This is a genomic window from Algoriphagus winogradskyi (assembly GCF_900182815.1).
In the GTDB taxonomy this organism is placed as follows: Bacteria; Bacteroidota; Bacteroidia; order Cytophagales; family Cyclobacteriaceae; genus Algoriphagus; species Algoriphagus winogradskyi.
The window spans coordinates 172,203-259,971 of sequence record NZ_FXUA01000007.1; the positions used below are offsets into that span (position 1 = coordinate 172,203).

General features: G+C 39.6%; 77 protein-coding genes, 2 tRNA genes and 1 other RNA gene (1 of these 80 running past the window's edge). 55 read left to right on the top strand and 25 right to left on the bottom strand.

Translation table 11 applies throughout. The annotated features are described in order from the left end of the window. Both QOL76_RS17165 and QOL76_RS17170 read left to right on the top strand, forming a co-directional pair. A protein-coding gene (locus QOL76_RS17165) for an NAD(P)H-hydrate dehydratase (RefSeq protein WP_283414191.1) crosses the window boundary here: on the top strand, nucleotides 1–1,402 show its 3' portion. The gene continues 68 nt to the left of window position 1, outside the view; only the last 1,402 of its 1,470 coding nucleotides appear in the window; the start codon falls outside the window, past its left edge; the stop codon is at nucleotides 1,400–1,402. 62 nt (nucleotides 1,403–1,464) lie between these two features. Then, entirely contained in the window at nucleotides 1,465–2,652 is a 1,188-nt protein-coding gene (locus QOL76_RS17170) for an MFS transporter (RefSeq protein ID WP_283414192.1), read from the top strand. A 48-nt stretch (nucleotides 2,653–2,700) separates the two neighbouring features. Here QOL76_RS17170 and asnS read toward each other — a convergent pair whose 3' ends face one another. Next, nucleotides 2,701–4,152 (bottom strand): asparagine--tRNA ligase, encoded by a 1,452-nt coding sequence (gene asnS, locus QOL76_RS17175; protein ID WP_283414193.1) that lies wholly within the window; start codon nucleotides 4,150–4,152, stop codon nucleotides 2,701–2,703. Between the two features lie 176 nt (nucleotides 4,153–4,328). Between asnS and rpoN the strand changes: the two genes are divergently transcribed. Together rpoN and QOL76_RS17185 are read left to right on the top strand one after the other, a co-directional pair. After that, a complete protein-coding gene (gene rpoN / locus QOL76_RS17180; RefSeq protein WP_283414194.1) occupies nucleotides 4,329–5,783 on the top strand; it encodes an RNA polymerase factor sigma-54 in 1,455 nt (484 codons plus the stop codon). Nucleotides 5,784–5,857: 74 nt separating this feature from the next. Then, nucleotides 5,858–6,403, top strand: coding sequence for a PA-phosphatase (locus QOL76_RS17185; RefSeq protein WP_283414195.1), 546 nt, complete (start codon nucleotides 5,858–5,860; stop codon nucleotides 6,401–6,403). Between the two features lie 49 nt (nucleotides 6,404–6,452). Here the strand turns inward: QOL76_RS17185 and QOL76_RS17190 are convergent, their stop codons facing one another. Next, nucleotides 6,453–7,208 (bottom strand): porin family protein, encoded by a 756-nt coding sequence (locus tag QOL76_RS17190; protein ID WP_283414196.1) that lies wholly within the window; start codon nucleotides 7,206–7,208, stop codon nucleotides 6,453–6,455. Nucleotides 7,209–7,388: 180 nt separating this feature from the next. Between QOL76_RS17190 and QOL76_RS17195 the strand changes: the two genes are divergently transcribed. Continuing rightward, nucleotides 7,389–7,462, top strand: a tRNA-Arg gene (locus tag QOL76_RS17195). Nucleotides 7,463–7,590: 128 nt separating this feature from the next. Further along, the gene (locus QOL76_RS17200; RefSeq protein ID WP_283414197.1) at nucleotides 7,591–7,836 is read left to right on the top strand and encodes a hypothetical protein; all 246 of its coding nucleotides are present in this window, start codon (nucleotides 7,591–7,593) and stop codon (nucleotides 7,834–7,836) included. Nucleotides 7,837–7,918: 82 nt separating this feature from the next. Here the strand turns inward: QOL76_RS17200 and yidC are convergent, their stop codons facing one another. After that, nucleotides 7,919–9,727, bottom strand: a complete 1,809-nt coding sequence (gene yidC / locus QOL76_RS17205; RefSeq protein ID WP_283414198.1) for a membrane protein insertase YidC — start codon at nucleotides 9,725–9,727, stop codon at nucleotides 7,919–7,921. A 41-nt stretch (nucleotides 9,728–9,768) separates the two neighbouring features. Continuing rightward, nucleotides 9,769–11,385: a CTP synthase gene (pyrG, locus tag QOL76_RS17210; RefSeq protein ID WP_283414199.1), complete on the bottom strand. Its 1,617-nt coding sequence runs from the start codon at nucleotides 11,383–11,385 to the stop codon at nucleotides 9,769–9,771. Nucleotides 11,386–12,545: 1,160 nt separating this feature from the next. Here pyrG and QOL76_RS17215 point away from each other — a divergent pair. Continuing rightward, complete coding sequence (locus tag QOL76_RS17215; RefSeq protein ID WP_283414200.1) at nucleotides 12,546–12,950, top strand: hypothetical protein; 405 nt, start codon at nucleotides 12,546–12,548, stop codon at nucleotides 12,948–12,950. 263 nt (nucleotides 12,951–13,213) lie between these two features. Here the strand turns inward: QOL76_RS17215 and QOL76_RS17220 are convergent, their stop codons facing one another. Together QOL76_RS17220 and QOL76_RS17225 are read right to left on the bottom strand one after the other, a co-directional pair. Beyond that, on the bottom strand, nucleotides 13,214–13,621 hold the full coding sequence (locus tag QOL76_RS17220) for a hypothetical protein (protein ID WP_283414201.1): 408 nt from the start codon (nucleotides 13,619–13,621) through the stop codon (nucleotides 13,214–13,216). Nucleotides 13,622–13,727: 106 nt separating this feature from the next. After that, nucleotides 13,728–14,402 (bottom strand): RNA polymerase sigma factor, encoded by a 675-nt coding sequence (locus QOL76_RS17225; protein ID WP_283414202.1) that lies wholly within the window; start codon nucleotides 14,400–14,402, stop codon nucleotides 13,728–13,730. 5 nt (nucleotides 14,403–14,407) lie between these two features. Between QOL76_RS17225 and QOL76_RS17230 the strand changes: the two genes are divergently transcribed. From QOL76_RS17230 to QOL76_RS17260, 7 genes are all read left to right on the top strand, one after another. Continuing rightward, nucleotides 14,408–14,749 (top strand): DUF6249 domain-containing protein, encoded by a 342-nt coding sequence (locus QOL76_RS17230; protein ID WP_283414203.1) that lies wholly within the window; start codon nucleotides 14,408–14,410, stop codon nucleotides 14,747–14,749. A gap of 115 nt (nucleotides 14,750–14,864) precedes the next feature. Further along, nucleotides 14,865–15,335: a hypothetical protein gene (locus QOL76_RS17235; RefSeq protein WP_283414204.1), complete on the top strand. Its 471-nt coding sequence runs from the start codon at nucleotides 14,865–14,867 to the stop codon at nucleotides 15,333–15,335. After that, the gene (locus tag QOL76_RS17240) at nucleotides 15,332–16,774 is read left to right on the top strand and encodes a CCA tRNA nucleotidyltransferase (protein ID WP_283414205.1); all 1,443 of its coding nucleotides are present in this window, start codon (nucleotides 15,332–15,334) and stop codon (nucleotides 16,772–16,774) included. Before QOL76_RS17235 ends, QOL76_RS17240 begins: the two co-directional genes overlap by 4 nt. Nucleotides 16,775–16,798: 24 nt before the next feature. Beyond that, nucleotides 16,799–17,503: a tetratricopeptide repeat protein gene (locus tag QOL76_RS17245; protein ID WP_283414206.1), complete on the top strand. Its 705-nt coding sequence runs from the start codon at nucleotides 16,799–16,801 to the stop codon at nucleotides 17,501–17,503. 255 nt (nucleotides 17,504–17,758) lie between these two features. Continuing rightward, a complete protein-coding gene (locus QOL76_RS17250) occupies nucleotides 17,759–19,309 on the top strand; it encodes a tetratricopeptide repeat protein (RefSeq protein WP_283414269.1) in 1,551 nt (516 codons plus the stop codon). Between the two features lie 192 nt (nucleotides 19,310–19,501). Beyond that, nucleotides 19,502–20,590: a phytase gene (locus tag QOL76_RS17255; RefSeq protein ID WP_283414207.1), complete on the top strand. Its 1,089-nt coding sequence runs from the start codon at nucleotides 19,502–19,504 to the stop codon at nucleotides 20,588–20,590. 18 nt (nucleotides 20,591–20,608) lie between these two features. Further along, a complete protein-coding gene (locus QOL76_RS17260; RefSeq protein WP_283414208.1) occupies nucleotides 20,609–23,377 on the top strand; it encodes a TonB-dependent receptor in 2,769 nt (922 codons plus the stop codon). Between the two features lie 415 nt (nucleotides 23,378–23,792). On the opposite strand, the gene QOL76_RS17265 is transcribed toward QOL76_RS17260, so the two are convergent. From QOL76_RS17265 to QOL76_RS17300, 8 genes are all read right to left on the bottom strand, one after another. Continuing rightward, nucleotides 23,793–25,025 carry a S8 family serine peptidase gene (locus QOL76_RS17265; RefSeq protein ID WP_283414209.1) on the bottom strand — a complete coding sequence of 411 codons (1,233 nt, stop codon included), beginning with the start codon at nucleotides 25,023–25,025 and terminating at the stop codon, nucleotides 23,793–23,795. A gap of 153 nt (nucleotides 25,026–25,178) precedes the next feature. Next, a complete protein-coding gene (locus QOL76_RS17270; protein WP_283414210.1) occupies nucleotides 25,179–26,573 on the bottom strand; it encodes a S41 family peptidase in 1,395 nt (464 codons plus the stop codon). Between the two features lie 67 nt (nucleotides 26,574–26,640). Next, entirely contained in the window at nucleotides 26,641–27,351 is a 711-nt protein-coding gene (locus QOL76_RS17275) for a cell division ATP-binding protein FtsE (protein WP_283414211.1), read from the bottom strand. A 2-nt stretch (nucleotides 27,352–27,353) separates the two neighbouring features. Next, nucleotides 27,354–27,557, bottom strand: a complete 204-nt coding sequence (locus tag QOL76_RS17280) for a fructose-6-phosphate aldolase (protein ID WP_283414212.1) — start codon at nucleotides 27,555–27,557, stop codon at nucleotides 27,354–27,356. Nucleotides 27,558–27,602: 45 nt separating this feature from the next. Then, nucleotides 27,603–28,262 (bottom strand): fructose-6-phosphate aldolase, encoded by a 660-nt coding sequence (gene fsa / locus QOL76_RS17285; RefSeq protein ID WP_283414213.1) that lies wholly within the window; start codon nucleotides 28,260–28,262, stop codon nucleotides 27,603–27,605. A 188-nt stretch (nucleotides 28,263–28,450) separates the two neighbouring features. Continuing rightward, nucleotides 28,451–28,536, bottom strand: an RNA gene (gene ffs, locus QOL76_RS17290) — signal recognition particle sRNA small type. 119 nt (nucleotides 28,537–28,655) lie between these two features. Beyond that, nucleotides 28,656–28,886, bottom strand: a complete 231-nt coding sequence (locus QOL76_RS17295; protein WP_283414214.1) for a hypothetical protein — start codon at nucleotides 28,884–28,886, stop codon at nucleotides 28,656–28,658. 26 nt (nucleotides 28,887–28,912) lie between these two features. Beyond that, nucleotides 28,913–29,467, bottom strand: coding sequence for a hypothetical protein (locus QOL76_RS17300; protein ID WP_283414215.1), 555 nt, complete (start codon nucleotides 29,465–29,467; stop codon nucleotides 28,913–28,915). A gap of 423 nt (nucleotides 29,468–29,890) precedes the next feature. Here QOL76_RS17300 and QOL76_RS17305 point away from each other — a divergent pair, with 423 nt between their 5' ends. The 10 genes from QOL76_RS17305 (at nucleotide 29,891) to QOL76_RS17350 (ending at nucleotide 38,814) form a co-directional block, all read left to right on the top strand. Then, nucleotides 29,891–31,303, top strand: a complete 1,413-nt coding sequence (locus tag QOL76_RS17305) for an anthranilate synthase component I family protein (protein ID WP_283414216.1) — start codon at nucleotides 29,891–29,893, stop codon at nucleotides 31,301–31,303. Nucleotides 31,304–31,337: 34 nt separating this feature from the next. Continuing rightward, entirely contained in the window at nucleotides 31,338–31,724 is a 387-nt protein-coding gene (locus QOL76_RS17310; RefSeq protein WP_283414217.1) for a four helix bundle protein, read from the top strand. 54 nt (nucleotides 31,725–31,778) lie between these two features. Next, complete coding sequence (locus QOL76_RS17315) at nucleotides 31,779–32,345, top strand: anthranilate synthase component II (RefSeq protein ID WP_283414218.1); 567 nt, start codon at nucleotides 31,779–31,781, stop codon at nucleotides 32,343–32,345. A gap of 32 nt (nucleotides 32,346–32,377) precedes the next feature. Beyond that, nucleotides 32,378–33,388 carry an anthranilate phosphoribosyltransferase gene (gene trpD / locus QOL76_RS17320; RefSeq protein ID WP_283414219.1) on the top strand — a complete coding sequence of 337 codons (1,011 nt, stop codon included), beginning with the start codon at nucleotides 32,378–32,380 and terminating at the stop codon, nucleotides 33,386–33,388. Between the two features lie 6 nt (nucleotides 33,389–33,394). Further along, nucleotides 33,395–34,213, top strand: a complete 819-nt coding sequence (gene trpC, locus QOL76_RS17325; protein ID WP_283414220.1) for an indole-3-glycerol phosphate synthase TrpC — start codon at nucleotides 33,395–33,397, stop codon at nucleotides 34,211–34,213. A gap of 92 nt (nucleotides 34,214–34,305) precedes the next feature. Further along, nucleotides 34,306–34,932 (top strand): phosphoribosylanthranilate isomerase, encoded by a 627-nt coding sequence (locus QOL76_RS17330; RefSeq protein ID WP_283414221.1) that lies wholly within the window; start codon nucleotides 34,306–34,308, stop codon nucleotides 34,930–34,932. 46 nt (nucleotides 34,933–34,978) lie between these two features. After that, nucleotides 34,979–36,157 carry a tryptophan synthase subunit beta gene (trpB, locus tag QOL76_RS17335; RefSeq protein ID WP_283414222.1) on the top strand — a complete coding sequence of 393 codons (1,179 nt, stop codon included), beginning with the start codon at nucleotides 34,979–34,981 and terminating at the stop codon, nucleotides 36,155–36,157. A 327-nt stretch (nucleotides 36,158–36,484) separates the two neighbouring features. Continuing rightward, nucleotides 36,485–37,258, top strand: a complete 774-nt coding sequence (gene trpA, locus QOL76_RS17340; RefSeq protein ID WP_283414223.1) for a tryptophan synthase subunit alpha — start codon at nucleotides 36,485–36,487, stop codon at nucleotides 37,256–37,258. A gap of 38 nt (nucleotides 37,259–37,296) precedes the next feature. Continuing rightward, entirely contained in the window at nucleotides 37,297–37,707 is a 411-nt protein-coding gene (locus QOL76_RS17345) for a hypothetical protein (protein WP_283414224.1), read from the top strand. An 87-nt stretch (nucleotides 37,708–37,794) separates the two neighbouring features. Beyond that, nucleotides 37,795–38,814: a bifunctional 3-deoxy-7-phosphoheptulonate synthase/chorismate mutase gene (locus QOL76_RS17350; RefSeq protein ID WP_283414225.1), complete on the top strand. Its 1,020-nt coding sequence runs from the start codon at nucleotides 37,795–37,797 to the stop codon at nucleotides 38,812–38,814. Between the two features lie 133 nt (nucleotides 38,815–38,947). Here the strand turns inward: QOL76_RS17350 and QOL76_RS17355 are convergent, their stop codons facing one another. Then, nucleotides 38,948–39,466, bottom strand: a complete 519-nt coding sequence (locus QOL76_RS17355; RefSeq protein ID WP_283414226.1) for a nuclear transport factor 2 family protein — start codon at nucleotides 39,464–39,466, stop codon at nucleotides 38,948–38,950. A gap of 194 nt (nucleotides 39,467–39,660) precedes the next feature. Between QOL76_RS17355 and QOL76_RS17360 the strand changes: the two genes are divergently transcribed. Further along, nucleotides 39,661–41,607 (top strand): tetratricopeptide repeat protein, encoded by a 1,947-nt coding sequence (locus QOL76_RS17360; protein WP_283414227.1) that lies wholly within the window; start codon nucleotides 39,661–39,663, stop codon nucleotides 41,605–41,607. Continuing rightward, a complete protein-coding gene (locus QOL76_RS17365; RefSeq protein WP_283414228.1) occupies nucleotides 41,604–42,335 on the top strand; it encodes a LytR/AlgR family response regulator transcription factor in 732 nt (243 codons plus the stop codon). Before QOL76_RS17360 ends, QOL76_RS17365 begins: the two co-directional genes overlap by 4 nt. A 149-nt stretch (nucleotides 42,336–42,484) precedes the next feature. Here QOL76_RS17365 and QOL76_RS17370 read toward each other — a convergent pair whose 3' ends face one another. The 7 genes from QOL76_RS17370 to QOL76_RS17400 form a co-directional block, all read right to left on the bottom strand. Further along, complete coding sequence (locus QOL76_RS17370; protein ID WP_283414229.1) at nucleotides 42,485–42,886, bottom strand: nuclear transport factor 2 family protein; 402 nt, start codon at nucleotides 42,884–42,886, stop codon at nucleotides 42,485–42,487. Between the two features lie 52 nt (nucleotides 42,887–42,938). Next, nucleotides 42,939–43,331 (bottom strand): RidA family protein, encoded by a 393-nt coding sequence (locus tag QOL76_RS17375; RefSeq protein ID WP_283414230.1) that lies wholly within the window; start codon nucleotides 43,329–43,331, stop codon nucleotides 42,939–42,941. Between the two features lie 107 nt (nucleotides 43,332–43,438). Beyond that, a complete protein-coding gene (ahr, locus tag QOL76_RS17380) occupies nucleotides 43,439–44,443 on the bottom strand; it encodes an NADPH-dependent aldehyde reductase Ahr (protein ID WP_283414231.1) in 1,005 nt (334 codons plus the stop codon). A 78-nt stretch (nucleotides 44,444–44,521) separates the two neighbouring features. Next, the gene (locus QOL76_RS17385) at nucleotides 44,522–45,379 is read right to left on the bottom strand and encodes an SDR family oxidoreductase (RefSeq protein ID WP_283414232.1); all 858 of its coding nucleotides are present in this window, start codon (nucleotides 45,377–45,379) and stop codon (nucleotides 44,522–44,524) included. A 37-nt stretch (nucleotides 45,380–45,416) separates the two neighbouring features. Beyond that, nucleotides 45,417–46,733 carry a DUF418 domain-containing protein gene (locus tag QOL76_RS17390; protein ID WP_283414233.1) on the bottom strand — a complete coding sequence of 439 codons (1,317 nt, stop codon included), beginning with the start codon at nucleotides 46,731–46,733 and terminating at the stop codon, nucleotides 45,417–45,419. A 773-nt stretch (nucleotides 46,734–47,506) separates the two neighbouring features. Then, nucleotides 47,507–49,018, bottom strand: a complete 1,512-nt coding sequence (locus tag QOL76_RS17395; RefSeq protein WP_283414234.1) for a sensor histidine kinase — start codon at nucleotides 49,016–49,018, stop codon at nucleotides 47,507–47,509. Between the two features lie 7 nt (nucleotides 49,019–49,025). After that, on the bottom strand, nucleotides 49,026–49,763 hold the full coding sequence (locus QOL76_RS17400; RefSeq protein WP_283414235.1) for a LytR/AlgR family response regulator transcription factor: 738 nt from the start codon (nucleotides 49,761–49,763) through the stop codon (nucleotides 49,026–49,028). A gap of 392 nt (nucleotides 49,764–50,155) precedes the next feature. Here QOL76_RS17400 and QOL76_RS17405 point away from each other — a divergent pair, with 392 nt between their 5' ends. The 8 genes from QOL76_RS17405 (at nucleotide 50,156) to QOL76_RS17440 (ending at nucleotide 57,441) form a co-directional block, all read left to right on the top strand. Beyond that, nucleotides 50,156–51,100, top strand: coding sequence for a hypothetical protein (locus tag QOL76_RS17405; protein WP_283414236.1), 945 nt, complete (start codon nucleotides 50,156–50,158; stop codon nucleotides 51,098–51,100). 2 nt (nucleotides 51,101–51,102) lie between these two features. Continuing rightward, entirely contained in the window at nucleotides 51,103–51,696 is a 594-nt protein-coding gene (locus QOL76_RS17410) for a hypothetical protein (RefSeq protein ID WP_283414237.1), read from the top strand. A 52-nt stretch (nucleotides 51,697–51,748) separates the two neighbouring features. Beyond that, on the top strand, nucleotides 51,749–52,300 hold the full coding sequence (locus QOL76_RS17415; protein WP_283414238.1) for a hypothetical protein: 552 nt from the start codon (nucleotides 51,749–51,751) through the stop codon (nucleotides 52,298–52,300). A 311-nt stretch (nucleotides 52,301–52,611) separates the two neighbouring features. Further along, a complete protein-coding gene (gene rpsA / locus QOL76_RS17420) occupies nucleotides 52,612–54,381 on the top strand; it encodes a 30S ribosomal protein S1 (RefSeq protein ID WP_283414239.1) in 1,770 nt (589 codons plus the stop codon). A gap of 203 nt (nucleotides 54,382–54,584) precedes the next feature. Continuing rightward, a complete protein-coding gene (locus tag QOL76_RS17425; protein ID WP_283414240.1) occupies nucleotides 54,585–54,824 on the top strand; it encodes a hypothetical protein in 240 nt (79 codons plus the stop codon). 234 nt (nucleotides 54,825–55,058) lie between these two features. Further along, complete coding sequence (locus QOL76_RS17430) at nucleotides 55,059–56,195, top strand: DUF4934 domain-containing protein (RefSeq protein WP_283414241.1); 1,137 nt, start codon at nucleotides 55,059–55,061, stop codon at nucleotides 56,193–56,195. 206 nt (nucleotides 56,196–56,401) lie between these two features. Further along, nucleotides 56,402–56,812, top strand: coding sequence for a hypothetical protein (locus tag QOL76_RS17435; protein WP_283414242.1), 411 nt, complete (start codon nucleotides 56,402–56,404; stop codon nucleotides 56,810–56,812). Between the two features lie 29 nt (nucleotides 56,813–56,841). Further along, on the top strand, nucleotides 56,842–57,441 hold the full coding sequence (locus tag QOL76_RS17440) for an outer membrane beta-barrel protein (RefSeq protein WP_283414243.1): 600 nt from the start codon (nucleotides 56,842–56,844) through the stop codon (nucleotides 57,439–57,441). A gap of 27 nt (nucleotides 57,442–57,468) precedes the next feature. On the opposite strand, the gene QOL76_RS17445 is transcribed toward QOL76_RS17440, so the two are convergent. The 3 genes from QOL76_RS17445 to QOL76_RS17455 form a co-directional block, all read right to left on the bottom strand. After that, nucleotides 57,469–59,706, bottom strand: coding sequence for a xanthine dehydrogenase family protein molybdopterin-binding subunit (locus tag QOL76_RS17445; RefSeq protein WP_283414244.1), 2,238 nt, complete (start codon nucleotides 59,704–59,706; stop codon nucleotides 57,469–57,471). Nucleotides 59,707–59,708: 2 nt separating this feature from the next. Next, nucleotides 59,709–60,179: a (2Fe-2S)-binding protein gene (locus tag QOL76_RS17450; RefSeq protein WP_283414245.1), complete on the bottom strand. Its 471-nt coding sequence runs from the start codon at nucleotides 60,177–60,179 to the stop codon at nucleotides 59,709–59,711. 149 nt (nucleotides 60,180–60,328) lie between these two features. After that, nucleotides 60,329–60,399, bottom strand: a tRNA-Cys gene (locus QOL76_RS17455). A 365-nt stretch (nucleotides 60,400–60,764) separates the two neighbouring features. Between QOL76_RS17455 and QOL76_RS17460 the strand changes: the two genes are divergently transcribed. The 21 genes from QOL76_RS17460 (at nucleotide 60,765) to QOL76_RS17560 (ending at nucleotide 87,634) form a co-directional block, all read left to right on the top strand. After that, nucleotides 60,765–62,030, top strand: coding sequence for a c-type cytochrome (locus tag QOL76_RS17460; protein WP_283414246.1), 1,266 nt, complete (start codon nucleotides 60,765–60,767; stop codon nucleotides 62,028–62,030). A 39-nt stretch (nucleotides 62,031–62,069) separates the two neighbouring features. Continuing rightward, a complete protein-coding gene (locus QOL76_RS17465) occupies nucleotides 62,070–65,153 on the top strand; it encodes a TAT-variant-translocated molybdopterin oxidoreductase (protein WP_283414247.1) in 3,084 nt (1,027 codons plus the stop codon). Between the two features lie 17 nt (nucleotides 65,154–65,170). After that, nucleotides 65,171–66,535, top strand: a complete 1,365-nt coding sequence (gene nrfD, locus QOL76_RS17470; protein WP_283414248.1) for an NrfD/PsrC family molybdoenzyme membrane anchor subunit — start codon at nucleotides 65,171–65,173, stop codon at nucleotides 66,533–66,535. A 2-nt stretch (nucleotides 66,536–66,537) separates the two neighbouring features. Next, entirely contained in the window at nucleotides 66,538–67,068 is a 531-nt protein-coding gene (locus tag QOL76_RS17475) for a DUF3341 domain-containing protein (protein WP_091692026.1), read from the top strand. A gap of 13 nt (nucleotides 67,069–67,081) precedes the next feature. Beyond that, nucleotides 67,082–67,786 (top strand): c-type cytochrome, encoded by a 705-nt coding sequence (locus tag QOL76_RS17480; RefSeq protein ID WP_283414249.1) that lies wholly within the window; start codon nucleotides 67,082–67,084, stop codon nucleotides 67,784–67,786. Nucleotides 67,787–67,788: 2 nt separating this feature from the next. Next, nucleotides 67,789–69,081, top strand: a complete 1,293-nt coding sequence (locus QOL76_RS17485) for a quinol:cytochrome C oxidoreductase (protein WP_283414250.1) — start codon at nucleotides 67,789–67,791, stop codon at nucleotides 69,079–69,081. A gap of 22 nt (nucleotides 69,082–69,103) precedes the next feature. After that, nucleotides 69,104–70,135, top strand: a complete 1,032-nt coding sequence (locus QOL76_RS17490; RefSeq protein WP_283414251.1) for a cytochrome c oxidase subunit II — start codon at nucleotides 69,104–69,106, stop codon at nucleotides 70,133–70,135. A gap of 18 nt (nucleotides 70,136–70,153) precedes the next feature. After that, nucleotides 70,154–72,037 carry a cytochrome c oxidase subunit I gene (locus tag QOL76_RS17495; RefSeq protein ID WP_283414252.1) on the top strand — a complete coding sequence of 628 codons (1,884 nt, stop codon included), beginning with the start codon at nucleotides 70,154–70,156 and terminating at the stop codon, nucleotides 72,035–72,037. Continuing rightward, nucleotides 72,021–73,097, top strand: a complete 1,077-nt coding sequence (locus tag QOL76_RS17500) for a COX15/CtaA family protein (protein WP_283414253.1) — start codon at nucleotides 72,021–72,023, stop codon at nucleotides 73,095–73,097. The genes QOL76_RS17495 and QOL76_RS17500 overlap by 17 nt, the downstream gene beginning before the upstream one ends. A gap of 2 nt (nucleotides 73,098–73,099) precedes the next feature. Then, nucleotides 73,100–74,002, top strand: a complete 903-nt coding sequence (gene cyoE / locus QOL76_RS17505; protein ID WP_283414254.1) for a heme o synthase — start codon at nucleotides 73,100–73,102, stop codon at nucleotides 74,000–74,002. A gap of 2 nt (nucleotides 74,003–74,004) precedes the next feature. Continuing rightward, nucleotides 74,005–74,586, top strand: coding sequence for a cytochrome c oxidase subunit 3 (locus QOL76_RS17510; RefSeq protein WP_283414255.1), 582 nt, complete (start codon nucleotides 74,005–74,007; stop codon nucleotides 74,584–74,586). 27 nt (nucleotides 74,587–74,613) lie between these two features. After that, the gene (locus QOL76_RS17515; protein WP_283414256.1) at nucleotides 74,614–75,390 is read left to right on the top strand and encodes a cytochrome c oxidase subunit 3; all 777 of its coding nucleotides are present in this window, start codon (nucleotides 74,614–74,616) and stop codon (nucleotides 75,388–75,390) included. 18 nt (nucleotides 75,391–75,408) lie between these two features. Further along, nucleotides 75,409–75,741 (top strand): cytochrome C oxidase subunit IV family protein, encoded by a 333-nt coding sequence (locus QOL76_RS17520; RefSeq protein WP_283414257.1) that lies wholly within the window; start codon nucleotides 75,409–75,411, stop codon nucleotides 75,739–75,741. A 76-nt stretch (nucleotides 75,742–75,817) separates the two neighbouring features. Beyond that, complete coding sequence (locus tag QOL76_RS17525; RefSeq protein WP_283414258.1) at nucleotides 75,818–76,492, top strand: SCO family protein; 675 nt, start codon at nucleotides 75,818–75,820, stop codon at nucleotides 76,490–76,492. Further along, complete coding sequence (locus QOL76_RS17530) at nucleotides 76,473–77,027, top strand: DUF420 domain-containing protein (RefSeq protein ID WP_283414259.1); 555 nt, start codon at nucleotides 76,473–76,475, stop codon at nucleotides 77,025–77,027. Before QOL76_RS17525 ends, QOL76_RS17530 begins: the two co-directional genes overlap by 20 nt. A gap of 34 nt (nucleotides 77,028–77,061) precedes the next feature. Continuing rightward, nucleotides 77,062–77,313 carry a hypothetical protein gene (locus QOL76_RS17535; protein ID WP_283414260.1) on the top strand — a complete coding sequence of 84 codons (252 nt, stop codon included), beginning with the start codon at nucleotides 77,062–77,064 and terminating at the stop codon, nucleotides 77,311–77,313. A gap of 55 nt (nucleotides 77,314–77,368) precedes the next feature. Further along, nucleotides 77,369–81,073: a sensor histidine kinase gene (locus QOL76_RS17540; protein ID WP_283414261.1), complete on the top strand. Its 3,705-nt coding sequence runs from the start codon at nucleotides 77,369–77,371 to the stop codon at nucleotides 81,071–81,073. 46 nt (nucleotides 81,074–81,119) lie between these two features. Continuing rightward, nucleotides 81,120–84,584: a hypothetical protein gene (locus QOL76_RS17545; RefSeq protein WP_283414262.1), complete on the top strand. Its 3,465-nt coding sequence runs from the start codon at nucleotides 81,120–81,122 to the stop codon at nucleotides 84,582–84,584. A gap of 63 nt (nucleotides 84,585–84,647) precedes the next feature. Next, nucleotides 84,648–85,352 (top strand): SDR family oxidoreductase, encoded by a 705-nt coding sequence (locus QOL76_RS17550; protein ID WP_283414263.1) that lies wholly within the window; start codon nucleotides 84,648–84,650, stop codon nucleotides 85,350–85,352. A 5-nt stretch (nucleotides 85,353–85,357) separates the two neighbouring features. Next, nucleotides 85,358–87,340, top strand: a complete 1,983-nt coding sequence (ispG, locus tag QOL76_RS17555) for a (E)-4-hydroxy-3-methylbut-2-enyl-diphosphate synthase (protein ID WP_283414264.1) — start codon at nucleotides 85,358–85,360, stop codon at nucleotides 87,338–87,340. Nucleotides 87,341–87,439: 99 nt separating this feature from the next. Further along, nucleotides 87,440–87,634 carry a DUF6728 family protein gene (locus QOL76_RS17560; RefSeq protein WP_283414265.1) on the top strand — a complete coding sequence of 65 codons (195 nt, stop codon included), beginning with the start codon at nucleotides 87,440–87,442 and terminating at the stop codon, nucleotides 87,632–87,634. Nucleotides 87,635–87,769: the final 135 nt, after the last annotated feature.

Consider the following 87,769-nt stretch of genomic DNA (forward strand, 5'->3'; position numbering starts at 1 on the left):
GAAAAGTCACGAGATGATGGAAAATGCCTGCGTTTCTTTTGTTAATTGGTTTTTATCTCAGAATTTTTCTCGGCAGCGTAAAATCCAAATTGCAGTAGGGAAAGGTAATAATGGTGGCGATGGTTTTGCAATAGCCCGACTTTTGACAAATCACTCTTATACTGTCTCCATTTTAAAATGTTTTGATTCTCTAGATTCAATTAGTGGAGATGCCCGTTTTAATTTCAACAAGCTCCCAGGTTCTATTTCTCTTTCTAATATTAAAGATTGGGTGTTTTCTCCAGACGATATACTGATTGATTCCTTTTTAGGAGTTGGATTGCAAGGAGAACTTAGACCTAATGCAATCCGGATTGTTAATAAATTAAATGAATTTGAGGGAACAATTATAAGTATAGATGTTCCTTCTGGATTGCCTTCGGATGGTCTATTAACTGAGGTTGCTGTTCGTGCTGATATTACTGTGAGCTTTGAGTTTCCAAAGCTCTCACTTTTGCTGCCAGAGCATGCCGAATATGTAGGGGAATTGGTGGTGTTGAAAATAGGCTTGCTTCCTATAGCGTATTCAGATTTTGCCTCAGACTTATTTTATCTCGAAGAGTTGGATATTGCTCCTCTTCATAAAGATTTTAATCGGTTTAGTTACAAAGGAGAAATGGGAAAAGTGCTTTTAGTGGGGGGGAGTCCTGGGAAAATGGGAGCACTTGTTTTGTGTGCAAAGAGTGCATTGCGAACTGGGTCAGGCTTGGTTACCTGTCACATGGAGGATTCTGAGCGGTTTGTTATTCAAACGGCAGTTCCCGAAGCGATGGCATCTTGGGGTCTGATCCCAAATCCTGAGTTTTATGATGCGGTGGGGATTGGTCCAGGTTGGGGGATTGAAAATAGAGCACGTTTATTCCGACAGTTTTTACATGATTATAATAAGCCTATTGTTATCGATGCTGACGCTTTGAATCTATTAGCTAAAAATTCAGATTTAGTAGCCTTAGTTCCGAAGAATTCGATTCTTACTCCTCACATCGGTGAATTCACGAGACTCGTAGGTACTGCTCAGAATCACTTAGAGCGAATAGTAAAAGCAAAGGAATTTGCGATTAAGAATGAATTGATTGTGGTGCTAAAAGGAGCAAATACCGTGATTAGTATGCCGGATGGACGTCAAATAGTGAATTCATCGGGGAATAAGTATATGGCGACAGGTGGGGCAGGAGATGTGCTTACAGGAATGATCACTTCTTATTTGGGAATGGGATATCCTCCAGAAAATGCGGTGCTTTGTGGGGTGTACCATCACGGTTTGGCAGGAGAATTAGCTTCAAGAAAGAAGAGAAGATCTATGATAGCAAGTGATATCATTGAAGCCATTCCAGACACCTACCTTCAACTGAATATTTCCTGAATAATTGTAATTAAGTAAACTTTAACGGGGATCTGGGGTTTTCTCAACTATCCATTTTTATTATGAACAAGGAGAAGCTTCTGCTTTGGACCTTAGCGGCCATCAATTTTATTCATATTGTCGATTTCATGATTTTGATGCCTTTAGGGCCTCAGCTCATGCGGATCTTCGGTATCTCGCCCCGGGAGTTTGGCCTTTTGGTATCTTGCTATACTTTTAGTGCTGGTATTTCCAGTTTCTTCGGAGCTTTCATTCTGGATCGGTTTGACCGGAAAAAGATTTTGGTCTGGGTTTATATTGGTTTTGCTATTGCTACTTTAGGTTGTGCATTATCTCCTAGCTATCCAGTCTTATTGGTGGCAAGAGTGATTTCAGGTTTATTTGGCGGTTTGACATCAGCTTTGATTTTAGCTATCATAGGCGATGTTATCCCCGATTCCAGACGAGGGAGAGCCATGGGTTTAGTAATGGCTGCATTTTCAGTAGCGTCAGTCGTAGGCGTTCCGCTTGGTCTGTTTTTAGCTAGTTTGTCTGATTGGCATACACCATTTTTTATTTTGACGGGCTTGTCTGTTGTGAGCCTTGCTATGATTGTAAAATATATTCCAACTATCACTGAGCACTTAAAAAATGATATTGTAAGACCAAGTCCTTTAGTAGTAATTCGAAGAGTTACAAGCGATTCTAACCAGATGAGAGCGATTACTCTGTCTGTGATGATGATGTTTGGACAGTTTATGATAATTCCCTTTTTGAGTCCATATACTGTAGCAAATGTTGGGTTTACTGAGCTACAACTTACTTACATCTATATGGCAGGTGGAGCATTTACGATTTTTACTTCGCCTTGGGTTGGGAAGCTTTCTGATAAGTATGGTAAGCAGAAGATCTTTATCATTTTCATGCTTCTAAATCTGATCCCTATTGCCATCATTACCCATTTGGGTGTTACTCCCATTCCTTTTGTACTGATGGTTTCCACGATGTTCTTTGTGACTTCTAATGGAAGATATGTGCCAGCGGCGGCAATTGTGACGGGAACTGCCAAGCCTGAAAATAGGGGGAGTTTTTTAAGCTTTAATTCCGCAGTGCAACAATTAGCAACTGGTATGGCATCATTGATAGCAGGTATTATTATTGGTGAAAATGCTGCTGGAGAATTGACCCATTATAATGTGGTAGGATATATCGCCATTGCATTTAGTCTGCTATGTATTCCGCTTGCCCTAAGAATCAAAGTAGTGAGCTAAAAAATAAGCCTGATATTTCTATCAGGCTTAAGTAGTATAGTATGTTTTTTAGAACTCTGCATTTCCTGGAGTTCGAGGGAATGCAATTACATCCCTAATATTCCCCATTCCAGTGACGAAGAGTACCATTCGCTCAAAGCCAAGCCCGAACCCGGCATGAGGGGTAGCTCCAAACCTTCTCGTGTCTAAGTACCACCACATTTCTTCCTGTGGGATATTCATTTCTTCCATTCTAGCGGTGAGCACATCCATGCGTTCTTCACGCTGTGAACCACCTACTATTTCACCAATTCCAGGGAAAAGGATATCCATCGCAGCAACAGTCTTTCCATCATCATTTTGACGCATGTAGAAAGACTTGATGTCTTTCGGGTAGTCGGTAAGGATTACTGGTTTTTTGAAATGTTTTTCTACCAAGAATCGCTCGTGTTCAGATTGCAAATCTGCTCCCCATGCATCAATCAGGTATGTGAATTTCTTCTTTTTATTTGGAGTAGAGTTTCTAAGAATTTCGATTGCCTCCGTATAGGTGATTCTCACGAAGTCATTATCTGCTACGAATTTCAGCTTATCGGTTAAACTCATTTCGCTACGTTGGTCAGCTGGCTTGGATTTATCTTCTTCCTGAAGTCTAGCGTCAAGGAAAGCCAAATCCTCGGCGCAATTATCTAAGGCATATTGAATCACATATTTCAAGAAATCTTCTGCTAGATCAGCATTGTCCTCTGCATCATAGAATGCCATCTCAGGCTCAATCATCCAGAACTCAGCCAAGTGACGAGTTGTATTTGAATTCTCTGCACGGAAAGTTGGGCCAAACGTATAAATATCAGCAAGAGCCATAGCTGCTAATTCACCTTCCAATTGACCGGATACAGTTAGGTTAGTTTCTCTTTCGAAGAAATCCTGCTTGTAGTCGATTGTTCCTTCTGCAGTCTTTGGAGGGTGTTGCAAGTCAAGCGTAGTTACTTTAAAAGTCTCACCAGCCCCTTCAGCATCCGATGCTGTGATGATAGGTGTATGTATATAAAAGAAGCCTTTATCGTTGAAATACTTATGTACAGCATAAGCCAATGCATGTCTTACTCTGAACACTGCGCTGAAAGTATTTGTACGCATTCTCAAATGAGCATTTTCCCGAAGAAATTCCATGGAATGCTTTTTCGGCTGTAGCGGATATTTCTCAGGATCAGCTTCGCCTAATACTACTATTGCTGTAGCATTTAGCTCAGAGCTTTGTCCAGCTCCTTGAGACTCTACCACATTTCCGGTTACTTTCAAGCAAGCGCCTGTGGTGCATTTTTTTAAGACTTCCTCAGAAATCAAATTTGGGTCAGCCACCACTTGGTAATTGGTAATAATAGAGCCGTCATTCAGTGCAATGAATGAAACATGTTTGTTTCCTCTCTTTGTACGTACCCAGCCCATAAGCGTCACTTCTGTTCCAATCGGATTCGTGTCCAGGATGGTCTTGATTTTGACTCGTTTGTTAAATGCCATTTGGTGATTTGTTAATGCAGTAATTAATTCCTGCGAATAATTTAAAGGAATGCAAAAAAACGATTAAATAAGCTTTTTATCAAAAAATTGCTCGTTTTTCCTAACTTTGGCATAAGGGCTTTTTCAAGAGAAAAGGCCTTTTTTGAACCCAAACAGCAGGTTTTACCAAATACTTAATGCAAAAGTTAAATCTTAGCCAGTCACTTTCCCAGAAGCTTTCGCCTCAGCAAATACAATTTATCAAATTGCTGCAGGTGCCAACAGCTGAATTGGATACCAGAATCGAAGAAGAACTCGAGATTAATCCAGCGCTGGAAGAAGGAAAAACAGAAGAAAAGGATAATGCAGACGAGGAATTTGATGATAATTATGAAGAGGAGCCTCTAAAGGATGACCGTGATGTAAATATAGACGACTACTTGGACGACGAGTATGGTGGCTATAAAATGCAAGGTGACGGCAATTACAATGCGGATGAAGAAGATAGGGAAATGCCTATTTCGAGTCAGTCCTCACTTCACGAGCAACTCGTCTCACAGTTAAGTTACCTCAAATTAGATGATAGAGAAAAGATCATTGGGGAGCAGTTGATTGGAAGTATTGAGAATGATGGATATATCCGTAGAGACCTAGAAGCAATAATTAATGATTTGGCATTCAGCCAAAATATTGAGACGGATATTGATGAACTGGAGGAGATTTTGAGAAAGATCCAGAATTTTGATCCAGCAGGAATTGCCTCTAGAAATCTTCAAGAATGTCTTACGATTCAGTTGGAGCGCAAGGAGCATCCCGATGATCCTACTGTGCAAAATGCGTTAAGGATCATGCAGGACTGTTTCGATGAATTTACTAAGAAACATTATTCAAAGATTCAAAAGCGTTGTGATCTGACAGATGAAGAAACGAAAGAAGCTGTAAATCTGATCACTAAGCTCAATCCTAAGCCAGGAGGAGTAGCTGATGGTTTGGTGCGTACGCAGTACATTATTCCGGACTTTATGCTTACCAATGTGGGCGGTAAATTTGAAATTAGCCTCAACTCTAAGAATGCTCCGGAACTAAGAATCTCACGATCCTATTCTGAGATGTTTGACGCATACGATAAGAGTGATAAGAAGGATAAAAAACTAAAGGAAACTGTCACTTTTGTGAAGCAGAAGCTGGATGCTGCCAAGTGGTTTATAGATGCCATTAAGCAAAGACAGAATACTCTACTTAGAACCATGGAGGCTATTCTCCAGTATCAAAAAGAGTTTTTTATCGATGGAGATGAAACCAATCTTCGCCCAATGATTTTGAAGGACATCGCAGAGAAGATAGATATGGATATATCTACCGTCTCGCGCGTGGCAAATAGTAAAGCAATTCAGACTGAATTTGGCGTGTACCCACTTAAATACTTTTTCTCTGAAGGTATAGCTACAGATAGTGGGGAAGATGTGAGTAACCGTGAGGTGAAATCTGTTCTTCAAGGAATGGTGGATGCTGAAGATAAAAAGAAACCTCTTTCTGACGATAAGCTCGTAAAAATGCTAAATGGCAAAGGCTATAATATTGCGAGAAGAACCGTTGCGAAATACCGTGAGCAGCTACAAATCCCAGTTGCTAGATTAAGAAAAGAATTATAGTGGGGAGGATTTTTTCGTTAGTTATTTCAGTTGTTTTACAGCCCTTAGTCATTCCAAGTTTAGTTTTTGGTTTGATGCTCTTTACTGTACCGGAGTCTACCAGCATACCAGCAGAGTTCAAATCCAGAATTTTTTATCTCATTGTTTTATCCACTTTGGCAATTCCGATGATAACAATTTTGGGGTTGAGGCTGAGTGGTACACTCAAAAGTGTTCACATGGCTGAGCTGAAGGATCGTGCTATCCCATTTTCCGTGACCAGTATATATTATGTCCTTACTGTTTATTTTTTGTATCAAAAGAAAGAACTCGACCCCATCTTATGGCAAGTACTCGGTGTAATTACCTTGGCAATTGTAGGGCTTACCTTGGTTACATTTGTTTGGAAGATGTCTGCGCACTTGACAGGAATGGGGGGGCTGATCGCTTTAGTCCTTGTGTTAGGGCTTAAATTCCCTACGTTTCAGCCACTTTACCCATTACTGGCATCCTTGGTGATGACTGGGCTGGTTGGGACGGTAAGGTTGTTCTTGGAGGCTCATAAGCCTATTGAAATTTATGTTGGTCTATTCTTTGGTTTTACCCTTTGCTTTGTAGGTTTTAGCTGGATTTGGGCATAAAAAAAACCGAGTAGATACCCGGTTTTTCAAATTCAAATTGGAATAGTTTTTAGAATACATTCACGGCAATACCAAAATTGATTTGGGTAGCTTCAGTACCATTTGGTCCCATGCCCTTCTGAAAAACTTTATTAAGTCCAAAATAACTCCATGCGTAAAATCCGGGAGAACCTGCTTTCACCGAAATACCATATCGGAATTTTTCAAAACCGTAATTTTGGGAGTCTTTGATTTGTCTCTTCAGGTTATCTGAATTTTCATACTTTACCTTGGTGTGCGATTCGTACAGGTATCCAAATTTCCCTCCTACGCTTACTGCAAAGCCTTTCGTATAGTTCGTTTTATTAAAGTGATAAACGAAATCCAAGGGGATATCAAAGTAATTAGCAGCTACTACGTTCTTCTTAATGTTGATATCGTCTCCCAGTACCTCTGTGATATCTTGTAAAATGCTCGATTCAGGGCCTAAAGCAGGATTGTTATATAAGGTCTGATTATCCTTGAAAGCATACTTGTCAGTTCCTACTCCTATCCCAATGTCCATAGTGAAACCTGAAGCATCTCCAAAAATAGAAATAGGATATTGATAGTAAACGTTGAATGTACGAGAAGCAAAGAAGTTGATACCAAGGTCTTCAGCCCTATTGTTAAGTTGGTTGAATCCAAATTCTAGCTTTAAATCACTTGGAATATTTGGTCTTCCTCCGATTGGAGTTTTTTGCTTTTTGGCGATTTGTAAGCTGTCCTGAGCGAATGCTCCTTGAATCAAAACAATTGCGAACAGGAAGGTGTATATTTTTTTCATCAAATTTGTTTACTTAAATGCACTCAATGCGGGCAAAAATAGGAAATCCCAAATGATTTACCCCTTTTTTGACCTTAATTATTCTTAAGGAGAAACGCATGTATAGGAAGAAAATTATAAAAATTCTATAAGGTGGTGCTTGGATAAAATCTAATTTTAAATACCTTTGCATTCCAATTCGGCTTCGTAGCTCAACTGAATAGAGCACCTGATTACGGCTCAGGAGGTTTCAGGTTTGAATCCTGACGAGGTCACAAGGTAAAAGCTTCATAGATTTCTATGGAGCTTTTTTGTTTTTTTATCTATTCTCCATTGTAACCACTTTTTTTTAGAAAGAATTTTTACTCATTTTAGTCAAACTATTCACTCCTTTGAGATTTCAATGAAAAAGTATCTTCCATTTCTGATTCTTGTAATAACTGGTTGCAGTCTTTTTGAGGAGACTGACCTAGTGGATATCCAAGATATAGATGGGCCTTGCACCATAATCCTAACAGATGGATCCAGTGTTGTGAGTAATGGTAATATTGAAATCAGTAAAAGGACTCAGGCAATCACCTACCGTGATGAGAATAATAAGATCTGGTCACTTTTCAAAAATGATTACACAAGTTTTACATGTGAATAGTTTACGTGCTTTATGTTTTCTACACAAAAAAGCCCCAATAAGATTTGACTTATTGGGGCTTTTTTCAAACGTTTTTTCAGAATTATTTTTTGCGGGTTGAGTCTGCTGCTTTCATCGCATCTTCCAATTTCTGCTGGAATTTTGATTTCTTTTTATTTACGTTTTTCGCTTTGCTCTCTTCTACTTTTGCTCTGATTTTTTCGTCATCTACAAATAGCTTGATCAAGGCTTGCTGACCAAATGTAACCATGTTGGAAACGAAATAGTAGAAACTTAACCCTGCAGGATAGGAGTTTAGGATAAACATAAACATCACCGGCATGATATAACCCAAGTTTTTCATAGGGCCTGTCGCCGTAGTAAGTTGGTTGTTAAAGTGCGTGTAAATAATCTGAGACACCGTCATCAATAGCGTGAACATACTCACATGAGATCCATAGAAAGGGATGGTAAACGGAAGTTTGAAAAACACGTCATAGGTAGAAAGGTCATTAGCCCAGAGGAATGATTCTTGGCGTAGTTCTATCGCATTTGGAAAGAAAAAGAACATAGCAAACAAGAAGGGCATTTGAAGTACCATAGGCAAACAACCTGAGATAGGACTTACTCCCAACTTAGAGAAGAGCTTCATTTGCTCTTGTTGCATCTTGGTTGCGTCGTCGCCATACTTTTCTTTCAGTTCGTCTATTTCTGGCTTGATCACACGCATTTTAGCCATACCTATGTAGGATTTATAGGTGAGCGGGAAAAGCGCAAGTTTGATCAGAAATACGATGATTATGATGATTACACCGTAGTTGGTAAAGAACTTCTCTAAGAATGCGAACAGATTGACGATAATGTATTTGTTAACCCAGCTGACGAAGAAGTAACCCATGTCAACATTGTCCTCAAATCCATCTGTGACCTTCTTGAGCGTATTGTATTGATCTGGTCCGAAATAATAAGTAAATCCAGCTTTACCCTCCTGAAGCGGAATGGATAAGCTTGTAGCCATATTACGAACAATGGTACTGTCTGCTTCGGGTGTACTTTGGGTGATTGTGACGCTCTGGAACTCCGTGTCCGCAATCATTGCTGCAGTAAAGAATCGTTGACTAAAACCTACCCATTTGACAGGTTCAGGAATAGTTTCAGTTTCTAAATCATTACCCGCTCCCAGGTTATCAAAAGATCCGGAGGTAGTATAATAATTAAGCTGAGCTTGTCTTCTAGATTCCGCAAGATTGCTTTCTTGGGCGATTACTTGGTCTTCCCAATTCAGCGCTAGGGCGTTTCCGGTAAATACACCTTGATAGCGATCTATTTCAAAAGATTTGTGTACTTGGTAGCTGCCATCGGCAAGAGTGTAAGTTTGGATGATTTGTCCACTTTCTGTCCCTGCCTTAAGGGTTAGGGTTTGGATCGTTTTCCCGTCTTCATCTAGGCTGCTATTTACAGTAGGAGTGAAATAAAGATCATTCAGATCTATTGGTCCATTCTTGCTTTCAATGATGAAATCCATTTTAGAACTTTCTTCATTGAAAAGCTCCAACGGCTCCATTTTCCAGCTTTTGTACTCCTTTAGAATTACCTTTGTGACTTGCGCTCCTTTAGATGAAATTTCAACCTGGATAAGATCGTTTTCAAGAGTAAGAGTCTCTTCTTCTCCTACTGTAATACTTGCTAGTGCTCCGTATTTTGCTAGTCTTGCTGCATCCAGAATGCTATCACTTTCAGAAATAGTCTCTGTTATTGCTGGTTGGTTTGCTCCATTTGATTGAATCGATTCTGATTGAGTAGTAGTGGCTGTTTCCACTTCAGGTATCTCAGGCGTACTCGCAAAGAAAAACGAATAGACAAGGATAACCGCTGCAAAAAGAATCAAACCAGTTGCTTGATTTCTGTCCATAAAGATTAATCGTAGTCCCGAAAATAAAGCTTCGGGGGGTTTTATTTAATTTTTTTGTCGACAGCCGACTGAATGAATCTCACAAAGAGAGGCTGCGGGGTTAATACTGTGCTTTTATATTCTGGGTGGAACTGAACTCCAACAAACCAAGGATGGCTCTTGATTTCCACAATTTCTACCAAACCTGTTTCAGGATTTTTACCAGTGGCAATCATGCCATTGCTTTCCATTAAATTCAGGTACTCATTGTTGAACTCATATCTATGGCGATGTCTCTCCTGAATTTTTGATTTTCCATAAGCCTGGTAAGCCTTACTTCCTTTTTTGAGGTCGCAAGCATACGAACCAAGACGCATAGTTCCGCCCATTTGATCAATATTTTTTTGCTCTTCCATTAATCCAATTACTGGATTGCTCGTATTTGGGTCCATTTCAGTGCTGTTGGCGTCTTTCAGATTAAGTACGTTTCTAGCAAATTCAATCACCGCTACCTGCATGCCTAGACAAATCCCAAGGAATGGGATGTTGTTTTCTCGGGCATATTTTACAGTCTCAATTTTCCCTTCAAAACCTCGCTCACCAAATCCTGGTGCAACTACAATTCCATCCAAATCAGTCAGCTTTTGAAGGATGTTATCTTGATTTAACTCTTCCGATGAAATCAACCGAAGGTTTACATCGCACTCAATAGATGCGCCTGCGTGTGTAAAGGATTCGATAATGGATTTATATGCATCAGGTAATGATACATATTTGCCTACTATTCCAATGGTCACTTCTTGCGTAGGATTTTTAAGCTTGCCTAGGAAATCTTTCCAGTTCTCCAAGTCGGTGTTTTCTTTGGAAGAAAGCTTAAGTTTCGTCATTACGCGCTCATCCAACTTTTCCTTTTTCATTAACAATGGAACGTCGTAAATAGAGTCGGCATCCATTGCTTCTATCACATTATTCAATTGAACGTTGCAGAATAACGCCAGCTTCTTTTTCACATCAGAAGGCAAATGGTGTTCTGTACGGCAAACTAAGATGTCAGGTTGAATACCGGCTTCTAATAGTTGTTTGACAGAGTGTTGCGTTGGCTTAGTTTTTAATTCCTTCGCAGCTTTGAGGTATGGGATTAGCGTTAAGTGGATTACTAAGAAATTATTAGGTCCTAGATCCCATTTCGCCTGTCTAACGGCTTCAATGAAAGGGAGAGATTCAATATCGCCTACGCATCCACCAATTTCAGTAATTACAACGTCAAATTTTCCGTCTTCACCTAGTTTATAAAAATTCGCCTTGATTTCATCGGTAATATGTGGGATGACCTGTACTGTCTTACCTAAGAATTCTCCTTTGCGCTCCTTGGTGATCACATTGTTGTAGATCCTTCCTGTTGTAATATTATTGTCTTGAGAGGTGGGTATATTCAAAAATCGTTCGTAATGCCCAAGATCTAGATCTGTCTCAGCTCCGTCATCTGTCACATAGCATTCGCCATGTTCATAGGGGTTCAGAGTTCCTGGATCGATGTTCAGGTACGGGTCGAATTTTTGGATGGTTACCTTGAAGCCTCTGGCTTGTAGCAACTTGCCTAGTGAAGCTGCGATAATGCCTTTGCCAAGAGAGGAAGTAACGCCTCCGGTAATAAAGATGTATTTGGTGCTTGAAGCCATAAGAATGGGGGAGGATGGAAATTTGATTGGATTCTTATGGGGCTCAAAATTATGGAAAAATTCCCGATTAATGGCTTTTTGAAGTTTAAATAGATCACTTTTCTCGAATTTATTGGGGTTTAATGAGAAAACACACCGTGACAATACATGTCAATTTTTATTGTTTGGGTTCTCTGAAAAAAGCAAGTATTATTTTGTGGCAACGTGTTTAAGTATTGGGCTTTTGTAATGTCATTCCGTGATAATCATTTTAAATCCATTAACCAGATTAATTCTATATCCAAAGAAATTACTCTAGTAGGTCGAATCAGTAAGGAGCGAAAAGGAAGTGCTTTTTAGATACAACTAGATGATAACGAGTTTCTTATGATTAATCGTGTAGCTTTATATAATACTATAAGGTGGATTATGTTTGAATCAAACCATGATGTTTTAAACTCGGTTACTACACTTATTGATGTGCTTTAAATAGATTGGTAAAAAGTAATGTGCTAATTGCCGAATCAAAAGTATGCAGAAGATGCGCTTTGAGAAATTAGTGTCAATTGTCCATCCTTGCGAGTTGTATTAATTATTAAGTTCATCCAAAGTTATATGGATGACAGTAATAAATTGTTGCCTTAATATGAAATATTATGGTGTGCTTTTATCCGGTTTTTTTGTTGAGTGTAAAGGTGAAGACAAAAAGCTGAATGAAGAGATAGAAGGAGTATCCAATTTGAAAAATAATAGCGATAGGATTACGTTTTTTTTCTCTAAGTAATGATTAAATAACTCGTTATTCCTATATAAAATCTCAAGCTTCTCTATCCGAAATTGAAGGTGGTGCTGAGTACATTCAAGAAGGAGGGAGGCTTTGTTTACTAAATTTCATGAACTAATAGATTCCCTTGTGAATGAAATAAATATTAAAATGTATAGTACCAACCCTCCTAATTGTTCGTTATAAAAACAATATAACAGTGCTGTTTTTCAAAATTTTAATTCGTTTAGATTGGTGCAAAAAAGGATGTGTGATTTTAAGCAGAGCTAATTTCTGGCGGTTAAAAGATTCTTATATGTTAAAAAATCTATTTATTTCTGCATAAAACAATAGAAAGTATGATATTTATTTATATTGCGTACGGTTTGTAATTAATGATTATTAACAGAAAAAAAATATGAGAGATTTAATCAAAGAAGCTATTGCTGACCTGAAAAAAGGCGATGGATTTATTTATGTAACATCTGACGGAAGTAAGATTGATTTACATGAGGCTGCTTCTAAGGGTATTGCAGTGACTCCTGTAAACCCGAAGGATCAAGTAATTAAGAAATTAGAAGCTGCTGGTCTTTATTTAAATGATGGCAGATTCCTAAATGAATTGAACGAATTGATATCATTAGTGACTGGTAATAGTACTGCTAGTAAAACTTCTAAAAGAAGATCATTCACTGATGCTGAAAAAAGTAAAATAGTTGAAGAGTGGAAAAAGGTAGAGGCTGCTGGTAAAAAAACTAAGGCGGCATTTGCTAGAGAAATTGGAGTAGGATATCAGACATTTATCAACTGGTTGAGAAGTTAATTCACATTCAATACAAAAAAAGGACAGCTCTTGGGCTGTCCTTTTTTCGTTATACCTGTTAGGTTATAAAATATGATTCTCCGCAATGATGCCAGACACCTTAATTTCTGCGCTTATCAGGTAGGCAAACCGATACTTCGGATACGAAGTAGAAGTGACGAGGACTCACGCAGTGGCGGGACAGGCTGAAGTAGCCTCAATTCTTAATTTTAATATATCTTATTGCCTTTGCCACCTTACTGGTATAAAAGTGGATATGCCTATTATGAAATTTTCCACTTTCGTAAGTTTGTAATGATTGTAAAAATAGCCAGAATAATAAATCCTACTAAAGACTGCATTACGATTGGTGATAAATTAATCACAGGTAGAGAGATTTTAGGTAGTGAAAATGCCATTTCGGGAAATTTCATCTCTGGTAGTTGACTAAACAAAGAATTTGCTTCGCTGCCATTAGGAACAAATAAAAAGACCGCAATAAATAATGTTATCAAGGTCGTTCCTATAATCTTCCATGCTACAGAAGAAATAACTGGCTTATAGACTGATATTGAGGGGTTTGGTTTTATTTTTTTCAATATAGATTTATGAAAACCTTTCGAAGGAGAAACTGTCCCCAACTCTGTGATAAATTGTCGAATATAAATTTCTTCCTGTTCTTGTTTTTTCATAGACTCATTTTTTTTAAATTCATTTTGTGCTGTTCGAGTCAAGATATTTTTGCAAATACCTACTTGTGTTCCTACTTAAATGCTAACTAGCTAAGTTTGGCTTGATTTATAGCAAATGAATTAATTCATTATTAGTTATTTTTTGGAGGGATAATAAAAGACTTTTTCTTCCTCTGTGTAATAGGATTTTGACATGTGAGCTTGTCAAGCCCATTATTTCTTCAATTTCTCTTATGCTTTGTTCTTCCAAATAAAACAAAGTAAGGGCAGCTGATTCTGCTGGTTTCATAGTATCCAAGCCTCGTTTTATTACATCTTTTCTTTCAACCAATTGAAGCGACTTTAATCCATCCAAATAGTCTTTTGAATTACTTTCCATTTCCTCAACCTCATCCAATTGGACAGTATAATTCTTGGATTTCCTCAACCTTCCTAATGCTTCATTATATACAATTGTATAGAGCCAAGTAGTAAATTTTGATTTTCCTTCAAATGTTTTCAAGGAATGATACGCTTTCATGAAGGCATCTTGACTCGCTTCCTCGGCTTCTTCCTTGTTTTTTAGAATTCTCATTGCCAAAGTGAATACATATTTCTCATGCTTTTGGATCAATTGTCCATAAGCATTCATATTACCCCGTAATGTTCTTTCTATATATAGCTGGTCTTCCTGGAATCGCATTTTTACATTGGATGCATTAACCTGAAAAAAAGTTACAGTTTTTTCATTGGACTTGTAACCTTTTCCAATGCTACCCACATCATAGAAGAAAAAACACATAGCATATGGCAGATACCATCTTAGTAACCCTGATTATTTTCTCTTGTATTTTCGGCGTCATCTTTATTTTCTTGACCACCCGCAACAAGGAAAGGCTAGCACTGATAGAAAACGGTGCGGATGCAAAGCTCTTTAACTCTGGTAAAAAGTATGGCTTTGGTCAATTTATATTGAATTTGGCGCTTCTAGCAATAGGGGTAGGAGTTGGAGTGTTAGTAGGAGCACTATTCAATAATTTCGGAATCGAAGAAGGAATCGCATTTACTTCTTGCATTTTTATTTTCGGAGGTATAGGCTTGATGTCAAGTTTTTTCATGAACCGAAAACTTGATAAGGAGGAGAAATAAGACCTCATTAAATTCTTTTCATAAACCTTCCTTTTTCAGGGAAGGTTTTTTTTGGTTTTACCCCAAAACAGCTTCCTCTCAAAATTCTGATTATTTTTGTGAAAAAATAATCAATTTGGATCACGCACAATTACTATCAGCTTTTAGAGAAAAAGGTTTTCTTCACCTGAAAGAAGGAAACGGGAAAGTAATCACCCTAATGAAACCAGAGCTTTGGAAACCTGAAATGGGTGAAGACTGGACATTTTTACTTTTTGATTTATTCCAGATCCGCACCATTTGTGAGCCATTCTCAGAGGTTTCATTGGATATCGTAGAATATGCAAACAAGCCAACGGTATATCATAGTCCTGCGAATCGTATTATTAAAAATGGACCTATTGTGAATGGAGTGCTAAAATTCAGTCTCATTTTAGAGCCAAACTGGAACAAATTATTATTTCAAATTTCCCAGCCAGTTCTTGTGAATTTGAACTCCAAGGAAATGTCTGGCCAACAAACACCTTTATTATTTCCACTGCTGAGTCCAAGTACAAAAGAAATGTATTTAGGCCCCGATGGGGATGTTAAAATTATTAAAGGATGAATTTCAAATCGCATCTTGACAAATTCGAAGTCTTCGATAAAGTAGCAAAAGCTGCTTCTAATCTGGGGTTGGAAACTTACGTGGTAGGCGGCTATGTAAGAGATTTGATTTTGAAAAGAGAAAAAGATGGGCTGAAGGATATTGATTTTACCTGTGTGGGTAGCGGAATTGAGCTTGCAAAAGAAGTAGCCAAACAATACGATGAACATGTGCCACTTTCTGTTTTTAAGAATTTTGGTACCGCCATGCTTAAGCTCGATAATTGGGAATTGGAATTTGTAGGAGCTAGAAAGGAATCCTATAGATCGGATTCAAGAAAACCAATTGTCGAATCGGGGACACTTCAGGAAGATTTAGAAAGGCGGGATTTTACGATTAACGCAATGGCTATTTCTTTAAATAATAAAGATTACGGCAATTTGTTAGATCCGTTTGATGGGCTTTCTGATATCAAAAAGAAATTGATACGTACACCACTTGAGCCCAATATCACCTTTTCAGATGACCCACTTCGTATGCTTAGAGCAGTCCGATTTGCAGCTCAACTAGATTTTGATATAGACAGTGCTACCTTCTTTGCATTAAGTGAAAACGCACATCGTCTGAATATCATTTCTTCGGAACGAATTATTGTCGAGCTCAACAAAATCATTGAAGTCAAAAAGCCTTCTTATGGGTTTAAATTACTTTTTGCAGGGAAGTTACTTCATGAGTTTTTCCCGGAAATGGTGGACTTGCAGGGAGTAGACTCGGTAGATGATAAATCACATAAGGATAATTTCTACCATACGCTGCAAGTTCTTGATAATGTGTGTCAAACTAGTGATGATCTTTGGCTTCGTTGGGCAGCTATTCTACATGATATAGCAAAGCCAGCTACTAAGCGCTTCAACAAAAAGGTCGGATGGACATTTCATGGTCATGAAGACAAAGGAGCTCGAATGACACCTGGGATTTTCAAGAGACTAAAGCTTCCTATGGATGACAGGATGAAATATGTGCAAAAGCTCGTGAAACTTCATCTACGTCCCATAGCCTTAGTCAAAGATGAAGTGACGGACTCAGCGATGAGACGGTTGCTTTTCGAAGCAGGAGATGATATTGATGATCTTATGAAACTTTGTCGTGCTGATGTCACGTCTAAGAATAACAAGAAAGTGAAACGTTACTTGGAGAATTTTGATAAAGTAGCTCAGAAGCTTATCGAAGTAGAAGAAAAAGACCAAGTCAGAAATTTCCAACCTCCAATTTCTGGTGAGGAAATCATGGGAGTTTTTGGATTGAAGCCTTCAAAAATCGTTGGAGATATTAAAGAAGAAATTAAAGAAGCTATATTGGAGGGCAAAATTCACAATAATCCTGATCAGGCACGTGAATTAATGCTGGAAATTGCCAAATCCAAGGGATTGTCACCAGTATTAGATCGCCCAAATTCGTAAACTAAATCAAAAAATCCATCTAAAATGAAGCACGTATTACTCATGCTGCTTATGGCCTTTTGCGCCAGCACTACTATTGCCCAGACTGCCGATTCTGTCTCCAGACTTGATCCAAAACTCAAAAAAACCTTGAATGCAGCGGATCAGGCTGCCTATCAATTGGCTATGCGCTACAATGATATGGCTTCTGCTAAAAGTTTTCTGTATGAATTGATCGTAAGAAACCCCGAAGATATTCGTTACATTGAAATGTTGGGCTCACTTTATTATGAATCAGGGCAGTCCATGTCAGCAGCTCTTGTTTCAATGGATGTGCTGAAGGTCAATGATAAAAGTATCGCTTCTTTAGAAATCGCAGCTTATTCATTAGAGCAAGTTGGAGCTTTGGAAAAGGCACTTCCATACTTTGAAAGTCTTTACCTACTCAGCGGAGATAATTTTAGCCTTTATAAAACTGGTTATCTTCAATACAGCTTGAAAAAATACCCGGAGGCGTTGAATTCTATGAACATGCTGATCAAAAATGCTAAGCCTGAGGATAAAGTTGGTTTTCCTAAGTCTCAAACAGAAACTCTGGAAATTAGTATGAAGGCAGCAGCGTTGAATCTGAAAGGAATGATCTACTTGGATCAAGGTTCTAAAACTGAAGCAAAGGCCGCATTTGAGGAAGCCATTTCCTTGGATCCATCATTTGATTTCGCCAAAGAAAACCTTGCTAAGACAAATTGATCAATTTAGTCTCAGTAAAAGGAAACCGGTAGATATACCGGTTTTTTTTGTTTTATGACGATTGTGAAAATAGGCCGCTTCACCTTTCGTCAGATGAAATTTAATTGAAAGGAAACTATTCCTTAACAGCTTTTAAGCGTCTGACGCAGATCTTTATAGGTTATGAAAGGTCTCAAACGAATATGCTTTTTAGCATCAATTTTTTCGTGTTTTTGCGTTACAATTTCTTTGGCGCAAAGCCATCAATCATTGGCTGTGCAACTTGATTCAGCATGGCTTATCTCTAAAAGTGCCCCCGAATCCGCATTTGCGGCTGCATCTGGATTGTTAGGAAAAAGCCGAACCAATAAAGTTGACTCGTTGACCGGTAGAGTCCAGCTTTTGAGGGGTAAAATACTTTTTCAATTTGGAATGTTTCAGGAAGCTACCGAAGCCTTGTATGAAGCTGAGCACATATTTAGGGAAACCCGCAAAATGAAGTACCTGGCTCAGGTAAATAATTTACTGGGCGAAGTTTATTATAAAATCAAGAATTCAGAAAGCGCCCTGCTACGTCATGAACAGGCACTGAAGATCTATCAACAAATCAATGATGATGCTGGAGAAGCCGAGACTAAAAGTTACATAGGTGGGATGTTTGAGAAAATCGGGGCCTACCCAAAAGCCTTGGAGTATCAAAGGGAGTCACTTCAGCAGTTCGAGACTTTAGGAATGAGATCCGAGATAGCGTTTGTTAGGGAAAATATCGGGAGCATCTACGAAGACCTTGAAAAGTACGATTCTGCCAAATTCAATTTTGAACAGGCGTTTTTATTGAATTCAGAATTGGGTGATAGTCTTCGGGTGATAGGAAACCTAAATAATCTAGGGGATGTGTTTCGCAAAACTAGAGAGGCGTCAAAAAGTTTGGCGTTTTCCAAAAGAGCTGCGGAAATGAGCCAAAGGTTAGGGGTGCTTACCTTGCAAAAATCAGCTGTGGTAGATATTTCCAAGGCATATGCCGAAATGGAGGATTACGAAAGCGCCTTCAAATACCTAGAGCAAAGCCGACAATTGAGCGATATGGTTTTTTCGGAAGAGTCTACACGTCAGCTGGCAATTCAGGAGGCTCAGTATAATCTGTTCACCAAAAACCAGCAAATCAAGGAGCTGGAGCAAACAAAGAATTTTGATGCAAAAGTAAAATGGTTACTCCTGTTTTTAGTGAGTCTTTTGTGTGTATTAGGTTGGGTGATTTTCAATCGACAAAAGCTAAAAATTAGGAGCAATAGAGAATTGTTGCAGCGGCAAGAAGAGATTTTGAAGGTAAAGGAGCAATTGATCACTACAGAGAAAGAAAATCTGAAGCTGCTGGAATTGAAAATGGAGGCTGAGGATAAAGCTCACTCAAAATCTCTAACGGCTCAGACGCTACATGTCATAGACAAGAACCAAATGCTGGAAGACATTCAGGCAAAACTGAAAAGTATTTTAGAAGAAGATTCTAAAGAGCAAAAGAAAAGGATTCGTAATTTGATTAAGCAGATAGATTTTAATTTTTCGCATGACTCAGATTGGGATGATTTCAAGCAGACTTTTGAAAGAGTACATCAGGATTTTTTCAAAAACATACAAACTAGATCTGGAGGGCTGACTCCAGCAGAGATGAAACTTGCCAGTCTGATGCGTCTGAATCTAAACTCTAAAGAGATTGCTTCTTCGCTCGGGATTTCTATGGATAGTTTACGGATTTCGCGCTATCGACTACGTAAAAAATTGAACCTAAAAAAGGAGGATAGTTTACAGCAATTTCTTCTTTGTATATGATTTACAATTTGTTAATCTGTTTTTAACACAGTGTAATATTCTGTTTTTGAAATAGTTAAGTCTGATTTTAGAAATTCTGTTTAGGTTTTGTTAACGGTCACTTTCCTCATTGTTGCTCATTTGATAACAGTCATTTCTAGTCTGAAGGTACAGTCCGAGCTAACATTGTAGCATCAAAACCATTTAAAAATTATGACAAGAAACAGACTACTTTATGGCTTGTCCGCCCTAGGGATTTTTGCGAGTTCCTGCAGCGAGCCCGACCAACAAAAAGAAGAACAAACCGAGCAGCAAATTTTGGTGAAGCCAATTTATACTACTGACTCGGTGGTCCATGATACCGATGATCCAGCTATTTGGGTGAATCCTTCCGATCCAAGCAAAAGCCTAATCATCGGAACAGATAAAGATGCCGAGGGAGCTTTGTATGTATTCGATCTGAAAGGAAATACAATAGATTCCCTGATTGTCCGAGATATTCAGCGTCCAAACAATGTGGATATAGGCTACGGATTGGATCTAGGAGATCGAACGGTTGACTTTGCAGTTACTGGAGAGCGAATGACCTCCAAATTAAGGTTTTTCAGCCTTCCGGATATGAAGGAAATAAATGTTGGAGGAATAGAAGTATATGAAGGGGAATCCGGCCCTGATTTCAGAGATCTGATGGGAGTTGCTCTTTTTCAAGACAAAACCACCGGAAAGAATTATGTGATCGCTGGTAGAAAAAATGGCCCTACAGATGGGACTTATTTGTGGCAATATGAGATTCTCGGAAAGGATGGTCAAATCAATCTTAATCTTGTTCGGAAGTTTGGCTCATACTCTGGTAAAAAAGAAATCGAAGCCATAGCAGTAGATGCTGAATTGGGATATATCTATTATTCCGACGAAGGAGTTGGGGTGAAAAAGTACTATGCTGATCCTGAGAAGGGGAATGAAGAACTGGCATTTTTTGCACAGGAAGGGTTTTCTGACGACCACGAGGGAATCTCTATTTACAAACTGGATGATGCCACCGGGTACATTTTAGTTTCAGATCAGGGGTCAAATCTTTTCCACGTTTTCCCACGAGAAGGATCTGCTTCCAATCCACATGAGCATAGTTTAATTACCAAAATCGCCACAAGTACAATATCCAGTGATGGATCTGAATCCATCAGTTTGGCTTTGGGACCTGATTTTCCTCATGGACTTTTTGTAGCCATGTCTGATGATAAAACCTTCCAGATCTATCGCTGGGAAGATATGGCCGGTGACATTCTAAAATCAAAAAATTAATCATTCAACCTCATAGTTATGAAAAACAAATTACTAAGAGCGATTACCTTGATCGCGGCTTTTTGCCTGAGCCATCAGATGCTAGCTCAGGGTGTTTTAAGAGGTAGGGTTATCGATGCACAGAACCTATCTATGCCAGGTGCAAATGTTATTTTGAAGGGCACTACAATCGGTACTATTACCAATCAAACTGGAGATTTTTCTATTGTTGATCTTCCGGCTGGAACTTATGAAGTAGAAGTTTCATACTTGGGCTATGGGTCTTTACTCCATGATACGGAGGTAGAAAATGGTCAAACCACTATTCTGAACTTCAAATTGGATGAAACTACGATAGAAAGCCTGGAATTTGTGGTGATGGGAGATCGGCTTAAAGGGCAAGCTAAAGCGCTCAATCAACAGAAGAACAATGCGAATATCACCAATGTGGTATCCTCTGATCAAATTGGTCGGTTTCCTGATGCCAATATTGGAGATGCACTGAAAAGAATTCCTGGTATCACCATGCAAAATGATCAGGGTGAAGCAAGGAATATCATTATCCGAGGTCTTGCGCCTCAGCTTAATTCTGTGACTTTGAACGGGGAAAGATTGCCATCTGCAGAAGGGGATAACAGAAATGTACAAATGGATTTGATTCCATCAGACATGATCCAGACCATTGAAGTGAACAAAGCTGTCTTACCAAGTATGGATGCTGATGCAATTGGAGGCTCAGTTAACTTAGTAACCCGACAAGCTCCAAATTCCCTGCGTATATCTGGAACTGCAGCATCGGGCGTCAATTTACTTTCTAATAAACCAATCTGGACTGGAGGTTTGATTATTGGCAACAGATTCTTTAATGATAAACTGGGAGCCATTTTTTCAGGTTCTTACAATAATCATCGATTTGGCTCAGACAATATCGAGGCAGTATGGAAAGAGTACGATAATGGGGTCGCCTTGGAAGAATTTGATATTAGAGAGTATAGAGTGCAGCGTGTGCGTAGATCTGCTTCAGTTGCTTTCGATTATGAGATCAATGACAATCATACACTTTTCCTTTCCGGAATGTATAATCACCGGGATGACTGGGAAAATAGATTCAGAATGAGAGTTAGCCAGTTGGATGATTCATTTGATGAGGGTGATTTTACTGAGGTCAGTTCCGGGAATTACCTCACGAAAGGCCGCGTAGAATACGAGACCAAAGGTGGTTTGGATAGCGATAGAAATAAAGCGGCTAGACTGGAAGATCAGCGAGTATATAACACGACACTGGGCGGTAGTCATATATTCAACAAACTGAAAATGGATTGGTCAGCAACTTATGCGAAGGCATCCGAAGAAAGACCATTTGAGCGCTATACTTCCTATAGATCTTCAGGGCAAGATGTCACTGTAGATGTATCTAACCCGGAGAAACCGTACGCATACCTAACTGATCCAGCTGATAATCTTAGGATTGGGTTTAATGGGCTCTCAGAGCAATATGGGTATACATCTGACCGCGACTTGAATGCAAAATTGGATTTCAAACTTCCTTATAGTCCTAAGGGTATCCTTCAATTTGGTTTGAGGTACAGAGGAAAAAATAAGGAGCGGGAAAACAACTTCTACGAATACGAACCTTTGGATGAGGAAGCTTTCGGAGAAACAATAGCAGACGTTCCAAATGATAATTACTCAGATCCTAATTTCCTAGTAGGTTCACAATACCAAGTAGGCACATTTATGACGCCGGAGTATTTGGGTGGTTTGGATTTCAAAAACTCGGGTTTATTTGAAGAAAGTGATATTCCGGAAGAGTATGCGCCAGGAAATTACAATGCCAAGGAAACCATTACAGGAGGATATGTGATGGCAGATCATCAGTTTTCAGAAAAATTCTCAGCGATAGCTGGTGTGCGACTAGAGCATACAGCAATTGACTACGTCGGGAATATTTTTGATATAGATAACGAAGAGATTTCATCTGCAGAAGGCGAGCAAAGCTACACCAACTTTATGCCTGGAGTACATTTGAAATACAATATGAATTCAAACTCAGTCCTAAGATTTGCTTGGACAAATACCATTGCAAGGCCAAATTATTTTGACTTGGTTCCTTATGCTGAGTTTAGTCCTGAAGATGAGGAGCTTGCTCGTGGCAACCCAAATTTGAGACCAGCAACTGCAATGAATTTTGATTTGATGGGGGAGCAGTACTTTGATAACGTAGGGTTATTTTCATTGGGCGGGTTTTATAAGGATGTTGATGATTTCGTCTACACGATCACCTCTCAAGGATATAGTGATCCACAGTTTGGTTCCGATCTTCAATATTCCCGCCCCGAAAATGGGGGCACTGCAAAAATTTATGGACTGGAAGCTTCTATACAGCGTCAGTTATGGAAAGGATTCGGAATTTACCTAAACTATACTTACACCAAGTCATCTACAACTGGTATTGAAGGCAGAGACAATGATGATATTGAATTACCAGGTACAGCGGACAACATGTTCAACGCTTCTTTATCTTTTGAGAACAGAAAGTTTGTAGCACGTGTATCTTTAAACTTTGCTTCTGATTATTTGGATGAGTTGGGCGGAGAAGCTTTCGAAGATCGTTACTATGACCAGCAGACATTTTTGGATGTAAATGCCTCCTATGCTATCACGCCAAAGTGGAGGGTGTTTTTCGAAGGAAATAACTTGACTAATCAGCCATTGAGATATTATCAGGGAATCAAATCGAGAACAATGCAGGCAGAATATTACAATGCGCGATTGAACTTTGGTTTGAAATTCGATTTGTTCGAATAGCAACAAGTTTAGCGTAAAAAAAGGCTACCAATTTTAATTGGTAGCCTTTTTCGGTTTTATGTGGGACTGATACTTACCGTTATAAAAACAAATAATATGCGAGAAAGGTCGTCAGTAATGAAATCCCGAAACTCATCAATAGGATCTTAGAATAATTTGTTACCCATTGACCTTTTTTTGTGTTTCCTTCTACTATAAGTTGCCGGTTTGGCCTTACAACTTCTTGAATTAGTGCTAAGCACCCTAGAAAGTAAATAGATAGTATAAGGGCGAAACTTGCTGCGATTTCCATGATTGTTAATTTGAACTCCAAATTTAACAGCAATTCAAACCAATGCTTTTGAAAAAGAGAAACTTAACAATTTGATAATGAGCAAAAAAAAGGTGATTCATTTGAATCACCTTTTTTAAGTTATTATTTTATTGCTATTACATCTGCAGGTCCAGATGGATCATTTATTGCGTTTCCTCCGTCTCTTGGGGTGCCATAAAGTAATAATCCACAGACGTGCGGAGAGGCCATGGAAGTACCATTATAACTTGCGTATCCGCCAGGAACGGTAGATAAAACACCTACGCCAGGCGCCGCAAAATCAATAGGCGGATTGCCAAAGTTAGAGAAAGATGCAAATCTGTCGTTGTTATCAATGGCAGAAACGGTAAAGATATTGTCACCATTTACTCTGGCCGGAGATGAATTATTAGCATTGGTACTTTCATTGCCAGCAGCAAGTGCTACTTTTACTCCAGCATTACCAAGTGCGATTACAGCAGCATCAAGTGCTGCCGATGTTGGGCCTCCAAGACTCATGTTTGCAACATCTCCAGATGCAGCATTTGCCTTCACAAAATCAACCCCTGCGATCACACCAGAATAAGATCCGGAACCTCTAGAGTCCAGTACTTTTACGGGTACAACTTTTACTCCAGCAGCTACACCGACAACGCCAATTTCGTTATCTATTGCTCCAATGGTCCCTGCTACGTGTGTTCCATGACCATTTCCATCACTTGAAAGATTGGAATCCTTTCCTTTGGTGAATGCATTAAATCCCAAATTTACGTCCACATTCAAATCGGGATGCGAAGCGTCAATTCCAGAATCAATGACATAAGCTTTATTACTTCCCACATAGGTTGCTCCTCCGCCTACTCTTGCTATACCATAGGGGATTTCCTGTGAAGAAGTTCCTCCCCCTCCTCCTCCACCATTACCTGGTCCTTTGCCTGGGGGTGGGGCTAATGCGATCACACGATCTTGTTCAATAGCTTTTACTGATGGATCTTTGGAGATTGCTTGATATTGCTCATCCGTCAATGAAACCGCAAAACCTTCAATACTGCTACCGTATACATATCCTAGATTTTCTTGATCGATTCTATATTTTGCCAAAAGATCAGAACCGGTTTTTCTCATAGAAGCTTGGACTGCAGAGTAGGACAGGTCTTTTCTGAAACTAATCCCTGTAGGCATTAACGTAACAATGTATTTCCCAGGAATGACATCACCCGACTGATATTTCACGAATTCTATTGAATCTCCGGTGATAGGAGACTCTGCTTCTTGCTGGCAAGAGAAAGCAAGGGCGCCAATGAGGATTCCTGCATATAGTGCAGGTTTTTTCCATAGTTGTTTTTGGTTGATCATAATATGAAGTGGTTAATTTGTTTAATAAACTAACTCTTTGATAGGTACTTAGAGCAGTTTGTCCATATAATGTCTGGAAATTATATGAATTAACCAATTCTGGATGCGCAGGTAAAGGCAAAAAAAAAGCCCCGAATTTTCGGGGCTAAGAACTTATTTTTTGATTGGGGATTCTATCATTTGTCCCATCCGGGTTTTTCCCTCCAAGGTATTTGCGAGTTCTATTCGATCCAATTTGGTAACTCTGGCTGATGATGGCACTCCAGTGATTTGCTCAATTGCTGTTCTGAACATGATTTCATTTATATCTCCCAATTCTCTTAGACGCTCAGTGTTTTCATTGATAGCTATATTGGGAGTGAACCCTGAGGTGTAATCAGATTGATCTAAGCTATTAAAACTTTGAGTAACTATAGGTAGAAGGCCATAAGAGTTTTCTGGGTTCTCCTCGTCTTCTATGGCGATAGACCCTACATTTTTACCGTAGGTGACACCCCCTATTAAAAAAACTTCCATGTAAGGTTTCAGACCATTAATTATTAATTCAGAGGCTGAAGCTGTTCCACTAGAAGTCAATACGTAGATTCTATTTCCAGACAGCGTGTTCCCTATATTTTGTGATTTTTCTAGGAAGGTTCTCTGCACATTACTCAAAGATGGAATATTTGTCATTATATATTGATTGTATTTCGTCTTCGAGAAGATGTCAGAACTTGTCACTCCGGGACCAATGAGGCTGGCTAAATTAACAGCAGAAGAAACATACCCTCCACCATTATAGCGTAAATCTAAAACCAAGTTATTGATGTTTGCTGCTTTCATTTTGGCAAAAACAGCATCCATTTCCTTGTCGTATTTGATAGAATCCGCTGAAGTACCAGGTGCAAAGAAATTATACACCACATAACCAATTTTCTGATTGTTAATTGTATAAACAGAATCTAGAAAATTCGGGTCTTCAGAGAATTGTATGGGAGTGAGGGAAATATCTGGCATTTCTTCATAGGCAGAAGTTTCCTCGTTAAATCGTAGTGTAGTGATTGTATGTGTTTGTTCTGCCTGTCCACGAAGTTCGCTGAAGTTACTCCTAGTTAATCCAATACCATTGATAGCTATAATTACATCACCTCTTTTTAGATCTTTTGATGAGGTAGGACTATTTTTCTTGGTATAGATGACTTCTCCATAAACATCATCAGAGTCGGGTAGACCATACCATTTAGCTTCGTAGCCAGGGTCAAGAGAAATGCCCTGGAGGGAATTGATCAATTCTTGGTAGTCTGGATAAATAACTGAGAAACGATCTGTAGGTGTGTATAGTAATGAATTGAAATAGGCTGTAGGATCAGAAGTCTCCGCAATTGGAGTCTTCATATTGAGCCTCCAATAATACACCTCATCCATCACATCAAATATCCAATTGTTGATTTCTTCTTCAAGCGTTAACTCAGAATCTACGACAGGATCTTTGTCATCATCTTTACAGCTCCAAAGCAGTCCACTGAGGATAATCAATAGTAAAGATCTTGAGAATAGGGAAGATTTCATATCTGGGATGTTAGGGTGAATATAAACGCTGCAATTAGCATAATCGTTTGATATTTAACTCGAAATATCAAAAAGAGGAACCAAAAGAAACATCGTGTGTCTGACTATCCTGCAGTTCTCCTTTCTCACATTTCAAAACTCGATATGGATACTTACGAAGTAAATCATAATTATGGGTTGCCATTAAGATTGCAGTTCCTTTTTTATTTATTTCCTGGAAAAGCTTGAAAATACCATCGGCAACATCCGGGTCAAGATTTCCAGTAGGTTCATCTGCTAGTAAGATTGAAGGCTCATTAAGCAAAGCCCTTGCTATAACTACTCGTTGTTGTTCTCCGCCTGAAAGTTGATGAGGCATTTTGCTGGAGGCGTTATTTAATCCAACTAACAGCAGAACTTCAGCCATACGGGCATTTATTTTTGCTTTGTCTTTCCAGCCTGTAGCTCTCATCACAAACGCTAAATTTTCCGCGACTGATCGATCGTTGAAGAGTTGGAAATCTTGGAAAATTATACCGATTTTTCTTCTTAGAAAGGGGATTTCCTTGGTTTTAATATTTTTCAGATTAAAACCTGCTACCTCAGCAGTTCCACTTTTCAACTCCAAATCGGCATAAAGTGTTTTAAGCAAGGAGCTTTTTCCACTCCCCGTTCTACCGATTAGAAACACAAATTCGTGCTGCTCGACAGAGAAGTTTACATCTGTAAGGATAGGGTCAATTCCTTGAAAGATTGTTGCTTGATTTACCTGAAGTACAGGTTGTGTACTGAAATCCATTCTTATAGTTCTAGTTTTTGCAATTTTCCAAAAGGAAGATCCTTTATTAACGCTTCTAATTCATCTTCCTTTCCTTCTAAGCCAAATTTCTCCACTTTTTTCAATGGCCTATCTGCCCTGAAATAGGCTACTAATACAAAGTTTTCGTCTCTGATCTGTATATAGTCAGGGATTTTCGCTTTGCCTTTTACTTTGATGATATACATAGGGGAAATTGAAAAAAAGACCGGCAAATGCCGGCCTTTTACTTATTATTTGCCAGCTGCTTTGGCATGATCTGCCAAAAACGTTGCCAAACCTGAATCTGTCAAGGGGTGATTTAATAAGCTGGTGATTACTTTCAATGGGCAAGTAACTACATCTGCGCCAACTTCAGCACACTTCAGTAAGTGCATGCTGTGTCTAACGGATGCGGCTAGAACTTCAGTTTCGAAGCCGTAGTTACCATAGATATGTACGATCTGGGCGATTAATTCCATTCCATCAAAAGAAATGTCATCCAATCTTCCGATAAAAGGAGATACATAAGATGCTCCAGCTTTAGCGGCAAGTAGTGCTTGGCCTGCAGAGAATATCAAGGTACAGTTGGTACGGATACCTTCACTTTGGAAATATTTAAGTGCTTTTAAGCCATCCTTGATCATTGGGATTTTCACGACGATTTTATCATCGATCTTAGCAAGCTCTTTTCCTTCTTTTACCATACCTTCGAAATCTGTGGAGATTACTTCAGCACTAACTTTATCATCTACGATATCACAGATCGCTTTGTAGTGAGCTCTTACTTTTTCATCTCCGCTGATGCCTTCTTTGGCCATCAAGGAAGGGTTGGTAGTTACGCCATCTAAAACACCTAGGTCATAAGCTTCGCGAATGTCACTAAGATTGGCTGTGTCAATAAAGAATTTCATGTTTAAATTGTTTAATAGGTATTGAAACCTCTTTTCTTAAGCTTTGTTATTCTTGTCTTAAATAAAAAACAGGGTATAAGCCATGTAGAAGGATGATTCCAAATGGATTTGATTGTAAGAAACAAAGTTAGAAGATTAATCAAGATTTGGAACCTGATTGGAGACCCCGAGAAAAAAATAGGGCAAAAAAAGAAGCGGCATCGCACCGCTCAACCACCTACCCTTGCTTCCTTCCGGACCTGGGGGATTCAGCAGGAGCTGGTCGTGCCGCCGGTGCAAAAGTAAGGAGAATATTAATCTTTACAATAATCTTACTTAGGATTACCGAATCGATCGCTTTTAGCGCTGACTGTGAGGGGGATTAATTTCAAATTATAGATTTGAGATTTGAAATTACTTCGTCTTAGCGAAGTGCATCTGGAATTCCAACACATTGCAGTGGATAAATTCGTCCTCTGCTAGGTCTTCAAAAATCTCCTCATCAAAGGTCATTTCTGTCTTTTCTATTTTTCCATCTGGATGCACTATTAGTTCAATCCCTGTGAACGTCTCAGGTTCAACTTGTACCAAAACTTGGTAATCGTCAAAAACTCGCTTGAAATACTGTGGAAATGCTTTTGCCATAATGTTAGAGCGTTTGTTTCGCGAAATTACTCATTCGGTCCAATTGGGTAATAACTTGAGTAATAAATCATCACATCTGAGGGATTGCTTTGGGTTATTTTTATCCTTTCAAAAACATAAAATGCCTGAGCCAAAAAATCTTTTTCATTTAAAGGCTTTACTGGGCTGATTGCGTGGTTTTCTACCTTGAAAAGTATGCCGTTTGGGCCTATTATCTCATATCCGTTTGTATGTCGCTTCCTTTTTACTTTGTAGACTTCTCCATCTACAAATTCAAATCGGGCACTACCCCAGAAGTAACTTCCCTTTCCTCTGGCAATTTGTAGATTGGTTTTAGGTTCTACAATTCGCGCTTTCTTTATTTGATTATCGTCGTGGTTGAAAAACAAATGGAATGTTCTTCCTTCAAAATCAAGGTCAGCGTAACGATATCCCCTATCAATTTCCATTTTAGCTTCTTCTCCTGAATCAGCTTTAAAATTTACTTGATGCATGGGAGCAGTCCATTCTGCTGCGTTTTGTGCCTTTGCAATTCCCTGAATCACAAAAATAAGAATTAGGATGGATAGGGTGTTTTTCATTTCAGTAGCGGTTATTCCCTAGTCGTCAACGTTTTAAGATTGTTTTAGTTTCAGATTCTAGCCACTATGAATCCCATTTGCTTAAGTTTTTGAATTAGTATCTGTAAATTTTTGATAAAAAAGATGTGCAGATGCTTTGTCCTTAACAATCCCTTTCTAAATTTGCTCCCATTCTTATGAAAACAATCGCAAACAAATATTGGTGGTGGCATTCTTACTCTTTCCAAAAGGAAGTTTAGAAAGCCCCTGCATTTAATTTTGCGTTACGACATTATATAAAAGGCTTACTGGATTTCCGGTAAGCCTTTTTTCATGAAATCGAGCTACACTAAAAAGTCATATACTAACATGATTATAATCGCTGCGAGATTCCATATGGCAGTTAAAAGCCAAATTATAATCATATGAAAAAATAACCACGAAATGACTCATATTAAACTACCTATTTTAACTACTTACAGAAAGCGCCTAGCGGACACAATCACCCCTGTGAGTATTTATCTGCAGATTCGGGATCGTTTTGCAAATCCTATTCTGCTCGAGAGTTCAGATTATCATGGTCAGGAAAATAGTTATTCTTATATCTGTTTTAACCCTTTGGCAACTTTCAGTTTCAATGCTGGAGAAGTGAAAGAAACCTTACCATTGGGGCATTCTGTATCCTATAAAGTGAGTTCGGATCAGAAACTGATGGAGAGCCTTAGAGCTTTTGGGAACAAGTTTGATACGGGGCAGGATAATTTTAAATTTAGCTCGAATGGACTTTTTGGATACATCCAATACGATTCAGTAGCCTATTTCGAAGATATCAATCTGCAGAATACAAAGGCATCTGAGGTGCCGATGATGCAATATTCAGTTTATCAGAATATCATCGTGGTAGATCATTATAAAAATGAGCTTCACTTATTAGAGCATAGAGTGGCAGGTGCGGAGAATCCGGAATTAACGGATGAGATCGAAAGGTTGCTTTCAAACAAAAATATTCCAAGCTACTCGTTTAAGAGAGTAGGAGAAGAAACCTCAAACTACACTGATGAGGAGTTCTTAAAGATTTTGAACCAAGGAAGAGAGCATTGCTTTAAAGGCGATGTGTTCCAGATTGTACTTTCCAGAAGGTTTTCCACTGCCTTCAAAGGTGACGAATTCAATGTATATCGTGCCCTTAGATCTGTCAATCCTTCACCTTATTTATTTTATTTTGATTACGGTTCTTTCAAGGTTTTTGGAAGTTCTCCAGAAGCTCAAATCGTAGTGAAAGATAAACGGGCTACCATTTATCCAATAGCGGGTACATTCCGTCGTACAGGAAATGATCAGGAAGATGCAGTTTTGGCCCGCAAACTTTATGATGATCCAAAAGAGAATTCAGAACATGTGATGCTTGTGGATTTGGCGAGAAATGACCTCAGTAGATCCTCTGAGAAAGTTACCGTGGATGTCTTTAAAGAGATTCAATACTATTCACATGTGATTCACTTAGTATCTAAAGTGACGGGAGAATTACCAGAAGGAACAAATCCACTTCAGTTGGTAGCTGATACCTTTCCTGCAGGTACACTTTCTGGAGCTCCTAAATATAGAGCGATGGAGCTGATAGACGAGTTGGAGAATGTTTCTAGAACGTTCTATGGTGGGGCGATTGGCTACTTAGGGTTCAATGGTGACTTCAATCACGCGATTTTGATCCGATCCTTTGTCTCCGAAAACAATCAGCTCAGATTCCAGGCTGGTGCGGGTGTAGTCGCCAAATCAACTATCCCATCTGAATTGCAAGAAGTGGCAAATAAACTGGAAGCGCTGCGAGTGGCTTTAAGAGCGGCGGAAGGAATTTAATTGGAAAATTGCAAGATTTTAAAATTGAAAAATTATGGCAAAATACGAGCGATTTGAAGATTTACCAGTTTGGCAGCATGCTATCAGAATAGGTGTGGGAATATATCAATTAGTGGAATCTGAAAAATTAGCTAAAGACTATCGTGCCAAAGATCAATTAATAGGATCTGCAATTTCGATTTCAAATAATATAGCAGAGGGCTTTGAATATAATAGGAATCGTCAGTTTATCCGATACTTAGAAATATCCAAGGGATCTGCTGGTGAGCTTCGAAGCCAGCTTTTCTTGCTTCTTTCAGTTGGCAAAATAGATAAAGGAGCTTACCAAGAATACTACTTAGACTTAGTTGAGCTATCCAGTGAATTAAAAGGTTTAATCAAATACCTAAATGAATTTGAAGATAAAAAAAAGAAAAGTTGATGACTCTGGTGAATCTTCCAATTTTTCAATCTTCCAATCTTTCAATTAATTAAAATGAAAATACTCGTCCTAGATAACTACGATTCCTTCACCTACAACTTGGTATATATCGTCCGCCAACTTGGTTATGGGGCAGATATGGATGTGTTCCGAAATGATAAAATCAGCTTGGAGGATGTCTCTCAATACGATAAAATAATTCTCTCTCCTGGACCTGGAGTACCTGAAGATGCTGGAATAATGCCTGAGCTTTTGAAGAAATATGCTTCCACTAAATCAATATTGGGAGTTTGTCTTGGGCATCAAGCAATCGGTGAAGCCTTTGGTGGAGATTTAATTAACTTATCAGAAGTTCTTCATGGGGTGGCTTCTATTGTAAAAGTGGAAGATGACTTGCTTTTCAAGGGCGTTCCCGATACATTTAGTATTGGTAGGTATCACTCCTGGGTCGTTAATGAAATCACCCTTTCATCAGACTTGGAAGTGATTGCCCGTACACCCGACAATCAAATCATGGCTTTGAGGCACAAGAAGTATGATGTCCGGGGCGTACAATTTCATCCAGAGAGTATTCTTACTGAAAACGGAGTGCAGATTCTCAAAAACTGGTTGGAGAATTAAGAATCAAACCACCCACCTACTCCCTAAATATTATGAAAGAAATATTAAATCATCTCATCGAACATCGCACATTGACGCGGGAAGATGCACGTGAGGTATTGAAAAACATTACTGCTGGTACTTATAATCAAAGCCAAATAGCGGCCTTTATGACCGTATATATGATGAGAAGTATCACTGTAGAGGAACTTTCGGGATTTAGACAAGCTATGCTAGAGCGTTGCATTCCTGTCGAAATCACTGAATATGACGCAATGGATCTTTGTGGTACAGGAGGTGATGGAAAGGATACATTTAATATTTCTACTTTATCTTCTTTCATAGTCGCTGGAGCTGGTCAGAATGTAGCCAAGCACGGTAATACTGGGGTTTCTTCCATTTGCGGGTCATCTAATCTACTAGCGTATTTTGGGTATGAATTTACCAACGACATCGATAAAATCCGACAAAGTTTGGATGAGGTAGGGATTTGCTTTTTGCATGCACCACTATTTCACCCTGCAATGAAGCATGTAGGGCCAATCAGAAAAGATCTTGGCGTAAAGACCTTCTTCAATATGCTTGGCCCAATGGTGAACCCGAGTTTTCCGAATAAACAATTGGTGGGTGTGTTTAGTCTGGAGTTAGCCAGGCTTTATGGTTATTTGTATCAGGAAATGAACGGTAGATTCTCCATCCTACATGCTTTGGATGGTTACGATGAGATTTCCTTGACTGGGGATTTCAAAATGATTTCAAACGAAGGCGAAAAGGTATTGAAGCCTGAAAATCTAGGGCTTTCACAACTTAATGCTGAATCAATCAAAGGAGGAGGTACCATTCAGGAATCTGCCAGAATTTTTGAAGCAATACTTAAAGGTAAAGGAACAAAGAGTCAAAATGCTGTGGTATTGGCGAACTCAGCTGCGGCATTGGTCACTGCCGAAGAAGGATTGTCCTTCCCTGATGCTGTGGCAAAAGCCGAAGATGTGCTGCTTTCTGGCAAGGCTTTAGCCGTTTTTGAAGGCCTCGTTAATCCCAAAACTTCAGTTTCATTAGCTTAAAATTGTATGAATATTTTAGATAAAATTATTGCTCAAAAACACGTAGAAGTAGCAGAAAAGAAAAGTTTGGTGCCTGCAAAGATGCTTGAAAAAAGTGTCTTTTTTGACGGTCAAGTGGTATCCATGAAAAAGTATGTGTGTGATCCTGAGAAGTCTGGAATCATTTCTGAATTCAAAAGAAAGTCACCTTCCAAAGGTTTGATCAATGGCTCTGCTTCAGTAGAAGCAGTAAGTATAGGATACATGCAGGCAGGGGCCTCGGCTTTATCGATTTTGACGGATACTGACTTCTTTGGTGGCAGTAATACCGATCTGAAGGAAGCCCGTAAATTCAATTTCTGCCCGATTCTTCGAAAGGACTTTGTGGTGGATGAATATCAGATTCTAGAAGCAAAGTCTATAGGCGCGGATTGTATTTTGCTAATTGCAGCGGCTTTGGAGCCCGCTAGATTGAAGGAATTAGCAGCTTTCGCAAAAAGTTTGGGACTTGAAATCCTAATGGAAGTGCATGATGGGGAAGAACTGGAAAGAAGCCTTTGTGATGAATTAGACTTGGTTGGCGTGAACAATAGGAATCTGAAAACATTTGATGTGTCATTACAAACCTCTTTGGATTTGGTTGACAAAATACCAGGTGATTTCGTGAAGATTTCTGAAAGTGGAATTTCTGATCCTGCTACACTGATCACGTTAAAAAAAGCTGGTTTTGATGGATTTCTTATAGGAGAAAACTTTATGAAATCGAGCAGACCTGAACAGGCAGCTTACAATTTCATCAAAGAATACAAGAAGCTTTCGGCTAAAGAATCAACCGTAAGTATCTGATGAAATCGAGCATGACTCAAAGAATCTCAAACCGCGGTAATTATCACACATGCGAGATTCCATATGGCCTATAAAAATCAAATTATAATCCTATGAAAATCAAGGTCTGTGGGATGCGGGATCCTGAAAATGTCCAACGTCTAATTCAAGAAGTTAAACCTGATTGGATTGGGTTGATATTCTATTCCCAATCTTCGAGATATGTTTCAGCTGATTTTGCAGAGTCATTCCCAGAGACTGGTATTCCGAAAGTTGGGGTCTTTGTTAATGAGACTATTGAGTTTGTTTTATCCAAAGTTGATGAGTTTAACCTATCTGTAATCCAATTGCACGGAAACGAAAGTCCAGAATATGTCCGTGAACTGAAGTTGATAACCGGTAAAAAACTTTGGAAAGTCGTTTCAGTTGGAGATTCGATTGACTGGGAAACATTAAGAAATTATGTGGGTTTAGTTGAAAACTTCCTCTTTGATACAGCCACACCAAAACATGGGGGTTCAGGGAAAAGATTCAATTGGCAAATACTGGAAAGCTATCCCTTTGAAAAGGGATTCCTGCTTAGCGGAGGACTGGATGAAGGGAGCGCTTCTGAAATTCTTTCCCTTGCAGAGAAAATGCCTCAGATGGTAGGGGTTGATTTGAATTCCAAATTTGAGGATGCTCCAGGATTAAAGAATATAGAGAAACTGAAGAGTTTTAAAAATAAAATTAGACCATAGTTGGTAGTCCATGGTCCATGGTCTATCAGCCATCAACTATAGAATTATGATCAAAGTAGATGAAAAGGGTTTTTACGGCAAATTTGGTGGAGCTTATATCCCCGAAATGTTGCACCCAAACGTGGAAGAACTGAAAGAAAACTACGAGTCAATCATGGCTTCGCAGGAGTTTCAGGGAGAATTCAGAGGATTGCTGAAAGATTATGTTGGCAGGCCCACACCTTTGTATTTTGCTTCTAGACTTTCAGAAAAGTATGGGGCAAAAGTATATCTAAAGCGGGAAGACCTTTGTCATACTGGAGCGCATAAAGTCAACAATACCATAGGTCAGATCATCTTGGCAAAGAAGCTTGGGAAAAAGCGAATCATCGCAGAAACCGGAGCTGGTCAGCATGGCGTGGCAACAGCGACGGTTTGTGCGCTGATGGGGATGGAGTGTACCATTTACATGGGCGAAATAGATATCGCACGTCAGCATCCAAACGTGGAGCGGATGAAGATTTTGGGAGCTACAGTAGTACCTGCGACTTCGGGTTCGAAAACACTCAAAGACGCGACAAACGAAGCCATGCGAGCTTGGATCAATAATCCAGTGGATACGCATTACATCATAGGATCGGTAGTAGGACCGCACCCCTATCCAGAGATGGTGGCCAGATTTCAATCAGTGATTTCAGAGGAAATCAAATGGCAGCTCAAAGAGAAAGAAGGTTCGGAAAATCCGGATATCGTGATTGCCTGTGTGGGAGGAGGATCAAATGCTGCTGGTGCTTTTTACCACTATTATAATACCCCGCAAGTTCGCTTAGTTGCAGCGGAAGCTGCTGGTCTGGGCGTTTTGTCCGGGAAATCAGCCGCAACTACTGTTCTTGGAACTCCAGGTGTTTTGCATGGATCAAAGACGATTTTGATGCAGACAGAGGACGGGCAAGTTGTAGAGCCACATTCTATTTCTGCTGGATTGGATTATCCTGGAATCGGTCCTGTTCATGCTCATTTATTTGATGTAGGAAGAGGTGAATTCGTAGCAGTGGAGGATAAAGATGCAATGGCTGCAGGAATTGAGTTAAGTAGATTGGAAGGGATAATCCCAGCAATCGAATCTGCTCATGCGATACATGCATTAAACTTGATTGAATATTCCAAAGATGATGTGATTGTGATCAACTTGTCAGGAAGAGGCGATAAGGATCTGGACACGTATATTAAATGGGGGCAGTATTGATTTGGGATATATGATATCGGATTTACGAGGACATTTTGAACTTCAATCGTCATCGTATAATTCATGCTTTTCCTAAACAAAATAATAGTGAATGAAGAATGTTGAAGGCTGAATAATGAAGTGACCGAAACCTGAGACGAACCTTTCACTATTAACCTTAAAAGGGGTTAACCATGATTAGCCATGGGGGCAACCCATGAGAAAGAAATTTTATAATTGAATACCAACCCTGAAAGGGTTGAACTAAAATAGTTGATGCTGGAATGGGAAAAAGTCTCAATTTTAAAGAGGCGCTCGTAAATCCAATATCCTAAATCGTAAATGCAAATGAACCGAATACATAAATTCTTTGAAACCAAAAAGGAGCGCGTCCTCTCAATCTACTTCACTGCAGGTTTTCCGGCATTGGAAGATACGATGCCGATCATGGAGGCTGCCCAGGCTGGAGGAGCTGATATTATTGAGATTGGCGTGCCGTATTCAGACCCAGTGGCGGATGGACCAACTATTCAGGATAGCAATATGATTGCGCTGGAAAACGGGATTTCATTGAAAAAGATCTTTGAGCAACTGAGAGGTTTTCGTGCCAAAATCCATATTCCAGTAGTGATGATGGGCTATCTCAATCCAATTATGCAGTACGGAATGGAGGCTTTCTGCCAAAAGTGCAAAGAAGTCGGAGTGGATGGTTTGATTTTGCCTGACCTACCTATGCAGCAATATTTGGATGATTATAAGCAGTTGTTTGAGCAGTATGGCTTGGTCAATACCTTTCTTATTTCACCTCAAACCAGCGAAAAGCGAATTAGAGAGATAGACGAAAATACCTCTGGCTTTATCTACATGGTTTCTTCACATAGCATCACAGGTGCGAAGGCAGGAATCACCGAGGAGCAGATTGCATATTTCGAGCGGGTAAAAGCTATGAATCTTAAGAATCCTAGATTAATTGGATTTGGGATTTCAGATTCGGAAACATTTACCACCGCTTCCAATTATAGTAATGGGGCCATTATAGGTTCGGCTTTCATCAAGACAATAAAAGATTCGAAAAATCTGAGTGAAGATATCCAGAATTACATTCAATCAGTGGTGAATTGATAATGTATCGTTACAGAAATTTAAATTCTCATCGCCTTATGAAATTCTATATTCTGATTATTTTCTTTGTTTTTACGCTTTTGTCATTCTCCCAACAAGCTTTTTCTCAGACGGATCCTGAGAAAATAGTTGTGGAATTTTTTAATGCCTACGAAAAATCTCCTAATGAAGCCTTGCTTGCATTGTTTGAGGATAACCCATGGCTAACTCAAAATCCAGGAGCATTGGATCAGGTGAAAGTTCAGCTACAAGGAGCCTTAGGAATAATTGGTGATTATCGAGGGTATGAAAAAATATCACAAATGGAAAGAGGGGAGAGCCTAATAAAACTTGTCTATTTTGCTAAATATGATAGACAACCACTAAGGTTCATCTTTTTATTTTACAAAGCAGATGATAAGTGGATGATTCAAAACTTTCTATTTGATGATAAATTCTGGGAGGATTGAAACATAAATACCCATATAAATAACTTCGCCAACAAATTTCAATTGAAGACATCCTCGTAAATCGTATTTCATAAATCGTACTTAATAATGATTATTCAACTTCAACCCGATATTTCCGATAGCCAAAAAGATAAATTGATCAATGTGGTCAATGGAATCGGCTATAAGACCACAGAAGTCAAAACACAATTAGGAGACTACCTAATCGGTATTGGTAAAAAGGAATTTGATATCCGTAAAATCGGCCAGATGGACGGAATCATCGACATTCATATCGTCTCTGACGAGTATAAGTTGGTGTCCAAAAAGTGGAAAGCTAAGCCAACTTCTGTTGATTTGGGTGATGGTGTATTCATCAAAGAAGGGGAAATGGCGGTGATCACTGGGCCATGCTCCATCGAAACGGAAGAGCAAATCCGTGCCGTAGTGGCCCACTGCGTGGAAAATGACATAAAGATGATGCGCGGCGGGGTCTTCAAACCTAGAAGTAGCCCTTATGCTTTCCGTGGTTTGGGTTTGGAAGGACTAAAACTTTGGCATCAAATTGCCAGTGAAGCAGGGATAAAGATTGTCACCGAAGTGATGCAAACTTCCCAGATCGAAGAAATGTATCCTTACGTGGATGTGTATCAGGTAGGAGCTAGAAATTCCCAGAATTTTAACCTTCTCGATGAACTCGGGAAAGTAGATAAGGCAGTGATGATCAAGCGTGGTATCTCAGGTACAATCGAAGAGCTTTTGCAGTCTGCTGAGTATGTGTTTTCAGGAGGAAATGAGAAACTGATTTTATGTGAAAGAGGGATCAGAACCTATGAAAGAGCTTCCAGAAATACATTGGACCTAAATGCTATTCCGATTTTGAAAGCTAAATCACACTTGCCAGTTATTGTAGATCCTTCGCACGGAATAGGGATTCGTGCCTATGTGCCTCAGATGGCATTGGCGGGAGTGATGTCCGGAGCTGACGGAATAATCTATGAATCTCATGAAGTTCCTGAGAAAGCCTACTCAGATGGACAGCAGACCTTGGATTTTGCTCAAAGTGCAAGACTCGCAAGCTGGATCAGGGAAAGTTTCGCGATGCGAAAACGATTTGATTTGTTATAAAGAAGCTCAAAAGCCAGTGGTGACACTGGCTTTTTTTATAGCTTTTTGAAAAGTAAAGGATTGATTCCAAGAGGATAGCTCTGCTTATTCAATGAGCCACCTCCTGGAAATTAAAAAAATGCGTTAAGTGGTTTTATTCAGGGGTCTCCATAGCCGCCATTTCCTCTGCTTCTTTTTGCAGTTCCATCAAAGTCATTTGAACTGCAGTATTATTCCAGTATCCGTGCGCTTTTACAATTTTTCCATCTACAAATTGGTAGGTAAGGTGTACTGGAATTACAAAATCTTCTCCAGTTGCGGCAAGAGTTCCTTTCCATGTGCCCCAGAAATTCACCCAAGTTTCACCTTCGTCAGTTACCACCATTTCATATTCATCATTTTCCCGATCGAAAGTGTAAGTGGAAAATGGCTCTACAGAGAGTTTTTGGCTAGCAATTGTTTCCGCGACAGTTGCTGGATTTTCTTCTGTTGCGTTAAAAAAGATCGCGGCATTTTCTGCATAATTACTTGCATAATTGTCCCAATCACCATTGACATAATTAGTAATTGCAGATTTGACGGTTTCGATCTCAGCAGATTGCTGAGTATACCTTGTTTGAGTAGTGCATGCCATCGTCAAGAGAAACAGCATAGCAATAATTAAATTTTTCATGTGACTTGATTTTTAGAGTTCGTGAGTCAATAAATAGGTTTACTGGAAGAGAAGTTGGATTTTTTTAAGTCAAAGGAAAAACGATCTAGTATGAACGTAGCTCGTTTGTTCCCCAACTGCATTAAATATTTGCCAAAGCTTATTTTATATACAAAAAACTGATTTTCAAATGAATCAATTTCTTACATTTAAAGATGAAGAATTTTTTTTCAGTAGCTTTTTTATTGATTTCATTCGCGGGATTTGCTCAAATCGAAGTGAAAAATGGATTATTCCTTTACAATGAGGTTTTTGTAATATCGGATGATTTTCAAGAAGATTATTTGAATAAAATGGAGGCTGCGGTGTTTGAAATGCCAAAAGATTCCCCTTTAAGATTGCAGGTGATAAATGATCTTGGCTATTATTATCATACACGAAACCTGAAAATTGCTCTGGAGTATATTGAAATGGGTTTACAGGAAGCCAGAGACAAAAATGAATCGTATTGGGAAGGAAAATTATTGGTATCCCAAGGCGCTGTTTTGCTGAGAATGGAGGAATTGGATTTGGCTGAAAAGGCGTTAACAGACGCTATTACCAAAATCCCAGAAAGTGAAGGCTGGTTACTGTATACCAATTTAGGATATGTCTATGAGCGAAAGGGATTGCTGGGTGAGGCGTTTACCTATGCATCCAAAACTCTTGAGCTAGGAGAAAAGTATGAAGATAGCAAAGCGATTGCTATGGCATATTCCGATATGAGTAATCTTTTTTGGAAGCAAGGGAAGTTTGATGCTGCGCTGAATTACGGTTTAAAATCCCTTGAAATATTTGAAAAAAGAGGTCTTGATGATCTTGATTATGATTTCACCCTACATTTATTAGGGCAATACATGGTTGATTTAAATAGACCGGAAGAAGCAGTTACCTATTTTCAGCAATCAATTGATTTAGGAGAACGTTACGGTTTTTATAATAATCTCAGCGACACATTTATTGCTTTGGCCAATCTCCATTCTCAAAAGGGAGCCTATAAAGAAGCACTGGATTCTGGCAAGGAGGCTCTTCGCTATGCTGAGCTACTGCAAAACGAATTTATGATTATGCGTTCCTATATGGCGCTAGGAAAAGTAAGTAATGCGTCCGGATATTTTATTCAAGCAGCGGACTATTTAGAGACCAGTATCATTGAAGCCACTGAAAACTTTGGGGATAAATTTTACTTGAGTTTGGTCTACGAGGAATTGAGTAAAGCCTATGAAGGTGCTGAATCATTTCAAAAAGCGCTGATTGCTTCGAGGAAATCAGATGAACTTCGAAATGATGTTTTCACTGTAGAGGCGGAGGAAAAAATATCACTACTCCAGACCCAGATGGACGTTGCTCAAAAGGAAAATACCATAATGCTACAAGAAGCAGCATTGAGTAGACAACGCATTTTGCAGGTATTTTACCTTACCCTCGCAGGCGTATTGGTAGTGATCTTATTTCTTCTTTATCGAGTGTTCCTTCGGAAAAAGAAATACAGCGTACTATTGGAGAAGAAGAACAAGGAGAAAGAGTTTTTGCTCAAAGAAATTCATCACCGGGTCAAAAACAATCTGGAAACTATTTCAAGCCTACTTACCCTCCAGATCGCCAAAATTGATGATCCGAAATTTAAGCAAGTGATGGAGGAAACTTATACCCGAGTGCAAAGTATGGGTATGATTCATTTAAGTCTTTATAAAGAGGGTGACCTAAAACAGGTGGAGATGAAAGCATTTTTTGAAGCCTTGGGGAGATTCATTTTGGATACTTTTGATGCAGAGAATAGAATTGATTTTTCAGCAGAAATGCCAGTCTTAGAACTCGATGTGGATGTGGCTATCCCAATTGGTTTGATAGTGAATGAATTGATCTCCAATTCCCTGAAGTATGCTTTCCCCAACCAAGAGTCTGGTAAGATTTCAGTAAGTCTATTTGAAAGGGAGGGAAACCTTATCTTGAAGGTTTCTGATAATGGAATTGGGATACAGGATAATCCTACTGCCCAGGGTACAGGTTTTGGAAGAGAGCTGATCAGTTTGCTTACTCGCCAGTTAGATGGAAGGATGACCTTAATTAATGATTCAGGAACGGAGTTTTCTTTTGAATTTTTACTAAACAATGCAGCATGAGTGCAACTCGAATTTTGATTGTAGAAGATGATATGATTATAGCTGCGAATATCAGTTTGCAGTTAACCAATCTAGGTTATGAAGTCACTGGGATAGAAACAAAGGGAGAAGAAGCCATCCATCACGCACTGGAGACTAAGCCGGACATTATTTTGATGGATATTCAATTGAAAGGAAAAGCTACAGGGATAGACGTCGCCCACGCAATCCATAAATTTTTGGATATTCCCTTGATTTTTCTAACGGCAAATGAAGATGATGCTACCTTTCAAAAAGCAAAAGAGACCCATCCCTTTGCCTTTATTTCCAAACCATTTTCCAAGCAAAATCTAGAAAGGACAATTGCATTAGTAGAGGAAAGAATTAAAAAAAATCCAGCAGATATTTCTTCCATGGATACTTCTGTAGAAGCTCAGGAAGACAGGATTTTTATCAGGAGCCAAAATAAATTGATAAAGGTAATGCTGGACGAAATTCTGTGGGTGGAGGCTGAAAGGAATTATTGTAAAATTATTACCACGCAGCAATCCTATACCATCGTCAGTCCTTTAAATAAGCTTTGCGAAAAAATAGATCAAAAGCGCTTTGTAAGAATCCACAGATCCTTCATGGTCAATTTCTCCAAATTGGAGGCCGTAGCCGATTCTCATGTAGAGTTTAAGGATAAACTCATTCCCATTGGAAAACAGTACAAGGACGAGCTGTATAAGCTCATGAATAAGGTGTAGAGATTCTTGAATCACTAAATTTTCATAGTAGTTTATTGATAAACAGGTTGTTCTGGGGTGTTTACGTTTAAAGCCTACAACTGTGAAAGAATCCCAATGAGCTCAGAATTGGAATTCCTATTCCGTGCTCATTGGGGAATAGAGATTATTTACTTCGTATTTGCCTCGTGTAATTTTTTGGTGTCCACATACTGTTGGAAAGCCACGATTTTTCCATCTTTTAGTGTCCATAAATGTGCTACTTGGGCATTGTAAGTCTTCCCTTCTTTGTATTTGGCGTCATAGCGTAAGGTGGCCAAAACTTTATCGTTGAGCATCTCGTGCAACTCGATGTCTTTCAGATTAAAATATTCATGCTCCTGCATTATCCTACCAAAAACGCCGTTCAGTACCGCGTCAGGTCCTATGTAGGGATTGCCATCAGCATAGGCATTGCCTTCTGCTTCGTTCCAAGCTATGTTTGAATCCATACTTCCCAGGACAGTCGGGATGTCTCCGACTGCAAATGCTTGGTAAAGTCCATCTATGATAGACATGTTTGTAGTTGCCATATTTCTATTCTTTTAGTGGGTTTATTTAATTATTTATGATTTCTGAAATGCATCATTTATGTACTTCCAATTCAATCTCAATCAGAAATTCGGGTAATGCCAGACCTTTAACCTCCAGCCATGTACCTGTAGGGAAGTGCTGTGTGTAAATGCTGTTTCTATAAGCAGCATTTTCTAAAAATCCAGGCATGTCTGTGGTAAATACATTCTCTGCAACCACATCTTCAAAGGTGCAGTCATAATGAGCTAATACTTTTTCCAGATCACTGTAGCAGTTTTTCATTTGCTGAAGAAGATCACCAACTGCTGTTGGCGTACCTTCCTCATCCATGCTGACTGCACCGGAAACTTTGATACTATGTCCAATCTTGACAGCATGGCTGTAGCCATATGCTTTTTCCACCTCAGGTCTGAGGCAGAAATACTCTGGTTTTTCTGATTTCATGGTTAATTAAATTTACCTGATTAGTAGGGGCGATCAATCGTAGGGAACTACCGAGCCAATTTGTTGTAAAATTGAAGTTTATGAGATCGAACGCCTTTATCTAAAAATTAATTTTTTAATACGATGCGGTACCTAGCTTTTCCCGATTTCAAATGCTCCAAAGCCTCGTTTACTTTTGACATAGGGAACTCTTCCGTTATTGGATAAATATCATGTCTTACACAGAATTCAAGCATGGTTCGAGTAAGAGCAGGGCTTCCCAAAGGACTTCCGGCTACAGACTTTTCTCCTGTGATTAATGAAAATGCAGGAATTGCCATTGGCTCTAAAACAGCACCTACATTATGGAATTTCCCTTTAGGAGCTAAAGCAGTCAGGTATAAATTCCAATCTAAGCTTACATTAGTGGTATTAAGAATGAAATTTAATGATCCAGCGATGGTAGCTAATTCATCAGGATTAGTTGAGTCAACCACCTTAGTTGCTCCCATTGCTAAGATTGCCTCTTTCTTACCGGGGGAGGAGCTAAAAGCAATCACTTCACATCCCCATTTATTGAGGAATTTCAAAGCCATGTGACCTAAACCACCGATTCCAATTACCCCGACTTTGTCTGTTGCTTTTACTCCCGCTAAAATGATGGGGTTAAATACTGTGATTCCTCCGCAAAGTAAAGGTCCGGCTTTTGCCAAATCAATTCCTTCAGGAAGTGGAATCGCCCAAGACCAATGACTTCTAACATAATCAGCGAAGCCCCCATGTCTTCCTCCAATGGTGAATTCAGCAGATGCACATAGATGATGTGAACCATCCATGCATTCGTGGCATGCCATGCAAGATCCTGAAAACCAGCCAATACCTACTTTGTCACCGACTTTGATGTTTTTTACAGCATCTCCTGTGGCGATGACTTCACCTATAATTTCATGACCAGGTACGATTGGATAAGCCGTCATCCCCCAATCATTATTAATCATGCTTAGGTCAGAGTGGCAGATTCCACAATTGATTACTTTTACATCGACCTGTTCTGATCCTAGTTCTCCCATATCGTAGGAGAAAGCTTCAAGTTTTTCCTGTGGGCCAGCGGCCGCAAATGCTGATACTTTCATCGTATTGTAAATTTTTAGAATTGATATTAACCGTTAAACTATTCTAGGAGATGGTCTTTTCTCCTGTCTTCCAACTTCCTATCTCCTAGCATCCATTCCAAAATCTCGCTCTATGGAATTGTACCACTCTTCTTCTGGGAGGCTATGCCTATTTATCCATTCCTCATCAGTCATAGATTGCCTCCATTGGATATATGGAAGGGCATCTGGGCCAACAGGATGTCTCAGGTACCAAGAGTCACTTTCTGCGAATTCTAGAATTTTTTCAGCGACTAGCGCAGCTGATGTTGGGTTCTTCAGAGAGGCATGGAAAAGATCTGCCATACGTTTAGAGGTAGGGTAAATGGAAGAGGAAGCTCCTCTAATCTCGTGAGCCATATCGGTATCAATGATTCCAGGTTCTACTATTCCTACTCGAATATTGAATGGTTTTACCTCCTGGGCTAGTGCTTCACTAATTGCTTCCAGCGCAAATTTGCTAGCAGAGTAGCATCCCAATGGAGAACTAGTTAGTCGTCCAGACACAGAAGTGATATTTATAATACATCCACTTTTTTGCTCTCTCATCGCTGGGATAACTGCTTTAATACATCGTACAGCTCCAAATACATTGGTCTCAAAAACCCCTTTGAATTCGGATAAAGGCATTTCTTCTATTGATCCATTCAAACCTATTCCCGCATTATTGACTAAGATGTCGATTGGGCCATCTTCCAAGAGTATTTCATCCATGATCGCCTTCACGGATATGTCTGAATTGACATTCATCTTGTGCATGCTGATAGGTAGTTCCTCTGCTTTGATTGTTTCAGAGAGTGTAGTCGCTTTGGAGGGAGTACGCATAGTCGCAAAGACCTGATATCCAGCTCTGCCAAATGCAAGTGCGATTTCTAAACCTATACCTCTGTTTGATCCTGTGACTAGTACTTTTTTCATGAAAACTGGATTGTATATTTTCTTACTGTTTTAAACATTAAAGTGTCAGAGGTGGTCCTTTTCTCAATGGATGAACTTTCATGTAACTCAGATTTCTCCAAATCCACTCCATAGGTCCATAGTGAAAGTACCTGAGCCAAATTGGACTTAGAATGAATTGAAAAACCCAAATAGAAAAAACCACATAAAGCAACTCGTAGCGCTCTAGCTTTCCGAACATCCCAAAACCTACACCTGTAAAGACAATCATGCAGATCACTGAATGCATCATGTAATTTGTCAGCGCCATTTTGCCAACAGCGGATAGACCGTTTTTCAGCCAGCCCAAAATCGGAGTTTTACAGAAAAGCATAATTAGTCCCACATGGCCCATCGCTACAAAAGCTCTTCCCCAGTAGTAGGTGATATTCGACTTACTAAATGAAAGCAAAGAGAAGTTGTCATCTAAGACCAGTTGCATCTCATAGTAGTTAATGGCAAGACCAATTGCATATCCCATAGCTGCCAAAGTGAGGTAGAATCCAAAAGATTTTTCAGCTGTGAGTATTCCCCATCTGAAAAGAGCTATCCCAATCAGCATCATGCTCAGTACATCCCAAACATCACCTCGATAAGGCCAGTTGACATCGAAGTCGTAATTGGTGGGAGCGAGAAAAGCTACTACAGAAAAGTACCCTTTTCTCATTTCTTCGTTAAACTCCTCTACTGCTTCTGGGCTTCGTTCAGTTTCCCGCTTTTCCCAAGCTTCATTAGCGGCCTTTAACTCTTTGGGAAGTTCTTCTTCTGTTACAAGTAAAGCCTGTGCTTCTGCTACCTCTGCTATCCATTTTTTGCCTTTCTGGTAGTCTATATAGTTCCAAAGAGTCCCAATACTAAAAAGTATCACCGCTGTGACAACCAGATATTTTGGTACCATCGAGCGAAAAGAATATACCAAGAATCCCATTAAGGCATATTGGTACAAGATCTCGCCAACCCAAAGCAGAAGGTATCCATGTATTAGTCCAAAAAGCAAAAGCCACATCAGTCGGCGGAAATAAACATCAGCAGCTTTGATCCCTGCACCTTTTTTAAGTAATCGATCCAGGAAAATATACATCCCAACCCCAAAAAGCAGGGAGAACAAGGCCCGCATAGTCCCCTCAAAAAATAGGTTGGTCATCATCCAAGTGTACAGATTCAGACCGGTAGACCCTCCAGATACCGTTGGGTCTTCGTAGGCTAGCGCTAAACCAAACCCATTGATGTTCATCAAGAGTATTCCAAAAAGTACAATCCCGCGCATTACGTCCAAGGAAAGTATTCGATCTGATTGCTTAACAGGAATCAGTTCTTGTGTGAGGGGTTGTTCCATAGTTTGTTTTGTTGCTATGCTGATAGCTTTAAACCTTCCAGTAGCTTATTTAAGCTATTCATTTACAAGAAAAACATGAACTGGTTTAGGACGAATGCCTTTCAAAAATGTCCTAACTGCTTGGTTATTTTATCAGAGCAACTATAAAATCGAAATGATTTCTCTCTAGTATATAATTCATGCGAATTAGTAGTGGCAAACAGGAAATTATTTAATCAAATACTGCTACCCTGTCTTGGCACTGCCTGACGAAGTCAGTTCAAAAAAAAATCAATGCCGTTCAAAATTTTGCAATTCCAAACAGCATTGATAGAAAAATGCAATCACCCTTTATCAAAAAAATAGTCTTAATATGTTGGTGGCTTCAATACATATAATATTGAAGAGTCAAAAGTGCCTCTATAAAATAGGCGGCCAAAAGTAGGGGTTGTCAACTTTCCTGCTTTTGATCTTCTCTGAAGTACTTGAAATTAAAGCTGAAATCGAAACTAAATTGGACGAACCTGTTCTAAAATTGTCCGAACGCTAGGCGGGATTTTTCGGAAATAGGTATTTGCAGTGAATAGTCACTATTTTAAACCTAGCTTTTAGCCCTGAATTAGTTGAATAAAAAATGGATAGAAATAACTCGTTGCCTAAAGCTTATTTGGGCTTCACCTTCAACTCTCCCCCATGAGCTTTCACAATGTCGTAGGACAGTGATAACTTCATACAAACACATGTTGATTGTGGCTGCTATTCAAAAGCTAAACTACTTAAGCCTAAAAAGTTTATTATCGAAGCTGAATTGGAATTTTGAGAATAACCTTAACTCCAGATTCTATTGGGTTTGTTTCTTTTAGGTTGACTAGGGTTATTTCTCCTTCTTGAGTATAATTTTGGGAAAAATGTTTAAGTCGTTCCTGTGAAAGTGCGATTCCCACTGATTCTGAAATATGCAATTTTTTCTTCGGATTCTGGCTGGAATCGGGCAGTCCAATCCCGTTGTCAATTATTTCCAATGTGAGGGCTTCTACAGAAAGATTTGCCAACTTAATCTGAAGTTTTTTCTCCACTTTGCTCGCAGATAACCCATGCAAAATCGCATTTTCCAAAAAGGGCTGAAGTAATAGGGAAGGGATTAATAGTTCAGTAGGATCAATTATTTCAAAGCCAAATATGGAAAATTGGATTTCTTGATCAAATCGTAGATTCTCGATATTCACATAAAGCTTCATCGTTTCCAATTCTTCTTTAAGAGTGAATTCTTTCTCCCGAGTGGAGGCCAAAAATTTTCGGATCAGTTTGGCAAACTTGTTTAAATAGTAAACAGCTTCCTCAGCTTCATTTTCTATGATATAGGATTTGATGGAATTCAACGAATTGAAGATAAAATGAGGATTCATCTGGCTCCTCAAGGCAAGAAGTTTTAATTCTGCCAGTTCTTTGTCATAGGAAGCCTGCAAGGAATTGATCTTTTCAGCTTCGGCTGCCAGTTCCAAAGACTTGAAGCTTTCTTCCAGCTGTTTTTGAACCTCAATGCGGAGTCTTTCATTTTCTCGAAGTTGATCTATAAGTTCTTCTTGCGACTGATTTCGCTCCTCTAAAATCAACTTTTGCTTTTGCCCTAATCCTAGGGAGAAAAGTACGTTTTCCAACCAAAAACCAATATATAGAATACTATAAGCTGGCTCCACTGCGAGTCCTTGCCTAGACAGACTTTGGTGAATAGCTAGCGAAGTCACCGAAAAGACTATCAATAAAGCAGAGCCGATAATCATATAATATTTTAGAGGAGTCTTGACTTTAAAAAATGGAATATAAGTCACCATTCCAAGGATCGAAATTAGGATGGTGAACACATAATATCCTCTTAAGAGAACTTCCGGAATTCGGCGATCCACTAATAAATAGTACAGAAAAAAGAATAAACAATAGGCAATAATCAACCAAAGACCGATCATGATCCTCCTGTGCCAGTTGGGAAGCTCTTCTTTTATATTCAGAAACCTCAGGGCAAAAAAGACATAAATGATGTAGTAGATCTCTGTATGAATGACTGGGTAGTCAACGATCCAAGATACTTGTCCACCTAATTCATAGAGGAAGCCTCCTTCCATCCATCTATATTGAGATAGTAAGATGAAAAAGGTATATCCGCTGTAGAGTAGGTAGGTGCTATCCTTTTGCTGAAAAAAAAGGATGAAATGATAAACCGTCAGGATAAAAAGAGCACCTAGCGTAAAAACTAAAAACCCATTCTCGAATGGGCAGCAGTAAAAGTATTCTAAGTAGCTTTTAACCAAGGTTGGGTTAATGATTTAAAAGGTGGAGTAGCTCACTCTTTCTTGATCGGGAGACGGGTATTTGAGTGCCGTTCGAAAGCATCAAGCTTGGACCGTCTTGGTTGACGAAAGCCTTGATGGCGTCAAGCCTTACGATGTAGGAATTGTGAACCCGATAAAAACCCTTGCCCAACAAGTCTTCCAGATCTTTAAAGCGAACAGTAAACAGTTCTTTCTTCAAGTCATTGAAATATATTTCTGAATAATTCCCGTCTGACTTGCAATAGAGAATCTCATTCCGATCCAAATACAAGGTTTTGCCTGCCATAGCAAGCGCCAATTTCTTTTCCTCCCTACCTTTCCAATCATTGATCATGGATTTGAGGACAGACCCAAGCCCACTAGATTCTTTTTTCACTCTAATTCGTTCAATGGCATCTATGAGGTCATCAGAATCCACCGGCTTCATCAGGTAATCGACCGCATGCTCCCGAAATGCCTTGATCGCATATTGGTCATAAGCTGAGGTGATGATCAACTCAAAATCTCTAAAATGAAGATTTTGAAGTAGTTCAAAACCATTCATTTCGGGCATTTCCACATCTAGAAAAACGCAGTCAGGCTTTAAATAATTGATCGCAGAAACTGCTTCGCGTGGGTCAGTGAAGCTATCTATGATTTTCACATCTTGGCAGAACTTTTCAACCTCCCAAGTTAAATTCTTGATCGCATTGGATTCGTCGTCTACGATGATAGCGTTGATCATTTAGTTAAAGATAAACATTTGAATCTGTTCAACTATTTCAGGGAAAAGCGGTCAATGAAAACTGCAACATTCTATTTCATAAGGCTTTGAAAAACTAAAAGCTAAGAAATTTTAGTCCTTTTTCATGGAGATGGTTTTAAAATTTCTTAGGCGGTAGGGAATTTAACTTACTTGGTAAAGAATCCATGAATATTGGTATATCGAAAAAAACATAGGGTCAATTTCAGATTATAAAGAAATGCGCACCAGCTATGTATTCTTTTATACCAAGTAACTGCCTTCACTTTTTAATTTTAATGGAAATGGGTAAAATTCTAGTGTACCCATTGATAATCAGGATATTGGGAGGCGTTTTTAGATTTATCAAGGAAGCTATTTGAACCCTACCTTTTATGAAAAAACTAGTTCTATTCTGCAGTATCGTTTTTCTTTTCACTTTTTGCACAAACCGAACCTCTGAGGAAACTACAGCCTCTGAAGCCCCAACTCAAGAGGAACTTTTACAACAAGGCCAAGTGAATGTTCAAACTCAAGGCATGGAGTTTTTGGTTGCCGATACCCTTTACTCAGGCTGGAATGAGTTGATTTATGACAATCAGTCTGCAGAGGTTCATTTTGTGCTAATGGATTTTTATCCTGAAGGCAAAACAGTAGAAGACACCAAGAAGGAAGTGCTCCCTCCATTTGATGAGGGAATGAAAAAAATAATAGATGGGCAAATGGATGAGGCAGTGGCTGCTTTCGGCAAATTGCCAGAATGGTTTTTTTCTGTCCAGTACCATGGTGGCACTGGGTTGATCTCTCCCGGGCAGACAGCAAAGAGTACTATTTTTTTGAGCCCGGGACTTTATGTGATGGAATGCTATGTAAAAGCTGCCAATGGTGAATGGCATACTTCCCACGGGATGATCAAGCAGATAATAGTTAGAGATTCTTCTACTAGCAAAGCGGCTCCATCCCCGAATGCATCCATTACTATTTCTAGTACTGAAGGAATTCAAATGGCAAATCCACCTGGTCTTGGAAGCCAGATTATGGAGGTCAAGTTTCAAGATCAAAAGGTTTACGAGCATTTCGTGGGGCATGATGTGAATCTTGTTCGCTACGAAGATGACGCCTCACTTGACTCTTTACAGTATTGGCTGAGCTGGATGAATCCTGCCGGTCTTCGTACACCTGCACCCGAAGGATTCACTTTCTTGGGAGGAATGAACAATCTAGGTGAAGGAGGAAAAGGTTACTTCGAAGCGGAGCTGATTCCGGGAAATTATGTCTTGATATCTGAAGTTCCTGAGGCTGAGAAAAAAGGTCTGATCGCAAAATTTCAACTTAAATAGCTATGAAAAAAAGTATTAAAAGTATCGCTTCGGCCTTCATTGGACTGATTCTATTGGTTTCTTGCAGTGGTAAGGAAGCGGCTCAATCGGGTGGTTCCATGGATGGAGGGGAAAATTTTGAATCATCTACTGAGTCGGTCCAAGACAATGCAGAAACTCTTACCGAGCTAACCCCTCTCACCACAGAGCAATTCAAGGCTTTTTTTCCGGAAACGCTAATTGGCTTACCTCAAACTTCTTTTGCAGAAAGTTTTATACCAGGGATTGGTACTGGTAGTGCGACTTATAGAACTGCCAACAAAAGTATCCGGATTATGATCATCGACGGAGCAGGTGCGAAAGGAGCTGATGCAGTAGGAACCTACAAATTTGCTCATACTAAGGATTACGATGAAAAAGGCTCTTGGGGATATGCCAAAACAATCATCCATGAAGGAATAAAAATGAAAGAGTCCGGCCTTGCAGAGGATAGATTCAATTGGTCTCTTTTTTATAAAGACCGATTTGCGATAGATATTGATGCTAAAGAAGTTGCCAAAGAGGAGTTGGATGCTATTATGAAGGATTTAAACTTGGAAAGACTTCCAGCCAACTAGCATATTATTTATTTCTAACTAAAGCTGTTTTAAATACTAATAGATTTCTGTCATGAAGAAAATACATCTCCTACTATTCCTAGTTCTTGCCCTAGTAATTATCATTTATGCAAATTCTAATATTCACTTTTCTGAGCAAAAGGCAACAGTTACAGCGCCGGCTTTTATGTCCCAAGATGAAGCTGTCAACCCAGGTGTGACATTGACTATGGAAGGAGAAACACATACTTTGGAGCAAAAGGATCTCAATCCCCAAACAGATCTGGATTTTGAAAATGATGATTTGAAGTTTGCTATATATACAAATGAAGGTCGGGTTTCCGTGAACTTCAATCTTACCAAAACTGGAATATTAGGGAAGGGTCCCGTTGTCTATTCAATTCCTGAGGCAAATCAAAAAGAAATAAAAGTAGACCTGAATTTTTTTAATCAAGACAGAGAGTCCAGCAGGATGAATAAGCGTATAATTTTTCGAAAAGGAGAAATTCAAATTGAAAAACTTACTAAAAATCAGCTGGTTTTTACTTTCAAAGGAGAAGGGTCAGGAATGACTGAAAGAGGAGATTCCTTTCCAATAGAAGGATCCGTTAATATGACTTATTAGTAATCGATTAAGTATTCAAAAATAAGTTGATCATGCCTCATTTTACTTAGGCGCCTGTACATCAATTAGTAGCATCAAGAATCCCTCAAAGTAATATCACTAGGTCTTTTTAAGATTTGGTTCTTTAGTATCCTGATTTGTATCTCGCAGGAACAAATTTCTTTTCAGAATACCTCCTTTGCCAATAATTCCATACCTTTGCAGTCCGTTCGAGTGGATGGAGTGTGTTGGGTTTGCTTAACGCATTGATTTACAACTAAAAACGATAGTTCTTTGACCCGGGGACTATTGCTATTCAGGGTTAGTACATTATGTCAAAACAAGAAGATTTTAACTGGGACAACTTCGAAACCAAAGGTTTTGGAGAAGGTTATTCCAAAGCAGAGCGTGAGCAAATGGCTGCAATGTATGAGAATACATTGGGCGAGATCACTGAGAAAGAAGTTATCAAAGGCACTGTAGTAGGTGTAAATGATAAGGATGTAATCATCAACATCGGTTTCAAATCTGATGGATTGGTTCCTCTTTCTGAATTCCGTGACCTTGATGGCATCAAGCCAGGTGATACAGTAGAGGTATTCATCGAAGAGCAGGAAAACGCACTTGGGCAGTTGATCCTTTCCCGTAAGAAAGCTAAGATCGTACGTGCATGGCAAGACATCGAAGATGCGCTTGAGCATGACAACGTGATCGAAGGTTTGGTGAAAAGAAGAACTAAAGGTGGTTTGATCGTAGATATCTACGGTGTAGAAGCATTCTTGCCAGGTTCTCAGATCGACGTGAAGCCTATCAGAGATTTCGATATCTATGTAGGTAAGAAAATGGAAGTGAAAGTGGTGAAAATCAACCACGCAAATGATAACGTAGTAGTATCTCACAAAGTGTTGATCGAGAAAGATCTTGAGAAGCAAAAAGCTGAGATCTTGAACAACCTTGAGAAAGGTCAAGTATTGGAAGGTGTGATCAAGAACATGACCAACTTCGGTGTATTCATCGATCTAGGTGGTGTAGATGGTCTTCTTCACATTACAGATATCTCTTGGGGACGTATCAATCATCCAGAAGAAGTATTGCAACTTGATCAGAAAGTTCAGATTGTGGTTCTTGACTTTGATGATGATAAGAAGAGAATTTCTTTGGGTATGAAGCAGCTTACTGCTCATCCTTGGGATTCTTTGGCGTCTAGCCTTGAAATCGGATCTAGAGTTAAAGGTAAGATCGTAAACGTAGCTGACTACGGTGCGTTCCTTGAGCTTGCTCCAGGTGTTGAAGGTTTGATCCACGTGTCTGAAATGAGCTGGTCTCAGCATTTGAGAAATCCTGCTGACTTTGTGAAAGTTGGTGACGAAATCGAAGCTGTAGTATTGACTCTTGACAAAGACGACAGAAAAATGTCTCTAGGTATCAAGCAATTGACTGAAGACCCTTGGACTAAGAACGATATGGGTACTAAGTACGCTGTAGGTTCTAAGCACACAGGTGTGGTAAGAAACTTGACTAACTTCGGTCTATTCCTTGAGTTGGAAGAAGGTATCGACGGTTTGGTTCACGTATCTGACCTTTCTTGGACTAAGAAAATCAAGCATCCATCTGAGTTTGTGAAAGTAGGAGACGAGCTAGCAGTAGCTGTTCTTGAGCTTGACGTAGACAACAGAAGATTGGCTCTTGGTCATAAGCAATTGGAAGAAAATCCATGGGATACTTTCGAAGGTGTATTCCCTATCGGATCTGAGCATAAGTGTACTGTAGTTTCTAAGAATGACAAAGGTGCAGTTCTTGAATTGCCTTACGGTCTTGAAGGATTCGCTACAGTGAAGAACTTGGAAAAAGAAGACGGATCTCAAGTAGAGGTTGGTGAGTCTTTGGATTTCAAAGTAACTGAATTCTCTAAAGATGATAAGAGAATCGTTCTTTCTCACACAGCAATGTTCAGAGAAGAAGCGAAGCCAGCTAAGAAAGAAGCTAAGAAGAAATCTGATTCAGGTTCTGCTTCTACTACTTCTGCTCCAGCTGAGAAGTCAACTCTTGGTGACTTGGACGCTTTGACTCAATTGAAAGAGCAAATGGAAGGCAAAAAGTAAGACGTTAGATTCTAGATATTAGAATCAAGACTTACTTGATATATTGGAAACGCCGGCTGAGAAGTCGGCGTTTTTTTGTTTAAAAGGTGAATTTCGGTTTAGAACCAACGGATTATAAATTGGCAATTACAATAATTAATTTACTTTCATTTTTTGGAGATTCATTTTTTTTTTTTTCTTGTGTACACTAATTCTTTATCATTATGAAAATTAAACTTTTATTTGGTAGTGCACTTTTTTTGGTGTTTAACTTTTTCTCAATTTCACTTTCTGTGGCGTCTGGAGCTAGGAAAGTTGTTAATTGTAGGACGTTAGATGTATATGATAATGTTCTTGCAAATGGAAGCCGCTGCGATTTTGGTTGGAGTGATTGTATCCCAAATCCATGTCCTTCACCTGATGGGACAAGGGTGGAATGGGAGGCCCCTTCAATGGGTGATTAATTGCAAGAGCTGCTAAATGATAATAGGGTGACTTTTAAAAATTGATTAATTTATCCCTACAAATTATTTAGTAATATCTTCACTGTTAGTAGAAATGCGAATCATTTCCTATTTGATTCGCATTTTTCTTTTTGTTAATGGACCTATATAAATAGTTATCTATTATGCTAATTAGGCAAGCTTTTTAATAAACAGAAGAGGGATTATTTCACTAAACAGAACTTCTTTATAACTATGAATCAATTAAAATATCTATTTATACTTACCCTGCTTTTTTTTTCATGTGGTGAAGAAAAAAAGGAAAGCTTATCGGTGAGATCTCATACGGTAATGGCTGAACTGCCAGCTCCGGTAGAAAATTCAGACTTGATTTTTGAGTTTGAGGAAATTATAAGATTGAGAAATTCGTCAGAAGATGTGCTGAGCATAGACAAGGTGGTCGAAAACGAGTCAGGGTTCTTTGTATTAGATAAGAGACAAAACAGACTCTCCCTCTTTGATTATTCAGGGGATTTTATTAGAAGTTTTGGGGAAATGGGTAGTGGACCAGGCGAATATGGAGCAATCTATGATTTCTTCATTATAGGTGACTTGGTTTATATTTTCTCTCCAAGTGACCTTGCCTTGATTACTTATGAAGTAAACTCTGGGGATTTTAAATCAAAATCACAGCTCAAGCTTTTTGCTCAAAGAATTGTTCCAGTTTCAGATCATGAAATCTTAATTTATGTATCAAATAATCCTTCGGACTCAAATTTCAACGTTTATCTTTCCGACTTAAAAGGAAATTTGCTGAAGGAGTATTTTCCATTCGATCCTCTAAGATCAAATTCAATTGTCTCTTATACCGGGTTTCTAGTAAGCGGAGTAGATGGCCAATATTATTGTGAACCATTTGGGGATAGCATTTTTAAGTTTGATTCCTCAGCCAAAAGTTTTGATCAATTATTTGAATTGGGGTTTGTTTCTGGTGAAATCAAATCTGACAGGGAGAATTTTGAAAAATATACTGGAGATTACAATCTTGATCCTCAAAATCGGGTTAGATTTCCTGGAGGCAATTTTTTAATAAACCAAGAATGGATGTTATTGGAGATGACTTTTGACTCAAAAGTGCAATATGTATTGCAAGATTTAAAGGATACTAGTCATTTATATACTCTAAGTAGAGGAGTGAGTAATGAGTTTTGGAGGTTTGTTAGAAATCCTTTGCTTCTAAACTCGAAGAATGAATTGCTTTTCCCAGTAGATCCTGAAACTTTTCACAATTATGATAAAGAAAAGTCATCTCAAATCATGACTGAGATTTTTAACAATAAAGAAACTACTGAAGAGGACAATTTTTATTTAATTAGAATTAGTATCAAGTAGGTGCCACGATTACTATTTTACTTCAATCGTTTATCTAATTGGCAATATGGAAGTATTTGCAAATACGGAGTTAAAGAATTTTTTACTCCTATTGGAAACGTCGGCTGAGAAGTAGGCGTTTTTTTTATGCGATTGGAAAATAAATTAAGTTGATAGGTAGCGTTTAGGAAAGTAGCCGCGTCATAAGTCTAACTGAACAATTGAACATGAGATACTTTTGGATTGGATTTATTTGCCTCATAGGGTTTTCATCTTGTGACAAAGAGGATAATCTGCCTTTTGACCTTACTGCTGAAGGAATTGTTGGTAAGTGGGAACTCTATCAATATCAGGGAAATACTGGGGCTGATGATTATAGAACTCCCTATGAACCTTCAGGGACAACCATCACTTTTCTTGCAAATGGGAAGCTTAAGTCAGAAAAGTTTTTTGGCTGTACGGATGGCGAATACCAAGTTGCTGATCGAAACCTCACCGTACTATTAGATTGTGAAGGTGAAGTTCCGGAGAAAAGCTATTTTTTGAAAATGGAAAATGCCGATTTAGTCATGCATCCAAAAGCCCCTTACATGTGCATAGAGGGTTGCTCCTTTATTTTCAAGAAGATTAATTCATAAATAGAATCAATTATTGACTTTTATAGACCATGAAAAAATATACGTTTCTTACCTTTTTCTTTTTAATTAGTGTTTCGGTTTTTGCCCAATCAGGCTTTGAAGTGAAAGGTTATTTTGGGGTTTCAGGTGCTTTAGCAAATAGGAAAGTTGATTTGGAAGGTGCCAGCTCTGTGGATCTTGAGGCTTTGGTGGAGGTTGGCGTTTTGCTTTCGAAAAGTATTTATGAAAAATTCTCGATCACTGGTGGCCTAAGTTATTCCTTTGCACAGGTGAAGTACTATCCTAATTTTCCTCCTTGCTTCAATTGTCTTAGCATTGTTTACGATCACAATCCTGATTTCCAGATGCTTTCTATTCCTATTTATGCAGAATATTCTCTAGGTAAGATTTTTTATGCTGCAGCTGGTCCTGTAGTAGATTTCCAGCTTTCCGAAGGGAATAATTTCTCTGACCAAAGTGGGGTTGGCTATTTGGCCGGTATTGGTGCAAAGTTGGATACAGAGAAGTTTTCCTTTTCTATTTTCCCTAATTATAAGAGGCATAATGTCATCCAGTTTGAAAAAGAAGGGAACTACAAACAAATTTTACAGGAGATTGGAGTTCAATTTGGAGTTGGGTATAAGTTTTGATTTTTATTCAAATCTTGTAACAACAGGCTAAACTTTTGTCCAATCTATCTTCTCCGCTTTAATCGGTAGATTCCGAACCCGACTTCCGGTTGCATCAAACACAGCATTTGAAATTGCCGCCGCGACAGGTCCCATAGCTGCTTCACCTGCTCCCATCGGCTTTTCTTCTGGTCGGTCTATAATATGGACTTCTACTTCCGGTACATCCTTCATTCGTAGAATAGGATAAGTATTCCAATCCACACTGGTGATTCCATTCGTGTCAAACTGCACTTCTTCTAGCATGGTCCAGCTGGCAGATTGGATCATTCCGCCTTCTGTCTGGTTTTTTAACCCGTCAGGGTTTATCGTTAACCCAGAGTCGATTACGCCAGTGAGTTTTTTGAGTTTGTAGTTTTTGGCCGCCTTATCGATTTCCACTTCTGCCAAGACAGCAAAATAGGAGGTGGCATTCTTATACCTCGCGTAGGCGACCCCGAATCCGTTATTAGCTGATTTAGATCTGTTTTTCCAGTTGGTCTTTTGAGCGAGCTCTTCCAAAACGGCCCTGGCGCGTGGATCTTCTAAGTTTTTTATCCTAAAATCAATCGGATCTTTTCCAGCCTTGTGAATCAGCTCATCCATAAACGCCTCCATGGCAAAGGTATTTGCGTAAGCCCCCAATCCTCTAAGCGAAGAGGTTCGGAGTGGGCCATCGTAGTTGAAAAGGTGGAGTTGCTTGGCTTCGAAACTGTATTCTGGAATTCCATTTCGGTGCGAGCCACCTGACCAACCGCCTTTTCTAAATTCTACTGGAGGATCCAAAGATCTTGCTGCGATAAAACTTCCCCCACTTCCATTTGGTCGTGTACTATGGGAATCTGACCAGACTATGCTGTCCCACCCTAGAAGCTTTCCAGCTGAATCCAATCCAGCAGATAGGCGAAAAGCCATAGTTGTGCCGTATGGTTCCCACTTGTGTTCGTCCTCTCTCATCCATTGAAGCCTCACATGCTTACCTGGGAATTCTTTGGCTATCAAAGCAACTTCTCCAGAAACATCATCCGCCCCATTGTGCCCGTAGCATCCGGAACCTGGAACTCCGATGCATCGGACTTTTTCTTTAGATAAAGAAAGTAGATCTGCAATTGAGTCTCTCACGGGATATACTCCTTGGGTAGCAGACCAAACGGTCAGCAGATTTGGTTCCCAAAGTGCGACTGCACACGATGGTCCCATGGAGGCATGCATGTGATAGGGGCGGAAATAATCCGCTTGATGATGTATGGCTGAATTTGAAATAAGCTCTGCAATTCCTGGTGAGATTTCTACTTCCTCTGGTTTTCCTGAAGTAGTTAGGACGTTATCCATTAATTGCCTTGGAAGTATTGCGATTGGAGACTTTTTCCAGACTGCTAGTTCTCTTAGCATTTCCCTTGCTTTTACTGCCTGGTATTCCCGTTCTGTGACTACTGCTAAAAAGCTCCCGTTTCTGATTACTTTGAGTACTCCAGGCAAAGCTTCAACTTGGGTAAGGTCTATGGATTCTAAGGTGGCGTCGTAGGAAGGTGGATGAAGCACTCGTGCATGGACCATCCCTGGCATTTGTAGATCGTGGACAAAATGAGATTCGCCAGTTACCAATTTCCGGATATCATCCCTATGCAAGGGTTGTCCTACATATTTGTAGTTTTCTGGTTTTTTTGGTTTAATATCTCCAGAGATTCTCTCCTCTATGTATTTGCCTTGCAAAAGCTCCCAATAACTCACTTTCTCACCAGAGTTAGCTATAATAACCCCATCTTCTACGCTAAGGTTTTCCGGATTTACACTCCATTTTTCCGCAGCCATTTTTAATAGATGGTGTTTTGCCTCAGCTGCAGCCTGGCGGATAGCGCTTCCGCTACCTTCTACGGAATTGCTACCAGCGGTGAATCCTTCATTTGGTGTTTGACCTGTATCTGAATTGATAATATGGCAGCGATCCGGATTAATATCCAGTTCTTCTGCTGCAATTTGGATTAAGGCGATTTTTATACCCTGCCCTAACTCCTGCTTACCTGAAAGTACTGTCAGGTGTCCTGTTGCATCCAATCTAATCCAAGAATCAATTAATTTATTGTCGATAGTTGGGCGAAAAGGAATGCCAGAATAGGGAGGTATTTCATTTGGAGAACCTTTTGTTTGGCAGAATGTGAGTGGTAAAAGATTGAAACCTATTAGTAGGTGTCCAGTGCTTTTAAGGAAAGACCGGCGACTCGAGTTGTAGTGCTGAACTCCTTCCATAATTAAGACTTTATGTTTTCTGATGCCATCTTCACCGCCTTGATAAATCGCGAATGGGTGCCACAGCGACAGATAACAGGATTCAAAGCCTCACGTATTTCATTCTCAGTTGGAGAAGAATTTTCTTTCAGAAGTGCTACAGCGGTCATGATCATCCCGTTCACGCAATAGCCGCATTGGGCAGCTTGGGTTTCAATGAAAGCTTTTTGAACTGGGTGAAGCTCACCATTTTTACTCAAACCTTCTAACGTAGTGATTTCTACCTTTTCAAAACTGGCACAAGGTCTCACGCATGTAGTCTCTGCCAGAGCATCTGCAATGACTGTGCATGCGCCACATTGCAAAAGACCGCAGCCATATTTTGCGCCCTTTAACCCAAATTCCTCTCTCAGAATATATAAAAGGGGTTCTTGGGGATCAGCGGATATGGTTTTGGTTTTCCCGTTGACATGTAGGGTAATGTCTTGTGGCATGATTATCAGTAGTTTGAAATTTAAACTAATGAATGTCCACTGGAAATGCAATGCGGAAAATATATTTAACCCACTTAAGGTAAAGCCATCTTAAAAATACAGATGACTTAAAATAAAAAAGCATCCGCCGCGGCAGATGCTTTTTGTTGAGGTCGAGAGCGGATTCGAACCGCTGTAGAAGGTTTTGCAGACCTCTGCCTAGCCACTCGGCCACTCGACCAATCAGAATTGGAATGCAAATGTAGTTAATATCTTTTCCTTTACAATAAAGCACCTATTTATTTTAAATCTTTGCTAGTAAATCTGGCTCTACGCTATTTGGAAATCAAGAAACAAGAGCCTTGTATCGTGGGAATTCAATAGAAGTTTGAAAAGCTTACAAAATACATTCTATTTATATTGATTCTAAATTAATTATTAGCTCAGAAAATAACCTTAAATAACTGTAATACAAGTGTATATGAAATCAAACAGAGTTCCTGTGAGGCGGCTGCCATACATCAAGACAAGTTTGAAAAATTGGCTTCGGGTAGTACCTTTGCAAGGGTTATAAAAAACCGCTTAAACTATTTAATTAGCTATAATATGTTATCCAAACGCTCGTTAGTAGGGGTTCGATTGAATTTCCACACACTGGCAGTGCTGTTTTTCATGCTGATCGGAATGCAGGCTTTTGCAGCAGATCCATCAGTGGCAAATAGCGATGAAGCTGTGGCAGCAGGTAAGACTGTATTCAATGCAAATTGTAAGCAGTGTCATAAACTGGATCAAAAGTACACTGGTCCGGCATTGAGAGGTGCTTCAGATAGGGCGCCTGTAGAAACTGTCAAAAGTTTTATCAAGAACTCTTCGGCTGTAATTGCATCTGGAAATGCCTACTATTCCAATTTGTATAAGGAATTCAACAGCCTGATGATGCCGGCTCATGAGTTTTTGACTGATGATGATCTAAATAATCTACTAGCCTATATAGAGTACGGTGATAAAGTGGATCCAGCGGCGGCTGCGGCGGCATCAGCAGGAGCTGAAGGTGGTGAAGTAGCTGAAGGAGGGGGGATTCCAAGCGAATACCTTACTATAATTCTAGGGGTGTTGGTAGTTGTGCTACTTTTGATTTTGGTGGTATTAGGATTGATAATATCTGTATTAACCAAATACCTTAAAAAACAGGATCTGGATGAAGATGATAAAGAATTTGTCTCTCAGAAAACTAACCTAGGTAAAGTATTTAAAAGCGATATGTTTGTGGTTATCGTCACTGCCTTAGTGGTGGCCTTGGTGGCTAAAACAGCTTTGGATGGACTTTATTCAGTAGGCGTACAGCAGGGCTATGCGCCTGAGCAGCCAATCGCCTACTCACACGCGCTTCATGCAGGTACTCTAGAGATTGAGTGTCAGTATTGTCATACCGGTGTAGAGATAGGAAGATCTGCAAATATCCCTTCAGCTAACATTTGTATGAACTGCCATACGCATGTGCAGAATGTGCAAGGAGCAGAAGGCGTTTCTCCTGAAATTCAGAAAATCTACGATGCGGTTGATAACAATCAGCCTATCGAATGGGTACGAGTTCACAATCTTCCAGATTTAGCCTATTTCAATCACTCTCAGCACGTGGTAGTGGGTGAAGTAGAGTGTCAGACTTGTCACGGTCCTATTCAGGAAATGGAAGTAGTTGGTCAGCACAGTGCACTAACAATGGGGTGGTGTATTGACTGTCACAGACAGACCGAGATCACTACTGAAGGCAATGCCTACTACGATAAGTTGGTTCAGATTCACTCTGATTCTAAAGATGCCTTGAAGGTGAAAGACATCGGAGGTTTGGAGTGTGCTAAGTGCCACTATTAATTCATTATTCTTTTCGCAAATTCATTCTTATATCATAAAATGAAGGAAAATAAAAAAACGTACTGGAAAGGGCTTGAGCAGCTCAACAACGATCCAGAGTTTGTAAAGAACGCTGACAGGGAATTCCCTGAGCTTCCTTCTACACTCAACGAGGAGGGTAGTGCTTCAAGAAGAGATTTTCTGAAAGTAATGGGATTCAGCTTAGCGGCAGCTTCATTGGCGGCATGCGAGGCTCCTGTTAGAAAGATGATCCCTTATGTGAATAAACCGGTTGATATCAACCCATCTATTCCTAACTATTATGCTTCTACTTATGCTACAGGTGGCGATTATGCTTCCATTGTAGTGAAGACAAGAGAAGGTCGCCCGATCAAAATTGACGGAAACGAATTGTCTCCTATTAATAAAGGTAAAGTAAATGCGATCGTAGAAGGATCCATCCTTTCTCTTTATGACAAAGAAAGACTAGCGGGTCCATACAGCGGGGGACAGCTTTCAGATTGGAAAACAGTTGATGCGCAAGCTAAATCTGCTCTAGCTTCCGCCGGTTCAGTGAAAATTGTTTCCAATACAATTATTTCACCTTCCACTATGCAGGCCATACAGCAACTGGCAAATGCAAACGGAAACGTGGAAGTGATCATGTACGATCCACTTTCAAATTATGGTATTACAATAGCTGCGGAGACTTACTATGGTGCTGCAGTTCTTCCTTCATACTCATTTGACAAAGCAAAAACAATCGTATCCTTCGGAGCTGACTTCTTAGGATCTTGGATTTCTCCAATTGAATTTGCCCGTCAATATGCTCAGACAAGAAAAATCAGCAAAGAGAAGCCTGAAATGTCAAGACATTATCAGTTTGAATCTACGTTGTCACTTGCTGGAGCAAATGCTGATTACAGAACGCCAATCAGAGCTTCTCAAAGCGGATTGGCTGTATTAGCGCTATACAATGCGATTGCTAAAAAAGCAGGTGCTGCTACAGTTTCTGCTCCTGCAGTAGAGATCGCGCATTTGGATAAAGCTGCTGCTGATCTATGGGCTAGCAAAGGAGCTTCCCTTGTTATTTCTGGATCAAACGATCCTAACGTACAGGTTGTGATCAATGCGATCAATGAATTGCTTGGTAGTAACGGAACTACGGTTGATTTCGCTAATCCTGCTTACTACAGAAAAGGAGATGACGCTAAAATGAATCAGTTTGTTACTGATTTGAATGCTGGAAAAGTTGGTGGGGTTATTTTCTACAACTGTAATCCAGTATATGATTTTGCAAGAGGAGCTGAGATCGCTGCTGGTATCGCAAAAGCAAAAGTAAGTATCTCTACTAATGGTACTTTAAACGAGACTTCGTCTTTAGTACAAATTGTAGCACCAGATCATCACTTCCTAGAGTCTTGGAATGACTTTGAGCCTAAGAAAGGTCACTTCTCTTTAGCTCAGCCTACCATTTCTCCACTTTTTGATACAAGACAAGCACAAGAATCTTTCTTGGTTTGGGCAGGTGATACTACTTCTTACTATGATTTCTTACAGAATAACTGGCAGGGTGAGGTATTCACTCAGGTAGAGACTGGCGGTACATTCCAAGAATTCTGGGATCAGACCCTATACAATGGTGTATTAGCTATTAATTCTACTTCTGCACCTTTAGCTCCAGTAGGAGATGTAAGTGCTGCTGCTTCAGCTGTAGCTAAAGCTTATTCTGCTGATAATTCTACACCGGAATTGGTCATATATACTAAAGTAGGTATCGGTAACGGTGCTTATGCGAATGTTCCTTGGCTTCAAGAATTGTCTGATCCTATCTCTAAGGCAACTTGGGATAACTATTTGACTGTGTCTCAGAAGTGGGCAAATGACAATGGTGTCACTCAATCTGAAGAACATACCAGCAAAGCTTCTATTACCGTAAATGGTAAATCGCTGATCGTGCCGATCTTGATTCAGCCAGGTCAGGCAGAAGGTACTTTCGGTTTGGCAGTAGGATATGGTAGAACAAAAGCTGGTCGAGTTGCAAACGGAGTGGGTGTTAATGCTTACGAATTACTGGATGCTTCCAAGGGCTTTGTCAATTTCGATATTACTTCAGGCGTAGAAGTTTCTGCAACTGGTGATTCTTATAAAATTGCACGTACACAAACTCACCAGACGTTCATGGGACGTGAAAACGTAATCCAGGAGTCTGTATTGAGCGAATACCAAAAAGATGCTTCTGCAGGTAGATCCCATCCACATATTTACAAGGATGGTGAATTTGTAAAACCTTCCAAGATTTCACTTTGGTCAGGTCACCAGTATTCTCAGCATCACTGGGGATTGGCTATCGATATGAACTCTTGTATCGGTTGCTCTGCATGTTCTGTGGCTTGTCAGGTTGAAAACAACGTGGCAGTAGTAGGTAAGCAGGAAGTATTGAACAGAAGAGAAATGGCATGGATCAGAATCGATCGCTACTATTCTTCTGATGCTCCAGCAGATGATTTGAGTGCTATGGAAGTCGCGGCCAGCAACCCTGAGGTTACTTTCCAGCCTATGATGTGCCAGCAGTGTAACAATGCTCCATGTGAGACTGTTTGTCCTGTTGCTGCAACTACCCACTCTTCTGAGGGACTTAACCAAATGACTTACAACAGATGTATTGGTACAAGATATTGTGCAAACAACTGTCCGTATAAAGTACGTCGATTCAACTGGTTCAAATACCACGATAACAAAGACTTCGCAGGAGTCAATGTTGCTCAAAATGATGATTTGGGTAAGATGGTCTTGAATCCAGATGTAACAGTTCGTGCTCGTGGTGTGATGGAAAAATGCTCCATGTGTGTGCAGAGGATCCAAGCTGGTAAGCTAGAGGCTAAGCGTGAGAAACGCAAAGTGAAAGATGGAGACATCAATGTAGCTTGTGCTGTAGCTTGTCCAACTGATGCGTTGGTATTCGGAGACATGAATGATTCGAATTCTAAAGTTTCTCAGCTTCTTAAGATTAAGGAGAACACTACTTCAGCATTGAAGGAAGTGAATGAGGAGAGAGCATACCATGTATTGGAAGAGATCAACGTGAGTCCAAACGTTTGGTACTTTACCAAAATCAGAAATAAAGACTTAAACGAAGCGTAATCAAAATTTTATAAACTATGCAGGTTACTTCATCCGTACGCGAGCCGTTAGTTACCGGGGGTAAAAGCTATCATGATGTGACGCATGACGTGTCACGCCATGTAGAAGCAAAACCAAATATCAGATGGTTTCTAGCTTTCCTTACGTCTGCCGGTGTTTTGGCTTTAGGATCAATCGCAGTCGTTGCCACCGTTTGGGAAGGCATCGGTATGTGGGGGCTTAACAAAACTGTAGGCTGGGCTTGGGATATCACCAACTTCGTTTGGTGGGTTGGTATTGGTCACGCTGGTACTCTTATTTCAGCAGTACTTTTACTTTTCAGACAGAAGTGGAGAACTTCAATTAACAGAGCTGCAGAAGCGATGACTATTTTCGCGGTTATCTGTGCGGCAATGTTCCCGGTTCTTCACATGGGTCGTCCATGGTTAGGAGCTTATTGGGCACTTCCACTTCCAAACGTATTTGGATCACTTTGGGTAAACTTTAACTCCCCACTACTTTGGGATGTGTTTGCAATCTCGACTTACTTCTCTGTATCACTTGTATTCTGGTACATTGGTTTGATTCCTGATTTCGCGACAATTAGAGATAGAGCTACTGGTTTAAGAAAGATTATTTACGGAGCACTTTCATTTGGTTGGGATGGCGCAGCAAAATCCTGGAGCAGATACGAATCAGTTTCCTTGATCCTTGCAGGTTTGGCTACTCCACTGGTACTTTCTGTACACACGATTGTATCCTTTGACTTTGCAACTTCAGTAATACCAGGATGGCACACGACTATCTTCCCTCCATACTTTGTGGCGGGTGCGATTTTCTCAGGCTTCGCGATGGTATTGACGCTGATGATTGTAACTCGTAAGGTCTACAAACTGGAAGATTACATTACAATGGGTCACATCGAATTGATGAACATTGTAATTATCATCACAGGATCTATCGTAGGTATTGCATACATCACCGAGTTTTTCATTGCTTGGTATTCAGGTGTAGAAGCAGAGCAATATGCATTCATTAACCGTGCTACAGGACCTTACTGGTGGGCATATTGGTCAATGATGACATGTAACGTTATTTCTCCACAGCTTTTCTGGTTTAAGAAAATCCGTACATCCATCGTAGCTACCTTCGCTTTGTCTATCGTAGTGAACATCGGTATGTGGTTTGAAAGATTTGTAATCATCGTAACCTCCCTACACAGAGATTATCTTCCATCTTCATGGGCGATGTTCTATCCAACTTGGGCAGATGTAGGAGTTTACCTATTCACATTTGGTTTGTTCTTCACTTTGTTCTTCTTGTTTGCCAAATTCTTCCCGGTGATCAACATGGCAGAAGTGAAATCTGTATTGAAGTCTTCATCTGATAAAGTGCATAAATAATCATGGAAAGAGATACACATTTTGTTACTGGAGTTTACGAAGACGAGGATGTATTGCTTCAGGCAATCACCCAAGTAAGGTCTTCAGGTATTAAAATCCATGAGGTCTATTCACCATATCCTGTTCACGGGATAGATGATTACCTAGGATATAAAAGAAGTAAGTTGCCAATTGCAGCTTTCTTATTCGGATTGCTTGGAACTACTTTGGCTTTGACCATGCAGTTTTACATGATGAAGTTTGACTGGCCAATGATCATTGGTGGTAAGGATTATGGCGCTTTTCCTGACTTTATTCCTGTTACATTCGAATTGACTGTCTTGTTGGCATCATTCGGAATGGTAGGCGTATTTATGGTAAGTACTAACCTGAAGCCTTGGGCACAACCTAGAATCTTTGATTTAAGAATCACTGACGATAAGCATGTGATGGCAATTGACATAGCAAATAACTCAGCTATGGAATTGGCAAAGATTGAAGAGATATTGAAATCTTCTGGAGCATCAGAGGTTAATAAAAAAAGTTTTGAATAGTAAATCTGGAAAAATGAAGATTGCTAAGACACTAAGTATTTTAGGGATTGCAGCAGCAGGGATTGCCCTTGCGGGCTGTAGAGCCGGAGGCGAAAATCAAGGCTTGGAATATGCCCCTCAGATGTATCACTCGGTAGCCTACGAACCATTGACTCAAATCATGGATTCAGAGACTAAGGGAGATTTGATCTCTACCCGAGAAGATGGAAAGGGAGAATATTTTAACAGTAATATCAACAACCCTCACAATATGAATATGCGAGAGCCTGTTGCCAATACTGTTCCTAGAAATAAACAAGGCTATTTGCCGTATCGCTACAAGGCTTTTGAAATAGAGGAAGCCGGTGCTACGATGAAAAACCCTATAGAGCTATCTGATGAAGTGCTTACAGATGGTAAAAGATTATACCAACTTTACTGTACTCCCTGTCATGGAACAGGTGGCATGGGTGATGGCAAAGTCGGAGAAATCATTGGTGGTGTTGCTAACTTGACAGGTGGCGCCTATGTTGGACTTTCCGAAGGTCATATTTTTCACGTGATCACTAAAGGTAAAGGCAGAATGGGAGCTCATGGATCTCAGATTACACCAGAAAACAGATGGAAAATTGTTCACTACGTGAAACAAGAAATCCAAGGTGGTCAGAATGCTGATAATGCAGTAGCAGTAGTAGCGGAAGACCAAGATGTTACACAACTAGAAACTCCAGCTAATTAATTATGGCTCATCACGTACAACACTTTAATCTGGATCAGAAGTTTGATTTCACCGATGCTATTAAGAAAATCGTTTTTACGGTTTTGGGTATTGGTGCTGCATTGCTAGTCATTGGTATTTTAATGGCGGTGTTTGGTGGTGGTCACCACGAAGCAGCTGAAGCAGAAGGACATGCTTTTCATTGGTATGAGCGACTTTACGCTAACTTGTGGATAAACAATGTCTACTTCACAGGTATTGCTATTATCGGTGTATTCTTTTTCGCTATACAATATGCTGCTCAGGCAGGGTGGTCTACGGCTATCATTAGAGTTATGCTTTCTCTTGGTAACTGGTTGCCAATAGCAGGGATCTTGATGATCGTTACCTTCTTTATTGCAAATCACGATTTGTTCCATTGGACTCACGCTTATCTATTTGATAAGTCGTCTCCGGAATACGATAGCATAATCGACGGAAAAGGTTCATTCTTCTATTGGCCTATGGCAAAAGGAACATTCCCAATATTCTACATTTTTAGAATGGTATTGTTCTTTGGATTCTGGGTATTCTTTTTCAAGAAATTCCAACAATTCACTTACAACGAAGACATTATCGGTGGCACTTATTCCTGGTACAAAATCAGAAGCTGGTCAGCCTTTTTCTTGATCTTCTTTGCTGTATCTTCTTCGATAGCTGCATGGGATTGGGTGATGTCCATTGACACGCACTGGTTCTCTACACTATTTGGCTGGTATGTATTCTCATCTTGGTTTGTTGCAGGTTTGTCTGCGATTACTTTGATCACGATCTTCTTGAAGAGCCAAGGCTTGTTGGAGATGGTCAATGAGAATCACGTTCATGATTTGGGTAAATTCATCTTTGGGTTCACCATTTTCTGGACTTACTTATGGTTTTCTCAGTTCCTGTTGATCTATTATGCCAACATTCCTGAAGAGACTGTGTACTTCATTGAAAGATTGTCGAGCGATATTTATGGTCCTTTCATATTTGTGAACTTGGGGCTAAACTTTGTCCTACCTTTCTTGTTATTAATGACAAGAGATTCTAAAAGACATGGAGTATTCTTGAAACTGGTTTGTGCTCTAATCATCGCTGGTCACTGGGTGGATTTCTTCCTAATGGTTCAGCCTGGTACTTTAGGACACAATGGAGGAGTTGGGTTTATGGAAGTAGGTATGTTCTTGGTATATGGAGCTGCATTCACATTCGTAGTTCTTTCTGGATTGGCAAAAGGGAACCTAGTTCCTAAAAACCATCCAATGCTTGAAGAAAGCTATAATCATCACATTTAATAACAGCCGAAATAATTAAGGTATGTACGGATTTCTGATTGGAGTAGGGGTTCTTTTGATATTTTCCATAATATGGATGGTCTATCGAATCCAAACATTAGTCTCAGTTGTAAAAGGATCGGATAAAAAGATCGCATCAGGGAGTAATAAGGTTAATGCTATATTATTTATCGTTTTCCTGGTAGCAGGAGGAGCTTTAATGTTCTGGTATTCTATCAAAGAATTTGATAATTATCAGTTGCCAATTGCATCAGAGCATGGCGTGATTACAGATTCTTTGTTTTGGTGGTCAATGGGTGTGACTGGTATAGTTTTCTTGATCACTCATATCTTGCTTTTCATTTTCCCATACAAATATCAATACAGCGAGAAGCGTAAGGCATCCTTTTATCCTGACAACAACAAGCTCGAGGTAATCTGGACAATCGTTCCAGCAATCGTTCTTGCAGGTTTGGTGATTTCAGGTTGGGTAGCTTGGTCGGATATTACTGCTCCTGCTCCTGAAAATGCCCATACTATAGAGATTATGGGGTATCAGTTTGCTTGGGAAGTGAGATATCCTGGTAAAGACAATGTATTAGGAGACTATGATTATCGATTGATCACAGCTACTAATTCACATGGGATAGATTTCTCAGATAAAAACTCTGTTGATGATTTTCCATCTCCTGTAGTAGTAATTCCTAAAGGGGAGCCTGTGCTCTTTAAAATCAGAGCAAGGGATGTGCTTCATTCAGTATTCGCCCCTCATATGAGATTGAAAATGGATGCTGTACCTGGCATGCCAACTCGTTTTTGGTTTGTCCCTACCAAGACAACTGCTGAAATGAGAGAAGAGACAGGAAATCCGGATTTCAATTATGAGATTGCTTGTACAGAAATTTGTGGAAGAGGTCATTTCTCTATGAGAAAAGTAATCGAGGTAGTAGAGCCTGAGGCTTATCAGAAGTGGTATGCGGAGCAGAGATCTTTTATCCAAATGAATCCAGCTTTGGCTTCTGGTGTGTCTGCGGAGGTAAAGGAAGTAGCAGAAGTTCAATTAACTGAAAAGTAACAAACAAAATTATAGATTATGTCAACAGCATCTGTCGCAAATCATGACGCAGCCCACGATCATCACGATCATGAGCATCATGATAATTTTGTAACGAAATATATCTTCTCTCAAGATCACAAAATGATCGCAAAACAGTACTTGGTTACTGGTATGTTTTGGGCTCTTATAGGTGGATTACTTTCTATCCTATTTAGATTACAATTGGGTTTTCCAGAAATGGATATGTCTTTCCTTCGTCCAATTCTTGGAGGTTGGATAGATGAAGCAGGGAAATTGGATCCTACATTCTACTTGGCATTAGTTACAATGCACGGTACCATAATGGTATTCTTTGTATTGACAGCAGGTTTGAGTGGGACATTTTCCAATTTCTTGATTCCATTGCAAATTGGAGCGAGAGATATGGCTTCTGGATTTATGAATATGCTATCGTACTGGTTGTTTTTCCTTTCCGGTGTGATCATGTTTATTTCACTTTTCCTTAAAACTGGTCCTGCTGCAGGTGGATGGGTGGTGTATCCACCGCTTTCAGCTTTGGAGCAAGCTATTCCAGGTTCAGGCTTGGGGATGACTCTTTGGTTGGTCGCTATGACCTTCTTTATTGCTTCCTCTCTTATGGGGGGTATCAATTACATCACCACAGTGATTAACTTGAGAACAAAAGGAATGTCTTTCTCTAAACTTCCTTTGACTATCTGGGCTTTCTTCTTGACAGCTGTGATCGGCCTTTTGTCCTTTCCAGTATTATTTGCAGCAGCATTGTTACTTGTATTTGACAGAAGCTTTGGTACTTCATTTTACCTTTCTGATATCTATATCGGTGGGGAAGCGCTTCCAAACACCGGCGGTAGCCCAGTATTGTACCAGCATTTATTCTGGTTCTTAGGCCACCCTGAAGTTTACATCGTATTGCTTCCTGCTTTGGGTATTACTTCTGAAGTAATTGCTACCAACTCAAGAAAGCCAATCTTCGGGTACAAAGCGATGATTATATCTTTGCTAGGTATTACTGTTCTTTCCTTCGTGGTTTGGGCTCACCATATGTTCGTATCAGGTATGAATCCATTCCTTGGATCTATCTTTATGTTCTTAACCTTGATCATCGCAGTGCCTTCAGCAGTAAAAGTATTTAACTACTTGACAACGCTTTGGAGAGGTAACTTGATCTTCACTCCTGCGATGTTGTTCTCAATAGGTCTAGTTTCCTTCTTTATTTCCGGTGGTTTGACTGGTATTTTCCTGGGGAACTCAGCTATTGATATCCAATTGCACGATACTTATTTTGTAGTAGCTCACTTCCACTTAGTGATGGGTTCTGCGTCCTTTTTCGGAATGATAGCGGGTGTTTACCACTGGTTCCCTAAAATGTTCGGAAGAATGATGGATGCCAAATTGGGTTACATTCACTTCTGGATCACTTTTGTAGGAGTTTACATGGTATTCTTCCCTATGCACTACATAGGTATTGCTGGCTTCCCAAGAAGATATTACAGCTGGACAAACTTTGAGTTTGCCAATATGTACACTGATTTGAACATGTTTGTATCTGTTGCTGCTATTATCACCTTTAGTGCTCAGTTCATATTCTTGTTCAATTTCTTCTACTCAATGTATAAAGGTAGAAAAGCCACACTTAACCCTTGGAGATCTAATACGCTTGAGTGGACTACACCAGTAGAACCAGGGCATGGTAACTGGCCAGGCGAAATTCCTGCAGTTTATAGATGGCCATATGACTACTCTAAGCCAGGTGCTGAAGAGGATTTCATCCCACAGACAGTACCTCTTTCTGCAACTCCTGAATCCAACCTTCCTCATGAGCAAGAATTGGTGAAAGTTGAGTTGGAAATTATGAAGGAAGAAGAGGAAGTTTTGGTCTCAAATGAAACAAGTCACTAATAAATCAATAAGCAGCTTTCGTCGTGTTAATTTAATCACGGTGATAGCTGTTTATATACTGATTCTAATTGGTGGAATAGTAAGGAGCACCGGTTCTGGTATGGGGTGCCCTGATTGGCCAAAATGTTTTGGAAGTGTGATTCCCCCAACGAATGTGGATCAACTTCCTTCAAATTATCAGGAGATTTATCTCAATAAAAGATTGGCCAAGAACGAAAGGTTCGTGGCAACACTTGAAAAATTAGGATTCTCAGAAAAGGCTAAGGAGATAGCTAATGATAAATCCATTCTGATCGAAGAGGAATTTAATGCAGTTAAGACCTGGATAGAATACCTGAATAGATTGGCTGGAGTTGTAATTGGTCTATTGATCGTTTTGACTGTATGGAAATCATTTCCCCTCAGAAAAGCAGATCGTTGGATTACAATTTTATCTGTTTTCAATCTAGTCTTAGTCATTTTCATTGGGTGGATTGGTTCCATTGTAGTGTCTACTAATTTGCTGCATTGGATGATTACTTTCCACATGATATTGGCTTTGCTTCTCGTTTCACTTTTGATCTATGTTTATCATAGGTCGGGTAAGTTGATTGCGGGTCCGGGAGTGAAGATGGATGTGCCAAAAAGAATTGAACTAGTGCTATTTATCGGGACGGTATTAATGGTAGTTCAGATTGTTTTAGGCACTCAGGTACGAGAACAGATAGATGTTATCTCTTCTTCTTTAGGTAATATGCTTAGAGATGAGTGGATAGGAAGAGTGGGCTTGGATTTTCTTATTCATAGATCATTTTCCTTAATTCTACTAGGAATCCATGTCTTATATTTCTTTTGGGCATTTAAATATACCCTAAGAAAGTCTCAAGTTAATCTTTGGTCTCAGCTCTTGATGATTTTGATTATACTGGAAATAGCTACAGGAATGGGAATGGCGTACTTTGGTATTCCTGCCTTTCTTCAGCCAATCCATCTCTTATTAGGTTCTTTGATTATAGGGGTTCAAGTTATTTTACTTCTTGAAATCAAAGAAAACATTCAGTTTCGATTAAATACAAATTGATCATGAGGACAGTTTCAGTAACTGACCATAGTAGTAGTTTAGTGCTAAGCAAATTGAAGGCTTACGCTGAGTTGATTAAATTAAGGCTTTCAGCTTTGGTTACCTTTTCTGCTGTATTTGGTTATATACTTGGTGATCGTGGTGTTAGTTTCGGGTGGTCTGGGTTTTTAGGCTTAGCTCTAGGCGGCTTCTTGATTAGCGGTGCATCCTGTGCTGCAAATGAAATTTTAGAGCGTGATCTGGATAAGCTAATGAAGCGTACTCAAAACCGTCCTCTTCCATTAAAACTTATTTCCTTACAAGAAGCCCTTTGGGTGACCTCCCTAGTCGCAGTGATTGGTGTAGGGTTGCTTTGGTACTTTACTAACCCCTTGACTACATGGCTAGGTGTATTGAGCATGGTCCTTTATGTCTTTGTTTATACCCCGTTGAAGCGTGTAGGTCCTGTAGCAGTATTTGTAGGTGCGATCCCGGGAGCACTTCCTCCTTTGTTAGGGTGGACTGCAGCGACTGGTTCTATAACCCATGAAGCTTTGATAATCTTCGGTATTCAGTTTATCTGGCAGTTCCCACATTTTTGGGCAATCGCTTGGGTGGGGGATGAAGACTATAAGGCTGCTGGATTTAAGTTACTACCAAGTGGTGGCGGGAAAGACCTCAATACAGCAATTCAAATTATGATATACACTTTGTTCTTGTTACCTCTAGGATTGCTCCCAAGCTATTTTGGACTTACAGGGATGACATCAGGTATAGTAGCCACCGTTTGTGGGGTGTTGTTTTTGGCTCAGACTTTCTCTTTAATGAAAGACTGTTCGCGTAAATCAGCTTTACGAATAATGTTTGGTTCCTTTTTGTATTTGCCAATTGTGCAGATTGCTTACCTCTTAGATAAATTACCTTAAGAATGGAAAAGGAACTTAAATACGTAGATATGGTTGAGCAGCCCATTGCAATGCATCCTAAAAAGTTTGCATTATGGCTGTTCCTAGTGACCGTGGTGATGATCTTTGCTGCCCTTACTAGCGCCTATATAGTTCGGCAATCTGAGGGGAATTGGTTGGAATATGACCTCCCTACCATTTTCTGGTATAGCTCAGGAATAGTTGTAATTAGTAGCATTTGCCTTCAGTATGCTTATTCAGCTGCTAAAAAAGATAATTTTGTAGGACTTAGGGCAGGCCTTAGTTTGGCAGTGCTGTTTGGTATCGCTTTCCTTGTTAGTCAATGGTACAGCTGGGTAGCCTTAGTTGATGAAAATGTGTTTTTCGTTGGCAATCCTTCGGGATCATTTCTCTATGTATTCACGGGATTGCATGCTGTTCACTTAATCAGCGGTGTGATATTTCTGATTATTGTATTAATTTCGACCTACAGATATAAAGTGCATTCCAAGTCTATGGATACACTTGAAATGGCAACTACTTTCTGGCATTTTCTAGCTGCATTGTGGTTATATCTATTTATGTTTTTGCTTTTGAATCATTAAAATAAACCAAGTACAAATTAATATCTTATGTCTGCGCATTCTACTGCTATAGGAGTAAGCTCGAAAAGAGGCGTTTGGGGAGGTGGTAATGAACCTCTCAAAGCTAGCTATGGAAAACTCATGATGTGGTTTTTCCTTCTTTCTGATATCTTTACTTTTGCCGCTTTTTTGATTACCTATCTTGCCATTCGGGTAAGTTATCCGGCTTATGCTGGCCCTGCCACTGAGTTTGTGGGGTCTAATGAGTACTGGCCAATACCTGAATTGGTTTTTGATGCTATTCCATTTGTACATGGAGTTCATGCACCGCTTGTATTCGTAGGTATAATGACTTTTATTTTGATTGCAAGCTCTGTTACTATGGTGTTGGCTGTAGAAGCTGGACACCGGAATGACAGAAATGATGTAGTAAAATGGATGCTTTGGACGCTAGTAGGAGGTATTACTTTCCTAAGCTGTCAGGCATGGGAGTGGAGTCACTTCATTCACGGATCTGAAAATGGTGTTGTTTTAAATTATATCAATGGAATTAGCCAAAATGTAACAGAGACTGTATTTGGTGCAAACCTGTTGGTAAATGAATATGGGCCTGCTTCCTTTGCAAACCTATTCTTCTTCATCACGGGATTCCACGGTTTCCACGTAACGATAGGTGTTATCCTCCTATTTATGGTGTTTTACCAAGCTGCGGTGGGCGTATACGATAGAAGAGGTCACTACGAGATGGTTGAAAAAGTCGGATTGTACTGGCACTTTGTAGATCTTGTTTGGGTCTTTGTATTTACTTTATTCTACCTGATCTAAGCTATAACAATTAGAATTATGGATATTCAAGAAAATAAATCAACGCTTAACGTAGTTCCAAGGAACAACGATAAGATTAAGAAAATCTGGAAGACTGCTTTGATTTTGCTAGCTATAACTGCTGCAGAATTCGTAATGGCTTTCACAATGCCTAGAGGAATCATCCTTTATGTATTGTTCATGGCATTGACAATATGGAAAGCTAAATATATCATCATGCAATTCATGCACCTTGGTGATGAAGTGAAGCCTTTGATCTATTCTATTCTAGTTCCTATCGCATTCTTGTTTTGGCTGATCATTGTCTTAATCAAAGAAGGCTCGGATATATTCAACATGCGTTGGTTCTAAACAGAGTTTAAAAGATATTTTAAAAGGAAGGTTGAAGTGAGAAACTTTGACCTTCCTTTTTTGTTAAATCACTAATATGAGAAGTTTGAGATTATTACAAGGTATGGTGCTAGTCTGCATACTCTTGGTGCCCATATTAATTTTCCTGTTTCTTAAGGGGTTTGGTAATAACACATATGATATCCCCGTTTTTTTTGAAAAGGGCGTCGATAATCCTTTTCAGGAATGTCCTATTGCTGATACTACCCAGCATTACATTCCGGAATTCACCTTCACCAATCAAGATGGGGAACAAGTAGGAAGAGCTGATATGGAAGGTAAAGTGACAATTGTTGACTTTTTCTTTACATCCTGTCCAAGTATCTGTCCTAAAATGTCTGCTGAGATGGAGCGCGTTAATGATATGTTTAGAGATGAAGACAAGGTGCGAATCATGTCTATTAGCATTGATCCCACTTATGACAGTCCGGAGGTCTTAAAGAAATATGCAGAGGAGCATCATGCTGAAGCCGGAAAGTGGGACTTTCTAACGGGTGGGGTTCAGGAAACCTATGATTTAGCAAAATGTGGTTTTATCATTCCTAGTGTAGATGGGTTAGGTGTTCCTGATGATTTTGTTCATAGTGACAAATTTGTATTAGTTGATGAACAAGGAAGAATAAGAGGGTATTATAGTGGAACCTCTCGGGAAGATGTGGATTTATTAATGTTGGAGACTAAAGTTTTATTACATGCAAGCGAAGGAAAATAGTTTGTTGGAGAATGAAGGGAAAGTTAAAGGATGGATTATCGCCATTTCGGTAATTATTCCTGTGGCAGTAGCCGTGCTCATATTCATGCCTACTAAAATTGACTTGGGGTCTGAATGGGTTTATTTTTTACCTCACCTTAATGCTGTGATGAATACCGCCGCTACGGTAGCATTGATAGCAGGCTTGGTTTTTATCAAAAACGGGAATATCCCATATCACCGCGCCTCCATGACCACAGCATTTGTATTAGGAGCTATATTCCTTGTTTCTTATGTAATTTATCATGCAGCTGCTGAGAGCACTTCATTTGGAGGTGAAGGGTCTATTCGGAGTATTTACTATTTTCTTTTAATTACTCATATTGTCCTTGCAGCAGTAGCACTTTTTCCAATCTTGTTCGCATACTATTACGGTTACACTGAACAGTATGTCAAGCACCGAAAAGTTGTTAAATTTGCCTATCCAATCTGGCTTTATGTAACAGTCTCCGGTGTGATTGTTTACTTGATGATCAGTCCTTATTATCTACATTAAAAACCTACCTTCAATTCCGTTCGTAGGAAATAGTATGCAAAAAGCTCTTAAAATAGGATTTCTTTCTCTGATTGCTCTATTGCTACACACTGCCACTTATGCTCAGTGTGCTATGTGTCGCGCATCCGTCGAAAATAATGTAAGCAACGGAGACACTAGCGTGGCTGCTGGTCTTAATCTAGGGATTATGTATTTGTTCGTGATGCCGTACCTAATAGCGATGGTGCTGGGATTTTTCTGGTATCGTAATGCTAAGAAAAGAAAAGCTAAAATTGCCATGCACTAACGAATAGAGGAGCAAAGTTTGATCAAAGACTTTGCTTTTTTTATTTTACATCTAAATGAAGCAGGATTCCCGCCGCCTGATCATATTGATCAGTATTTTCTCTCTTCTTGCAGTATTGATTTTGAATTTCTTTTTCTTTCAGAAAAGTGATCAGGACACCTATTTGCAAGCGCTACAAGATCGGATTCAGACTATTGACAAAGAATTTGATGAGGATTTCATTCAGGTTCTAATGGAGGTTAGACCAGATGATACCTTAAGTTTTGGTCAAATCAGTACTCCTTTACACAAACATCCTTTTTTTATACTTAGTCCGGAAAAAGAGCTATTATTCTGGTCAGACTTTACACTTACGTTGGATTTTTCACAAGTTGATCTTTCCAAAGAATACCAGTTGTTGGACGATCCTTATGGTACGCTTTTGTTAAAAATAAGGAGCGTGAAAAGGAATGGGGCTGATTATATTATGCTTCACGTGCTTAGGCTGATTTGGCCAGGCAACATTGAAAACAACTACCTAATCACTGGTCCCAATCCAGAAATCTTTGGAAATAATAGATTTGAGTTGCTTGCGAATCCCGAGGCAGGAGCTGCAATAGTTAAGAACCCTGCGGGGATTCCACTTTTCGGGATCAATTTTCTTTTTGGATATAGCCCGGCAGGAAGAGTTGTTAATCCTGCAATCCTAATTTTCTTTACATCGGTTTTCCTTCTCTACTTTCTATTGAGCTCTGATTTTGTGCTGAGTAAGTGGAAATCAGGAAGAAGATGGCAAGCTATAAGCTACGCGATTTTTGTACTTGGGGCATTTAGATTTATGATGTTGATCCTGGATTTCCCAAGTAACTACCTCAATTTGTCATTATTTGATTCTGCCAATTATGCCTCTTCCTGGTTCAATCCTAGTTTGGGGGATTTGTTGATTAATACGATCTGTGGTGTTTTGATTTTAGCCATGGTTATCTATCAACTTGCTTCGAGAGTAATGCATGAAAAAATTAAAGTGCTAAAGAGCAAGAATGAGTTTTTGGTATTTTTCTTCTTTTCCTTCCTGATTAGTTCAATAGGCTTGTACCTGGTATGGTCACTTCCGAGAGACTTGATGATCAACTCGCAATGGGCCTTAGACATCAGCTCTATCCCATCATTTGATTGGTTTAAAGGACTAAGTTTCTTCATGCTATTCCTATGGGGCGCAGTATATGTCTTGCTTTCGCTTACTATGTTCAGTTTGCTTCTGGAGGTCAATAACCGCAAAAAAGACTATTACAAGTGGATTGCTGTTTTAGGTCTGCCCATCGCGGTAGCTTTATTTTTCTTTTCGCTCTGGGGAGGTATTGTATGGCTTATCCATCTTATTTTCTTGATCATAATTATCCGTCTGGAGCTTTTCAAAAACGCATTTAAACTAGGTCTAGATACCTTTCTCACTTTTTTCTTTGCATGTTTGGTGGCTGCCATTATTGGAGGGATAAGTACTTTTCAAACAGAGAAAAGTGAGTTGATTCAATCGAAGAGTCGCTTCGCAAATCAAAATCTTATTGAGAATGATGTGATGACAGAGTTTTTCTTGGGTGAAATTTTCACCAGGATTAAAAATGATTTATTCATACAGAATAGAATAGCAGACCCACTTTTCTCCAAAGACCCGATTGAAACTAAAATCAGAAGAATTTATCTCGATAATTACTTTGATCAGTTTGAAGTACAAGTCCGGATTTTCTCTTCTTCAGGACAGCAAATTTTAGGTTCCTCTAATTCAGAAAGTCTAAAAGATCTTCAGTTGGAGTACATAAATAGCGATTATGCAACTAGCGTGAAGGATCTGTACTTTATCAGAGGAAATGAGGCTAATAATGGAAACCGCTTTATTGCCTTTGTACCAATGAGCAAAGAAGGGACGTCGCTAGGAACTGTTTTTCTTGAGCTTCGACAGTTGCGCGTACAGCCTACGAGTGTATATCCTAAATTATTATTGGATAAGAAATATAATGACAAGCTCGATCCTATAATTTATGATTATGCCATTTTCAAGGAGGGAGAATTTATCAGGAATTCCGGCTCGTTTAATTATCTCAATAGTGGTTTTAGTCGAGTACTGAGTCGCAATGCTTTATTGACTGAGGGAGTGCACCAAGACGGATATCATCATTTTGGGATAAAAAATGGGGATGAGTTGATAATTGTCTCATCAAAGAATATTTCAGTCGCTCATTTCTTTGGGAATATTTCGCTATTCTTTGTGCTGTTTGTGATTATGACTTTCCTGGCTATTCTGATAAATACATTGATCACTGGAGTCAAAAATTTCGAATTCAATTACTCCACCAAGCTTCAGCTTTACCTTAATTTCGCTTTCTTTTTCCCCATCCTCATTATCAGTATTATCACGATTGGCTTGTTGGCTAATAGCTATCGGGATGATCTGGATAGACAATACATCCAAAAGGCAGCGTTGATCAGAGGCAATCTTGGTAGCTTTCTCAATAACCAGCGTCTTGAAAATGTAGATAACGATCTACTCAATGAGGAAGTGAATGAATTGGCAAATACCATAGCCAGTGACATCCATATTTATACCACTAAGGGCAAATTAGAGTCTACCAATCGCCCAAATATCTTTGATAAGAAAATTCTGGCGCCGATAATTAATCCTAAAGCGATGGCTGAAATTGAAGAAATGGGGCAGTCCCAGTTTCTGGCTGATGAGCAAATCGGGAAATTGCGTTATAAGTCTGTTTATTTATCAATTCCAGCCACAGCGAATCAGCAGAATTTAGGAATTTTGGCTGTTCCATTCTTTGAGTCAGAAACAGAATTGAATACGTTGATCGCAGATGTGTTGAGCAATATTTTCAATGCCTTTGTGGTGATTTTCATTTTGTTTTTATTTGTCTCCTACTTTGTCTCCACTAACCTTACTTTCCCTTTCAAATTGCTTACACAAAAGCTGAAGGCTACCAATTTGGAAGATAACGAACCTATGTATTGGGGATCAAAAGATGAAATAGGGTTACTTGTAAATGAATACAACAACATGCTTTTTAAGCTTGAAAGCTCGAAGAAAGTACTCGCATCCACCGAGAAAGAATCTGCTTGGAGGGAAATGGCAAAGCAGGTAGCACATGAGATCAAGAATCCACTTACACCAATGAAGCTTACTCTGCAGCATTTGATTCGCCTTCAGGATGCTGGCAGATTAGATGATGCAGAAAAGCTGAAACGATCGCTGGAGACGTTGATCCATCAGGTAGATGCACTTAGTGGGATAGCATCCTCATTTTCCACTTTTGCAAAAATGCCTTTGCCAAATAATGAGTTGATGAACTTCAAAGCTGTGCTGAATAAAGTGTTGGAGTTATTCAGTGGCGATCAGCAAGTTGAGTTGGTTTTTCAGGACGATTCATTTACAGATAATATTCCGATTTTGGGTGATGATAAGCTTTTTGGACGAGTAATTTCCAATCTTATAATTAATGGGGTTCAAGCTGTCGAGCCAGGAGTCAAGCCAATTATACGTATTTGGCTTTGGATGACTGATCAGGCGGTTTTTCTTGAAATTACAGATAATGGTAAAGGGATTTCGGATGATCTAAAGGATAAAATCTTCATTCCAAATTTCTCTACCAAGTCCACAGGATCGGGCTTGGGATTGGCTATCGCAAAAAGTGGAGTAGAGACAGCGGGAGGTAAAATCTGGTTTGAAACTGAGGTTGGAAAGGGTACCACATTCTATCTCACCTTTCCATTGATGGGATAATTCATCTTTTTAGTACCTTCCAACCAAAAGGGATTTCGGAGTGAGCATGCGTAATTGGCTACTTTTCTGGGTATTAGTGTGTGGCTTTTCCAATTCGGTAATGGCTCAGGAAAAATGCCGATGGGTACAGTCTGAGGTTTTTGCAATTCCTACAGTTCCAGACTCGCTTTCCTTATTGGAAGAAACTATCAGAATTACAGATAAGGAAGGGATTTCGTATAATTTCAAATATGATCTAAATGCTAATAAGCTTCAAGTGCTTTTTGAAAGTGAAGTAAAACCTGATTCACTTTTGCTTTGCTACAGGACTTTTTCCATACGCTTTGATCAGCCAGTTGCGCGCAGGACTTTATTGTCGGATTATGATTCTACAGCTCAATTCAAAGACCATAGAATGGCTGAGTTGCCTGCTTTTGATTTTCGTGAGGAGCTTTTTCCAACGACAAACCTTTACAAATCGGGAAGTCTCACGCGCGGAATTTCCTTCGGAAATACACAAAATGTATTTGTCAACTCAGCGCTTAACCTTCAACTAGAAGGCGATATTTCCGAAAATCTAAAAATCCGTGCAAGTATCACCGATCAAAATGTACCATTTCAACCGGAAGGAAATACACAACAAATCCAGGACTTTGACAATGTGCTGATCGAGTTGTATAATGATGATTTTAGTTTGGCGGCGGGAGATGTGGTTTTGCAGCAGCGGCAGTCTGAATTTCTGCGCTATTACAAAAATGTGCAGGGATTGCAGTTTACCTCCAAATACAAGATGAGTGATAAGTGGACCGCGAGTTCCCAAGCTTTTGCTTCCATTGCCAAAGGGAAATTTGCGTCGATTCAATTACCAATTTTGGAAGGGGTGCTCGGCCCGTATCGAGTTAGTGGGCCAAATAATGAGCGATTTGTAATCATCATGGCCAATTCCGAGCGGGTATTTCTGGATGGAAAGCAGCTAAAGCGAGGTTTCAATGAAGATTATGTGATTGATTACAATCAGGCAGAAATCACCTTTACCCCAAAAGTTCTAATCACTCAATATTCCCGAGTTAGGGTTGATTTTGAATATGCAGAGCGGAATTATTCCCGATCTATCATCGGCGCGAATCACAGCCAAACAAACGGAAAAGTGGATGTGTATCTGAATTATTACCAGGAAAAAGACAATAGAAAACGTCCGCTTTTTACAGATTTTTCCCAGAGTGAATTAGGACTAATGGCTTTAGTAGGCGATAGTGCAACACTTGCGAGAACACCTCGGATCGATAGCGTTGCTTTTGATCAGAATAGAATTTTATATAAAAAAGTCACCGAGTTTGATATTCTGGGGAATCCATTGGTTTATTATGAATATTCCAATGATCCTGAGCTAGCTCACTATGATTTGGGCTTTTCCCAAGTAGGATCTGGGCTTGGAGATTATCGTCGTTCCAACCAATTGTCGAACGGGACAGTCTACGAATATGTTCCGCGACAAAATGGACAGCCACAGGGTGATTATTCTATTTTGTCCCAATTGCCACTTCCCGATAGCAAACGAATGGTGACTGCTGGCTCAAGGATACGGCTAAATGAGCATGAGAAAGTTTATACAGAATTGGCGCTTTCTTCAGTGGACAAAAATCTATTTTCTGAATTAGATGATGATGACAATCAAGGGCTGGGGATGAAGGTTGGCTTGCAAAGTGAAGGTCGGGAGTCTTCACTTTTCAAAGGTTATATCATGAAAGGGCAGACGGAGTACGAATACAATTCCACCAACTTCAATTTTATAGATCGATTTAGATATATCGAGTTTGATCGGGATTGGGGGCTTAGCCAGCAAGCTTTGCAAAGTGCAGCTGCGGAGCAGTTTTTCCGCGCTGGGATTGGTTTCGAAAAAGATGTGCTCAATCGATTCGACTATCTTTTTTACCTGAGAAATAGAGAAAATGTGTTGAACGGAACACAGCATTCAGCTAACTGGAATTTGCAGTTGGGTCCCAAAATCAGACTCAGGCAAGAGTTTTTTCGCTTGAATTCCACTCAGGATTCATTGAAGTCTGACTGGACTCGGTACTTGGGTGATGTGAGTTATAATTCCATAATCATCGTTCCAGGCTATCAGTTTTCATTGGATCAAAATGCTTTGAGAAGTGCCGAGACGGATTCGGTTGTGAGCACAGCAATGAACTATAAGCAGCATTTGCTCTATTTGCGAAGCAATGACTCACTCAGATATTCCTTTTTGGCTGATGCAGCTTGGCGTGAAGATAAGGCTCCTATAGCTGGAGAATTGCTAAATGATACCAGAGCTTTTACTTCCAACTTTACTTTCAGAAAGCAATGGACTCAGCACAGCCTGAGCAGTACGTTTACTTACAGGGAACTGGAGTATTTGCAGCGCGATCTCCAATCCGAACTTACCGTAATGGGTAAGCTAGATTATCAGGGAAGCTTGGGTAAAAATCTCATTCGAAATGAAATCAGCTATGCCATTGGAAACGGGCGGGAGTTGCAACGGGAATTCGTCTTTTTGCCAGCTCCAAATGGTGATGGGACGCATACTTGGAGAGATGATAATGGAGATGGCGTACAGCAGCTGAATGAATTTTACTTGGCAATCAACCCAGAAGAAAAGCAATACATCAAGATATTTGTACCGACTGATACCTATATCCAAGCCTACACAAGTATTTTGAATTACAGATTACAGGCAAAATTCCCGGAAACTTGGAAAGAGGTTGGTGGCTTGCGGACATTTTTGCATAAGTTTTCAAATACCACCAGTCTGAGTGTGGAGAAGAAAGTCACTTCGGATGACTTTGTGGATCGGATAAATCCTTTTATTGGAGGAGTGAATAGGGAAGACGTTTTATCTCTCAGGCAAGTGATCCGCTCGAGTTTTTTCTTCAATCGGGCTTCTGCCAGTTATGGATTTGATTTGTCATATTTCGATTCTCAGTTCAAGCAATTGCTTTCCGGAGGATTTGAAGATTTGATTCAGAAGGATTGGAAGTTGAATACGAGGTATAATTTCAATGGACAGACTACTTTGAGGATTATAGCAAGAACCGGCAACCGTCTTTCGGCATCTGATTTCTTAGAAAACAGGAATTACAATATTTCTCAAAATCAAATTGGACCTGAGTTTTCCTGGCAACCCACACCATATTTCCGGACTACAGCTACTTATTCTTTTACGGGAAAAGTCAATACCGAGAATATTGAGTTCGAGGAAAAGGCGCAATTGCATCAAGTAGGACTAGATCTTCGATTTGCGCGAGCAGTAAAAACTACGCTGACAGGCAATCTCAAGTTGATTCAGATTGATTACAATGGTGTTGCAAATTCTCCAGTTGGCTATGAAATGCTCCAAGCGTTGACACCAGGAACAAATGTCACTTGGAATGTGAATTGGCTACAGAAAATAGGAGAGGGGTTACAATTAAACTTGGTGTATGAAGGTCGAAATTCCCAGGGTTTGGATCGGATTGTCCATGTTGGGAGAATGCAAGTTTCCGCTCTATTTTGATAAAAACATGTAACTTTGCCGAAGGAGAATAGTTGTCACACTAACTATTAAACTACGAATCAAATGAGCAAAAGCATTCTCGTCACCGGAGGTACCAAAGGAATAGGAAGAGCGATTATTGAGCGCTTCGCAGCGGAAGGTTTTGACGTCTTCACCTGTGCGCGAAATGCAGCTGACTTAGCTGACTTGAAGACTTATTTGGAAAGCCAATATCCTTCGATAAACATTCTGGCGATTCAGGCTGACCTTTCCAAAAAGGAAGAAGTGACTAAGTTTGTAGATGAAATCAAATCAGTTTCGATTCCTGATGTCTTGGTAAATAACACCGGAGTCTTTTTGCCAGGTGCTATTCACAATGAGCCTGAAGGGAATTTTGAGCTAATGATGCAAACCAATTTGTATTCTGCTTATTATCTGACTCGTGGTTTTGTCAACGAAATGATTGCGAAGAAATCAGGACATATTTTCACCATGGGCTCAGTCGCTGGACTTACAGCCTACCCAAATGGGGGTACTTATGCTGTTTCCAAATGGGCGATGCTCGGAATGACCAAGTGTCTGCGTGAAGAATTAAAACCACATCAGATCAAAGTAACATCCATTCTTGCCGGCGCAACTTATACTTCGAGCTGGGAAGGAGTTGATTTGCCTGTGGAGCGATTTATGAAAGCAGAAGATGTGGCCGAGAGTGTTTGGGCCGCTTATAACCTTTCGCCCCAATCTGTTGTTGAAGAACTAGTAATCCGACCTCAATTAGGAGATATATAAACCCCATGCATACAAATATTAAATCTTTAGACCTGCTGTATTGCGATAGTCTGACAAGTTACTCAAGGAGAAAAACCATTCCGGTAAAAATTGGTGATGTCGTCATTGGCGGTGATAATCCCATTGTAGTCCAATCCATGACTACGGTGGATACCATGGATACTGAAGGCTCAATCGAGCAAAGTATTCGCATGATTGAGGCGGGTTGTGAACTGGTGAGAATTACAGCTCCAAGCATTAAGGAAGCAGAGAATTTAAGACATATCAAGGATGGGCTTCGTAAAAGAGGATACAATACACCATTGGTTGCTGATATTCACTTTACCCCAAATGCTGCAGAAGTAGCAGCTAGGATCGTAGAAAAAGTACGCGTGAATCCAGGGAATTATGCGGACAAGAAGAAATTCGAAGTAATAGAATATACAGATGAGACGTATCAAGAAGAGCTGGATCGTATTCGCGAGCGGTTTTTGCCTTTGGTGAAAATCTGCAAGGAACACGGAACGGCGATGCGAATTGGAACAAACCATGGTTCTCTTTCTGATCGGATCATGAGTAGATATGGTGATACTCCACTGGGAATGGTGGAGTCAGCATTGGAATTTTTGAGAATCTGTGAAGATGAGAATTACTACGATATCGTAATCTCCATGAAGTCTTCGAATACTCAGGTTATGGTTCAAGCTTACCGGTTGCTTGTAGAGAAGCTGGACGAAGGAGGATTCAAACCTTACCCTTTGCACCTCGGAGTGACTGAAGCTGGCGAAGCGGAAGACGGTAGAATCAAATCGGCTGTTGGAATTGGGACATTGCTGGAAGATGGTTTGGGAGATACGGTTCGTGTATCCTTGACAGAAGATCCTGAGTTTGAAGCGCCAGTTGCTAAAGCATTGATCGACCGCTATGCACATCGTGCAGGACATGCGGAGATAAAGTCTATTGAAAATTATCCAGTCAATCCTTACGAGCATTTCAAGCGCCACTCTGCAGAGATTTACAATTTTGGTGGACATAATGTCCCAAGGGTAATTACAGATATTTCAAAGGTTGAAAAGATTACAGAAAAGGAAATGAAGTCTGTAGGTCATTTCTATTTGCCAGAACTGGACAAGTGGAAAATGAATGACCAAGGCTGTGATTTTGTTTATTCTGGAGCCAACCCGATTCCTTTTATGCTACCAAATGGGATGAAGGAAATACAGGATGCAGCGATATGGACTGTTGGTTCTGATCAGCAAAATAAATTCCCCCTTTACGATTTAGTGGGTTTTTCTTCTGCTGAGAAATTTCATAGAGAATTGAATTTCCTTGAAGTCTATGATACTGAGATAGCAGAGGCAATCACACTGACGTCAGATCGAAGGGATACTGTCTTGATTCTGAAAACTGAAAATAGACATGCGATGCCAGCAATGCGCCGGGCTTTTGTGAGTTTGCTTGAAGCCAAATCGGGCATTCCGGTGATTCTGAAAGTGAGTTACCCTGACCAATCTCAGGATGAGACTATGCTTTATGCTGCAACAGACGTTGGTGGGTTGTTGATAGATGGATTAGGCGATGGAATCTTTATTTCCTTAGAAAAGGAGAAAGAACATTCCCGCGAGGAAGTGTTAGCTCAAATCAAACTACATAATTCTGTGGGATTTGGAGTTTTGCAGGCAGCGAGAACTCGAATGTCGAAGACTGAATACATTTCCTGCCCTTCCTGTGGAAGAACCTTATTTGATTTGCAAGAAACTACCGCGATGATCCGTAAGCGAACTGATCATCTAAAAGGAGTGAAGATCGGAATTATGGGTTGCATCGTGAATGGTCCTGGAGAAATGGCAGACGCAGATTATGGCTATGTAGGATCGGGCAAAGGGAAAATTACGCTATACAAAGGCAAAGAAGTGATGAAGCGTTCCGTTCCTTCAGAGAAAGCCGTTGATAAGTTAATAGAAATAATCAAGGAAGACGGAATGTGGAACGAACCTGAGATTATCTGATTTTAGAAAAACCCTTCGAGGTTTTTAAAACCTCGAAGGGTTTTAAAATTTAAACCAAACCATTTCCCAATTCTATCTGTTTACAAAAAAACTCAAACCATGTCCGATAACAATAAAGTAAAAGGATTTTTCAAGTTCGGTGATTTTGGGAACTACTTCGTTCGTGTTTTTCAAAAGCCAGATCCAAACCAGAAGTCCAATTATAACCTTCGAATGATGCATGGAATCAACAAGATTTCTATCGTCGTATTTCTATTGGCAATTATTTTTTGGATAGTGAAAAGGTTTATTTAATCAGATAATTCTTTGCTAAAGAGCCTTTATGGTAAAAAGTGGTAATGTGGTCAAAAATAGTTGGTGACTTTGGTATAAAATTTCATTATAATCTGCGACAGATTTGAAGAGGACGTAAGCTCTGCTGAGGAGCAA

What these genes read in the sequence shown, in the direction of transcription:
- QOL76_RS17260 (WP_283414208.1), top strand. Translation starts at nt 20,609, where the DNA reads ATGAAAAACAAATTACTAAGAGCGATTACCTTGATCGCGGCTTTTTGC.
- QOL76_RS17295 (WP_283414214.1), bottom strand. Translation starts at nt 28,886, where the DNA reads ATGGCAAAAGCATTTCCACAGTATTTCAAGCGAGTTTTTGACGATTAC.
- QOL76_RS17520 (WP_283414257.1), top strand. Translation starts at nt 75,409, where the DNA reads ATGGATATTCAAGAAAATAAATCAACGCTTAACGTAGTTCCAAGGAAC.
- QOL76_RS17410 (WP_283414237.1), top strand. Translation starts at nt 51,103, where the DNA reads ATGAAAAAAAGTATTAAAAGTATCGCTTCGGCCTTCATTGGACTGATT.
- trpD (WP_283414219.1), top strand. Translation starts at nt 32,378, where the DNA reads ATGAAAGAAATATTAAATCATCTCATCGAACATCGCACATTGACGCGG.
- cyoE (WP_283414254.1), top strand. Translation starts at nt 73,100, where the DNA reads ATGAGGACAGTTTCAGTAACTGACCATAGTAGTAGTTTAGTGCTAAGC.
- QOL76_RS17310 (WP_283414217.1), top strand. Translation starts at nt 31,338, where the DNA reads ATGGCAAAATACGAGCGATTTGAAGATTTACCAGTTTGGCAGCATGCT.
- QOL76_RS17500 (WP_283414253.1), top strand. Translation starts at nt 72,021, where the DNA reads ATGAAACAAGTCACTAATAAATCAATAAGCAGCTTTCGTCGTGTTAAT.
- QOL76_RS17170 (WP_283414192.1), top strand. Translation starts at nt 1,465, where the DNA reads ATGAACAAGGAGAAGCTTCTGCTTTGGACCTTAGCGGCCATCAATTTT.
- trpB (WP_283414222.1), top strand. Translation starts at nt 34,979, where the DNA reads ATGATCAAAGTAGATGAAAAGGGTTTTTACGGCAAATTTGGTGGAGCT.
- nrfD (WP_283414248.1), top strand. Translation starts at nt 65,171, where the DNA reads ATGCAGGTTACTTCATCCGTACGCGAGCCGTTAGTTACCGGGGGTAAA.
- QOL76_RS17390 (WP_283414233.1), bottom strand. Translation starts at nt 46,733, where the DNA reads ATGGAACAACCCCTCACACAAGAACTGATTCCTGTTAAGCAATCAGAT.
- QOL76_RS17485 (WP_283414250.1), top strand. Translation starts at nt 67,789, where the DNA reads ATGGCTCATCACGTACAACACTTTAATCTGGATCAGAAGTTTGATTTC.
- QOL76_RS17430 (WP_283414241.1), top strand. Translation starts at nt 55,059, where the DNA reads ATGAATCAATTAAAATATCTATTTATACTTACCCTGCTTTTTTTTTCA.
- QOL76_RS17315 (WP_283414218.1), top strand. Translation starts at nt 31,779, where the DNA reads ATGAAAATACTCGTCCTAGATAACTACGATTCCTTCACCTACAACTTG.
- QOL76_RS17530 (WP_283414259.1), top strand. Translation starts at nt 76,473, where the DNA reads ATGCAAGCGAAGGAAAATAGTTTGTTGGAGAATGAAGGGAAAGTTAAA.
- QOL76_RS17445 (WP_283414244.1), bottom strand. Translation starts at nt 59,706, where the DNA reads ATGGAAGGAGTTCAGCACTACAACTCGAGTCGCCGGTCTTTCCTTAAA.
- QOL76_RS17230 (WP_283414203.1), top strand. Translation starts at nt 14,408, where the DNA reads ATGGCAGATACCATCTTAGTAACCCTGATTATTTTCTCTTGTATTTTC.
- QOL76_RS17365 (WP_283414228.1), top strand. Translation starts at nt 41,604, where the DNA reads ATGAGTGCAACTCGAATTTTGATTGTAGAAGATGATATGATTATAGCT.
- ispG (WP_283414264.1), top strand. Translation starts at nt 85,358, where the DNA reads ATGCATACAAATATTAAATCTTTAGACCTGCTGTATTGCGATAGTCTG.
- QOL76_RS17415 (WP_283414238.1), top strand. Translation starts at nt 51,749, where the DNA reads ATGAAGAAAATACATCTCCTACTATTCCTAGTTCTTGCCCTAGTAATT.
- QOL76_RS17270 (WP_283414210.1), bottom strand. Translation starts at nt 26,573, where the DNA reads ATGAAATCTTCCCTATTCTCAAGATCTTTACTATTGATTATCCTCAGT.
- QOL76_RS17465 (WP_283414247.1), top strand. Translation starts at nt 62,070, where the DNA reads ATGAAGGAAAATAAAAAAACGTACTGGAAAGGGCTTGAGCAGCTCAAC.
- QOL76_RS17255 (WP_283414207.1), top strand. Translation starts at nt 19,502, where the DNA reads ATGACAAGAAACAGACTACTTTATGGCTTGTCCGCCCTAGGGATTTTT.
- QOL76_RS17525 (WP_283414258.1), top strand. Translation starts at nt 75,818, where the DNA reads ATGAGAAGTTTGAGATTATTACAAGGTATGGTGCTAGTCTGCATACTC.
- QOL76_RS17460 (WP_283414246.1), top strand. Translation starts at nt 60,765, where the DNA reads ATGTTATCCAAACGCTCGTTAGTAGGGGTTCGATTGAATTTCCACACA.
- QOL76_RS17540 (WP_283414261.1), top strand. Translation starts at nt 77,369, where the DNA reads ATGAAGCAGGATTCCCGCCGCCTGATCATATTGATCAGTATTTTCTCT.
- QOL76_RS17225 (WP_283414202.1), bottom strand. Translation starts at nt 14,402, where the DNA reads ATGTGTTTTTTCTTCTATGATGTGGGTAGCATTGGAAAAGGTTACAAG.
- QOL76_RS17495 (WP_283414252.1), top strand. Translation starts at nt 70,154, where the DNA reads ATGTCAACAGCATCTGTCGCAAATCATGACGCAGCCCACGATCATCAC.
- QOL76_RS17535 (WP_283414260.1), top strand. Translation starts at nt 77,062, where the DNA reads ATGCAAAAAGCTCTTAAAATAGGATTTCTTTCTCTGATTGCTCTATTG.
- QOL76_RS17305 (WP_283414216.1), top strand. Translation starts at nt 29,891, where the DNA reads ATGACTCATATTAAACTACCTATTTTAACTACTTACAGAAAGCGCCTA.
- QOL76_RS17280 (WP_283414212.1), bottom strand. Translation starts at nt 27,557, where the DNA reads ATGTATATCATCAAAGTAAAAGGCAAAGCGAAAATCCCTGACTATATA.
- QOL76_RS17515 (WP_283414256.1), top strand. Translation starts at nt 74,614, where the DNA reads ATGTCTGCGCATTCTACTGCTATAGGAGTAAGCTCGAAAAGAGGCGTT.
- QOL76_RS17405 (WP_283414236.1), top strand. Translation starts at nt 50,156, where the DNA reads ATGAAAAAACTAGTTCTATTCTGCAGTATCGTTTTTCTTTTCACTTTT.
- QOL76_RS17220 (WP_283414201.1), bottom strand. Translation starts at nt 13,621, where the DNA reads ATGAAAAAACAAGAACAGGAAGAAATTTATATTCGACAATTTATCACA.
- QOL76_RS17490 (WP_283414251.1), top strand. Translation starts at nt 69,104, where the DNA reads ATGTACGGATTTCTGATTGGAGTAGGGGTTCTTTTGATATTTTCCATA.
- QOL76_RS17245 (WP_283414206.1), top strand. Translation starts at nt 16,799, where the DNA reads ATGAAGCACGTATTACTCATGCTGCTTATGGCCTTTTGCGCCAGCACT.
- asnS (WP_283414193.1), bottom strand. Translation starts at nt 4,152, where the DNA reads ATGGCATTTAACAAACGAGTCAAAATCAAGACCATCCTGGACACGAAT.
- QOL76_RS17265 (WP_283414209.1), bottom strand. Translation starts at nt 25,025, where the DNA reads ATGATCAACCAAAAACAACTATGGAAAAAACCTGCACTATATGCAGGA.
- trpA (WP_283414223.1), top strand. Translation starts at nt 36,485, where the DNA reads ATGAACCGAATACATAAATTCTTTGAAACCAAAAAGGAGCGCGTCCTC.
- QOL76_RS17215 (WP_283414200.1), top strand. Translation starts at nt 12,546, where the DNA reads ATGAGAGATTTAATCAAAGAAGCTATTGCTGACCTGAAAAAAGGCGAT.
- QOL76_RS17385 (WP_283414232.1), bottom strand. Translation starts at nt 45,379, where the DNA reads ATGAAAAAAGTACTAGTCACAGGATCAAACAGAGGTATAGGTTTAGAA.
- trpC (WP_283414220.1), top strand. Translation starts at nt 33,395, where the DNA reads ATGAATATTTTAGATAAAATTATTGCTCAAAAACACGTAGAAGTAGCA.
- QOL76_RS17240 (WP_283414205.1), top strand. Translation starts at nt 15,332, where the DNA reads ATGAATTTCAAATCGCATCTTGACAAATTCGAAGTCTTCGATAAAGTA.
- QOL76_RS17510 (WP_283414255.1), top strand. Translation starts at nt 74,005, where the DNA reads ATGGAAAAGGAACTTAAATACGTAGATATGGTTGAGCAGCCCATTGCA.
- ahr (WP_283414231.1), bottom strand. Translation starts at nt 44,443, where the DNA reads ATGAAAGTATCAGCATTTGCGGCCGCTGGCCCACAGGAAAAACTTGAA.
- QOL76_RS17360 (WP_283414227.1), top strand. Translation starts at nt 39,661, where the DNA reads ATGAAGAATTTTTTTTCAGTAGCTTTTTTATTGATTTCATTCGCGGGA.
- QOL76_RS17475 (WP_091692026.1), top strand. Translation starts at nt 66,538, where the DNA reads ATGGAAAGAGATACACATTTTGTTACTGGAGTTTACGAAGACGAGGAT.
- QOL76_RS17400 (WP_283414235.1), bottom strand. Translation starts at nt 49,763, where the DNA reads ATGATCAACGCTATCATCGTAGACGACGAATCCAATGCGATCAAGAAT.
- QOL76_RS17185 (WP_283414195.1), top strand. Translation starts at nt 5,858, where the DNA reads ATGCTCTTTACTGTACCGGAGTCTACCAGCATACCAGCAGAGTTCAAA.
- QOL76_RS17545 (WP_283414262.1), top strand. Translation starts at nt 81,120, where the DNA reads ATGCGTAATTGGCTACTTTTCTGGGTATTAGTGTGTGGCTTTTCCAAT.
- QOL76_RS17425 (WP_283414240.1), top strand. Translation starts at nt 54,585, where the DNA reads ATGAAAATTAAACTTTTATTTGGTAGTGCACTTTTTTTGGTGTTTAAC.
- QOL76_RS17370 (WP_283414229.1), bottom strand. Translation starts at nt 42,886, where the DNA reads ATGGCAACTACAAACATGTCTATCATAGATGGACTTTACCAAGCATTT.
- pyrG (WP_283414199.1), bottom strand. Translation starts at nt 11,385, where the DNA reads ATGGCTTCAAGCACCAAATACATCTTTATTACCGGAGGCGTTACTTCC.
- fsa (WP_283414213.1), bottom strand. Translation starts at nt 28,262, where the DNA reads ATGAAATTCTTTATTGACACAGCCAATCTTAGTGACATTCGCGAAGCT.
- QOL76_RS17345 (WP_283414224.1), top strand. Translation starts at nt 37,297, where the DNA reads ATGAAATTCTATATTCTGATTATTTTCTTTGTTTTTACGCTTTTGTCA.
- rpsA (WP_283414239.1), top strand. Translation starts at nt 52,612, where the DNA reads ATGTCAAAACAAGAAGATTTTAACTGGGACAACTTCGAAACCAAAGGT.
- QOL76_RS17190 (WP_283414196.1), bottom strand. Translation starts at nt 7,208, where the DNA reads ATGAAAAAAATATACACCTTCCTGTTCGCAATTGTTTTGATTCAAGGA.
- QOL76_RS17560 (WP_283414265.1), top strand. Translation starts at nt 87,440, where the DNA reads ATGTCCGATAACAATAAAGTAAAAGGATTTTTCAAGTTCGGTGATTTT.
- QOL76_RS17440 (WP_283414243.1), top strand. Translation starts at nt 56,842, where the DNA reads ATGAAAAAATATACGTTTCTTACCTTTTTCTTTTTAATTAGTGTTTCG.
- rpoN (WP_283414194.1), top strand. Translation starts at nt 4,329, where the DNA reads ATGCAAAAGTTAAATCTTAGCCAGTCACTTTCCCAGAAGCTTTCGCCT.
- QOL76_RS17480 (WP_283414249.1), top strand. Translation starts at nt 67,082, where the DNA reads ATGAAGATTGCTAAGACACTAAGTATTTTAGGGATTGCAGCAGCAGGG.
- QOL76_RS17275 (WP_283414211.1), bottom strand. Translation starts at nt 27,351, where the DNA reads ATGGATTTCAGTACACAACCTGTACTTCAGGTAAATCAAGCAACAATC.
- QOL76_RS17375 (WP_283414230.1), bottom strand. Translation starts at nt 43,331, where the DNA reads ATGAAATCAGAAAAACCAGAGTATTTCTGCCTCAGACCTGAGGTGGAA.
- QOL76_RS17450 (WP_283414245.1), bottom strand. Translation starts at nt 60,179, where the DNA reads ATGCCACAAGACATTACCCTACATGTCAACGGGAAAACCAAAACCATA.
- QOL76_RS17350 (WP_283414225.1), top strand. Translation starts at nt 37,795, where the DNA reads ATGATTATTCAACTTCAACCCGATATTTCCGATAGCCAAAAAGATAAA.
- QOL76_RS17200 (WP_283414197.1), top strand. Translation starts at nt 7,591, where the DNA reads ATGAAAAAGTATCTTCCATTTCTGATTCTTGTAATAACTGGTTGCAGT.
- QOL76_RS17355 (WP_283414226.1), bottom strand. Translation starts at nt 39,466, where the DNA reads ATGAAAAATTTAATTATTGCTATGCTGTTTCTCTTGACGATGGCATGC.
- QOL76_RS17300 (WP_283414215.1), bottom strand. Translation starts at nt 29,467, where the DNA reads ATGAAAAACACCCTATCCATCCTAATTCTTATTTTTGTGATTCAGGGA.
- yidC (WP_283414198.1), bottom strand. Translation starts at nt 9,727, where the DNA reads ATGGACAGAAATCAAGCAACTGGTTTGATTCTTTTTGCAGCGGTTATC.
- QOL76_RS17330 (WP_283414221.1), top strand. Translation starts at nt 34,306, where the DNA reads ATGAAAATCAAGGTCTGTGGGATGCGGGATCCTGAAAATGTCCAACGT.
- QOL76_RS17435 (WP_283414242.1), top strand. Translation starts at nt 56,402, where the DNA reads ATGAGATACTTTTGGATTGGATTTATTTGCCTCATAGGGTTTTCATCT.
- QOL76_RS17550 (WP_283414263.1), top strand. Translation starts at nt 84,648, where the DNA reads ATGAGCAAAAGCATTCTCGTCACCGGAGGTACCAAAGGAATAGGAAGA.